The 85926-nt window shown below is 63.1% G+C and carries 87 protein-coding genes, 3 tRNA genes, 2 rRNA genes, 1 pseudogene and 1 riboswitch (2 of these 94 cut by a window edge); of the genes and pseudogenes, 42 read left to right on the forward strand and 51 right to left on the reverse strand.

The window, feature by feature from the left end:
• The 3 genes in view from LDL28_RS08360 to LDL28_RS08370 are tightly spaced (at most 12 nt apart) and all read left to right on the forward strand, a layout consistent with a single transcriptional unit that may run on beyond the window.
• Window positions 1–1773, forward strand: the 3' portion of a protein-coding gene (locus tag LDL28_RS08360) for an FUSC family protein (protein ID WP_233058134.1). Its footprint begins 291 nt before the window's first position; the window shows 1773 of its 2064 coding nt (coding positions 292–2064); the start codon falls outside the window, past its left edge; its stop codon occupies window positions 1771–1773.
• Entirely contained in the window at window positions 1773–1967 is a 195-nt protein-coding gene (locus tag LDL28_RS08365) for a DUF1656 domain-containing protein (RefSeq protein ID WP_233058135.1), read from the forward strand. The genes LDL28_RS08360 and LDL28_RS08365 overlap by 1 nt, the downstream gene beginning before the upstream one ends.
• A gap of 12 nt (window positions 1968–1979) precedes the next feature.
• Window positions 1980–2930, forward strand: a complete 951-nt coding sequence (locus LDL28_RS08370; protein ID WP_233058136.1) for an HlyD family secretion protein — start codon at window positions 1980–1982, stop codon at window positions 2928–2930.
• Window positions 2931–3099: 169 nt separating this feature from the next.
• Here the strand turns inward: LDL28_RS08370 and LDL28_RS08375 are convergent, their stop codons facing one another.
• Window positions 3100–3315, reverse strand: coding sequence for a hypothetical protein (locus LDL28_RS08375; protein ID WP_233058137.1), 216 nt, complete (start codon window positions 3313–3315; stop codon window positions 3100–3102).
• A 201-nt stretch (window positions 3316–3516) separates the two neighbouring features.
• On the opposite strand from LDL28_RS08375, the gene LDL28_RS08380 reads away from it, so the two are divergent.
• Window positions 3517–4026: a hypothetical protein gene (locus LDL28_RS08380; RefSeq protein WP_233058138.1), complete on the forward strand. Its 510-nt coding sequence runs from the start codon at window positions 3517–3519 to the stop codon at window positions 4024–4026.
• Window positions 4027–4091: 65 nt separating this feature from the next.
• Here the strand turns inward: LDL28_RS08380 and LDL28_RS08385 are convergent, their stop codons facing one another.
• Together LDL28_RS08385 and LDL28_RS08390 are read right to left on the reverse strand one after the other, a co-directional pair.
• Window positions 4092–4604, reverse strand: a complete 513-nt coding sequence (locus LDL28_RS08385) for a nucleoside deaminase (protein WP_233058139.1) — start codon at window positions 4602–4604, stop codon at window positions 4092–4094.
• A gap of 60 nt (window positions 4605–4664) precedes the next feature.
• Window positions 4665–4934, reverse strand: a complete 270-nt coding sequence (locus LDL28_RS08390; RefSeq protein ID WP_233058140.1) for a hypothetical protein — start codon at window positions 4932–4934, stop codon at window positions 4665–4667.
• Between the two features lie 116 nt (window positions 4935–5050).
• Between LDL28_RS08390 and LDL28_RS08395 the strand changes: the two genes are divergently transcribed.
• Both LDL28_RS08395 and LDL28_RS08400 read left to right on the forward strand, forming a co-directional pair.
• Entirely contained in the window at window positions 5051–5362 is a 312-nt protein-coding gene (locus LDL28_RS08395; RefSeq protein WP_233058141.1) for a helix-turn-helix transcriptional regulator, read from the forward strand.
• Between the two features lie 86 nt (window positions 5363–5448).
• Entirely contained in the window at window positions 5449–5799 is a 351-nt protein-coding gene (locus LDL28_RS08400; protein WP_233058142.1) for a hypothetical protein, read from the forward strand.
• A gap of 146 nt (window positions 5800–5945) precedes the next feature.
• Here LDL28_RS08400 and LDL28_RS08405 read toward each other — a convergent pair whose 3' ends face one another.
• Window positions 5946–6176, reverse strand: a complete 231-nt coding sequence (locus tag LDL28_RS08405; RefSeq protein ID WP_233058143.1) for a DUF2171 domain-containing protein — start codon at window positions 6174–6176, stop codon at window positions 5946–5948.
• A gap of 322 nt (window positions 6177–6498) precedes the next feature.
• A complete protein-coding gene (locus LDL28_RS08410; protein ID WP_233058144.1) occupies window positions 6499–6969 on the reverse strand; it encodes a hypothetical protein in 471 nt (156 codons plus the stop codon).
• Between the two features lie 223 nt (window positions 6970–7192).
• Between LDL28_RS08410 and LDL28_RS08415 the strand changes: the two genes are divergently transcribed.
• A complete protein-coding gene (locus LDL28_RS08415) occupies window positions 7193–9736 on the forward strand; it encodes an excinuclease ABC subunit UvrA (RefSeq protein WP_233058145.1) in 2544 nt (847 codons plus the stop codon).
• A 30-nt stretch (window positions 9737–9766) separates the two neighbouring features.
• On the opposite strand, the gene LDL28_RS08420 is transcribed toward LDL28_RS08415, so the two are convergent.
• The 3 genes from LDL28_RS08420 to LDL28_RS08430 all read right to left on the reverse strand — a co-directional run bounded on the left by LDL28_RS08420 (window position 9767) and on the right by LDL28_RS08430 (window position 12717).
• Window positions 9767–11167: a gluconate:H+ symporter gene (locus tag LDL28_RS08420; protein WP_233058146.1), complete on the reverse strand. Its 1401-nt coding sequence runs from the start codon at window positions 11165–11167 to the stop codon at window positions 9767–9769.
• 281 nt (window positions 11168–11448) lie between these two features.
• Window positions 11449–11973: a hypothetical protein gene (locus tag LDL28_RS08425; protein WP_233058147.1), complete on the reverse strand. Its 525-nt coding sequence runs from the start codon at window positions 11971–11973 to the stop codon at window positions 11449–11451.
• Between the two features lie 132 nt (window positions 11974–12105).
• Complete coding sequence (locus tag LDL28_RS08430) at window positions 12106–12717, reverse strand: hypothetical protein (RefSeq protein ID WP_233058148.1); 612 nt, start codon at window positions 12715–12717, stop codon at window positions 12106–12108.
• A gap of 370 nt (window positions 12718–13087) precedes the next feature.
• Here LDL28_RS08430 and LDL28_RS08435 point away from each other — a divergent pair, with 370 nt between their 5' ends.
• A complete protein-coding gene (locus tag LDL28_RS08435; protein ID WP_233058149.1) occupies window positions 13088–14014 on the forward strand; it encodes a hypothetical protein in 927 nt (308 codons plus the stop codon).
• A 204-nt stretch (window positions 14015–14218) separates the two neighbouring features.
• Here LDL28_RS08435 and LDL28_RS08440 read toward each other — a convergent pair whose 3' ends face one another.
• The gene (locus LDL28_RS08440; protein ID WP_233058150.1) at window positions 14219–14695 is read right to left on the reverse strand and encodes a surface-adhesin E family protein; all 477 of its coding nucleotides are present in this window, start codon (window positions 14693–14695) and stop codon (window positions 14219–14221) included.
• Between the two features lie 141 nt (window positions 14696–14836).
• On the opposite strand from LDL28_RS08440, the gene LDL28_RS08445 reads away from it, so the two are divergent.
• Window positions 14837–16057, forward strand: coding sequence for an aldose epimerase family protein (locus LDL28_RS08445; RefSeq protein WP_233058151.1), 1221 nt, complete (start codon window positions 14837–14839; stop codon window positions 16055–16057).
• 219 nt (window positions 16058–16276) lie between these two features.
• Here LDL28_RS08445 and LDL28_RS08450 read toward each other — a convergent pair whose 3' ends face one another.
• Window positions 16277–16432, reverse strand: coding sequence for a hypothetical protein (locus LDL28_RS08450; protein WP_233058152.1), 156 nt, complete (start codon window positions 16430–16432; stop codon window positions 16277–16279).
• A gap of 267 nt (window positions 16433–16699) precedes the next feature.
• Between LDL28_RS08450 and LDL28_RS15605 the strand changes: the two genes are divergently transcribed.
• Entirely contained in the window at window positions 16700–16828 is a 129-nt protein-coding gene (locus LDL28_RS15605) for a hypothetical protein (protein ID WP_255663117.1), read from the forward strand.
• Window positions 16829–16871: 43 nt separating this feature from the next.
• On the opposite strand, the gene LDL28_RS08455 is transcribed toward LDL28_RS15605, so the two are convergent.
• The gene (locus tag LDL28_RS08455; RefSeq protein ID WP_233058153.1) at window positions 16872–17048 is read right to left on the reverse strand and encodes a hypothetical protein; all 177 of its coding nucleotides are present in this window, start codon (window positions 17046–17048) and stop codon (window positions 16872–16874) included.
• 223 nt (window positions 17049–17271) lie between these two features.
• Here LDL28_RS08455 and LDL28_RS08460 point away from each other — a divergent pair, with 223 nt between their 5' ends.
• Entirely contained in the window at window positions 17272–17448 is a 177-nt protein-coding gene (locus LDL28_RS08460; RefSeq protein ID WP_183481645.1) for a hypothetical protein, read from the forward strand.
• Between the two features lie 227 nt (window positions 17449–17675).
• On the opposite strand, the gene LDL28_RS08465 is transcribed toward LDL28_RS08460, so the two are convergent.
• The 3 genes from LDL28_RS08465 to LDL28_RS08475 form a co-directional block, all read right to left on the reverse strand.
• A complete protein-coding gene (locus LDL28_RS08465; RefSeq protein ID WP_233058154.1) occupies window positions 17676–18062 on the reverse strand; it encodes a hypothetical protein in 387 nt (128 codons plus the stop codon).
• A 14-nt stretch (window positions 18063–18076) separates the two neighbouring features.
• On the reverse strand, window positions 18077–18427 hold the full coding sequence (locus LDL28_RS08470; RefSeq protein ID WP_233058155.1) for a multidrug efflux SMR transporter: 351 nt from the start codon (window positions 18425–18427) through the stop codon (window positions 18077–18079).
• 331 nt (window positions 18428–18758) lie between these two features.
• Entirely contained in the window at window positions 18759–19850 is a 1092-nt protein-coding gene (locus LDL28_RS08475) for a restriction endonuclease (RefSeq protein ID WP_233058156.1), read from the reverse strand.
• Between the two features lie 130 nt (window positions 19851–19980).
• Between LDL28_RS08475 and LDL28_RS08480 the strand changes: the two genes are divergently transcribed.
• Both LDL28_RS08480 and LDL28_RS08485 read left to right on the forward strand, forming a co-directional pair.
• Window positions 19981–20598: a GDSL-type esterase/lipase family protein gene (locus tag LDL28_RS08480; RefSeq protein WP_233058157.1), complete on the forward strand. Its 618-nt coding sequence runs from the start codon at window positions 19981–19983 to the stop codon at window positions 20596–20598.
• A 93-nt stretch (window positions 20599–20691) separates the two neighbouring features.
• Window positions 20692–21087: a hypothetical protein gene (locus LDL28_RS08485; protein ID WP_233058158.1), complete on the forward strand. Its 396-nt coding sequence runs from the start codon at window positions 20692–20694 to the stop codon at window positions 21085–21087.
• Window positions 21088–21134: 47 nt separating this feature from the next.
• Here LDL28_RS08485 and LDL28_RS08490 read toward each other — a convergent pair whose 3' ends face one another.
• Entirely contained in the window at window positions 21135–22811 is a 1677-nt protein-coding gene (locus LDL28_RS08490) for a phosphoethanolamine transferase (protein WP_233058159.1), read from the reverse strand.
• Between the two features lie 203 nt (window positions 22812–23014).
• On the opposite strand from LDL28_RS08490, the gene LDL28_RS08495 reads away from it, so the two are divergent.
• Together LDL28_RS08495 and LDL28_RS08500 are read left to right on the forward strand one after the other, a co-directional pair.
• Window positions 23015–24229 carry an NADP-dependent isocitrate dehydrogenase gene (locus tag LDL28_RS08495; RefSeq protein ID WP_233058160.1) on the forward strand — a complete coding sequence of 405 codons (1215 nt, stop codon included), beginning with the start codon at window positions 23015–23017 and terminating at the stop codon, window positions 24227–24229.
• A gap of 155 nt (window positions 24230–24384) precedes the next feature.
• Window positions 24385–24969 carry a TIGR00645 family protein gene (locus tag LDL28_RS08500; protein WP_233058161.1) on the forward strand — a complete coding sequence of 195 codons (585 nt, stop codon included), beginning with the start codon at window positions 24385–24387 and terminating at the stop codon, window positions 24967–24969.
• A gap of 7 nt (window positions 24970–24976) precedes the next feature.
• Here LDL28_RS08500 and LDL28_RS08505 read toward each other — a convergent pair whose 3' ends face one another.
• From LDL28_RS08505 to rlmB, 10 genes are all read right to left on the reverse strand, one after another.
• The gene (locus LDL28_RS08505; protein ID WP_233059241.1) at window positions 24977–25630 is read right to left on the reverse strand and encodes a DedA family protein; all 654 of its coding nucleotides are present in this window, start codon (window positions 25628–25630) and stop codon (window positions 24977–24979) included.
• 437 nt (window positions 25631–26067) lie between these two features.
• A complete protein-coding gene (bluB, locus tag LDL28_RS08510; protein WP_233058162.1) occupies window positions 26068–26709 on the reverse strand; it encodes a 5,6-dimethylbenzimidazole synthase in 642 nt (213 codons plus the stop codon).
• A gap of 197 nt (window positions 26710–26906) precedes the next feature.
• Window positions 26907–27134 (reverse strand): hypothetical protein, encoded by a 228-nt coding sequence (locus tag LDL28_RS08515; protein WP_233058163.1) that lies wholly within the window; start codon window positions 27132–27134, stop codon window positions 26907–26909.
• 188 nt (window positions 27135–27322) lie between these two features.
• The gene (locus tag LDL28_RS08520) at window positions 27323–28192 is read right to left on the reverse strand and encodes an aldose 1-epimerase family protein (RefSeq protein ID WP_233058164.1); all 870 of its coding nucleotides are present in this window, start codon (window positions 28190–28192) and stop codon (window positions 27323–27325) included.
• Between the two features lie 61 nt (window positions 28193–28253).
• Entirely contained in the window at window positions 28254–28724 is a 471-nt protein-coding gene (locus LDL28_RS08525; RefSeq protein WP_233058165.1) for a hypothetical protein, read from the reverse strand.
• 180 nt (window positions 28725–28904) lie between these two features.
• Window positions 28905–29342: a CHRD domain-containing protein gene (locus LDL28_RS08530; protein ID WP_233058166.1), complete on the reverse strand. Its 438-nt coding sequence runs from the start codon at window positions 29340–29342 to the stop codon at window positions 28905–28907.
• Between the two features lie 152 nt (window positions 29343–29494).
• On the reverse strand, window positions 29495–29632 hold the full coding sequence (locus tag LDL28_RS08535; RefSeq protein ID WP_233058167.1) for a hypothetical protein: 138 nt from the start codon (window positions 29630–29632) through the stop codon (window positions 29495–29497).
• Window positions 29633–29844: 212 nt separating this feature from the next.
• The gene (locus tag LDL28_RS08540) at window positions 29845–30846 is read right to left on the reverse strand and encodes an SDR family oxidoreductase (RefSeq protein WP_233058168.1); all 1002 of its coding nucleotides are present in this window, start codon (window positions 30844–30846) and stop codon (window positions 29845–29847) included.
• Between the two features lie 106 nt (window positions 30847–30952).
• Complete coding sequence (locus tag LDL28_RS08545) at window positions 30953–31303, reverse strand: RidA family protein (RefSeq protein WP_233058169.1); 351 nt, start codon at window positions 31301–31303, stop codon at window positions 30953–30955.
• A gap of 67 nt (window positions 31304–31370) precedes the next feature.
• Window positions 31371–32198, reverse strand: a complete 828-nt coding sequence (gene rlmB, locus LDL28_RS08550; RefSeq protein ID WP_233058170.1) for a 23S rRNA (guanosine(2251)-2'-O)-methyltransferase RlmB — start codon at window positions 32196–32198, stop codon at window positions 31371–31373.
• Window positions 32199–32313: 115 nt separating this feature from the next.
• Between rlmB and LDL28_RS08555 the strand changes: the two genes are divergently transcribed.
• The 7 genes from LDL28_RS08555 to LDL28_RS08585 all read left to right on the forward strand — a co-directional run bounded on the left by LDL28_RS08555 (window position 32314) and on the right by LDL28_RS08585 (window position 40518).
• Window positions 32314–32399 (forward strand) — tRNA-Tyr (locus LDL28_RS08555).
• A gap of 408 nt (window positions 32400–32807) precedes the next feature.
• Window positions 32808–33257, forward strand: a complete 450-nt coding sequence (locus LDL28_RS08560) for a cupin domain-containing protein (protein WP_233058171.1) — start codon at window positions 32808–32810, stop codon at window positions 33255–33257.
• A gap of 204 nt (window positions 33258–33461) precedes the next feature.
• Window positions 33462–36023: an EAL domain-containing protein gene (locus LDL28_RS08565; RefSeq protein ID WP_370636374.1), complete on the forward strand. Its 2562-nt coding sequence runs from the start codon at window positions 33462–33464 to the stop codon at window positions 36021–36023.
• 53 nt (window positions 36024–36076) lie between these two features.
• Entirely contained in the window at window positions 36077–37036 is a 960-nt protein-coding gene (locus LDL28_RS08570) for a ribokinase (RefSeq protein WP_233058173.1), read from the forward strand.
• Window positions 37037–37066: 30 nt separating this feature from the next.
• A riboswitch (cobalamin riboswitch) is annotated at window positions 37067–37295 on the forward strand.
• A gap of 257 nt (window positions 37296–37552) precedes the next feature.
• Window positions 37553–39094 (forward strand): carbohydrate porin, encoded by a 1542-nt coding sequence (locus tag LDL28_RS08575; RefSeq protein WP_233059242.1) that lies wholly within the window; start codon window positions 37553–37555, stop codon window positions 39092–39094.
• A gap of 237 nt (window positions 39095–39331) precedes the next feature.
• A complete protein-coding gene (locus LDL28_RS08580; protein WP_233058174.1) occupies window positions 39332–39964 on the forward strand; it encodes a hypothetical protein in 633 nt (210 codons plus the stop codon).
• An 8-nt stretch (window positions 39965–39972) separates the two neighbouring features.
• Window positions 39973–40518 carry a peptide deformylase gene (locus tag LDL28_RS08585; RefSeq protein ID WP_233058175.1) on the forward strand — a complete coding sequence of 182 codons (546 nt, stop codon included), beginning with the start codon at window positions 39973–39975 and terminating at the stop codon, window positions 40516–40518.
• Here the strand turns inward: LDL28_RS08585 and LDL28_RS08590 are convergent.
• Both LDL28_RS08590 and phoU read right to left on the reverse strand, forming a co-directional pair.
• Window positions 40488–41216, reverse strand: coding sequence for a response regulator (locus LDL28_RS08590; protein WP_233058176.1), 729 nt, complete (start codon window positions 41214–41216; stop codon window positions 40488–40490). The genes LDL28_RS08585 and LDL28_RS08590 overlap by 31 nt on opposite strands.
• Window positions 41217–41221: 5 nt before the next feature.
• Entirely contained in the window at window positions 41222–41926 is a 705-nt protein-coding gene (gene phoU / locus LDL28_RS08595) for a phosphate signaling complex protein PhoU (RefSeq protein WP_233058177.1), read from the reverse strand.
• Between the two features lie 171 nt (window positions 41927–42097).
• Here phoU and LDL28_RS08600 point away from each other — a divergent pair.
• Window positions 42098–44447: pseudogene (locus LDL28_RS08600) on the forward strand (TonB-dependent receptor).
• Between the two features lie 19 nt (window positions 44448–44466).
• On the opposite strand, the gene panB reads toward LDL28_RS08600, so the two are convergent.
• Window positions 44467–45297, reverse strand: coding sequence for a 3-methyl-2-oxobutanoate hydroxymethyltransferase (panB, locus tag LDL28_RS08605; RefSeq protein WP_233058178.1), 831 nt, complete (start codon window positions 45295–45297; stop codon window positions 44467–44469).
• 441 nt (window positions 45298–45738) lie between these two features.
• Here panB and LDL28_RS08610 point away from each other — a divergent pair, with 441 nt between their 5' ends.
• Together LDL28_RS08610 and LDL28_RS08615 are read left to right on the forward strand one after the other, a co-directional pair.
• Window positions 45739–46734: a hypothetical protein gene (locus LDL28_RS08610; protein WP_233058179.1), complete on the forward strand. Its 996-nt coding sequence runs from the start codon at window positions 45739–45741 to the stop codon at window positions 46732–46734.
• A 159-nt stretch (window positions 46735–46893) separates the two neighbouring features.
• The gene (locus LDL28_RS08615; protein ID WP_370636375.1) at window positions 46894–48918 is read left to right on the forward strand and encodes an AAA family ATPase; all 2025 of its coding nucleotides are present in this window, start codon (window positions 46894–46896) and stop codon (window positions 48916–48918) included.
• A gap of 13 nt (window positions 48919–48931) precedes the next feature.
• On the opposite strand, the gene LDL28_RS08620 is transcribed toward LDL28_RS08615, so the two are convergent.
• Window positions 48932–49774 carry a phosphatase PAP2 family protein gene (locus LDL28_RS08620; protein WP_370636376.1) on the reverse strand — a complete coding sequence of 281 codons (843 nt, stop codon included), beginning with the start codon at window positions 49772–49774 and terminating at the stop codon, window positions 48932–48934.
• Window positions 49775–49917: 143 nt separating this feature from the next.
• Here LDL28_RS08620 and LDL28_RS08625 point away from each other — a divergent pair, with 143 nt between their 5' ends.
• Window positions 49918–50127 (forward strand): hypothetical protein, encoded by a 210-nt coding sequence (locus LDL28_RS08625; RefSeq protein ID WP_233058182.1) that lies wholly within the window; start codon window positions 49918–49920, stop codon window positions 50125–50127.
• Between the two features lie 28 nt (window positions 50128–50155).
• Here LDL28_RS08625 and LDL28_RS08630 read toward each other — a convergent pair whose 3' ends face one another.
• The 4 genes from LDL28_RS08630 to LDL28_RS08645 form a co-directional block, all read right to left on the reverse strand.
• Window positions 50156–50494 carry a hypothetical protein gene (locus LDL28_RS08630; RefSeq protein ID WP_233058183.1) on the reverse strand — a complete coding sequence of 113 codons (339 nt, stop codon included), beginning with the start codon at window positions 50492–50494 and terminating at the stop codon, window positions 50156–50158.
• Between the two features lie 298 nt (window positions 50495–50792).
• Complete coding sequence (locus LDL28_RS08635; RefSeq protein ID WP_233058184.1) at window positions 50793–51779, reverse strand: TrbI/VirB10 family protein; 987 nt, start codon at window positions 51777–51779, stop codon at window positions 50793–50795.
• Window positions 51779–52702, reverse strand: coding sequence for a TrbG/VirB9 family P-type conjugative transfer protein (locus LDL28_RS08640; RefSeq protein WP_233058185.1), 924 nt, complete (start codon window positions 52700–52702; stop codon window positions 51779–51781). Before LDL28_RS08640 ends, LDL28_RS08635 begins: the two co-directional genes overlap by 1 nt.
• On the reverse strand, window positions 52699–52926 hold the full coding sequence (locus LDL28_RS08645; protein WP_233058186.1) for a hypothetical protein: 228 nt from the start codon (window positions 52924–52926) through the stop codon (window positions 52699–52701). Before LDL28_RS08645 ends, LDL28_RS08640 begins: the two co-directional genes overlap by 4 nt.
• 95 nt (window positions 52927–53021) lie before the next feature.
• Here LDL28_RS08645 and LDL28_RS08650 point away from each other — a divergent pair, with 95 nt between their 5' ends.
• The 3 genes from LDL28_RS08650 to LDL28_RS08660 all read left to right on the forward strand — a co-directional run bounded on the left by LDL28_RS08650 (window position 53022) and on the right by LDL28_RS08660 (window position 55653).
• On the forward strand, window positions 53022–53768 hold the full coding sequence (locus tag LDL28_RS08650) for a lytic transglycosylase domain-containing protein (protein WP_233058187.1): 747 nt from the start codon (window positions 53022–53024) through the stop codon (window positions 53766–53768).
• A 132-nt stretch (window positions 53769–53900) separates the two neighbouring features.
• A complete protein-coding gene (locus tag LDL28_RS08655) occupies window positions 53901–54437 on the forward strand; it encodes a DUF1269 domain-containing protein (protein ID WP_233058188.1) in 537 nt (178 codons plus the stop codon).
• 97 nt (window positions 54438–54534) lie between these two features.
• Window positions 54535–55653 carry a major royal jelly family protein gene (locus LDL28_RS08660; protein ID WP_233058189.1) on the forward strand — a complete coding sequence of 373 codons (1119 nt, stop codon included), beginning with the start codon at window positions 54535–54537 and terminating at the stop codon, window positions 55651–55653.
• A 16-nt stretch (window positions 55654–55669) separates the two neighbouring features.
• On the opposite strand, the gene petA is transcribed toward LDL28_RS08660, so the two are convergent.
• Window positions 55670–56305 (reverse strand): ubiquinol-cytochrome c reductase iron-sulfur subunit, encoded by a 636-nt coding sequence (petA, locus tag LDL28_RS08665; RefSeq protein ID WP_233059243.1) that lies wholly within the window; start codon window positions 56303–56305, stop codon window positions 55670–55672.
• Window positions 56306–56516: 211 nt separating this feature from the next.
• Between petA and LDL28_RS08670 the strand changes: the two genes are divergently transcribed.
• From LDL28_RS08670 to LDL28_RS08680, 3 genes are all read left to right on the forward strand, one after another.
• Window positions 56517–56705, forward strand: coding sequence for a YqaE/Pmp3 family membrane protein (locus LDL28_RS08670; RefSeq protein WP_233058190.1), 189 nt, complete (start codon window positions 56517–56519; stop codon window positions 56703–56705).
• Between the two features lie 7 nt (window positions 56706–56712).
• Window positions 56713–57357, forward strand: a complete 645-nt coding sequence (gene grxB, locus LDL28_RS08675) for a glutaredoxin 2 (protein ID WP_233058191.1) — start codon at window positions 56713–56715, stop codon at window positions 57355–57357.
• A gap of 107 nt (window positions 57358–57464) precedes the next feature.
• The gene (locus LDL28_RS08680; RefSeq protein ID WP_233058192.1) at window positions 57465–57680 is read left to right on the forward strand and encodes a hypothetical protein; all 216 of its coding nucleotides are present in this window, start codon (window positions 57465–57467) and stop codon (window positions 57678–57680) included.
• Window positions 57681–57959: 279 nt separating this feature from the next.
• On the opposite strand, the gene LDL28_RS08685 is transcribed toward LDL28_RS08680, so the two are convergent.
• The 3 genes from LDL28_RS08685 to LDL28_RS08695 all read right to left on the reverse strand — a co-directional run bounded on the left by LDL28_RS08685 (window position 57960) and on the right by LDL28_RS08695 (window position 59248).
• Complete coding sequence (locus tag LDL28_RS08685) at window positions 57960–58238, reverse strand: hypothetical protein (RefSeq protein ID WP_233058193.1); 279 nt, start codon at window positions 58236–58238, stop codon at window positions 57960–57962.
• Window positions 58229–58591, reverse strand: a complete 363-nt coding sequence (locus LDL28_RS08690) for a hypothetical protein (RefSeq protein WP_233058194.1) — start codon at window positions 58589–58591, stop codon at window positions 58229–58231. The genes LDL28_RS08685 and LDL28_RS08690 overlap by 10 nt, the downstream gene beginning before the upstream one ends.
• 330 nt (window positions 58592–58921) lie before the next feature.
• Entirely contained in the window at window positions 58922–59248 is a 327-nt protein-coding gene (locus LDL28_RS08695; protein WP_233058195.1) for a hypothetical protein, read from the reverse strand.
• Between the two features lie 376 nt (window positions 59249–59624).
• Between LDL28_RS08695 and LDL28_RS08700 the strand changes: the two genes are divergently transcribed.
• Genes LDL28_RS08700 through LDL28_RS08710 form a run of 3 tightly spaced genes read left to right on the forward strand, consistent with a single transcriptional unit; the run spans window position 59625 to window position 61982 of the window.
• Complete coding sequence (locus LDL28_RS08700; RefSeq protein WP_370636377.1) at window positions 59625–60389, forward strand: SDR family NAD(P)-dependent oxidoreductase; 765 nt, start codon at window positions 59625–59627, stop codon at window positions 60387–60389.
• 26 nt (window positions 60390–60415) lie between these two features.
• A complete protein-coding gene (locus LDL28_RS08705) occupies window positions 60416–60730 on the forward strand; it encodes an antibiotic biosynthesis monooxygenase (protein WP_233058197.1) in 315 nt (104 codons plus the stop codon).
• Between the two features lie 37 nt (window positions 60731–60767).
• Window positions 60768–61982 carry an SMP-30/gluconolactonase/LRE family protein gene (locus tag LDL28_RS08710; RefSeq protein ID WP_233058198.1) on the forward strand — a complete coding sequence of 405 codons (1215 nt, stop codon included), beginning with the start codon at window positions 60768–60770 and terminating at the stop codon, window positions 61980–61982.
• Between the two features lie 4 nt (window positions 61983–61986).
• Here the strand turns inward: LDL28_RS08710 and fumC are convergent, their stop codons facing one another.
• Together fumC and LDL28_RS08720 are read right to left on the reverse strand one after the other, a co-directional pair.
• Complete coding sequence (gene fumC / locus LDL28_RS08715) at window positions 61987–63441, reverse strand: class II fumarate hydratase (RefSeq protein ID WP_233058199.1); 1455 nt, start codon at window positions 63439–63441, stop codon at window positions 61987–61989.
• 97 nt (window positions 63442–63538) lie between these two features.
• Window positions 63539–65800: a TonB-dependent siderophore receptor gene (locus tag LDL28_RS08720; protein WP_233058200.1), complete on the reverse strand. Its 2262-nt coding sequence runs from the start codon at window positions 65798–65800 to the stop codon at window positions 63539–63541.
• 421 nt (window positions 65801–66221) lie between these two features.
• On the opposite strand from LDL28_RS08720, the gene LDL28_RS08725 reads away from it, so the two are divergent.
• The 4 genes from LDL28_RS08725 to LDL28_RS08740 are packed head-to-tail and all read left to right on the forward strand — an operon-like array spanning window position 66222 to window position 68864.
• Entirely contained in the window at window positions 66222–66371 is a 150-nt protein-coding gene (locus LDL28_RS08725; protein ID WP_233058201.1) for a hypothetical protein, read from the forward strand.
• Window positions 66335–67096, forward strand: coding sequence for a metal ABC transporter ATP-binding protein (locus LDL28_RS08730; RefSeq protein ID WP_370636287.1), 762 nt, complete (start codon window positions 66335–66337; stop codon window positions 67094–67096). The genes LDL28_RS08725 and LDL28_RS08730 overlap by 37 nt, the downstream gene beginning before the upstream one ends.
• Window positions 67093–67965 carry a metal ABC transporter permease gene (locus LDL28_RS08735; protein ID WP_233059244.1) on the forward strand — a complete coding sequence of 291 codons (873 nt, stop codon included), beginning with the start codon at window positions 67093–67095 and terminating at the stop codon, window positions 67963–67965. Before LDL28_RS08730 ends, LDL28_RS08735 begins: the two co-directional genes overlap by 4 nt.
• Window positions 67966–67967: 2 nt before the next feature.
• Window positions 67968–68864: a metal ABC transporter substrate-binding protein gene (locus tag LDL28_RS08740; RefSeq protein WP_233058203.1), complete on the forward strand. Its 897-nt coding sequence runs from the start codon at window positions 67968–67970 to the stop codon at window positions 68862–68864.
• Here LDL28_RS08740 and LDL28_RS08745 read toward each other — a convergent pair.
• Entirely contained in the window at window positions 68836–70611 is a 1776-nt protein-coding gene (locus LDL28_RS08745) for an ABC transporter ATP-binding protein/permease (protein WP_233058204.1), read from the reverse strand. The genes LDL28_RS08740 and LDL28_RS08745 overlap by 29 nt on opposite strands.
• A gap of 395 nt (window positions 70612–71006) precedes the next feature.
• Here LDL28_RS08745 and LDL28_RS08750 point away from each other — a divergent pair, with 395 nt between their 5' ends.
• Window positions 71007–71456 carry a DUF2501 domain-containing protein gene (locus tag LDL28_RS08750; protein WP_233058205.1) on the forward strand — a complete coding sequence of 150 codons (450 nt, stop codon included), beginning with the start codon at window positions 71007–71009 and terminating at the stop codon, window positions 71454–71456.
• A gap of 55 nt (window positions 71457–71511) precedes the next feature.
• On the opposite strand, the gene LDL28_RS08755 is transcribed toward LDL28_RS08750, so the two are convergent.
• From LDL28_RS08755 to LDL28_RS08770, 4 genes are read right to left on the reverse strand one after another with little or no spacing between them, the layout of a single operon-like run.
• Window positions 71512–73209, reverse strand: coding sequence for an ABC transporter substrate-binding protein (locus LDL28_RS08755; RefSeq protein WP_233058206.1), 1698 nt, complete (start codon window positions 73207–73209; stop codon window positions 71512–71514).
• A 19-nt stretch (window positions 73210–73228) separates the two neighbouring features.
• Window positions 73229–73858 carry an SCO family protein gene (locus tag LDL28_RS08760; protein WP_233058207.1) on the reverse strand — a complete coding sequence of 210 codons (630 nt, stop codon included), beginning with the start codon at window positions 73856–73858 and terminating at the stop codon, window positions 73229–73231.
• A complete protein-coding gene (gene polA / locus LDL28_RS08765) occupies window positions 73858–76632 on the reverse strand; it encodes a DNA polymerase I (protein ID WP_233058208.1) in 2775 nt (924 codons plus the stop codon). Before polA ends, LDL28_RS08760 begins: the two co-directional genes overlap by 1 nt.
• Before the next feature lie 14 nt (window positions 76633–76646).
• Window positions 76647–76862 (reverse strand): zinc-finger domain-containing protein, encoded by a 216-nt coding sequence (locus LDL28_RS08770; protein WP_233058209.1) that lies wholly within the window; start codon window positions 76860–76862, stop codon window positions 76647–76649.
• 76 nt (window positions 76863–76938) lie between these two features.
• Here LDL28_RS08770 and LDL28_RS08775 point away from each other — a divergent pair, with 76 nt between their 5' ends.
• The gene (locus tag LDL28_RS08775; RefSeq protein WP_370636378.1) at window positions 76939–78021 is read left to right on the forward strand and encodes an alpha/beta fold hydrolase; all 1083 of its coding nucleotides are present in this window, start codon (window positions 76939–76941) and stop codon (window positions 78019–78021) included.
• Window positions 78022–78069: 48 nt separating this feature from the next.
• Window positions 78070–78146, forward strand: a tRNA-Arg gene (locus LDL28_RS08780).
• Between the two features lie 181 nt (window positions 78147–78327).
• On the opposite strand, the gene galE is transcribed toward LDL28_RS08780, so the two are convergent.
• The 7 genes from galE to LDL28_RS08815 all read right to left on the reverse strand — a co-directional run.
• Window positions 78328–79338 carry a UDP-glucose 4-epimerase GalE gene (galE, locus tag LDL28_RS08785; protein ID WP_233058211.1) on the reverse strand — a complete coding sequence of 337 codons (1011 nt, stop codon included), beginning with the start codon at window positions 79336–79338 and terminating at the stop codon, window positions 78328–78330.
• A gap of 150 nt (window positions 79339–79488) precedes the next feature.
• Window positions 79489–80718, reverse strand: a complete 1230-nt coding sequence (locus tag LDL28_RS08790; protein WP_233058212.1) for a polysaccharide biosynthesis/export family protein — start codon at window positions 80716–80718, stop codon at window positions 79489–79491.
• Window positions 80719–80838: 120 nt separating this feature from the next.
• Window positions 80839–81975 (reverse strand): hypothetical protein, encoded by a 1137-nt coding sequence (locus LDL28_RS08795; protein ID WP_233058213.1) that lies wholly within the window; start codon window positions 81973–81975, stop codon window positions 80839–80841.
• Window positions 81976–82023: 48 nt separating this feature from the next.
• Window positions 82024–82836, reverse strand: a complete 813-nt coding sequence (locus LDL28_RS08800; protein ID WP_233058214.1) for an ABC transporter permease — start codon at window positions 82834–82836, stop codon at window positions 82024–82026.
• A gap of 464 nt (window positions 82837–83300) precedes the next feature.
• Window positions 83301–83377 (reverse strand) — tRNA-Met (locus LDL28_RS08805).
• Between the two features lie 20 nt (window positions 83378–83397).
• Window positions 83398–83513, reverse strand: a 5S ribosomal RNA gene (gene rrf / locus LDL28_RS08810).
• Between the two features lie 110 nt (window positions 83514–83623).
• A 23S ribosomal RNA gene (locus tag LDL28_RS08815) occupies window positions 83624–85926 on the reverse strand (it continues 440 nt past the right edge of the window).

Raw genomic sequence — 85926 nt, forward strand, 5'->3', positions numbered from 1 at the left:
GTGTGGAACGAGCAGCGCGGGCCGTTCCTGGGCGGTGTGGCGCTGTGGCTGGCCGCCTGCGCGTTTGTGGGATCGCTGGAGCGGGACTTCCGCTCCTATGGCGCGCTGCTGTCGGGCTATACCGTGGCGCTGGTCGCGGTCAACTGCATCGACCGGCCACAGGATGTATTCAACGTGGCCGTCTCGCGCGCATCGGCCATTTCCATCGGGGTGTTCGCGGTGGCGGTGGTCAACATCATCTCCGGCTCGCCCGAGGCATGGCGTGGTCTGGCGGATGGGCTCAGGCAGTTGACCCGCCCCGTAAGCGAGACCGCGCGCGCCGCCCTGGTGCACATGCATGACCGGGGCGCGCAGGCCGATGTGCAGCTCGCGGCCCGAATCCTCGCGCTGACCACGCGGCTGTCCTATGCCCGCACGGAACTGGAAGGCGGCGGCGCGCGGGCGAACGGCGCGCGGCTGGCCATGGTGTCCATGCTGACGGTGCTGGACTGCGCGCGCGGGCTTGGCCGCCATGCGGGCCATAGCGCCATCCACCCCGTGATCGAGGGCGCCATCGCCCGCATCGCCAGCCAGACCGACCTGCGCACCGACCAGGCCGGATTTACCGCCCGTATCCTCGACATGATGCGTACGGACCTGCCCCATCACATTCCCAACGCGGATGAGGCCTTCGCCATCGAACGCGCGGCCCGCATGCTGGAGGCGCGCGCCGCCATCCACGCCGGGCAGGCCCGGCTGGCGGGGGAGGCCGGGCGCTTTCCCGCATCCGGGACCGTGCGTATCGCCACGCAGCCCAATTACGGGCTGGCGCTGATCGGCGCATTGCGGCTGCTGATCGGTTTCTCCTTCGCTGCCGGTGTATGCGTCGTCACAGGCCTGCCGGGGGCGACCGTGGCGCTGGCCCAGACCGCGCTGACCCTGACGCTGGCGGCCACGAACGTGGACACGGCCCGCTTTGGCATGGGGGCCGTGATCGGCATTCCATGCAGCGTGCTGGTGGCGGCGGTGCTGAACTTTGTCGTGCTGCTGCATGGGGCGGACATGCCGTTTCTCGCCCTGAGCCTGCTGCCGCAGACACTGGTGGCCTGCTGGCTGCTCATGCGCCCCGCAACGGCGGCCATTGGCTTCAATTACGGGGTTTTCTTCTTCGCCATACTGGGTCTGGACAACCACCAGGGCTATGACCCGACCGAATTCCTCAACCGCAACATCTTCTACCTGCTGGCGGCCCTTCTGGCCTTCATCGTGCTGGTGCTGCTGTTTCCGCCCTCCCCGCGCAGGCAGCGGTTCTGGATGGCCGCGACCATCGTGCGCGCGCTCCAACGCCAGATGGCGGGACGCGGCGAGGCCGAAGGCACGCCCCGCCTGACCCGCGCCTATGACCGGCTGGCGCAGATGCAGTTCTGGATCGAACGCCTGCCCGCCACCCCCACCAGCCGCAACCAGATGGAAAGTGTCGCCGCCCTTACGGAACTGGACGGCGCGCTGGCCCGCGCGCGCGCCTATGCCCGGCAGGCCGGCAAAATCGGCATGCTGCGCCCCGCGGCCGAGATGGCCCAGCGCGAACTGGTCCTGCACGCCCCGTGGAACGTGACGGAACGGATGCAGGATGCGGTGCGGGCCGTACCCGGCCCCACGCGGCACCTGCCCGCGCAGACGCAGTACGCAGCGCTGAACCTGCTGGCGGGGCTGAACGCGGTGCAGCGCGCATGGCACGCGGCGCGGCCGCACATGCGGCATTACGGTCTCATTCACGAACGCAGGGCGGGCTGATGCGGCAGGTTGTCGATGTGGAGGGCGTATTGGTTTCCGCCTTCGTCATGAACCTCGGGCTGGCGCTGTGCACGCTGCTCGTACTGCGCAGCCTGCTGTCATGGCTCAGGCTATGGCGGTTCGTCTGGAACCCGCCACTGGCGCAGTTCGGGCTGCTGATCTGCCTTGTTGGTCTCTATACACTGATCCTGTGAAAGAATCCTGACGTGTTCGCTTACGCAAACCGCCTTGTGCGTCTGGCCATTACGCTGATTATCCTGCTGGTCGCGATGATCGTGGCCGTGGTGCTGTGGGATTACTATACCGCCTCCCCCTGGACACGGAACGGGCAGGTCCGCGCGCAGGTGGCCAACATCGCCCCGCGCATTTCCGGGCAGATCAATGAAGTGCGCGTGCACGACAACCAGTTCGTCCACAAGGGCGACATCCTGTACGTGATCGATCCGTTCGATTTCCGGGTGAAGGTGGATATCGCCACCGCCGCCGTGAATGAACGCCGGGCGGATCTGGAGTTCAAGACATCACAGTTCGAACGCCGCCAGCAGATTGCGGGCGTTGCGGTATCGGGCGAGGAAAAGCAGCAGTTCGAGGCCGTGGCCGAGCAGGCGGAAGCGCAATACGCCGCCGCGCTGGCCGACCTGCGGCAGGCGCGCATCAACCTTGAGCGGACCGAGGTGCGCAGTTCGATCAACGGCTATGTCACCAACCTGACCATGCGTTCGGGCGACTACGCCAATGCGGGGCAGGTCAATATCCAGATCATCGACACGGATTCCTACTGGGTGGACGGGTATTTCGAGGAAACGAAAATCCACGCCATCAAGGTAGGCGACCCGGTGCGGCTGGATCTCATGGGGTTTCATGAACCGCTGTTCGGCCATGTGGAAAGCATTACCCGCGGGATCGCCAGCAACAACGCCGCGACATCAACCCAGGGGCTGCCAGCGGTGGACCCGGTCTATACATGGGTGCGGCTGGCGCAGCGGATTCCGGTACGTGTCCATATCGACAGGGTGCCCCCCGACCTGGTGCTGGCCGCGGGCATGACCGCCACGGTTACCGTGGTCTCGGCGGCGGGCAATCGCCGCCATATGTCCATCCGCGATGCGCTGCGTCATGTGGGCGATGACATCCAGCATCTGGTGGGGCACCGTTAACGGGCCCGGAGCAACACCCCGGGCGCCACCTTATCCACAGATTCAGGGGACGAATATCCGGGCAACCCTGTGGATAGGCGTGGGCATGGACGGGGATAATGTGAAGGAACGTGGCGACTCGTGAACGGGAGTGGGAAATTTTCTCCCACCCGTCATCGTGCCCGTACCTTCAGCGTTGGGGCGGGAGGGAATAGGGATCGGGCTTGGCCACGCTGGTCGTCATCCCCATGCGATGCGCCCGGTACAGCAGGCCATGGCCGCGCTTTTCAATCACCACGCCGCGCTGCTGAATCCTGTCACTGCTGATGGCGTAACCCATCTCACGTACGATCTGGCCCCGCAGCACCTGTAACCACCCCCGCAGGGCAAGCCTCATCCGTGTCATGTCCCGCACGCTCCCTTTCACCACCCAGGCAATCATCTCATTCATAGCAGATAGGATTTATATGCATGACTTTCAAGGGAACCCACGTGGATCGGGCGGTTATTTTTATTTATTTCATATCATGACATGCAATTTGTAGCCATTCATGCGCAACGGCATGCCTCATCCATGACAAGGATGAACGGAACCAGTTCTGCTGCCATGGGGGATATCTTGCGTTACCTGTTCCTGATTTTTGCCCTTGCCGCCAGCCATTGCGGCACGGCGGGCGCCCAGACACCGGCGGCCCAGGTGATCAGCACATTGTTTGCCGACAAGCTGACCATGATGGATCTCGGCCTGATCCGCGCCGAACGCGCCATGCAGCATGAAATTGACAGCCTGCCCGACAGCTATGACAGCGACCTGGCGCCGGTGGCCGATTTCGACCCCCGCCGCAACAGCATCCTTGTGGGCATCTGGTACGAAAACCATGACAGCTTTACCCGCGACCAGTGCGGGAAGCTGCTCGATACGGTCCGGAAATCCTTTGGCAACCAGCCCACCACCATCATCGCCTCATGGTTCCGCCACCATGGCTATACGTCCCTGCGCGATGCCGGGCAGTTTTACACGGGGCTGCGCAACATCATCTGGCTGGTCGTGACGGATGGGGAGCGGGCCTGCTCCTATTCCATGGCCAGCGGGCAGCAGACCTTAACCGGGTTCTAGGGAGCGCCTGAAACAGTGTGATCAGGGCATACCGCGCAAATCATGAAGTTTTTTGGTGCGGCTGCCTACCGACCTTCCCGGGCGCGCCAGAACGTACGCTGGAGTTCGGCGGCCTCGGCCTCCAGCATAGGGCCGATGACTTCCACCGGGCGCTGACCGGCAGCGAACACCGTACGACAGGGCAGGTCGAGGGTCGGGTTTTCCGGGTGGTTGCCGGTCATCTCCTTCAGGTCATGTTCGCTCTGCCCGAATACGACGCGACCGATCCCACTCCAGTACACCGCACCCGCACACATCGCACACGGCTCGGCCGAGGTGTACATCGTGTATGACGCGAGTTCTGCGGGCGGAAATTTCCTGGAGGCACGCGTAGCCAGCAGGCGCTCCGCATGCGCCGTCATGTCGCCGCCTTCCGCCGTGTAGCCATTGCCCTGTTCCAGCACCACGTTACCCTCTCCATCGACCAGGATGCAGCCGAAGGGATGGTCGCCCCCCTGACGCGCCTGCTCGGCCACGGCAAAGGCGCGGCGCAGGAAATGTTCATGATCGAGGGGAGGCGGGGAGGTGGGAGAGGTCATTCCATATCCATGTAAATCAGGGTGCGTGGTCTTTGCTTGTGCCGGTTCCCGCATGCCTTTTCAAACGGAAAAGCCTGCCTGACGCCTGAGGGGATCGGCCATGGCCGCGCTGACCGTTTCGATCTCATCATCAATATACCCCACGATATCCGTGTTGTCATACGGCCCGTCGAAACGGGTGGCGGCCAGTTCGGCCCGCATGGCCACAAGCCGGTCGCGCCGGTGCGCGAGCTGGACCACGTAACGCGCGGCCCAGGCGGGTTCCTCCGGTTCGAATCGGGCATCAATGAAAGCCTGCGTGCAGTTATCGGGCAGGTTGGGATCATGCATGAACCGTATCTCCATGTGTGTGAAAAAGATACACAAATGGAACGCAGGCACCGATGAGAATCTCACGGGGCAATTATTTCCTTGCTGTATGTGTATTTTTTTAGCACAGATTGAGTATGAAAAATACACACATCGTCGCACAGACACCATCGCCCCGCACACGCCCACCCCGCGTTGACTGGGGCACCCTGACCCCCACCCTTGCCCAACTGCGCATGCAGGGCTGCTCCACCCGTGAAACGGCGCGCAGGCTGGGCCTGAACATCAAGACACTGGAAGCCTACCTGCGCCGCCACCGGATCCGCCACGCCATTCCGATGGACCGGCCCGACCAGGTACGTCGCACCTGCCTCAACTGTGATACCGCCTTTGTGGCCGATGGCCGTTTCCTGCGCCTGTGCCCGGAATGCCGCGCCATGTTCGGTTAAGGATGCTCACATTTACGTGCCATGGGAACCGTCCCCGCGGCCGCCCGCTTTAACAGGGCACCACAGCGCATCAGGATCCCCCGGATATGGACATGCACACGCCACGCGACGCGACCCTGCCCGAAAGCCATTTTGAAAACATCCACATCCGCCTGTCCCTGCATCACGACCGTATCGGGCATGACGGGGCCTTACCGGCGGCATCGCGCAAAATGGCGGCTGGTGGTTCCGTCCGGCGTAGGCCGCGCGCCCTTCCCCTTCTGGTGCTGGCCCTGGTCCTGGCCAGTCAGGGACTGGGCGGGTGCAAACGGCACAACGAAACCGTGGGTGAGAAAATAGATCATTTTGGCGACAAGGTGCAGGACAGCATCGACCCGCCCAAGGGCCCGGCGGAAAAGGCCGGCCGGTCGATCGACCGTACCCTGCATAATGACTGAGCGCATGCCCCATCAGATGCGCCTGCCCTGGCATATGCACAGCCAGGAAGTTTTCTTACGATTTAGCGCAACGGAAGCCGATGACCAGGCCGCACCCTGCCAGCAGGCGCACGGAACCAGCCCGTCACCTGCATGGCGTGTGCGTTTTACGCTGGCGGGGTATAGGACTGCACGTCCTCCACGGTATGATTGAGCGTGATCTTGTCGTTGGCGGTGGACTGCACCCATGATACGGGAATGGTGAACGCACTTTCCGCCGGGCCATCCACGGTAATCTGGATTGTCGCATCGGCGTTGACGGCGGTAAGGGTACCCATGCGGCCCGTGCCAGCCGCGATCACATCCTGACCCAGCATGGCCTGATTCATTTCCGTCATTTTTTCCCTTTCCCTGTTTGGCATGAAGGTGGCGGCAGGACATTTTGCATGTCATGCGCCAACACTGTACCGACCCGCGCTACAGATAGGCCCCCGGATGCACATCGTTACGTAACGCACGCCCCGGATGCAAGTTGCCCGGCAGCACTGCCCGTATTTCAGGCCGGTCCGTTTCCTGTTCCTTTAGTGCGGAAAAGAACCGAAAACGCCTGATTATTTGAAAAGTATATGGCAGGCTGGCCTGATGTATTAAGAAAGCGGAAATTTTCCGCTTCTTTATTCTAGATAAAAAAAGATACGATTATTTCCCGCCCCGCACCCTTCAGTCCACGCCGAACTGGTGGCGGTGGGACATGACCTGGTTCAGCTCCTCGCTGTAATGATGATACGTACCTTTGGGTACGCAGCCCATTTCTTCCAGATCCTCAAGCTTTATGCTGTCATTGAGCCAGTCATTGACCTCGTTGAACTCGATCTTCTGTGGCACGTCGCGCCCGCTGAAGACGACCGGGTCGTCCTGTCCCTGCACATAGCCGAATTTCTTGTACACACCATCCGCCGGCGGGTTGTGGTCCGCCATCTCGCCACACACCACGGATGCGCCATCCATGGAATGCACCACGACATCGCGGAACGTGGCGCTGTGGGGGTCCGCAAGGGTGGCCGCCACATGGCGCTCGCCCTCGGCAATCAGGGCGGACGCGCCCCCATGGCTGGCCGCCCATGCCCCCGTGCCCCCCAGACACCCCGAATACAGGCACAGGGATACGCCCAGTGTAATGAACCTTTTCATGCTCCGCCTGCCCCGCTCGTTCCGCCTGTACATAACATCATGCTGTCTTTTCTGATGCGCTGCCCGCACCCATCGGTCAAGCGCGGCGGATATGACCACCCCACTCCCAAATGCATGATGTGCGATAACATAATGACCCGCTCCGGTTGCCTGAAATCCCCCGACCGCAATAGGATGGCATGGCGCCGGGGGTGTCCGGCATTTCACATAAAGACCCGATTTCATGCCGCAGTTCCCCACGACCGCGCCCGTTCCCACCGACCCGCGCAACCAGACAGGTTTCACGCATGTTCGCGGCGCGCGGGAACACAACCTGAAAGACGTGAACGTGGACATCCCGCGTGACAGGCTGGTGGTGTTCACGGGGGTTTCGGGCTCGGGCAAATCCTCGCTCGCCTTCGGCACGCTGTATGCCGAAGCCCAGCGCCGTTACCTTGAATCCGTCTCCCCCTATGCCCGGCGGCTGTTCCGGCAGATGCCGGTGCCCGATGTCACCGCGATCGAGGGACTGCCCCCCGCCATCGCCCTGCAACAGCAGCGCGGCACGGGAACGGGGCGTTCCTCGGTCGGGAGCATCACCACGCTGTCCAACCTGCTGCGCATGCTCTATTCGCGCGCGGGCCGGTACCCGGCGGGCATGGAGCGGCTGGAAGCGGAATCCTTTTCCACCAACACGCCCGCCGGGGCCTGCCCGCGATGCCACGGGCAGGGCCGCATCATGGACACGACCACGGACCTGCTGGTTCCTGACGACAGCCTGTCCATCCGCCAGCGCGCGGTCGCGGCCTGGCCCACCGCATGGCAGGGGCAGAACCTGCGCGATATCCTGATCACCAAGGGCGTGGACGTGGACCGCCCATGGCGCGACCTGCCAGCCGCCACACGTGAATGGATCCTCTATACGGAGGATACGCCCACCTTCCCGGTCTATCCGGGGCTGGATCATGCCGCCGTGCGGCGCGCGATCCATGACCACGTACCCCCTGCCTATAACGGCACGTTCACGGGCGCGCGGCGCTATGTGCTGCATACCTTCGCCACATCGCAAAGCGCCACCATGCGCAGGCGGGCCGAACGCTTCCTGACCGCAACACCCTGCCCCGCCTGCCATGGCCAGCGTCTCAACCCCGATGCGCTGCGTGTGACGCTGGCGGGGCTGAACATTGCCCAGCTCACCCGGCTGCCACTTTCGGCCATCGCCCGCACGCTGGCTCCGCTGGCCAACGGAACGCAGGCCCCCGATGACGCCGCGCAGGCTGGCGCGGCCACGGCCATCGCCGCGCACCGCATGGCGGGCGACCTCGTGGCCCGCATCGCGGTGCTGGAACATCTGGGGCTGGGCTACCTGCAGGCCGACCGCGCGGTGACCACGCTCTCACCGGGGGAATACCAGCGCCTGCGGCTGGGCACGCAGATCCGCTCCAGCCTGTTTGGCGTGATATACGTGCTTGATGAACCCTCCAGCGGGTTGCACCCCGCCGATGCCCACAACCTGCTGGACGCGCTGATGGGGTTGAAGACGGCGGGCAATTCCCTGTTCCTGGTCGAACATAACCTCTATCTGATCCGCCGCGCGGAGTGGATTGTCGATGTAGGCCCGGACGCGGGCGCCAGGGGGGGCGAGATCCTGTACAGCGGCCCCCCCGACGGGCTGCGCACCGTACCCCTTTCGCGCACCGCGCCGTACCTGTTCGCCAGTGCCACGCCCATCGCGGGCACCCCGCGCAAGGCCACGCGGTGGCTAAAACTTACGGGGGTGACGTGGAACAACCTGCATGACCTGACCGTCGGGATCCCGCTGGGTGTTTTCGTCACGGTGACGGGCCTTTCGGGGTCGGGCAAATCCAGCCTTGTCAGTCAGGCGCTTCCCGAAATCCTGGCCCGCGCGCTGGGCCAGAAACGCACCGGGGACGCGGAGGTGGACGGCATGGAGGACTACCCCCTCGGCACGCCGCAGGGGCAGGTGGCCCCGGGGCCGCACCCCGTGAAACGGCTGGTCATGATCGACCAGAAGCCGATCGGCCGCACGCCGCGCTCCAACCTTGCGACCTATACCGGGCTGTTCGACACCATCCGGCGGATATATGCGGCAACCGATCTGGCCCGGACGCGGCATTATGACGCGGGGCGTTTTTCCTTCAACCTGCCCAAGGGCCGCTGCCCCACATGCGAGGGCGCGGGATCGGTCATGGTGGAACTGCTGTTCCTGCCCAGTGTCTATTCGCCCTGCCCCACATGCCACGGCACGCGCTACCGGCCCGATGTGCTGGAGGTGACGCTGCACGGCAAATCCATTGCCGATGTGCTGGACATGACGGTGGATGAAGCCAGCGCGTTTTTTGCCGATACACCCGCCCTGCATGCGGCCTTGGGCACGTTACGGCAGGGTGGGCTGGGCTACCTCCGGCTGGGACAGCCCGCAACCGAACTGTCCGGCGGGGAAGCGCAGCGCATCAAGCTCGCCACCGAACTGCAAAAGCAGCGGCGGGGCCATACGCTCTATATCCTTGATGAGCCGACCACCGGCCTGCATCCCGCCGATGTGGACCGGCTGCAGGACCACCTGCAATCACTGGTCGAGTCAGGCCATACGGTCGTGGTGGCCGAGCATGACATGCGCGTGGCCGCGCGCGGGGACTGGATCATCGACATGGGACCGGGGGCGGGCGACGATGGGGGGCGGATCGTCGCGGCAGGCACGCCGCGTGATGTCGCCCGCGCCCCGGCCAGCCGGACGGCCCCGTTCCTGCTGCCCCTGACGGGCTGAAACGCCGCCGGGCGGGCTGTCGTCGGGCGTTCAGCCGGGCAGCAGGCCCCACAGGGCGCATACCCCGGCAAACGCCAGCAGCGCCGCCACCAGTGTCATGAGGCTCCAGCTCTGTAATCCCTCACGCACGGTGACACCGCACATGCGCGTCACGATCCAGAACCCGGCATCATTGACATGGGACAGCGCCATGCCCCCCGCCCCCATGGCCAGCGCCACCAGCGCCAGATGGGTCTGGTCCAGATGCATGCGCCCGATCAGGGGGCCAAGGATGCCCGCCGTGGTCATGAGCGCCACCGTGGTCGGCCCCTGCGCCACCCGCAGGATCATGGTCAGGATAAAGGCCAGAACCAGCAGCGGCAGCCCCGTGGCCGCCAGCAGGCTGCCCAGCGCATCGCCCACGCCGCTGCCCACCAGCACCTGCGCGAACGCGCCGCCCGCACCCGTGATCAGGATGATGATGGCCGTGCCCGGCAGGGCCGCCGCCACCACGTCCGACACCGTGGCGAGCGCCATGCCCCGGCGCAGCCCCAGAAGCCACGCGCACAGCATCACATCCAGCCCGAGGGCGACGAAGGGAATGCCCGCGAACACCATGACCGCGCGCAGCCGCCCCGGCGCCATGAGCTCACCCGCCAGCGTGCCCGCCACTATCAGCACCACCGGCACGACAATGACCGTGGCGATCTCCGCGCCGCTGACCGGGTGGCGCTGGCTGGCCCCCATGAACAGCCGCGCGGGTTCATCCGCCACGTCATGGGTCTGGCGGGCGTGCCGCGCTTCATCCACCACGGCACGGATGTCGGGTGAGCAGCCAAAGGGCTGCGCCATGATCGGGCGGGTGAACACATAGGTCAGCCCGGTCACCACCGCCGCCAGCGGCAGGCCCAGCAGCAGCATGTGGCCCGCGCCCACATCCAGCGCACCCGCCACGGCCACGGCCCCCGGGTGGGGCGGCAGCAGCGCGTGCACGGTCAGCATGGTCACGGCCATGGGAATGCCGAATACGGCGGGCGGGCGGCCCGTCTGGCGCGCCATGCCATAGACCAGCGGCATGAGCATGATGACGCCGACTTCGAAAAAAACCGGAATTCCCACCCCGAAGGCGGCGATAACCAGCGCCAGCGGCACATGGGCGGCCCCCACGCGGCGCACCAGCGTGCCCGCCACCACCGCCGCCCCGCCCGAAAGGTCGATCATCCGGCCAATCATGGCCCCGAGGGCCACGATAATGGCGATATGGCCCATGGTGCGGCCCATGCTGCCCTGGACCGCATCGGCCAGCTTCGCCACGGGCATGCCGGTCAGCAGCGCCACACCCACCGCCACGACCAGCAGCGCCACGAAGGGATGCAGCCGTACCCTGAGAATGAGCAGGAGCAGGACGACGATGGAGCCGGTGCCAATCACAATCAGCGCGAGCGGAGTCATGGGCAGATCCCGTATAAAGGAACGGCCAGTCTCGCCCGGCCCCTGTTTCCCTTATCAGGCATCCCGGCATGGCTCGCAATGCTGCCACGCGTAAAAAGCAATTCACGCTATAGACCGGAGGCCGCGAACGAACAGCCACCCTGAAAAAATAGAAGAAAGTTTTTGGTGAAGCTTTTTTCAAAAAGCTTCGGTAATGCCGCCTTTTTTTAAATAAAGGCGGCACCCAAAAAACTTCTATCTTTTATCAACCCGTTATTTTCAAAACAGCTTTTTAGCGCGCCTTACGACCTGCTGGGCCGATGCGTTTTTTCACGCTCCTGCGTGGCGGGTTCCGCCAGCCAGTGGATACGGACATTGCGCAGCTCGAAATTGCGCTGCCCCTGCACGCCCATGTCACCAAACGGATCGTACACATCGCCGCTGACTTCGGCGCGGCACTGGTCATGACGGCCCGTATCGCCACAGATCTGCTGGGCCTTGCGGAAGGAAGCATCCTCCATCGTGGGACCATCGAGCGGCACGGAGCCGTTCCAGTCCACCTTGCCCGGCAGGTCGGCGATGCGGAACGCCGCACAGTCCGCGCCACCCGAACTGGCGGAGGTAATGTAGCACCCGTTCACATGCACCAGCTTGCCGACATACTGGCCCGCCTCCGTCTGGAACGCCGCGACATCAAGCACGGTCACCGGGGCGGGAGGGGTTTCATGCCGCGCCTTCGTTTCGCGTGCGGTGGCGGGAGTCCAGCCCGCGCCCGCAGCCACCACGGCCAGCCCGGCCAGCACGCCGGAATGAAAACGTCGCCTCACGTCCCGTATTCCTTCTCTTTCGCTGCCAGCCCGTGCTGACGATACGAAAGGAAGTTTCTGCCATACACGCCGCCAATGTCACCACGGGGCAACGTGCGGGCAGCCATGCATGGGGCAGTGGTTACGCGCCGGCTAGAAGGGGGACGCCTTCTGTCCCGCGCCCTGCCCCAGATCAGCGAAATGCTGGGTTTCCGCACAGCCACGGAAACGGTCGAGCACCGGCACGCTGCCCGACAGCCCGACGCTAAGGGTGGTGTGGTCGCCAAATTTCACCACCGCCATATGGTTCTGCGCCATGGCGTTGAGCAGGCCGGTCAGGTCGGCGGGCCTGATGTCGGCCGCAAGGGTCGTGGCGTCATTAGCCTGCATGTGGAACACACGGGTATAGGCGCCGACGGTTACGGTCATGTCGCCCTTTTCCCCCGTTGCCAGCGTCCAGTGGTCATCGGCGCTGCGCACCTGTAGCGAATCGGCATCGGCGCGGAACATCAGGATCTCGCTTTCCGACCCGGCAATGCACAGGTCGGTATGCACCCCCGCATCGGGCGTGTGATGGATGGCGACCCAGCCACCCGCCCGTTCATCCACCAGCATCCGTGAGGGGCTGGGCCCGCCATTTTCATCTTCCGGCTGCATGGCGACGGGCACGGCCTGCGGCCTGTCATCGTAGGACTGGGCCATCGCCCCCCCGGACAGGGAGACAAGCGCCAGACACGCCAGAAGAAAATTCTGCTTTCTAATCACTTTGCAACAATCCCCATTGCAACAAAGACCGACGAATCGGAGTGGTGAACGACTCTAGCATCACTGTTCCGTGATGTTGACATATATTGTCACAATTCTGGACACGTAAACCGTCATGACCCCGCCCGGTTTCCTTTATCCAGCCAGAACATCATGGCGCGGGATCATGGCGAATCTGCGACAAACTATGTCCATATCCTGCTCATACCTGCCATGTCGCCAGCGACAATAATAGTAAAGAAGATTTTCATTTTCGCCGCCCGCAGCCCTGCACGGCGTCCCGCCGCCATTGGCCTGTGCCCCGGCCGCCGTTATCATGCCCGGCCAGAACACGCTTTTACGGACATGGACAAGGAAGGGAAAAACCGGGATGCGCCTGCTACCTGCTGCCATCCTGGCAATCGGGACCATCTGCGCCACGCCAGCGGCACAGGCGGCCGACCCGGACTGGATCTTCACCAATAGCGGGCCGGACGGCCAGCCCATGGTCGTCTCCCATCAGGGATCCCTGGATATCATGTTCTACCGCGCGACCAGCGGTACGATCGGCCTTGCCATCCACCAGCGCCACGGTCGCTACCGCAACCCGACGGGGGTGCAGACGGCCATGGTCGTGATCGGCAAATTTACCGTGGCGCTACAGACCTTCCAGACCGGACAGGGCAACCAGAAATGGGACACGGCGGGCGGCGATCTCAGCGCGGACAACCTGCCCGCGCTGGTCGATGCGCTCAGGACGGCACGGACCGGCACGATACTCCCCTTCGAGCATGAGCCGGTTTCCTTTTCCATGGCGGGGGGCGCTGCCGCGCTGGATGATCTGGCCCGATACGCGCTGGCGCATGGCGAAAGCCTGCCCCCCCCGCTGGGGCCTGTCCCGGCGGCCGCCGCCCCGGCGGGAGTGGATATAGAAAAACTGGCCCATCATCCCTACGACACCCAGCACGGCCGCAGGTTTACGCTGCCGCAGTACGATATCGCCGCCAACTGTGACCGCGCCCACCTGGAAATGCAGGACACGGATGGGGAATGCATTACCGCCGAGCAGAAAAGCCAGGCCACCCTGACCGCCCAGTGGACCCGTTACGACAGCGACCTGCGCGGGGCGTGTCTGTCCCTGGTGGCTGATCCGGGACGGCTGGAGAAATATCAGGCCCTGCTCATGTGCCTGTCACGTTACCAGGATGACCGCCAGCAATGGCAGCTTGTATCGGGCTCCAGCGGCAGTGACGATATCCTGCCCACGAAAAACGCAAAGGAAGGCAGGCCCACCCCGCCCCCGGCGGCCCAGCCGTAATACGTGCGGGTTATCCCCCGGGCCACATGCCGACCTGCGCAGCGGAACTTTGGAAAACAGGCTCTTACGGGGCGGGCATCCTGACTATCCACAGGGGAAAGCCTGCCTGTTTTTAGCTGTTTTCCCGGCCATGCGGTTGGAAACCGGCCGAGTCATCCACGCCCTTATCCACATTATTTGCAAAATGATCCACAAGGCGGACATTTATTCCGCGCCATGATGGCCATCATTCACGCGCGCGCAGGCAATGCGTCGGCCATCGCGCAGCGAAGGATCGACCGTCATCTCGCCACGCGGCACCGGACCATCGGCTATCCTGTGGCCGGTGCCCATATGGCCCGACCAGGTGGAATAGGACAATGTGCGGTAGGTATCCGCCGCGCAGTTGTACATGACGGAAAACTGGACCGAGGCGAAAGGCAGTCCATGCCGGAGCATGTCCTCGTCAAAATCCTGTATGAACGTGGCGGAAGAATGGGTGCCATGAACCTGCACGGAAGCCAGGTCGATATACTCGTTGACGTTGTGCTGATAGGGCGGCAATTTCTGTAACTTCGCGCCGGCATGCGCGGGTGGGGATGCTGGCTGCCCCTGTTGTGCCTGTGCCGTCCGCGCACCAGCCGCCATGCCGCCGCAGGCGATACCCGCCGCCATCATGGCCACTGCAACCCTGTATGCCATTTTCTCCCTTTCATACGCGCCGGTCGCGCCTGCGCGTGCCAGCCCCATGGTTCATGACACTGTTTTGCAGGATCAGCCCGATAGCGGCAAGATAAACAGCCCAAGACAGTCTTTCCCAAGCCCAGATAACGGGAGCAGTCCATGCATTCCCTTTTTCCAGACACGCCCCGCATCCTGCTTCTTGCCGCCGTGCTCCTGCCCCTCGGGGGGGGCGCACGGGCCGCCGCGCCCCCCGTCACGCTGGAACGCGCGCCATTTGGCGCCATGTCGAACGGACGGCAGATCGAACAGTTCACCCTGACCAACCCACGGGGCATGCGCGTGAAGGTACTGACCTATGGCGGCATCATTTCCGCCATCGAGGCGCCAGACCGCACGGGCCGTGTTGCGGATGTGGTGCTGGGTTTTCCCACGCTGGAGGGCTACACCGTGGACAGCGCACAGGGTGGGCTGTTTTTCGGGGCCACGATCGGGCGGGTGGCCAACCGGATCGCGAACGGCGCCTTCACGCTTGATGGCCATACCTACCATATTCCCCGCACCGAAGGGACCTCCGCCCTGCATGGTGGGTGCACGGGGTTCGACAAGCATGTCTGGACGGTCGAGGGCACCACGACCACCGCGCATGACGCCAGTGTCACGCTGGGCCTTGTCAGCCCGGACGGGGACCAGGGTTTTCCCGGCACGCTGACCACGCATGTGACCTTTACGCTCAATGACCGCAATGAGCTGTCCCTGCATTACCGCGCGACGACGGACCGCCCGACCGTGGTGAACCTGACGAACCACAGCTATTTCAACCTGGGCGGGGAGGGCAGCGGCCCGGTTGAAAACCATGTCCTGCAGATCAATGCCGGAAGCTACACACCGCTGGATGCCCGCTCGCTCCCGCTGGGCACCATCGCGCCGGTGGCGGGCACCCCGCTTGATTTCCGCACGGCGCACCGCATTGGCGCGCGGCTGCGCGATGCGACGCCACAGATGATGTTCCCACGCGGCTACGACCATAACTGGATCGTCAACAGCCAGCTTTCACCCGTTCCGGTGCTGGCCGCGCATCTGCTGGACCCGGCATCGGGGCGGACGCTGGATGTGCTGACAACCCAGCCCGGATTGCAGGTCTATACCGCCAATTCGCTTGACGGGCGTTACAAGGGCCCATCCGGCCATGCCTACCGCCAGACCGACGCCGTGGCGTTCGAGGCCGAACATTACCCCGACAGCCCGAACCACCCGGATTTTCCCACTACGGAACTGCGACCGGGCCAGACATACGATGAAACGACCATCTACCGCCTGGGCGTGGAACCCACCCCCGCCCCCATGGTTAAGGGCCGGGGGCAGCCCGGTGAAAGCCGGTAAGGCCGGCACCCCCGTCACCCGCATGGGACAGGACAGAAGCAATGAGAAAAATCGTCATGCTGTTATGCCTGGCAGGGCTCGGCGCATGCCAGGAGAACCACCCCCCGTCCGATCCCGCCCAGAGCGGTGGCGTTGGCGGCATGACCGGATCACCGGGTCAGGATGCGCCTGACAGCGGGCCGGGAGGGTCCGGGGGGCCGGGAATGGGCAACTAGCCGTTCAGTCCCGCCCGCCGCTTATGTTGACCAGCCCGATACCCAGCAGGCCCAGACCGGCCAGCCCCTCGGCCACCATCCATGAAACCGGCCCGATTCCATCCGCCGTCATACCGCGTACCAGAACGCCAACGCTGCCAATCATCAGCAGCAGAGACATGATAGTCGCCCATTTCAAAATCTTGCCGCGGTTCATTGATCTCTTCGCCATCTGTCGGTCTGCTCACTGTTCCGGACCGGTTACCTGCTTTCTATCACCTAGCGGGTCCGGTCGTCCAAACACAGCATGCGCAGCCGCAATGCGCCTGTCGCGCAACAGCGTCCCGATCATGCAGATGTGATCCGATTCCCGGCCATTTCCCGGCTGGCAGGCACGTTAGGCAATCGCATCCCCTTATCATCTACCCCTGTAGCCGGACCTGTCCCCATGGAAAAACGGAACCAGCCGGTAGTATCGCTGTCCGGCCAGCGGGAATGGAGTGCGTATATGCGGCACATCGTGCAGGTGTGGCGCGCCTATCCTTATGTCTTCATGTACCTGTGGGATGGGGATTGAATCTGTTCGGCAGAGTGTCCAGCGGGGAAAGGAGGATGAATTTTCATTCCTGCCGCAGGTCGGATGCGGGGAACCATTCATCATTGCCGGTGCCGTCATTACGCACCCGGATCTGGCCGTTCTCAATAATTTCGACAACCGTCCCCTTCTCGCCGCGCTGTTCGGGCGCGACCGGCGCATCGTCCCTGACCACGACAATATCACCCATTTTGAAATCCATGACATGATCTCCCTGTTATGAATTATGACGCCGGGAAGCAGGCAGGCCACCAGAAGAGGGTGGTGACGGTCTCCCTGCCTCCTGTATTTCCCCGCCGCCTGTCAAGGCGGACGCCCGGTATGCAGGCATGCGGCCCGCCCCCTTGGATCGGATTACAACCACCTTATCTGTACTCAACCGGGCACAGGACGTGACCCGCTTACCATAATGACAGGACGCGATCATGAGCAAAGCAGCAACCAGTGGTCCCGACGCACAGGGCAAATACAGCCTTGAGGTCAATATTGGCGGGCTGACCGCCGCACTTTCCGGCTTCAGCTCCAAGATGGAAGCCGAGGATTATGCCGTCTCCCTGTTGCGCCGGGTCAAGGAACTGGCCAAGGCCGATGGCCTGAAATAACCCCACACGCAACGCGACCGGACGGCGCGCGCGGATCGCGGGCCGTCCGGTCGCGTCATGCGTATGGCAGTATCCGATGCGCGGGGTCCGTGCGCCCGCATCGGATCCATTGAAACATTCCCCCTGTTCGCGCCTTCTTTCTTTATACAGTTATGAACCTGACCGCTTCAGGACCGATAATCGTAATGGAAAAAAGGAACGCCGCCCCCATGAAACGACTGACCCGATCACTGTTGGCGCTGGCCCTGGCCGGTAGCCTTGCCGCCTGCGCGGATGGCCCGGCCGGCGGCTATTACGACGGATATGGAGGCTATGGCGGTTATGGTTATGGCTATGACGGCGGCTATTACGGCGGATACGGCGATTATTATGGCGGCTATTATGGCGGCGCGCCCGTCTATTATTACGGACGCGACGGCGGCAGATGGCGCGGGCGCGGCGGCGGGGGTGGCCCGCGTGGTGGCGGCCGGGGTGATGGACATGGCGGCCCGGGCCGTGGCCCCGGTGGTGGCGGCGGCCATGGTGGGGGTGGACATGGCGGCGGTGGCGGGCATGGCGGCGGCGGCCACGGCGGGGGTGGTGGACGGCGCTGATGGCACGGCGGGTTCCGTCATGGAACCCGCCCCGTTCAGTCGTGCTGGCCCGTATTGGACAGAAGGTTCATGACCAGCACCCCGCATATGATCAGCATCATGCCCGCCATGGCCGCCAGATCCAGTTTCTGCCCCAGCACCACGCGGCAGACCAGCGCGATCAGCACGGTGCCGATACCAGACCAGATGGCATAGGCGATGCCGGTGGGAATGACGCGCAACGCCAGCGAAAGCGCATAGAACGCCACGACATACCCCACCACCGTAACACAGGACGGCCACAGCCGGGTAAAACCCGCCGATAACGTCAGGCAGAACGTGGCCGTTACTTCAGCGGCAATGGCGATGGCCAGATAAAGATAGGGCACGCCCTCACCACGCCCCATGCGCCGCCGGTCCCGCCGGGTGCTGTCTCGATCCTGCCCTCATCGCGTCATCATCTCCATTATTTTCCTGTCCGGGCCGAATATGTCCCGCCTATGGCGTTGTGACGATAAAAAACTTTCGTATCGTGCAGGAAACCTTCGCTTTGCTAAAACGATTCATGTATAGCGTAGATAGGAGGTATGAACCATGAGCAACTCTGCACGTATGATCGCCCATCTGCTGATCACGGTTCGCCTGAGCACGCGCAACCGCCCTGCAGCGCCGGTTTCCCAGCCCACGAAGGACTGAAATCCCGGCCACGGCGCACGACTTCATAGCCCTCCAGTCATGTTATGACATGGAGACCCCTTTGCGCAGTCGCATCAGGCGGGCGGCAAGGGCTGGCAGTTCGTCGTGATGCAGCAGGAATACATTGTTCGACCGCGCCAGCGCGCGGGCCGGGATGGTGTAATCGGCATTGGAAACAACGGCGGCGAAATCGGCACGATAATGCAGGCGGGCGGCGGCGACCTGCTGCACCGCCTCGTTACCCACCGTATTGCGGTACAGTTTGCACTGCACGACCAGCCGCATGTTATCGCGGGTTGCGATTACATCGGCCCCCTGGTCGCTGCCCGGCGTCGTGGCGCGGGCTTCCCAGCCCGCCCCGCGCAGGCGGCGGGCGCAATAACGTTCATAGGCAATCGGGTCCATGGTCGGGGTATAGACCCCGTCATCATGGCGGCTTCCCGCCGTGGCGAGCGGCTGGCGGGCCACCCGTTCAATACGCGCCAGTACGGAGCCTGCAATGGCGGGCCAGACGTCATGCAGGCATGCGCGGCGCAGGGCGGGCTGAAGCACGGTCTTGACGAACTCCGCCTGTTCGCGCCGCCATTTGCCGACACGTTCCACCCCGTAACTGTTGACCTGCACAAGCTGCCTGCGCCGGATGCGCAGTGTCTCGGCATGGCGGTTTACCATGCGATAGCACAGCCGCAGCGCCCGTCGGCGGCGCAGCCGTCGCCAGCCAGACCGTAGCAGGGGCCACATGGCCACGACCGCTCCCGCCACCAGCGCGCCGCGCACCAGACCGGCGGGCAGCGACCCGGATGCGGAGCCCACGGCGCTGGCGGCGAAATAAAGCGGTGTCTCGCCATGATGGAAGGGTAGCTGACGCAGCAGCACGATGTCCCCATGGCGCTCAAGCAACTGCCAGTCCGCATCCGTCCCCACGCGGCGGCAATGCAGTTGCGCCAGCGTATGGTCCCGCCCGTCCGGAGTGAGCGACAGCCCGCTGGCCCGGTGCAGGGTGCTGGGCTGCGTGCATCCCACGGTCGCGGGCGGCAGCCGGTAGGTTACGCTGGCCCCCAGGGCGGGCCCTGCGGCGGATCCATAGCCCAATAGCAGCCCGTAACACAGCCATGCCGCGATCCCTGCCCGCATTGTCCTGTCACTACTCCCCGTTCCGTATTGCCGGGCTGACATTAAAGGATGAGAACAAAATAAGAAAGTATGGAAAATCCAGTTACTTCCGCCATGGTATCTCCCAAATTGCGCACGTATGATCATGCCCATGCGAATCTGTTTTATCGGTGACAGTTACGTCACGGGAACGGGCGATGAAGCCTGTCAGGGCTGGGCCGGACGCCTGTGCGCCATGGAGCGTCGGGGTGGGCGGGATGTCACCCTCTACAATCTTGGCGTACGGGGGCAGACCAGCCGCGACATCGCACGGCGCTGGCGGCAGGAGACTGCGCCACGTCTCGATGGCCGCGATGAGGGCGGTATCGTCCTGTCATACGGGGTCAATGACTGTACATGCGCCACGGGCGGGCGGCCACGGGTCGCCCCGGCGGAAAGCCTCGAGATCACGCGGCTGATACTCAAGCAGGCGCGCCAGCTCTGCCCGGTGCTGATGGTGGGGCCACCGCCCGTGGGGCGGGAGGATCCCGATGCACGCACCCATGCCCTTTCCGCCGCCATGGCGGATCTGTGCGCGCAACTGGCCGTGCCCTTCCTGCCCATATGGGAGCCCCTGCGCATGGACCCGCTGTGGTGCGCCGAAATCGCGCATGGTGACGGCGCGCACCCGGCGGGCGGGGGGTACGCCGCGCTGGCCCGGCTGGTCCATCAATGGCCCGCGTGGCGGGCATGGATGCGTACGGTCGCACCCTTTGGCGCGCAGGCATGAAACCACTCCCTTCTGCTTGGCAGAACGGGGCGGCATTGCCACATTAGGGGGCGCGATCCTGCCGGTCCGCGTTTTTAACGAAGGCATACAGACATGAAAACGATTGTATCATGCGCCCTGCTGGGCGTGCTGGCCGTGGCCTGCGGCCCCGCCGCCCATGCCGAAGTACCCGAAGGGGAACTGAACTCCCTCTACATCCGGCCCGAGGTGCAGTTGCCCGCTCCCTCCCTGTCGTTTCCCGGTTATCCGGTTGTGGATGACTGCACCACGGAATTTGGCGATGCGGTGACCAATGCCTGTGTCACGGTGGAGAAGGAGCAGGCCCTGGTCCTGCAACCCGCATGGGATGCGTATCAGGACAGCGACAAGATCGCCTGCCAGGAAGATGTGATCCGCGTCCGCCATATCCAGCTTTACAAGAACCTGGCCTACTGCCTGGACAGCCGCCGGTACGAGGCATGGCGCAGGGACCACCCGCAGGGACACTGACCCCCTTCCTGACGACACCAAAACTTTTATCATTTATTATCAATTGATTATTTTGAAACAGTCTCCTGGTCCCGCGTGATGTGACAGTTCGCGTCATCATGGCTGTGGTCGTAATCCACGTCGCGATTGGCGCTGCCATCTCCATGCACGATGCGCCGGGGGCGGGCGGGATGGGGTGACAGCGCGGACATGTCCATATCCGCGCCCACGTACCCCAGCCCCGCCGCATCCAGCACACTGGCGGGCAGCGCCCCCAGTGTGAGCGGCGCATGCAGGTTGTCGCGCGCGGCCTGTACGGCCTGCGGGTGGGCAGCCTGCCAGGCGGCGGATGTCCAGAGATAGAACGGGATCTCATAGGCCGCGCGCACATCCCCATGCATCGGGATGCCGGCGGTGCATTCATTCACCCGCACCCCATGGTCCGATACGTAAAACAGCGCCGCCGGGCCGCCATGGGCCCGCAGGGTGGCGACCACATGCGCCAGAATATGGTCGGTATAGGCGATGCTGTCATCATAGGGCGCGCCAACCCCGCCAAACGCGGCGGGGTAGCGGTCGGCCGCGTTTTCATGGCTGCCGAACAGATGCAGCACGATGAAGACCGGCCCCTTCGCCCCCCTGATCGCACCATCCACCACCGGCAGCATGCGTTCATCCAGCACCGGGCGGCTCATCAGCCCGCCATGGACGGTGGTATAGGCAATATGGTCCGCCTGCTCGGAATAGGCGCCGATCACACTGTCATACGGGCCAAGGCGGGGGTGGTTGCTGATCCACCATGTATCGTATCCCGCCGCGTTGAACACCGATACGAGGTCATGCCCCGGCGTGGAACCCGGACGCAGCCGGTCATAACCCGACAGGATGACCGGCACCGCGCCGACCGTGTAATCGAAGGGGGTCACCATGTCATCAAAACGCAGCAGGTCCGTGACCTGTTCCATTTCCGGGGTGGTGGGCACGCCGTAACCATACAGGTGATGGTGGTCGCGCCGCGCGCTTTCCCCTATGGCCAGCACGATGACCTGCGGCGTGCCGGGCTGCGGCGGGGTCAGGAAATGCACGGGTTCATGGCTGATGCGCCGGGCCATGTCGGTCACGCGCCGTGTTTCACGCCGGGCGGCGACATAGCCCGTCAGCAGGCTCCATGGCCATGCCCGGTCGAAACGGGAATGAATGGCCACCATCGGGTTTTCGGTCCCGCCGCGCGTGGGGGGCAGGTGCTGCCACAACCGCACCGTCGGCACCACGATCCATGCCAGCAGCACGGCCGCGCCGACTGCACGCGCCACCGGCCCCCAGCGTACCACCGGACCGCGCGGGCGGGCGAGGTACAGCCCCACCAGCACGCTCCACACCCCCACCCACAGGCACAGGAACGGCAGCACGGGCCGCACATAGCCCAGCACGACCGGAACGGAGCAGTAGAACAGGATCAGCCACAGGGGATAGCCCGGCGGCACGCCGCTTATGTGGATGTAGTACAGCGCCGCCGGCAGCAGCGCGACCACAGGCCAGAACAGCGCCACCAGCACCCGCCTGCTGTTGCAGGCCAGCGCCAGCACCAGCCACACCGCCCCCGCGCGCACCACCCCCTGCAACGCCGTGCAGGCGGGCAAAAGCACCAGCGCGGCCATAAGGCCAAACAGCGCATCGGCGGGCCACGCCCCATGCCACAGGCGACGCCACCACGGGCTGGAATACGGTCCATTCGGGATGTTCATTCCCGCTTCATGCCATGAGTACCGCGCCACCGGTAGCCCGGGCGCGTGCGGCGATGGCACGTTTGTGAATGAACAGGTGCGCGTGGCCGCTTTTTATCCCCCATGCGGACGACTAATAATGCGCCCCCCCGCAGGCCCATGCCGACGGGTGCCAGAAAAATAGAAATTACAGAACCGGAATTATAAAGGCAGGCAAACGTACCATGGCAAAAATCAAGGTCAAGAATCCCGTTGTCGAAATGGATGGTGACGAGATGACCCGCATCATCTGGCATTTCATCCGCGAACGGCTGATCGTACCCTATCTGGATATCGACCTGAAATATTACGATCTCGGCATCCGCCACCGTGACGAGACGGACGACCGCGTGACCGTGGACGCCGCCGAAGCCGTGCGCCGCTACGGCGTGGGCGTGAAATGCGCCACGATCACCCCCGATGAGGCACGGGTCAAGGAATTCGGCCTGAAAAAGATGTGGCGTTCGCCCAACGGCACCATCCGCAACATCCTTGATGGCACGATCTTCCGTGAACCGATCATCTGCGCCAACGTGCCCCGCCTTGTCCCGCACTGGACCCAGCCGATCGTGATCGGCCGCCATGCCTATGGCGATATCTACCGCGCGGCGGAAACCCGCATTCCCGGCCCCGGCAAGGTCACGCTGCGCTACACCCCGGCCGATGGCGGGGCGGAGCAGGTGCTTGACGTACATGACTTCAAGGGTCCCGGCGTGGCGCTGGGCATGCACAATACCCGCGCCTCCATCGAAGGGTTCGCGCGTGCGTCCCTGTCCTACGGGCGCGACCGCAGGCTGCCGGTCTACCTGTCCACCAAGAACACCATCCTCAAGGCCTATGACGGCATGTTCAAGGATGTGTTCCAGGAGGTGTACGAGCGTGAATTCAAGGCCGATTTCGAGAAGCTGGGCCTGACCTACGAACACCGCCTGATCGATGACATGGTGGCCTGCGCGCTGAAGTGGAAGGGCGGCTATGTCTGGGCCTGCAAGAACTACGATGGCGATGTGGAAAGCGACATCGTGGCGCAGGGCTTCGGCAGCCTCGGGCTCATGACCTCGGTGCTGCTGAACCCGACCGGCGACGTGGTGGAAGCCGAGGCCGCCCATGGCACCGTCACCCGCCATTTCCGCGAATATGAGAAGGGCCGCCCCACCAGCACCAACCCCATCGCCTCCATCTTCGCATGGACGCGCGGGCTGGCCTATCGCGGCAAATTCGATGATACGCCGGATGTGACCCATTTCGCCAACACGCTGGAACGCGTGTGCATCGAGACGGTGGAAGGCGGCCAGATGACCAAGGATCTGGCCCTGCTGGTCGGCCATGACACCAAATGGCTCGATACCCAGCCGTTCCTGGAGGTGCTGGACCAGAAGCTGCGCGCCGCCCTGTCCTGAAGCTTTCTGAAAACATGATTTGCGGGATGTTTCAAAGGCGGGCCTTTCAAACAGCCCCTGGGTGAACATGGCGCGTTTTTCCCGCATGGATGAAAAATCATCCATGCGGGACGATGTGCCTACCTGCCGCAAACAGGGCATGATTATATAGCCCCATGCATGACCAGACCCCCGCCGCACCGCCCCGGCCCACCACCCCACACGAAACCCCGGGACTGGAAGGCGGGCTGGAGCGCCTGTTCTTTGGCGCGCGCTGGATATGCGCGCCGCTTTACTTCGGCCTGACGGCGGGACTGCTGGTCATTTTGGTCAAGTTCCTCCAGACCGCGTGGGCCCTGGTGCGCAACAGCTACACGCTGGAATTCGATGATGTGTTCGTCGGCATCCTCGACATGATCGACCTTGTGCTGCTGGCCAACCTCCTGCTGATCGTGATGTTCGCGGGGTACGAGAATTTCGTTTCCAAGCTGGATGTCCGCAACCACCGCGATTTTCCCGACTGGATCGGTCACGTCACGTTCGGGGATATCAAGATCAAGCTCATGGCCTCCATCGTGGCCATGTCCGCCATTCATGTGCTGGCCGATTTCATCCGGGTCAACGACATATCCAGCCGCACGCTGGGGTGGAGCGTGGGCATCCATCTGGCCTTTGTCGTATCGGGGCTCATGCTGGCGCTGATGGACCGCATGATGGAAGACCCGGCCAGCCAGGAAAATACCCGGCCGGAACAGCATTAGGGCCGCGTCACGCCGGCCCGGCTTCCTGCTGCGCCGCAGCTTCCATGCGGGCTTCGCGCAGGGCCTGCTGCGTCAGGCGCTGTTCATTGCGGCGCAGGAAAATGACGCTGATGACCAGCCCCACCGTTACCGCGGCCCCCAGCGCGATGCTGGCCGGACCTGAAACCTGCGTGACCTTGCGGCCGAGATAGTACGCACCCGTGGCGTACCCGCCCGCCCAGCATAACCCGCCCAGCGCATTGAACAGCATGAAGCGCGGCCATGGCATGTGGTTGGCCCCGGCCAGCAGCGCCACGAATACACGCAGAAGGGCCACGAAACGCCCGAAGAAAACGATGGCGCTGCCATGATGGCGGAATAGGAAACGGCCCAGCAGTAGCCGCTCCGGGGTGAGACGGATGCGCGCGCCATATTTTTGCAACAGCGGCAGGCCGACCTTGCGCCCGATCAGGTAGCCGATATTGTCCCCCACCACCGCGCCCAGCACGGCGGCCAGCGCAACCCACTGGATTTCAAGGCGATGCGTGGCGGCACAGTAAAGGGAGGCGGAAATGATCAGCGTTTCCGCCGGCAGCGGAAGGCCCATGCTTTCCAGCATCACGATTGTCGTAATCACCCCGTAGCCGTAATGCTGGAACAGATATTCAAGATGGTGCAGCAGTGTTCAGTCCTCCGTCCCGGCAGATCAGGCATGGTTTCCTATACTGGCACACAGACGGAATATGCCCCCGCCCCCGAACCTGACCCCGGTTCAGGATACGGGGAAACGGGCAGGGCGCACCCGCGATCACCAACCTGAAATCCGGCTGGCACAATGGGTGAAACGGCCCTTCAGCAAAACCGGCTTTAGCGAATATCTGTCACGCGTTTTTTCAATCGGCACGGCACGCGCCACTGGCCCGCTTCATGGTGAAACGCCTGCCAGGAAAATAATTCAAAAAACAGACGGAAGTTTTTGGTGAAGATTTTTTCAAAAAGCTTCAGGAAACGCCACCTTTTTGAAAAAAGGCGGCACCCGGAAACTTTTGCTATTTTTTTATTAACGAATTACTTCCGAACTGTCTTTAACATCCAGCACCATCAAGACCCCGGCCCGGATCACCGCCGTATCCATTCCCGCCGTTCGGGCGCGCGCCGCTCCCAGCCCCTGCGCTCCAGTTCCGGCGTGCTGGCAACCTCCGCCGGGTAGCCCACGCACAGATAGGCTACCAGTTCCAGTGTCGGTTCCACATCCAGAATGGCCCGGATCCGCTCAGGGTCGATAATGGACACCCACCCGACCCCAACCCCCACCGCCGTCGCCGCCAGCCAGAATGTATGAATGGCCATGACCGTGGACCATGTGGTCGTCTGCGGCATGGTCCCACGCCCCAGGCCCCGCCCCTGCGCGGGTTCGGGGTGGGACAGTACGGCGATGTGATGCGGCGCGTCATCCAGTCCCGCCAGTTTCAGGCGGGCATAGCGTTGGGCGTCAGCCCCGGTCCGGTCCGCCAGTGCCTCGGCATTGCAGCGGGTAAAATCCTGCCTGACCGCATCCCGGCGGCGCGGGTCATCCACGCGCACGAAACGCCATGGCTCGCTCAACCCGACCGAGGGCGCAAGGCAGGCGACACGCAACAGTTCATCCAGCACAGGCTCCGGCACCCGATCACGCCGGAAATGCCGCACGTCGCGCCGCCAGCGGAACAGGTCGTGCAACTGGTCCATGAACAGGGGGGGGAATTCGGGCATGATGGTCATGCCCCTTCTTTCGTCCATTGCTGGCTGTCTGTCACGTCCCGCATGTGCGTATCCCGACAAGCGGCCCGCCGCACCATGACCCGCCGGGGCGGAGCTTGCGGCACCCCGTATCGTGCCGCCCGCATGAATATGGCGGCGCACCGGAATGCGCCGCCATGATCACCCGCAAGGCTGGCCGGATCACGGCCGTCGGGGGCTCAGCCCCGGTCCCATCCCCGCAGGGCGAGTAGGGAGGGCGAGCCCTCCATCCCGGCATGGCAGCCGGATGGCACGGCTATACTGGGCAGCGTCGCCAGCAGCATCATTCCCTGCCTGCGATAGGCGGCTCCCACCCATGCGACAACGCGATGGCGGATGGAGCGAAGGGAAAATGAACCGGGAGACGGGGAAAATCCCATAACGGGGACAGGAGAAAAACTACGCATCGAGGCGTTTCCCGTGAGCCTAGCGGGCGATCTTGCCGCATGCTGCTCCTGCCGCGCACGCTACGCCGCAAGCGGGTGGTTGCAAATATAATATTTTCGCAGATTTCCGGGCCGATCCATGCTCTTTTCGCAGGGCTTGTTCCAGCAGGTGTTGCATGAAAAATACACCTGCCGGACCGGCTTCCCCCTCAGATACAGCCAACCTGCCACGATGCCCGCCATTCCTGCCCCGGCTGGAGATGGAACACGCCGGGACGGGTGGAAAATTCGCCCGTGAACCCGACCGGGCTGGCCAGCCCGTGCCATGGCTCGATACAGATGAAGTCCCCGCCCGGTTTCATCCATATGCCCAACTGCGCGAATCCATCCCATGTCAGCCGCAGGCCGGGACCGTCGGGAATACGGTAGGTGACGCCCCGGCTGGCGGGCCGGTCCAGAATCAGCGCATCCTGGGCGAACAGCGATTCGTCCAGATGCAGCACACGCCCCTTTATGGGGGTGGGAAAGGATTCGGGCAGCAGCAGGCCATCCCTGAGGCGGCGCACGCCTTCCGGCTCGGGCTGGTCGAATTCGATAACATGCCGGTTCTTGGGCACATCGGGCGCAAGCGGCCATACGAAAGCCGGATGCGCGCCCAGCGATGCGGGCAGAACGCGGGTGGAATCGGGGTTGGTGACGCAGTACCCCACCGTCAGCCGCCCCTGCGCCACGCGGTACTCGATGACCAGACTGAAGGCGAAGGGAAACATCTGGCGCGTGGCAGCCGTATCCACCAGTTCCAGGCGGCAGCCCGTCTCGTCGCGCTCAAGCCAGCGGAATTCGCTGTCCCGGGCGAAACCGTGCTGCGTCATGCGGTAGCCCTGACCGCCGATCCACGCCGTATCATCCACAAGCCGCCCCACGATGGGAAACAGCACGGGCGCCTGCCGCCGCCACGGTTCCTGCCCGCCCCACAGCAGATCCCGGCCATCGGCGCGCAGGCCGCACAGTTCGGCCCCATGCAGCCGCACGCTGGCGCCAAGGCGACCATCGCCAAAGACATGGATATCTTCCGTCATGCTGGTGACTCCACCTGTTTTTCACAATGGAGCCACCATGCACGATCAGGACGCCCCGTGCCTATCCATGTGGCGCGGGAGCAGATATGCCCGGCCGTGGGGTGGCGCTGCTGGTGGCCGGGGTCAGCTTCAGGGTCAGGCGCTCCACCGAAAACGCCAGTCGCGCGCCACTGCTGCGCGACGTGAATTTGATGTAGACGCCATTATTGTTTTCCATGACCGCGCCCCCCTTGCCCGCGCCGACCGTCGCCTCCCCCTGCACGGACCAGTACGTACCGACAAGATCCTGTATGCGGTACAGGTTATAGACGCTACCCACCGCACGGGTTCTGGAAAAACCGATGGCGGCACCCGAACCCCCATGCACGCTGAAGGGGTAGTCGCGCCCCTCAAACGTCAGGACGCCCTTCCCCCAGGAGACACCAGCCCCCAGATCCGCCGCCGACAGGGTAAAGACGACCGTCGCGGTAGGGCTGCCCAGCGCGTCCACCGCGCGCGCATGGGTGACAGGGCCAACAGTGGACAGGGACATGACAGCCGCCGCGGCGGCCAAAGATGCAAGACGCAAAAGCAGACTCCATCACTTGCGGCGCGTAGTGTCGCCCCGGATCCTTACTTGGCCGACATGATTTCCATGTCACCAGTACGAGAGTGCCGCACAAATACCTGCCATGCAAATTATATCATGGACATGTTGCGGTTTTATCAGGAGCTACTTTGCCGCCTCGGTCGTAACCGGGGCCAACTGGGCGCGTGCCTCCCCATTGGGCAGGGCGGCCGTATGCAGGTTGACGTAAATCTGCCCGTTCCGAAGGGCCTGCGCCTGCTCGGATGAAAGCAGGACGGCACCACGCTGGCCGGATTTGTAGGGGGCCGGAATGGGCACGAGCACACCCGCCTCCTCACCCACCGGGGCGGGGCCGTGGAAATGCGCGGCCACTACCGGCCCGCTCAGCCCGGTCCATGTGAGTGTGTATTTTACCAGGTTGGTGCGGGTATTGAGCGCCGCGCGAACCAGACCATCGGGGTGGGACGTGGCCCCGTGTTCCGCCGTGAAATGGCCCTCAAGCCTTACGGTTGCCGCCAGGGCGGGCGACGCCACCGCCATGCTGGCCACGACAAGGACGGGCAGGGTGGGAAAACGGGACATGTCACCTCCGCTACAGGGCACTGCCTGCGTGCAATACTATAATACTCTATTGCCTGCTGTAATATTTACGCCGCCTGAACCGATCAGGTGCATGAACCGGGGACGTAAGCAATACAAATCCTTATCAGCCCCCGCCTGCCGGCGCGCCCTTCCTATATATCGAGCGGGCGCGGGCGCTCCATCCATGCCAGATCGGGACTGAACCACAGCGAGACCCGCCGGTAACAGACCCCCCGGCGCGGCCACAGCACGCCTGCCAGCTTATACGCGCCCAGCCAGTGACAGTTCATTATGGCACCCTCCGTATGGACGGGGTGACCCGCACTACCAGGGGTGCGAGTCCGATATGAAGCGCCCGGCATCCGTAATCATGCCGAAGGCGAAGTAGCATGCCGCGGCGCCAAGCACCATCAGCAGGCAGGTCAGGATCATGCGCATTCATGCCATGTGCCACCGATGCCCCCGGCGCCGCAAGCACGATTGCCGTCCGTCCCGAACTCCCCTACCCCACGCCCGTCCCGCCGGAGGCCGCATAGACCTGCCCGGTGATGTAACTGGCCGCCGATGAGGCCAGCAGAACATAGACCGGCGCAAGTTCCACGGGCTGGCCCGCGCGGCCCATGGGGGTTTCCGCGCCGAAATTATGGATGTTTTCCTCGGTCTGGCCACCGCTGATCTGGAGCGCCGTCCAGAACGGGCCGGGGGCGACCGCGTTCACCCGGATGCCCCGATGGACCATCTGCTTGGCCAGTGATTTGACGAAGGCGACAATGGCCCCTTTCGTCGCGGAATAATCAAGCAGGATCTCCGAAGGGCTGAACGCGTTGACCGAAGCCGTGGCGATGATCGCCCCCCCGCGCGGCATAAGGGGAATGGCCGCCCGGCTCAGGTAGAACAGCGCGTAGATGTTGGTGTGGAATGTCTCGTCGAACTGTTCGTCGGTAATATCCAGGATCGAGGCCTGATGGCGCTGGAAGCCCGCATTGCTGACCAGTATGTCCAGCCCGCCCAGTTCCGCATGCGCGCGTTCGACAACGCTGGCGCAGTATTTACGATCCCGCAGGTCACCGGGTAGGGCCACCGCCTTGCGTCCCTCCGCCCGGATCAGGGCGATGACTTCCCGCGCATCGGGTTCTTCCTGCGGCAGATAGGCGATGGCGACATCCGCCCCCTCACGCGCATAGGCAATGGCCGCCGCCCGGCCAAGACCGGAATCCCCCCCCGTAATCAGGGCCTTGCGCCCCGCGAGCCGACCGGAACCACGGTAGCTGGTTTCACCATGGTCGGGGCGCGGCGTCATTTTTCCCGCAAGGCCGGGCCATGGCTGCGACTGTTCGGGGAACGGCGGGCGGGGATAGGCGTTTTCCGGATCGACCAGCGGGGCTGGCGGGGCGGCCACATCCGCCGCCCGCGCCCGGCCCGCGGCGGTTGCCGTGACAATACCGGCGGCAACCCCGGTCAGGACCGCGCGACGCGATGAGGAAGGAGAACTGTCGTCAGGCATGATGGAATGCTCCCTGTTATGCCGGGCGTGAGACCCGGTTTACAGACTAGAACATACCCCCCGCCGCGCGGTTGCCTGCGACTGGCGTTTTCCGCCTGCGCCCAGATCAGGGCAGGGCTGCGATGGCGGTAATCTCGACCTTCCAGCGCGGGTCGGCCAGCCGGGCTTCCACCGTGGCGCGGGCAGGTTTGCACCTGGGGTCGAGCCATGCGTCCCATGCCCGGTTCATGGCGGCCATGTCGTTCATGTCGCGCAGGAAAATCTGCACCGACAGCAGACGGGCGCTGCTGGTCCCGGCCTCCGCCAGCAGGGCGTCGATCTGGCGCAGGATATCCGCCGTCTGGCCCTGCGCATCAAGTGTCGGGTCATCCGCGACCTGTCCGGCCAGATAAACCACGCCGCCATGCACCACCGCGCCGGCCAGCCGTTCTTCAGGTTGCAGGCGCAAGATGGTCATGGCTGGCTCCTTCGGGGTGGGCGGGACCGATCCGGTCCTTATCTCTGTTATGGTATTAAGGTCTTGCCTAACGGTGGCGGTACATTTCGTACAGCGCGACCGCCGCGGCGTTGGATACGTTCAGGCTTTCCATGTGGCTGCTCATGGCCAGACCCGCGATTTCATCGCAATGCTCGCGTGTCAGCCGCCGCAGGCCCGCCCCTTCCGCGCCCAGCACCAGCGCGACACGCCGCTGGCTGAAGGACGCGCCATCCAGTATGCCGCCCCCCGCATCCAGCCCGACCACCCACAGCCCACGGGTCTTGAGGGCTTCAAGCATGCGGGAGAGGTTGACCACCCGTATCAGCGGCACGATTTCCAGCGCGCCGGACGCCGCGCGCGCCAGCGTGCCGGTTTCCTCCGGTGCGTTCCGGTCCTGCATCACGACCGCCACCGCGCCGAACGCCGCCGCCGAGCGCAGGATCGCGCCCACGTTGCGCGGATCCGTGACCTGATCGAGCACCAGAACCGGCCCCGGCTGTTCCAGCACGGTATCCAGATCGGGCGGGGTCAGCATGTCCACCAGCAGCGCCATGCCCTGATGCACCGCATCCGGCCCGCATAACGTATCAAGCCGGGCGCGCTCGGTCCGCACGGCCTGGATGGGCAGGCCCCCTTCCAGCCTTGCGGCCAGCGTTTCCTGCGCTTCCGCCGTGACCAGAAGCTGGCGCGGCTTGCGGGCCGGGTTTTCCAGCGCCGCCTGCACGGCATGCAGCCCGTACAGCCAGCATGTGCCACGCGGGGCCGAGGCTACGCCACGGCCGCCACGGCCGCCCCGCTCGGAAGCGGGACGGGTGGAAGAAGTGGAATGCGGCGCGGATGACGCGCCGCGACGGCGGGGTGTGCGCATGTTCATGGTCGTTTCTTAAGCCCAACTCCGGCCCGCGTCATTCCCCCAATTGAAGGGGATGAAGTTTTTCATGCCACCCCTTGACTCCCCCCACCATACCCCTTAATTACCGCGCCAACCCGGAGGGATGCCCGAGTGGCTAAAGGGGGCGGACTGTAAATCCGCTGGTGTACGCCTACGTTGGTTCGAATCCAACTCCCTCCACCATTTTCCCTGAATTGCGAATAGATCGAGAACCCTGCACGGCAGGTTCCCCCGTGTTAACGGCGCGGTAGGAATTCGGCTGTATTCTGGATCGCACGTTGCAGGGGGTGAAGGTTATACGGGTGCCTTTACATCGCCTGCCACCTTTCCGCTGGACTGCCGAATAACCGCATGGACTAGATCCATGCCACTTCGTGTAATGAACAAATATAAATCAGATCATATTTTATGGTCATGCTTTAATTAAAGTCAGTATTGAAGTTTTCATAACCTGCCCTGGGCTGTTCCTGCCTATGCTGGATGGCATTCAAAATCATGTGAAGCCATTCGGCGGTTTTCTGAATATTATGGAAATATCCCCTCTCTCGCGCGCTATACTTTGCCGGATAATGATTTAACGGAAAGACACAGATGCCGAGATTATACCTTGCCATGGCTGCCTGCCTGTCACTGGCCGCAACCGCCAGCGCGGCGGGCCATGCCCAGACCGTCGCCTCCGGCCATCGGGACATCCTGCTTCAGACCGACCATGCATGGAATGGCATGACGTATGGGAACTATCCCACCACCCAGCCGGAACTGACTATGATCCGGCTGACCATTCCCGCCCATACCGCCCTGCCATGGCATACCCACCCCGTGCCGAACGCCGGCTACGTGCTGGAAGGGCAGTTGACGATTCATGACCGCGAAACCGGAAAAAGCAGAACCTTTCACCAGGGTGAGGCGTTTGCTGAATCGGTCAATGACACGCATCGCGGTGAATCGGGCGATACCCGGACCGTCGTGCTCCTGACCTATGCCGGAACGCCGGGCACCCCCACATCCATCCCCGCCAAGGGAGAAAAGCCGGAATACTGACGGCGGACGGACGAAAGGGAGGATGTCATTTTGTTGTGGCAATACAATGTGGAAGGCAGTCATCAAGGACAGCGCGGCACACATGAACATAAATTGACGCCCCCTGTTGCCTGACAGGCTGTGCCGTTCCACACTGCCGCCCGCGTAACGCGGGTTGGCCGCTACAGAAGTGTAATGAGACGACACACAGTGAAAGAGGCAGCAATGTCGGACATCGCACGGATATCTTCCCCTTTGCTGGAGAAGTTGCCGCTTGCCGTCATGATAGCGGATGTGTCCGGCTGTATCATCTATGGCAATCCGCGCGCGCGCCACATGACCGGACATGACGCCGCCGAACTGGAGCAGACCCGGCTCGGCCGGCTTTTTCCGGACAGTCCCCCGCCGGTCGATACCGGATGCGGCGCGGTGGATGTGAACGCCCCCTATCAGGAGCCAGCGTGCATCGCCGCGCCATCCGCATGCGGGCCGGGATGCCGCACCATGCTGCGCCGCAGGGACGGGCTGAGCATACCCGTGCGCCTGTGCCGTGAAAGCATAAGCTGGGAGGGGGCCCGCTACGAACTGCTCACGCTACAGGACCGCCGGGAAGAAGAGCGCCTGCGCGAGGAAGTCGAGATCAGCAAGCTGATCGTGCACGCGACCGACCGGGGGATCCTGACACTCGACCCGCACTGCCATATCACCCATGCCAACAGGGCCATCACCACGCTGCTGGGGATGGAGGCGGACGCCCTGCATGGCGCGGCCTTCGGCGCGCTTCTGTCCGGCGGGGAAGGTGATATCGAGACCCTGCGCCAGTTCCACCACCACCTCTCCCAGCGCACCGGATTCGAACTGGACGTACGCACCCGTGGCCCCCGTGGCGCGGAGTTGCGGCTGCGCTGCGCGGTCACGCCGCATTATGACGCGGATGGCGCGCTGACGGATATTATCGTCGTCCTGCACGACATCACGCAGGAACTGCAGTTGCGTGAATTGCAGCGTGATGTGGTCGAGGCGCTGACCGACCAGTTCCCGCTGAATGAAATGCTGGACTTCATGTGCCGCCGCATCGAACTGATCGCGCCGGACTGCATGGCCGTGGCCATGCTCAGCACCGGCGCCATCCTGCGCCCCGGCGGGCATGGCAACATTCCCATGCCCATGCTCCACGCGCTGGAAGGCATGGAAGCCAGCACCGCCGGAGGGGCCTGCGGCACGGCCATCGTCACGGCGGAGGAAGTGGTGGTGCCGGATTTCATGACCGAAACCCGCTGGCCCGCCCAGCGCAATGTTGCCCTCCAGCACGGGCTGGCGGCGGAATGGGCGGTTCCCATCATCCTGCGCAATGGGGATGTCGCGGGTGGTTTCTCGCTATATTTCCGCAAATCCGGGCAGCCGGACGCCTGGCACCGGCGCATTGTCAACGCCTGCGCGCATCTGGCCATGCTGGCGATCGAGCAGCAGCGCAGCCACGAATCCATCCTGCGCCTGTCCTATACCGACCGCCTGACCAGCCTGCCCAACCGCATGTGGCTCAACCGCCGCATGCAGGAACTGGACAGCCGCATGGCCGCCAGCCCCATCAGTCTCATGATCATCGACCTCGACCGCTTCCGCAAGATCGTGGAAGCACTGGGGCAGGGGCGCGCGGACCAGTTGCTGCTGGCGCTCGCACACCGGCTGCGCGACAGCATCATGGGGCGCGACGTGCTGATCCGCACGGAAGGGGACGAATTCGTCATACTGACGGAGGAAAGCGCCTCCGATGTCACGCTGCTGGCTGAACGGACCATCCACCAGCTTGAAGAACCGTTCACCATCGATGGCATCCCGGTCAGCGTTTCGGGCAGTATCGGCATCAGCACCCACCGCGACGGGCAGGAGGTGGAGGAATCGCTGCGCCAGGCCTATACCGCGCTGGCGCAGGCCAAGAAGGCGGGGCGGGGCTGCTACCGTTTCTTCCACCCGTCCATGACCCGGCAGACCAATGACCACGTCATCCTGGCCTCCAACCTGCGCGAAGCGATTGCCGACCGGCGGCTCACCCTTGTCTACCAGCCGCAGGTGAACGTCGCGACGGGCACGCTGCATGGGGTGGAAGCCCTGTCGCGGTGGACCGATCCGGTGCTGGGCGCGATCCCGCCGGGGCGGTTCATTCCCGTGGCGGAGGAAACCGGGCAGATCCGCGCGCTGGGTGCGTGGTCGCTGCGCGTGGCGTGCGAGCAGATGGCCAACTGGATCGCGCGCGGCGTTCCGGTGCCGACCATATCCGTCAACCTGTCCGCCATCCAGTTTCAGGACCCCGAACTGGTATCGCAGCTTGCCACCGTCCTGCACCAGACCAACGTGCCGCCGGAACGGCTGATCGTGGAACTGACCGAAACCACCATGATCGAAAACTTCGACCAGACCATGACCACGGCGGCCGCCATCCGCAACCTGGGCATCGGGCTGTCGATGGATGATTTCGGCACGGGCTATTCCAGCCTCGCCAACCTTGCCAGCCTGCCGCTGAGCGAAGTCAAGATCGACCGCAGTTTCATGAAGGGTTTCGGCAGCACCGGCAACGTACGGCAGGTGGTGACCGCCATCATCCGCATCGGCCACACACTGGGCATGACCGTGATTGCCGAAGGGGTGGAGGAACCCGACCAGTGCAGCGAACTGCGCGCGATCGGCTGCGATGTGATACAGGGCTATTACTTCGCCCGCCCGATGGATACCGCATCACTTGATACATGGATCCGCGAACGCCGGGCCGAGCCCGTCACCTGCCCCTGACCGGGCAGCGGGCTCATGGCCCGCCCCCTTTCCAGCACGACAACAGGTTGGTCATGTCCGCGCGCCCTGCCCATATTGCCGTGATCGGCAGCACGAATATTGATTTTGTCGCGCATGTCAGCCACTTCCCCCGGCCCGGTGAAACGCTGCATGTCCACGATTCCGCAACGGGGCTGGGCGGCAAGGGCGCCAATCAGGCCATTGCGGTGGCCCGGCTGGGGCAGGCCGTGGAACTGGCGGGCTGGACCGGGCGTGACATGCTGGCCGACATGGCGCGCGCCACGTTGCATGAGGTCAGGGTCAACACCCACTGGCTCCTGAGCGACGGGCTTAACGGCACGGGCCGGGCCTTCATCACCATAAACCAGGCGGGCGAAAACCAGATTCTGGTCGATGGCGGCGCCAACATGGCGCATGGCGATACGGCCTGTCCCCTGCTCTCTCCCGTGCTGGCGCAGGCCGCCATGGTGATGATGCAGATGGAAATGGACCCCGCGCTGATGGTGGCGCTGGCCCGGCAGGCACGCGGAATGGGCATTCCCGTCATGCTCGATCCCGCCCCCGTGCCTGCCGCCGGCCTGCCGGACGCCCTGTATGCGCTGGCCGACATCATCACCCCCAATGAAAATGAAACCCGCGCGCTGACCGGCATCCTGCCCACGGATCAGGCCACCGCCCTGCGCGCGGCCGACATCATGCATGCGCGCGGGACGGGCACGGCCATCATCAAGCTCGGGTCACGGGGCGTGGCCTATTCCACCATTCACCCGCGCGAAGGGGAGGATGCACGGGGGTTCGTCCCCGCTTTCCATGTGCGGAGCATCGATACGGTGGCGGCGGGGGACTGCTTCAATGCCGGGTTGGCCACCGCCCTTGTGCGGGGCCAGACGCTTGCCGGGGCCGTGCGCCATGGCGCGGCCTGCGGGGCGCTGGCCACCACGCGGGCGGGCGCGGCGCAGGCCGCGCCGGATGCGGCCGAGGTAGCCGCCCTGCTGGCGCGCGAAAAAGAGTGATCTTGCGCACTGGCCCGCAGGCTTTATAGTCCGTTGCAACAAGTCAGCGGTCCCGTGCGAACGGGCGAGAAAGGGAATGCCGTAAACCCCGGCGGGGTGTGATGCCCGGGGGCGCAGTCGGCAACTGTACCCGCAACTGTAGGCGGAGAGTGCGTTATCCGGCGCTGCGACAGGCAGCAACCACTGGTTCCGGCCGGGAAGGTGGAGAACGTGCCGTGACCCGCAAGTCAGGAGACCTGCCGTTGTCCTTCAACAATATCGCCGGGCGGGCATAACCGGAGATGGACGCAAGACAATGGACCCGACCGGCTAGCATCCCGTTCCCCCTGCACTAACCCCGATCCGGCACCAAGATGCCGCTTTCTTCTGGTCCTGCGCGGACCAGCCCATCCTGACGGGATGTTTTTTTCAATGAATCTGACGACCCTTTCCTTGGCACGCCCGATGCTGGCACGCCCGATGCTGGCGCGCACCGTGCTGCTGCCCTGCGTACTCGTTGCTGGTGGCCTCGGGGCGATGGACGCCCACGCACAGGCCCCGCGCACCCAGCTTGCCGATGACCGCGCCCGCCTTGGCAACTCCACCCCCCTGATCGAACAGATCGACCCCACGACGGTACGCGATTCCGTGCGCGCCAATGCCGAAACGACGCAAAGTGTTACGGATACCGACAGCCTCGACACCAGCGGCAATCTTCTGGGCGACATGGGTGGCGCGCGCCCGTGGCTGTATAAACACGGCATTACTTTCAATATTCAGGAAGTGGACGAAGTCTGGGGCAATGGCACCGGCGGTTCGGCATCGGGCAATGATGGCGCGGGCGGATCGGGCACCGGCCCGTCCTATGATGGTGTGACCATGCCCACCCTGACCGTCGATACCGAGAAGCTGTTCGGGCTCAGGGGGGGCCTGTTCAATGTCAGCGCGCTCCAGACACGCGGGCGCTCGATCTCGCAGGACCACCTGGCCAATTTCAACCCCATCAGCGGGTTCGAGGCCGATCGCTCCACCCGCCTGTTCGAGCTGTGGTACCAGCAGTCCTTCCTGAACGGAAAGCTGGATGTAAAGATCGGGCAGCAGGATCTGGATACCGAATTCCTGATCAGCGATTACGCCTCGCTTTACCTCAACGCCAATTTCGGCTGGCCCATGGCGCCTTCGGTCAACCTGTATGGCGGCGGCCCGTCATGGCCGCTGTCGTCCCCCGCCATCCGCATCCGCTACCGGCCCAGCGAGAAGTTCACCTTCATGTTCGCCGCGGCCGACGACAATCCGCCGGGCAACCGCTACAACTCCATCCCCATCCAGCAGGCCACCGGCTCCATCAGCGGTTATAATCCCGACCCGACCAGCCAGACCACCAACGATGGCAGCGGCACGCAGTTCAACATGGGCAACGGCGCGCTGCTGATCACCGAACTGCAATACGCGCTCAATCCCCAGCCCGCCGACATGACCAACACGACAAAGAACCCCGGCCTGCCGGGCATCTACAAGCTGGGCGGGTATTACGATACGGCCAAATTCCCCGATTACCGCTACAACCAGCATGGCGGCTCGCTGGGGGCCGCCACACTGGCCGCCAGCCCCACGCAGTCCGACCTGACGCCGCGCTGGGACCGGGGCAACTGGATGGTCTATGGCATCATCGACCAGATGATCTGGCGGCCCTCGCTCACTTCCCCCCGCTCGGTGGGCGTGTTCGCGCGCGCCACGGGCAATGGTGGCGACCGTAACCAGATCAGCTTCGCCATTGATGCGGGCATCAACCTCAAGGCCCCGTTCAGGGGGCGGGACAACGACACGATCGGGCTGGGCTGGGGCATCGGCCGCGCCAGTTCGGGACTGCGCCAGTTCGACCGGGACCGCCAGACGATGGTGCAGGGCAATGAAAACCACCTGGAACTGACCTATCAGGCGCAGGTGACGCCATGGATGGTGATGCAGCCGGACTTCCAGTATGTGTGGCACCCTTCAGGCGGCACGCCGGACTGGACCGGCCTGCGTCGCGTGGGGGATGAAGCGATCTTCGGCCTGCACAGCAGCATTACATTCTGATGGGAAAATCCGCGGCGCCACATGCCCCCATATCCCGCCGGGCGGCACGCTGGCGCTTCTGGTGATCGTGATGCTGTTCGCACCGGGGGCCGCAAGCGCGCCCGCCCCGACAGGAAGAGACAAAAGCACAGGGCGGTATTGAAAATTTATATTATTGTGAGCCCAATGCCGCTTCTATAGGCCAGAGTGAACAGGCGCGTGATACTGTCACGCGCCCTATTGCAAAGGAAGAAACCGTTGCGCCGTCTTGTTGCTATCTGTATCCCGCTCGGTCTGGCCGCCTGCGCGCAGCACACGCCCCGCCCCATGGCGAATTACTGCCGCCAGCCCGCGGTAACCGCCGCCGTGGTGGCCGCCGCCAACCGGACCCCCGGCGCAACCTCGCCCGCCATCCGGTTTGTGGACGGCACGGTCAAAAGCGCCATCTATAACGACCATGTGCAGGTCATGACCTGCCATGGCAGCCTGGTGCGCCGGGACGGCACGCAGCAGGACGGCGTCGCCATTGCCCGCCTGTCCCACCTGCATACGGGCTGGAAACAGATCTGGCGCACATCCGTCGCCACGCATCAGTGGATCGCGGATGAGGACATCAACAAAAACCGGCTGGACCAGTACGCCGCGTATTACGACCATACGCCCGATGCCTGCAAACCCTTCGCCCATGACCTGTTCTATGGCGCGCCCAAATCCGACAAGGACACCGCCCACCTGCGCGAGACGCTGTACGACTGCCTTGCGGACCACAACGTCAAGCCCCTGCGCCCCGTATCGGGCGTGGATCATACCTACAGCCCGTTCGGCATGAATTTCTACATTCCCTACTATACCAACCTGAACGCGGACGATAACGGTCCCTTCCTGTACTGACCGCGCCCATGGCCATCCTGCCCCTCATCCGCTTTCCCCATCCCTGTCTGGAACAGGTGGCAAGCCCTGTTGACGCCACGGCCGCCGCCACGGGGCGACTGGCGCATGACCTGCTTGAAACCATGCATGCCGCCCCCGGCATCGGCATGACCGCCTGCCATGCCGGGATCATGCAGCGGCTCGTGGTGATCGACCTGCCCACCGACGGGCACGGCCCGCGTATCTATGCCAACCCGGAAATTATCTGGAACAGCACGGAAACCGCAACGCGGGAGGAAGGCAGCGTGTCCATGCCCGGCATCCACGCGCCCGTCACCCGGCCGGAGCGCGTGCGGGTCCGCTATACCCGGCCTGATGGCACGCAGGCGGAAGACGCGGCCGATGGCCTGCTGGCGCTGTGCCTCCAGCATGAAATCGACCAGATCAACGGCATTTTCTGGATCCGGCGGCTGTCACGCCTGCGCCGTGACCGGGTGCTGAAACGGTACGCGAAGCTTGAACGTGACCACGCGATGGCCGGCGTTCAGTCCACTTTCCCGTCATCAAGCATATAGCCGCTGGAGCGCACCGTGCGGATCAGGTCCGCCCCCCCCGTGGCGTTCAGCGCCATGCGCAGCCTGCGGATATGCACATCCACCGTGCGTTCCTCCACATGGATGCGGTCATCCCATGCGGCGGCCAGTATTTCAGCGCGTGAGAACACCCGGCGTGGGTTGCGCATCAGATGCAGCAGGATGCGATATTCCGTCGGTCCCAGCGCCAGCGCGCTTCCCGCGCGGGTCACGCGCCGCGCCCCGTGGTCAAGGGTGATGTCGGCAAAGGCCAGTTCATCGGATGGCTGGGCCGCGACAGGATCCGCCACGCGGCCCCGGCTGCGGCGCATGACGGCCCGCACGCGGGCGTGCAGCACATCCATCCCGCAGGGCTTGACCAGATAGTCATCCGCGCCAAGGTCAAGCGCGCGGATGGAATCCTGTTCCTCCCCCCGCGCGGTCAGCATGATGACGGGCAGGTAGCGCGTCGCGGTGGCCATGCGCAGCCTGCGGCACAGATCCACCCCCGACAGGCCCGGCATCATCCAGTCCAGCAGCACGAGGTCGGGCTTCCATTCCGCCACTTCCCGCAGCGCGTCCACGCCATTATCCACCGGCATGACGGCGTGACCGGCGGCCTCGAGATTATAGACCAGCATGACGGACAGGGCAGCATCATCCTCCGCCACAAGGATACGGAGCGGCTGGTCAGCCTGCACGGATGTCAGTTCCCCTGTCCTGAAAACCCGCCACGCGGCCGGACAACGGGCAGGATCTCGCCCGTTGCGGTATAATAGACACGCTCGGCGATGTTGGTGGCGTGGTCGCCGATGCGCTCAAGGTTCTTGGCGATGAACAGCAGGTGCGTGCACGGCCCGATATTGCGCGGGTCTTCCATCATGTAGGTGACCAGTTCGCGGAACATGGCGTTGTACAGTTCATCCACCGCCGTGTCGGACTGCCAGACTTCACGCGCGAGATCGGCGTTGCGCTGGCTCATGGCGTCGATGGCGCGGCGCAGGTTGTCCTGCACCAGCCGCCCCATGCCCCGTAGCCCGCTTACCGAAACGCGCGACGCCAGAAGTTCCGCCCGCAGCGAACGCCGCGCGATGGAGGCGGCGCAGTCGCCAATGCGTTCCATGTCCCCCGTGATCTTGAGCGCGGAGACCACTTCGCGCAGATCCCCCGCCACCGGGGAGCGCAGGGCGAGGATGCGTATGACCATGGCCTCCACATCGCGTTCAAGCGTATCGACCTGCGGGTCAAGGTCGGAGGCGACACCGGCGGCGTTTTCGTCACGGTCGGCAATGGCGGCGACGGCCTGCGATGTCTGCCGTTCCACCAGCCCGCCCATGCGCGCCATCATGGAACGCAGATGCTCCAGTTCCTGCTCGTAGCTGCGTACGATGTGTGCCGATTCCTGTCCCACCCGGAAACCTTCCTGCCTGCCCGCACAATTATACGGGATGTGCCCGATAACAGGGCTTACGATACGCCTTGTGCGTATATTATAGCGGTCGCCGATTTGTTCAAGCGATGTCATGCCCGGCAAGGGGTGGCACAAAATAATGAAATAAAAAGATTTTTTCAGGAACATTCAATGCCGCGCATGCCCTGCCCCCCGCGCGCGCCCGATGGTGGCGCCTTTTCATACCGGCACATGCTTACGGCGGCACTGGGCGCGATGCTGGGGCTGGGGCCGGGCATGGCGGCGGGCAATGACAACACACCCCCCTCCGCCACCACGCCGCCACCCACCCCGCACCCGCCCGTGAAGGTGGAAACGCTGCGGGTGACCAGCCAGCGCGTGGTCGGCACCCAGCCCGGCGGCGGGCTGATCCGGGTGGAGGACGCGGCCAAATCCGTCAGCACCATCGGCACGGATTTCATGCGCAAGCAGGCCCCCAGCGCCACGGCGTTCGACATGGTCAGCCTGCTGCCCGGGGCCAATGTCTCCTCATCCGACCCGCTGGGCTTTTCACCCCAGACCAATATCAGCGTACGCGGGCTGGGGGGGGGATTCGATCGGCTACCTGCTCGAAGGCATGCCGCTGAACGATATTGCCTATTACAACGGCTATCCCGGCCAGTTCGCGGATACCGAGAATTACCAGAGTGTCGCGCTGGAGCAGGGATCGGCGGATCTGGACGCCCCCGTGCTCAACGCGGCGGGGGGGCTCATGAGCATGTCCTTCCGCGACCCCTCCACCCGCGCGGGCGGGTACGCGGATGTATCTTATGGGTCATACAACACCAACCGGCAGTTCCTGCGGCTGGAAACCGGGCAGATCGGGCATACCGGCATACGCGGCTTCGTATCGTATTCCCACGGTTATACCGATAACTGGCGTGGCCCCGGCCATGACGAGCGCCAGCATATCGATTTCAAGTTCCTGCGTGAATGGGGGGCGGGCAACCGCGTCTCGGTCATCGGGACATGGAATACGATGGTCGCCAGCTACTATCCGCCCGTGGACAAGGCGGACTGGCAGGCGGAAGGCCCGCATGGCGCGGCGAACAACCTCGCCGCCACCTACAACCCCAACGACGCCGCCGGGGGCACGGATTACTGGGCGCTGTACCGCCAGCCGGAGCGGATATTCTACATGGCGGCCCCGGCGCGCCTTACGCTGGCGCGCGACCTGCACCTCAAGCTCACGCCCTATGCCCAGTGGAGCTACGGCAACGACCCCGGTGGCACCACCATGGGGGAAACCGGGATGTTCAGCGGCCCAAGCCCCGCAGGCGTGCCGGATGCCGATGCCGTGGTGCGCGCCAACTGGACCCAGACCAGCTACCGCGCCGGCTTCAACGCGGCGCTGGACTGGCAGCTTGGCAACCATGACCTGGTGTTCGGCTACTGGTACGATTATTCCGATGACAGCGAACACCAGCCCTTCACCGCCGTGAGCGCCAGCGGCAACGCGGCCGACATATGGGTGGACCGGATCAGCCGCACCATATTGCTGCCCGATGGCCAGCAACTGGACGCGGGCAGTTACCACATGATTTCACAGACCAATGCGCTGTACCTGGGCGACCGGATGCACTTCCTGGGCCACAGGCTCATGGTGGATGTCGGCTTCAAGGAAGTGATGCTGGACCGCCAGGGCACCACCACCCCCGCCATGGGGGCGCAGAGTGCGGCGGGCAGCAACACGGCCGTACCCCTGCCGCGCATTGCGATCCGCTATCGCATCACACCCCGGCACATGGTGTTCTTCAACACCACGACCAATTTCCGCACCCCCGATGAAAGCGCCCTGTTCGGCGGGGTCACGGCCAGTGGCATCGCAACGCAGCTCAGGAACGAATATTCCGTGTCCGAGGAACTGGGCTACCGCTACAGTGGCGACCTGATCGTCGGCAGCCTGACCCTGTTCAACTATGATTTCACCAACCGGGAAATCCAGACGCTGCTGAACGTGAACGGCGCGCAGGTGGACTCCACCATCAATGGCGGGGGCCAGACATCACGCGGGGTGGATGTGGAAATGGGGCTCAAGCCCTGGCACCACTTCGCGCCCTACCTGTCGGGTGAATACCTGCACGCGACCATTGACAGCGATATCCCCTCCGCCAGCGGGCTGCTCCCCACGCGCGGCAGGACGGCGGTGGAAAGCCCCACCCTGCAGGCCTCCGCCGGGCTGAGTTACGATGATGGCCATATCTTCGGCATCGCGTCCGTCCATTACACGGGGCGGCAGTATTCCACCTTCATGAACGACGAACGCATGCCCGACCACACCACGGGCAATCTGGCCATAGGCTACCGCATGGATGACCACGCCTTCCTCTCGCATCCCGAATTCCGCATGAATTTCATCAACATCACCAACCAGCATTACCTGTCCGGCGTGGCAACCCCCACGCTTACGGCGGCTGAAGGCCCGCAATATTACGTGGGCGGCGGGCTGGCGGTGCTGTTCACGGCGGCTTCGGGGTTCTGAGGGGAGACCGGTACGGCCTTCATCCCGGCTCGATCTGGCGGCGCACGCCAAAACATTCCGCCGGGCCGGGAAAGCGGCGGGTGCGCACATCTTCCGCGTAGCGGGCGGCGGCATCGTCAATCACGCGCCCCACATCCGCGTAGCGACGGACAAAGCGCGGGGTGAACGCCCCAAACGCGCCCAGCATGTCATCGACCACCAGCACCTGCCCGTCACAGGCTGGCGAGGCGCCGATACCGATGACCGGCACGGTCATGCCGGTCGTGATATCGCGCGCGACGGGTTCCACCGTGCCCTCCAGCACAATGGCGAAGGCGCCCGCGGCCGCGATGGCATGGGCGTCCGCCCGCACCTTGCGCGCCTGGTCCGCATCGCGCCCCTGCGTGCGGAAACCCCCGGTGGTCTTGACCGCCTGCGGCATGAGTCCCACATGGCCGCACACGGGAATGCCCCGCTGGGCAAGGAAACCGACCGTCTCCGCCATTTCCGCGCCGCCTTCCAGCTTGACCGCGCCACAGCCGGTTTCCGCCATGATGCGGGCGGCGTTGCGGAACGCCTGCGCGGGGGATTCCTGATAGGAACCAAACGGCATGTCCACCACCACCAGCGCCTGACGCGAACCGCGCACCACCGCGGCGCCATGGGCGACCATCATGTCCATGCTGACGCCCAGCGTATCGGGCAGGCCATAGACCACCATGCCCAGCGAATCCCCCACCAGCAGGACATCGACATGCGCATCGAGCATGCTGGCCATGGGCGCGGTATAGGCCGTCAGCCACACACCGGGCACTTCACCCTTCGTGACATCACGTATGGTCCGCCGCCGGGGCTGTTCCACATTGCCCATGCCTGCCTCTCTCCTGCCATTATCCATCGGGTATAATGGCTTCTGGCATATTGCAGCACTCCGGTGTTTGCAAATCCCCGCCGGAAGGGCGCGTCAGGCCATGCAATCCTGTAGGCGAACCAATGCGCCCCATGCCGCGTTACGGGCGGCGTCAGGACAACACGCTACCGGAAACGTTACGGGCCGGCCGGGCAACCTGTCATGGATTTAATGCGATATTAATAACCATTATCATATTCCATGCCTATAATGGCAATGTGGGGTGTGACCGCAAAGCGTTCCCGCACCACCCCGACCCGACGCCCGATACATGAACCCTGATCCAGTGTAACCCGTCGCGCCCCGCTTCCCCACGCCGGGACAGGCAGGCACAGACCGCCGTGTAAAACACCTGCCCGATACTGCAGATCCTCTGGCCATACATATTTCAAGGACCGCCCGATGCGTGAAACACGTTCCGCCCCGGCTATCTGGCACATGCAGCATTCCCGCCCCGAGACGCTGGTAAACTATTTCGACCCCTGGCAGCCGATCGCCCGCCAGCTCGACCTCCTGTCCAACCGCTTCAGGACCGTCAGGGCGCTGTGCGACGTGCAGGCAGGCGCTACGGAAGCGGAAAACGCCAGCCTGCTGGAGCTGTGCGACGCGCTTGCCTTCCACCTGATCCGGGCATGCATGTGGTGGCAGGTCGATTTCTCGCCGCGCGCGGTAACCGGGATGTCGGCCACCAGCTTCATGATCCATGCCCGCCGCCATACGGAGCGCGTGGTGGAAGATGAAAGCCTGCTCGATGTCCTGACATGGCAGCATTACATGCACCGCACCGACGCCGGGCACATCATGGTGACCGGGACCGACCCGCTATGCCGGGGCGCCACCACGATCCTGTACGGGATTGACGGCCGGCGCGGCTTCCGCTTCGCCATGCGCCGCGCTGGCGGGGCACCGAACTGGAACGACATCACCTATCCGGATTTCGTGGCCGCCTGCCTGAACGCGCGCGCGCTGCATTGCCTGATCCAGACCGAATGCACCGCCATAGGCGAATGGGACCTGGCGCGCGACGAGCATACACAGGCGGCAAGCTACCATACGCAGTATTTCCGCACCATCGGGCAGGCCAACCCGGTGGAACGCTACGCCATGGCGCTGGAGCAGCTTGGCCGCTTCCATTCCCGTTTCGGACGCTTCGAGATGGAGAACATCGTCAATCATCTCGCCTTTGCCGTGGCGCAGGCGGCCCATACGCAGGGCGCCAGCATTGCCGACCTGCTGCGCAATGGCACGGACCGGCCCATCAACCCGCGAATCGCGGGGAGCCTGAAAAAGCGCGCCCTGACCCATGTCGCCACCGGCACCGACCCGCTGCGGCGCACGGAACTCGATACCCTGCTTACACAGGTGGAAACCGGCTTTGCCCTGTCGCACCGGAGCTGAAACCGGGGGGAGGAAAAAACATATCGCACTCCCCCCACGACATCCGGGCCTGCACTACCTATATTCATGCTGGAGTAGCAGGAGACCCGATTAATGGCAGTAGCCAAAAGCAGAAGACCAGCACCCCGCCGCAGGACGGTACAGGTCCGCTCGCCGCGCGTGCGCGGCGAGACGCGCCGCCTGCTGGAAATGCTGTGTATGCTGCATGGTTCGATCCATCGGGGATCGCGTGATGCCGGGGCGCTGGTCCGCTGCGTGGTGCAGGCCCAGCCCGACCTTGACCTGCCGGACAAGGTGCTGCCCGCCGCCCCCCGGCATGATGGTGAAAACCCGCCCACGGCCATGGAATGGAAACGCCTTGGCCACGCGCTGGAAGAAGCGCGCGTGCAGCATGGGGGGGAGCGGGGCTATGTGGATACATGGCTTGAGGAACTGACCCAGGCCACGGGGCTGGGCCGCGTGGCGAGCGAGGTTCTGGGCCTGGCCATGTGCTACCGCCTGAACGGGCATTTCGAACAGTTATGGGATGACCTGTGCGAGAACCGTTCGCGCGGGCCGTTCCTGTGCGAGGACATCCCGCTGCTGCACCTGCTGCTGGGGCAGGAGGAAGACGACCTCGCCACCGCCCTCGCGCCGGAGGGGCAGTTGCGCATGAGCGGTCTCATGACCGTGGATGAGGACGGGGACATCACCCTGCTGCCCCGGCTCATGGCGCTGATGAACCGGCGCGCGAACGTGGTGGGGGACATCCGTTCGCTGCTGCTGGGCCAGCCGCGCGCGGCCACCCTGCCGTGGGAAGCCTTCGCCCATCTGGGCCAGCAGGCCGAAATCGCGGCTAAGCTGCTGACCGCCGCGATCCGCCAGCACAGCACGGGCATCAATATCCTGCTGTACGGCCCGCCCGGGACCGGCAAGACCGAGTTCGCCGCGACGCTGGCCCGCCACATCGGCGCGATCCTGTATCCGGTGGGCGAGGCCGACAGCGCGGGCGACGAACCCTCGCGCCATGAACGGCTGGCCGACCTGCGGTGCAGCACGCGCCTGCTGCGCAATACGGATTCCATTCTCCTGTTCGATGAGGCGGAGGACCTGTTCACCTCCAGCCTGTTCGACCCGCCCCAGTCCTACAGCCGGGTCTTTTTCCACCGCATGCTGGAACAGGGCGGGACACCCGTGATCTGGACGGCGAACGACCTGAACACGCTCGGCCCCGCCATCGCGCGGCGCATGGCGCTGTGTATCGAAGTCCGCCAGCCCGGCATCGGCGTACGCACGCGGCTGTGGCAGGACATGGCGCGGGAGGAAAAGGTTGCTCTGGCCCCGGCGGACGCGGCGGATCTGGCCCGCGCCATTCCGGCGGCGCCCGCCATCTTCCGCAACGCGCTGCGCTCCACCCATCTGGCGGGGGGTGATTCCGCCATGGCCAGCATGATCGCAACCGGGCTGGCCCGCGCGGCGGCGGGGGGGCAGATGCCCATGCCCGCGCAACCCGACGTGACGGATTACGACGCCACCCTGATCAACGCGGATTGCGACCTTCAGGCCCTGACCCGCCGCCTGGCCCGGCCGGGCGCGCCGCGCGCGGTCTCGCTGCTGCTGTCCGGGCCGCCGGGTTCGGGCAAGAGCGCCTATGCCCGCCATCTGGCGGCGGAAATGGACATGCCCGTCCTGCAAAAGCGCGCCTCCGACCTGCTGGACAAATACGTAGGCCAGAGCGAGCAGCAGATCGCCGCCGCCTTTGCCGAAGCGTGTGACGGCGGGGCCTTCCTGATTATCGACGAGGCCGATGGCCTGCTGGGGGACCGGCGCACTGCCGAACGGTCGTGGGAAATCAGCCAGGTCAACGAGATGCTGACATGGATGGAACAGCACCCGCTGCCCTTCGCCTGCACCACCAACCTGGTGGAGAAGCTGGACCCGGCCAGCATGCGGCGCTTCCTGTTCCGGGCGCGCTTTGGCTATCTGACCCATGACCAGGCGGAGCATGCGTTCCGCCGTTTCTTCGGGCAGGAGCCGCCCGCCGGCCTGCGGCATGCCCAGACGCTGGTGCCTTCGGACTTCGCGCTGGTGCTGCGCCGCGCGCGGCTGCTGGATGAAAACCCCACGCCCGGGGAACTGCTCGCGCGCCTTCAGGCCGAAATCGCGGGGCGTGAGGGAAACAGGCGGATCGGGTTCATGTCCTGATCCGCGCGTAACGTCATTGGGGCGGGTGGGCGGCGGCGTCCGCCTCCATCGCGCATTCGGTGGCGGGGGGCGCGGCCATGGTGGCGCGCAGGGCCGTAAGCTCCGCCCGGGCGGCCTCCATGTCCTGCCGGAAGCCCTCATCCTGTTCCATGGCTGAATACAGCACGCCGCCATTGAGCCAGCCCGCCACGACATCACTGTGCCACTGCACGCCACACACGACCCGGCTTTCGCCGAACACACGGGCGCGCTGCATGATCCATGCCGTGCGTTCCGGCAGCATGTCGGACAGCACCAGCCCCGCAACCCAGCCCAGCGTCGCGTGAAAGGAGGGATAGGACGGATCCCCCTTCAGGTCGGCGCGCAGCGGAATGCACAGTGGTAGTTCGACCTCGGTAAACGGGCGGGAGCGGTTCCAGAGCATTTTCTGTTCATGCACGACGGGCGCGAGACGCCGTTCGATCCGTGTCATCAGGCCGACCAGTTCGGGCAGATGCTCCGGCGGCAGGGTAAAGCCCACGGCACAGGAAAAGGCGGCGACCATATGGGCGGGCGTATCACGGTTATCGGCCTGCGCCAGTTGCCACCGGGGCGTGCCCTCCAGCGCACGGGTGATGGCGTAGATGCTGGCATCCGTCGCGCGCTGCGCCGTATCCGGGCCGGGGGGTGGGGGCAGGAAGATCTGTCCATCGGGCAGCGGCGGCCCGGCAGGGATGTCCGCCGCCGCCACCGGGTGATGCGCGCCACCCGTGGCGTGATGATGCGGATGCGCGCGGGCCGGAACAGGCAGCGCCAGCAGCCCTGTCATGACACAGGCGGCCAATCCATGCGCGACGGCACGACATTCGGGGCGCATCTTCATCCTATCGGTTCACCAGTAGCCACCCTTCCGCGCATAGCATGCGGGTGGATACTGGCAAGGGCCGATGGATGGCGACATGCCTTCTGCCCCGGTCCATTTTATGGCAGACTGGCCGCCCAGCCCGGAGAGACGCAGCGATGAACCGCAGAAACCAGATATGGCCTACTTCGATCAGCCCCGTGCGGATCGGCCTGTGCGTTGTCGGGCTGACGCTGGTGATTGTCCAGTTCGTGCATGGACTGCACATAAGCCCGGATTCCATGCCGGGGCAGGTCATGTTCCACATCGCCATGCTCGCGCTGGGCACGATCCTGTTCGTGGCGGGGATGTGGGGGCCGTCTCTTTAAGTCAGCCAGTCTTTTTCAGAACAGCTTCCTACCTGTTTTCCGAATCCGCGCCACTGCCGTTTTCCGTAATCCCGGCGCGCGATGGGGCATCGGAGCCCGGTTCCACCGTCCGGCTCATACGGGCAACGCCCCGGTCATCCCCAAAGCCGCGACCGGAGACGCGGCGGCGCGGAGCCGGGTTTTCCATCAGCACGTTTTCCAGTGCTTCGGGATCGGTGCGCTCGGCTTCATCAAACAGTTCATCGGCGCGGGCCTGATCGCCTTCACGCTCGGCCCGCAGCCCGGCCTCCGCCAGCCTGCGCGCGGTCCCGTGCTTGCCTTCGCCCGCATCATCGGGGCGGTCATCATCATTTATGAAACGGGGCATCGGAATTCCCTTTCCTGACATTGCATGAACATGGGCGACCTGAACCCGATCATCGCGCCAAACCGGAATATAATTCAACCATAAAATAAATATGGGAAACCGGGAATTAATTACTTAACAGGAATAATATTTGTGTTTTAGTACTGCCTGTATATACTTTACAAAGAAAGCATCCTGTTCTTTTTTGTAAAAAAGAACCAAAAAACTTTTGATGATCCGGGAGCTTTCTGCCGGGCAGGACAGGGAACGGGAACAGGCTTCCTTTTCTTCAGAAAAAGAAGATTGGACCTTCCCCTACCTACCGGTCGGTCAGCGTATAGACACTGCTGAAGCTCAGATCCCGCGCAACATATATCTGCACGATATTACCCTGCTGCACATACAGGCTGGGGGGCACGTTGCTGGTCTGGGTCAGAATGATTTTTTCCACCTGCCCGGCAACCGAATCCGTATCGCTGCTGGTGGTGGAAATGCTGGTCGTACCGGGTTTGGAGGCAAGGTTGGTAATGGCCTGCACCATCATCTGGCCGATATTGGTAATGATCGACACCATGATCGCATCCCCGAACCGGGCCCAGAAATGGGTGTTGACCTTGCCCTTGATCCCGCTGCCGCCCAGCGGCGTGGTGCCGGGGCTGAGCAGGTCGATGGTGACCCCTTCGGGGTTGCGCAGGCGCAGCCAGTTCACGAAAATCCGCTTCTGGCCGTATTGCAGGGCCGATGTCACCTCTCCTTCCGCCAGCGCACCCTTGTCGATCAGCCGGACCTTGCCATTGATGGAATAGACATCATGGCTGACCCGGCAGCTCACCATGCCGGGCAGGGTGGTATTGATCTCGTTTATCGTGCCGCATGGAATCAGGGTGCCCTTGCCGACCGTCAGGTTCTGGTCATGCATCATGCTGGCTACCGCGGGGGCCATGCTGTCCGGCTCAAGGCGGGTCTGCAGGGGGTTATCGGACTTGGTAACAGCAGGCGCCGTGGACGCCGGGGCGGCGGGGGTCGTGTCGGCCACCGGGGTCGCGAACACGAAATCATGGCCCAGCCTGCGCTTCATCGCGGCAATTTCCACGCTATCGGCGGCGGGCGGCGGCGCGGGTGCGGGCGGGGCGGCGGTGGGTGCGCAGGATGCCTGTCCCTGCCCATCCACCATGACCGTGCCGCCGGGACATTTGAGCGTGATATGGGCCGCGTCATCCGCGCGCGCGGGGCCACCCGCGCCCAGGGCCGCCACCCCCGCGCCCGTGGCCAGCACGACCCCGGCCAGAAAAGGGCGCGCGCGCATCACGAATCCCCGTCGCGATCACGCGCGACGCGCCTGACCAGGGGCGAGATGGTCCCGTTCGCCGTACTGCCGAGCGAGGGATTATACGCATCATTCACCACGCCGATGACAAGCGCGCCATAGCGGATGCGCCATTCCCGCGCGGTGGTCTGGGCGGCCAGGATGTTGTGGTCATGCCCCAGGACAACCGCGTTCACCACCATTTCCTGACCACTTTCGTTCATGACGTACAGGGTGGGCAGCACCCCGTTTTCAGGAAAGCGGAAATAGGTGAAACGGTAATCGTCCCATACATTCAGCGGAGCGATGGCACGGTCCTTTTCCCCGTCCGAACGCCGGTAGGCCGTATTATGCGGGCCGTTGCCATATACATCCGCCAGTTCGGCCTGGATGTGGCTGGCATGGGCGGCGGCGGCTTTGCGGCTGTCCTCCTCGTCAGGGTAGAGATAGGTCAGCTCCACCGTGGCCTGCGCCAGCGCCCACGGCGTGGCGGCGAAAGCGGTGCGCATATGGCCATCGGCGCCCTTTTCCTCACGCCCGCCCACATAATGCAGCAGGATGTGATAGACGTGCCGATCGGTCACGATGGTCAGGTTGGTGTCGCTCTCCTGCGCCTTGGGGCGGATGAAGCAGTGGTTTTCACGGCAGGCGAAGGACCAGCCGCCTTCCTCACCAAAGGCATGGGTGACGTAATGCTCATCGGGCGAGAGGGTGATGTCGGTCGCGATCCCGACCACGCCCTCGACCTCCACCGTGTCGCGCGGGTTATAGACAACCGACTTGATGCGGTAATCGTAGGGAGAGGTACTCTTGACGCCCGTCGCCCCCGCGCCCTGCGGGCACAGGCCCGCGACCGCCAGCCCGGCCAGCAGGCCCCCCACCATCATGCCGCCACGCGTGCCGGGCCGATCGGTCGCCATCATGGGGTTGCCTCCTGTCCCGCCGGGGGGGATTGGTCGGAAGGCGGGGGCGCATGGTTGGCCAGTTCAGGCGGCAGGGTGCGGTTGACCGGAACCAGATGGCGCATGTTAGGCTGCACGACCCGCCCGGGCTGGGGGGCGCAACCCGCCAGCAGCAGGCCCACCGCCGCCATGGTGGCATAGAGCGTAACGGAGCTGCGGTGAACGGGCCCTGTTTCATACCTCACAGGCAGGCACATCCAGCTTTGACCAGAATGACCGCTAGTTGCTTAATTCCATTGCCTGATGCTGCCTGCATGGCGAAAGGATAAAAAAGCCCTCCATGCTTTGCAAGTCCGGGAAGGAAAAACCGCACTACCTCCGTATCGTCGTGCTCATGGCGTTCCTGGTCGCGGGACCGGCGCGCGGCGCGCAGGCCGAAGCGCTTGCGACGCTCGCCCACCGCTGCGCACCCGACATGTCGCCCCATACGGTCGCACTCATGGTGCGCCGGGAATCCGCGGGCGTGCCGTGGGCCATTCATGTCAATGGTCCCTACCGGCTGCCCCGCCCGCCCGCCAGCACGGCGGAAGCCATGGCCACGGCGCGCTGGCTCGCGGGGCATGGGTATGATTTCGATCTCGGGCTGCTTCAGGTCAACAGCCGCAACGCGGCCCGGTTCGGCCTCGCCCCGGCCCGCATGCTGGAGCCCTGCCTGAACCTGCATGTGGCAAGCAGCATCCTGCATGAATGCTATCTCGCGGCCCTTCCCCATTTTCCCGACACGCAGGAACGCCTGCGCCATGCGCTGAGCTGCTACAATACCGGCAACGGAGAGCGCGGGCTGCGCAACGGCTATGTGGCCGGTCTGCTCACCCTTGCGGCACGGCAGGCCAGCGTGCCGGAAACGCTGATGATCCCCACCCTTGAAGCCCCGCCGGCCACGGATGCCAGCCCTTCCACCCCCACGCCGCCCCCGCCCGCCCCCAGCGATGGCCCGCAGGACAGCCCCCGTGGGCAGGACGCCTTTACCCACGCACCCGATGACGTGTTCACGCCCCGCCCCGACGCCCCGCAACCCGTGCGCTAGGCGGCAGACCTGCACCCCGCCGGGGGCATCCATTCCTAAAAACCGCCACGGAACAAAGCATTCATGCATGTAATATCATGCCATCCATCCGCCCCCGTTCCGGTGTGGCGGATATCATGAATGGAGTGACCCATGTCCGATCTGATTGTCGTCGGCTTTGACAGCCCGGATGAAGCCACGGCGGCCCTGACCGAATGCAAGAAGCTGGAAAAGGAATACCTGCTGGACCTGGAGGACGCGGTTGTCGTGGTCCGTGGCGCGGATGGCAAGCTGCACCTGCAACAGAGTGTGAACCTTGAAAAGGTCGGGGCCTCCTACGGGCTGTTTTCCGGCGGTTTCTGGGGCGCGCTGGTGGGGCTGCTGTGCCTGAACCCGCTGGCCGGCTTTATCGCGGGCAGCGTTGTCGGCGCCGGTGCGGGCGCCATTGCGGGCAAGATGTCCGATTACGGAATTGATGACAGTTTCATCAAGTCGCTCGGCTCCACCATTCCGGTCAACACCTCCGCGCTGTTCATACTGGTGCGCAAGTCACAGCCGGACAAGGTGCTGGCGGACCTGCGGCAGTTCAGGGGCCATGCCCGCTTGCTGCAGACCTCGCTCTCGCCCGAAAACGAGAGCAAGCTGCGCGCCGCACTGGGCCAGATGGCCGCCCCGGCGCCCGCGGCCTGATGGCCACACCCCGCATGGCCGCGACCATGCGGGGCCTTTTCACACGCAGGCGTGATACCACATTGCCCGCGCGGTGTTTCATCATGACCCCATGCAGATGATCCGTTCCCGCTGGCGCCTGCGTGGCGCGGTTCTCCTGGCCACGATGCTGGCCCTTCCCCCGTTCATGCGGCCCGCACGGGCACATCCGGAACTCCACACGGCATGGACATCCGCGCGCGTGCTCAACGCCGTGACCGTGGCGGATAACGGGCGGGTCTTCGTCTCCTTTCCCTATTGGGGCGGAGGGGGCGGCGCCGGGCCGACGGTGGCCGAGATCGACCGCAATGGCCAGCCACATGCCTTCCCCGATGCCCGCTGGAACCATCCCGATGGCACAAAGGGCGACCTGCAACCCTTCGTACGGGTCAACGCGATCCGCATGGGGCCGGACGGCCTGCTGTGGGTGGTTGATTCGGGCGATGCGAATGTAGGCGGCGCGCCCAGCCCGGCATCCGGCCCGCCCGCCCGCCTGCTGGCGTTCGATATTGCGACGGGCGGCGTGGTGCATGCCGTGTCGCTGCATGCGAGCAGCACGCCCCACAGCTACATGGATGACATCCGCTTCCATGGTAATACGGTTTTCGTAACCGATGCGGGGGATCCGGCGCTGGTCGTGGTCAACCTCCAGACCGGCCAGCAGCGGCGTGTCCTGTCCCATGACCGCTCCACGACCGATGAGCGCCCGATGTATGCCGAAGGGCGGCTGCTGCGCACGCATGACCAGCCGGTACGCATCCATGCCGACCAGCTCGAGGTCTCGCCCGACGGGCAGAAACTCTATTTCCAGCCCAGCTCCGGCCCGATGTGGGTCGCTCCCACCGCCGCGCTGGAAAACCCGGCCCTGTCCCCCGCCGACCTGTCGCGCAGCGTAAGCCTGTTTTATGACACGCCCACCACCGGCGGCACCGCCATTGACGGGGATGGCAACCTGTATGTGTCGGATGTCGACAAACTGCGCATCCTGCGCATCACACCACAGGGAAAGGCCACCACGCTGATCCGTGACAAAAGGCTGGTCTGGGCCGACGCCATGTGGATCGACACGCACGGCACGTTATGGATACCGGCCGTGCAACTGAACCGGACGGCCACGTTCCAGCCCGATGGCGTATCGCGCCTGCACCTGCCGGTGGCGATCTATACCATGGACCTGCATCTCAAACCCGTGCGCTAGGCGCGCACCCGCCGGCTCAAAGCTGGAGAATGGTCGAAAAATCAAAATCCTGCCCCGCCGGGTTCTCCCCCAGCCGGATAAGGGTGGGCGTGGGCATGCTATAGGGGGGCACCGGCAGGTTGTACGGTGCGGGCGCGCCCCGGAAAACCCGCCCCGCCAGATCGAACCGGGATCCATGACAGGGGCAGGCGTACCCACCCGGCCAGTTCCCTTCCCCCTGCCCCTGGGGTAGCGGGCGATAGGCGGGCACGCAGCCCAGATGCGTGCATACACCCACCACCACACCGTAACGGGGGTCGACCGAACGATGCCAGTTCGCCGCATAGGGCGGCTGCTGGAGATCGCGCGACCCGCCATCACGCAGCCGGTCGGTCAGGGCGGCATCGCGCAACGCGGCCAGGGCTTCGGGGGTGCGGTGGGTGATGAAGACCGGCTTACCCTGCCATGTCACCACGATCTGCTGGCCCGGCGGCAGGGTGGAGATGTCCACATCAACCGGCAGGTGCGCCGCCGCGCTGTCACGTGGGGCGAGGCTTTGCAGGAAAGGCCACAGGCACGCCCCTGCCCCCGCAGCCGCCGTGGCGGCGGTGACAAGCCCAAGGAAATTCCGACGTCCACCGGGTGTTGGCTGTGTATCCGATCCGTTTTCCATCATCATATTTTTATCGTCATCATGCCGGGAAAGAAAGGGCGGACGGGATTGCGCAAAAGTCGCCTTTTTGAAAAAAGGCGGCACGCCAGCATGACCCGTCCGGGCAACAGGAAACGCCCATGGGCGATATAATAAGGGAAGTCACGCAAGCCCCGGCAAAGCCGTGCCAGAACCGCCCGCCGCCCGGTCGGGCCGCTACAGGAGAACCATCATGCGTCTTATCCTCGCCCTGCTGTTACCGTGGTTGCAATTCTTTACAATTGGCCGTCCCTTCGCGGGAATCATCTGTCTTGTCCTGCAGCTTACGGTCATTGGCTGGGTACCTGCGGCGATCTGGTCCGTCTATGCCCTGAGCCAGTACAGCACCGACCGCAAACTTGCCCGCATGAACCGTTCCTGAGGTCTGAATGAAGCTCTATACCTACGACCACTGCCCCTTCTGCGTGAAGGCGCGGATGATTTTTGGCCTCAAGCACATCCCCGTCACCAACGTCGTGCTGCTTAACGACGATAGCGAAACCCCGATCCGCATGGTCGGGCGCAAGCTGGTGCCCATATTGGAGCATGAAGGCCGGTTCATGCCCGAAAGCATGGATATCGTCGCCTATGTGGACGCCATGGACGGCCACCCGGTGCTGACAGGGCCGACGCGCCCTGAAATCAGCCGGTGGCTGACAGCGGAGCAGCCCGCGTACATTCCCCTCATCCTGCCCCGCTTCGGGGGCGCGCCCCTGCCGGAATTCGCGACAACGGTCGCCCGCCTGTATTTCATACGCAACAAGGAAGACATGGTGGGGCCGTTCAATGAGCGCCTGGCCGAAAGTCCCGCGCTCCGCGCCCGTGTCAATGCCGGCCTTGCCCAGTTGGCGGGCCTGATCGTGGGGCCCGCAGCCGTTAACGGTGTCCTTTCAACGGATGATATCCATCTGTTCGCCTATCTGCGCAGCCTGACGATCGTGGCGGAACTGGAATGGCCCGAGGCCGTCCGGGCTTATTGCGCGCACATGTCACAGGCCAGCGGAATCGCGCTGCTGGACGGCATCGCGGCCTGAGTACGGAACAACGTGAAAGGGGGGTGTGGAAACTGTGGGGGCGGGCCGACCGTTTCCTGCCCATGACAGTCGCCACGGACCGGGTGCGACAGGCCGGGAGATGTTCCATGTCAGGACCCTATGAAACTCCGCCACCGCAGACAGGGCGGCGCGGTTCCTCACCCTTTGACGTATGGGTGCGGAAATCCCTTCATGACAGGTTCGATACGGTATGTGCCGAGAGCATGCCGCTCGAAATCCTGACCCAGTTTGACATGACCTGCCATCAGGCCGGTCCTTCCACGCCCCCCGCGCCGGGAACCCGGCATGGGCGGGATAACTGAGTTGCCACCTGCCTGAACGGACCGTTCAGATGTGGATTTTTTTTGCCAGACTCCACCTGATTCCATTTGACAGGCCCTGACCCCGGCCCGAATGGAGCGTAAGAGACTCCTTATTATGGCGGAAAATAGCCATTTGCTGTCTCTGTACGGCAACATTAAAATGGATTCGCAAGCCTGAACATCGCCGGGAATCCTGTGGATAAGTCTGTTGACTTTTTGGGAGCCACAGCGTGCCGTTAGGGAGTCGGACGTATTTCCTGATTTGTTCCGTAGCGGCCTTCAGCTTGGCAGGTGCAGCGTGACGCTGTTATGCGCATCCGCCAGCCATTCCCGCCGCAACCCCTGCGTCCAGTCATGCGCCACATCCGTATGATGGGCGATATTCCACGGATTCCCGTCCAGCCTTACGGCGGCCCAGCCCTCGGGGGTTTCCCCATCGGGCAGCAGGCCGACCAGGGTCATGTTCGCCATGGGGTCATAGCAGGCAAACTGCTTTTCACAGCCCTGGAAAACCAGTTGCAGGCCATGGGACGATTTTTCGCCCCGGCTCAGATGCAACAGAAGGGTGCCGCCCCGCTTTCCTCGGCGGAGAAGATCATGCTGCCGCCGCCCTGCACATCGACCGGCAATATCGTCACCCTGTTGGAATGGGAATGGTTGATGACAATGGTGCCGCCATCCAGCGTCAGCAGCCCCTGGTTCCAGTCATGCAGTTCATGCAGCTTCATGTTCAGCCACGCCCCGGCACTGACCAGAATCGGCTGCGAATGAATGGAAAAGTGGGACACGAACTCCTTGCGGCATTCGACAATGGCCTGCCGTATCGTATCCATGTTGAAATACCCGGCGGCAAGGGAAAGTCGCCCGTCACTACATGACACCGCTGACGCCGAACCGTCCCGCCTACCCATGAAACGCCATCTCCCGAACGCATGCGCACGTCACCCCTGCGGGAGACATGGCTGAATACCATCCTGACAGGGAACGATATACGATTTATCGCGTTACTGAACTTAACCAATAATATGTCAAAAAAATGTCAGTAATATTCTACTGCTCATTGTAAAATGCTTAAGACCGTTCCGTTTATTTCAATACATGACTAATCCGTATAATATTTGACAAATTCAAATCACAATCATTTTAGCATTGTGTCGGCTTCCTGTCCACTTGCCCCTGCAACAATACGTCAGGCCCCTGACAGTTCTGCACTAACGGAATATTTTTTACCGTATGCGCGCTCAGTGCGCCGCTACAGGCGCGGGGCGCTGGGTGGCGGCGTCCTCATCGCGCTGGCGTTCGGTATCTTCCGCCTCATCCTCTTCAAACATGGCGCGGCATTTGGGGGTAAGCTGGTCAAGCTTGCTTTCCAGGCATTCCGTCATCAGCTTCTCATTCGGAATGTCAAGAAAACACAGCCGGAATACATCGCCCTTGCAGGCGCTGGCCTGGTCATTGCGCCCGGCGGCCAGTGCGGTCGTGGCGGCCACGGTCATGAGAAGAACGAAATGGAATATCCAGATCAGGCCCCCTGCGCCATAACGCAGGATGACTGGAATGCACGGCATCCGACTGCCCCCCTTGCAAATATTGTGCGGCCTTCTGTTATATCATGAACAGCGCATTGCAGTTTGCCGCTCAAGTCAAGCCAGATCGCTGCAAGGCAGCCATCACGCAACGTAGTCTCCCGCCCCTGGCGGATTCCACGCGAAAACGCAGCTTCTCCCTCATCAATACGTGATGCGGCGCAGGGGGGCCGATCCTGTAGGCAGGGCCTGAGCGCATGGCCGTATCGACATGGGGAAGGCCGGAGGGGCGGCAGGCCCCGTGTCACGGACGGGTAGCTGCCATACGGATATGGTCGCCATCGGGGCCTGTTTTCGTGTTTGCAGCCCGGCGTGGCGGCCTATGATCGCACCAACCGACAGCAATCAGGACGGGTTCATGAACAGCGTCAATTCCTCCCTTCCCCCGCAATCCCCCGGTGTCATCATCGTAACGGGCGGCAGCCGGGGCATCGGCCATGCGATCAGCGCCCTGCTGGCCCGGCAGGGTCATGCCGTCGCCATCAATTACGCCACCAACGCCGCCCCGGCGGAGGAACTGGCCAGCACCATTACCGCGCAGGGCGGCCGGGCACTGGCGGTCCGGGCCGATATTTCCAGACCCGAGGACATCCGCACCCTGTTCACCCGCGCGGCGGAACTCGGCCCGCTTGCCGGACTGGTCAACAACGCGGGCATTACCGGCGCCAAGGTCCGTATCGATGAACAGACCGCCGAGACACTGGCGGCGGTGTTCGACATCAATATCCGCGCCACCATGCTCGCATCGGGTGAGGCCGTGCGCCGCATGTCCACCCGCCATGGCGGAAAGGGCGGCGTTATCGTGAACCTGTCCTCCGTTGCGGCGCGGCTGGGCGGACTACCCGGCCTTGTGCCCTATGCCGCCACCAAGGCGGCGGTCGAGACCTTTACCCGTGGCCTCGCCAACGAGGTGGCGCGCGAGGGCATACGGGTCAACGCCGTGGCCCCGGGCCTGACCGCCACGGACATGGTTCCCCCCGAGATAGAAAAGCTGGCGGAAACCGTGGTTCCCATGGGCCGCGTCGGTCACGTGGACGAGATCGCGCAGGCCGTGGCCTTCCTGATCTCCCCCGCATCGTCCTATATGACAGGCAGCGTGATGACAGTGTCTGGCGGTCGCTAGGCCCGGCGCGCAACAGGAGAAGCCACATGTACATCGCCATGAACCGTTTCCGCATCCCCCCCGAAAACGAGCAGGAATTCCGTGAGCGCTGGCTGGGCCGCGAGGTACATCTGCGCACGGTGCCCGGTTTCGTCAGTTTCCAGTTCCTTCAGGGCCCGCGGCAGGAGGATCACATCCTCTATGCATCCCACACCGTATGGGAATCACAGGAAGCCTTCATCGGCTGGACCCAGTCCGAGCAGTTCCGCATCGCCCATGCGACGGCGGGCACCCGCAAGCCGCTCATGTCCGGCCCGCCGGTGTTCGAGGGATTCGAGGTTTTACAGAATATCGAAAACTGAACGTCACACCCGACCCATGACCCTGAAGAGAGACACGATGCGCCCAGCCCCCCATCCCTTCCACCCCGGCCGCCGGGCCGTGCTGGCCGGTGGGCTGGCGGCAGGCGGCCTGTGGGCCGGCAGACAGGCCGCGCGGGCGGCCGCCATACCGCAGACCCTGCCCGCGCCGCCCAGCGTCATGTCCAGCCCGCCCCGGCAATGGGGGGAGAACGCCCCCGTCGTGGTGCTGCCGGATCCCGACATCATCGCGCTTGATCCCTCTTTCAATGATCTGGTGTTCGGCAATGCCAACCTGAAACTGGCATGGCACGGCGGCGACTGGCTGGAAGGCCCGGCATGGAACAGCGAAGGCCGCTTCCTCCTGCTCAGTGACACGATCCGCGCGGTCCAGTACCGCTACCTGTGGGAAAACAGCGCCGTTTCGGTCTTTCGCGGCTATTCCTACAACAGCAACGGCAACATATTCGATGCCCAGGGCCGCCTGATCAGTTGCGAACACGGGATGCGCCGCGTGGTGCGCTGGGAACATGATGGCTCATGCCATGTTCTGGCCGACAGCTATAACGGCGCGCCCCTCAATTCCCCCAACGATGTTGCCGTCCACCCCGATGGCAGCATCTGGTTTACCGATCCCGGCTATGGCGACACCATCGTGGAAGGCCACCCTGACGCGCCGGGCGGCCCGAGCAACCGCGACGGGGTGGAGCGCTGGACGCTCGATGGGGAAGTCGTCACCCAGTTCGGTGGCCATAAACGCCAGGAAGATCACGTCTTCCGCATTGATCCCGCCACCGGGGCCCTGACCGCCGTCATGACCCAGCAGCAGGTGGTGGACCCGAACGGCATCGCCTTTTCCCCCGATGGCACGCGTGTCCATGTCATCTCGTCCGGCGCGGGACCGGGACAGAAAGGGCACGGGGGCGACCTGCGCATCCATGTGGGTGACATCCGCGATGGCGTGGTCAGCAACCTCCGCCTGTTCGCCGACATGATGCTTGATGGCCACCAGATGGGGCCGGACGGCATGCGCGCCGATATTTTCGGCAATCTGTGGTGCGGGGCCAATGGGCCGCTCGGGCTGTGCGGCGTGGTGGTGTACAACCCGCAGGGCCGCATGATCGGGCGGCTGCGCCTGCCACGCGGGGTCTCGAACCTGACATTCGGAGGCCCCAAGCGTGACGTGCTGTTCATGTGCGCCGCCGATGCGCTGTTCACCCTGCAGGTCAACACGCAGGGCGCGGCCCCATCCTGAGGGGTTACGCCCCCGCCACGCCCTTGCCCACCATGTCCAGCGGGCGGACGAGACGGTCGAACATCGCGCCATCCACAAAGCCGGAGGCCAGTGCCGCTTCGCGCAGGCTGATATCATGCTCCATGGCCTGATGCGCGATGGCGGAGGCACGGTCATAGCCGATTTCGGGGCTGAGTGCCGTAACCAGCATGACCGATCCGGCCACATAGGCGTCGATCCGCTTGCGATTGAGCTGCGTGCCCTCCACTGAAAAGACCCGGAAATTATGGCAGCCATCAGCCAGGATGCGGATGGCGTGCAGCACATTGGCCACGATGACGGGCCGCATCACATTCAGGTCCAGTTGCCCCTGGCTGCCCGCCAGCGCCACCGTGGTGTCATTGCCCAGGACCTGCGTGCAGATCATCACCATCGCCTCGCACTGGGTGGGGTTGACCTTGCCGGGCATGATGGAGGAGCCGGGTTCGTTTTCAGGTAGATGCAGTTCACCCAGCCCGCAGCGCGGGCCGGAACCGAGCAGCCGCATGTCATTGGCGATCTTGAGCAGGGTAACCGCCACCCCGCGCAACCCGGCCGAGGCCCGGACCATCGCATCCAGCCCCCCGAGGGCCGCGAATTTGTTGGGCGCCGTGACAAAGGGCCGCCCCGTCAGGTCCGCAATCCGTTTGGCGATGGCGCGGCTGAAGCCCGGCGGCGCGTTCAGCCCGGTTCCGACCGCCGTGCCGCCCGCCGCCAGTTGCAGCAGGCCCGGACGGGCGGCCTCGACCGCTTCCAGCGCATCCTCAAGCTGGCGCGCCCAGCCGGACCATTCCTGTCCCACCGTAAGCGGCACGGCGTCCTGCAGGTGCGTGCGGCCGATCTTGACCACCTGCATCCATTCCTCCGCCTTGGTGCGCAGGGCGGTAATGAGTTCACGCACGCGCGGCAGCAGGCGGCTGTCGATTTCCAGCACGGTCGCCACATGCATGGCGGTGGGAAAGGAATCGTTGCTCGACTGGCCCATGTTCACATCGTCATTGGGATGGACCGGGCTTTTGGAACCGATCACGCCCCCCAGAAGCTGGATGGCGCGGTTGGCGATGACTTCATTCACGTTCATGTTCGTCTGGGTGCCCGAGCCGGTCTGCCAGACGAAAAGGGGAAATTCGGAATCGAGCCTGCCCGCGATCACCTCATCCGCGACATGGCTGATCGCATCGGCCTTCCATTGCGGCATGCGGCCATCGGCCGCGTTGACCTGCGCCGCCGCCTTCTTGACGATGCCGTAGGCGTGGCAGACCTCGATGGGCATATGGTCCCGCCCGATCGAGAAATGCACGAGGCTGCGCTGGGTCTGCGCCCCCCAGTAATGACTGGCGGGAACTTCAATTTCCCCCATCGAGTCCTTTTCCCGCCGGGTGCCGGTGGCGTCCAGCCCGATGGGACAGTCACGAAGGATGGGGGTAGCGGGTTCAGTCATGGTGGCGTTCCTTTTTCCCTGTCTCTTTCAGGGGATATGGGAACGCCACCGCGCTTTCGCGCCCCCGCCCGGTATCACAAGCGGGTGCGCCGGGGTTTTAGAAGTCGGCTTCAAGCGTGAAGTGATAGGCGCGCGGCATGCCGGCATAGGCGGCGCTGCTGCCGCCGGCGGTCACGTTCGTGCCTTCGGCGGTGCCGTTATAGACGGATGACCAGTACCGTTCATTGGCCACGTTGGTCACGCCGAAACGGGCCATCCACGGATGCTTGGCCGCACGGAACGGATAACGCAGGCCCATATCCAGCGTCACATAGGAACCGGCATAGGTCGAGTTCTGGATATCCGCCGCGCGGCGGCCCGTGTAATGGACATTGGCGTTGACCGCCATGCCATTGAGCGCAAACCCCTGCGAGAACGGAAGGCGGTAATCCATCAGCACGTTGGCCTGGAGGGGGGCGACGCCAACGGCTTCCTTGTTGGATGTCGCGGCTGAATTCGTATGCAGCACTTCAGCGTCGATCCATGTCATGCCGCCAATAACGGACAGGCGGGGCGTGATGTGGCCCATGGCCTGGAATTCGACACCATAGTTACGCTGCGTGCCATAGTTGCCATAGATCAACGTGGTGGGATCGATATAGGCATAGCTGCGCGTCGCGCGGAAACCGGCCACATTGAACTGTATGTTGCGGTACATGTACTTGTACCCGACCTCGTATTCCTCGCTCCGGACGGGAGAGGTGAATTCGTTGTTGTTCAGCGCACCGGCCGAAACCGAGGTGCCCGCCTGCAACGAACGGCCATAGGTGAAATAGGCCGTCTGGTTATCCGCGGGTTTGTAGATCAGGCTGGCCGTCGGGCTGAAGGCCGCCCCGCGTGAATAGGAAGGCGCCGCGCCCTTGCCCGTGACCGGGTTGGCCATGGTGTCCTGATGCAGCCAGCTCCATGCCAGCGTGCCCATGATGGACCAGTGCTTGTTGAAATGCAGCGTATCGCCCAGGATCATGGACTGGTAGCGCACGTACTGGGATTCATAGCGCCCATGGTAATAGGGCTGCTTGCCGGCATCGGGGCCGGAGGCGACCTGCGGGTTATACAGGCTGCCGCTCGTTACTGTCGTGAAGCTCTGGCCCGTGGTGGGGTTATAGCCGCCTTCCATGTAACCGTTGGTGCCGATGACCAGATCATGCTTGATGAAGCCGGTGCGCACACGCCCGTTGATGTAGGCCATGTTACTGCCGACCTTGAAGTCGTTCACCGTCGCGGCGGCGGAAACGGTCTGGCTGTAACCACCGACGTTGTTGATCAGCGTATCGGCGGATTCGAACACCTGACGCGCCGAATCCTGGTACAGCCCGCCGATGAGGAAACTCCAGTCATCGTTGATCCGGTGCTTGAGCTTGGCAAGGAACACGTTGTTTTCGGAATTGTAGCCCGCGTAGTCCTGCCCCATGTGCGGCTTGCCCAGATCCGGCGCTTCGGGCAGGCTGTGCCCGGCCAGGTTGATGCCCGCCGGCATGCCGCGTTCATCGAAGGTATAATGGCTGGCGTCAAGCTCGAGCACGGTATTGCGGTCGAAATGGATGTCGAAATCCGCGCTGACCATGTTACGGCGGATCCAGCTGTCCTGCACATAGGACGTGCCATCGCCATGCAGCAGGTTGATGCGGTAGCCGAACCAGCCATTCTTGCCCACGCGGCCGGACGCGTCCGCGTTTTCCATGAGCGTGCCGATGGAGTCCACACCCACGACCAGGCGGTTGATGCGTTCATCCGTCGGGCGCTTGAGGCCGTATTCGAACGTGCCGGCGGGGTTCTGGGGTCCATACAGCGCACCGGCCAGGCCGTTGAGCACCTGCACGTTGTCAAACTGTTCGGCGGCGTAGGGGGTGACGGTAAAGGCGTTCAGGCCATCGATGCGGCTGTTGGAGATGACGTCCGCCTCGAACCCGCGTGACTGCGGGCGGCTGGTGCCGGGGTCGGCGCGGCTTTCAAGCTGGACCGACGGCATGTACTGCATCAGGTCGTTGATGTTGCGCGCCTGCTGGTTGACGATCACGTCATGCGGCACGGTCATGATCGACATGGGCGTATCAAGCGTGCGGCGCGTGCCCAGCGGGCCGAGGTTGGCCATCTTCTTGTTATAGTTGGCGGCGGCGCCCGCAACCATGCGGTGATGGCCGATAACGGTCACTTCTTCCGCATTGCCGGAAGTAACCGCGTCCTGCGTGGCCGTCTTTTCCTTGGCGGGGGTGGGTGACAGGCTGCTTTTGGTGCTGCTGCCTGTCGTGTTCTGGGCTGTTGTACTCTGGGCATAGGCGGAAGAGCCAAGCAATGCGCCAAGACTGGCCGAAAACATCCATATCATACCAGTAGTTATTCTTGCCATGTTGGCTCCCGATTCATTGCCGTTTGTCCATATATGTTCGTATATATACAGCCGACTGATACTGTCTATGTATGACCAAACATATTTATCCCGGAATGATCAGATTGAAGGGAACTGTGTCCCTACAGATACAGTTATAATCTGTTCCTTTTTTTACTGTATTCTGGCCCGGCGGCTTCGCAAATCATGTACCAACTACTGTCAACATCATGAAATTATTTTGCGACATGGTTTAAGGCCCTGATCCGCAGGGGGTTTCCCAACAATACTGTCTTTCATCTTGACGGCGGGCCGGACGCTGATATAGACGGATGTTATATTATAACACTTTAGGCGCCCCATGCCGCTTTCCCCTTCCCTTTCCGCCTCCCTCCCGACTTCAGGCCACTGGATGCCGATGCCCCGCGTAAGCCGTAACGCGCCCGCCGCCCCCCTGCGCCAGACATGGGCGGCGCGCGCGTGGTGGCAGCGCCTGATATGCATGGCCATGCCGTGCGCCGCGCTATGGGGGCTGATCGCCTGGGCCGTGGCCCAGCCGTGACCAAAGGCGCGATCCGGCTGGATGATGCCGGTGTGGTACTGAATGGCGCGCCCGTCTGGCGGCATGTGACCGGCTGCTTCGCGCCCGGCAGCATGACGGCCATCGCCGGGGCCAACGGGGCGGGCAAGTCCACGCTGCTGCGCGCGATACTGGGCGAGGTGCCACTTGCATCCGGCACGATCACGCGCGTGGGCCTGAGCCAGCAGGATTTCGGGTACCTGCCGCAGGCGCGCAACATCGACCGCGCCTTTCCCATCAGTGTGACCGACATGGTGCTAAGTGGCGCATGGCGGCAGACCGGGGCTTTCGGCGGGGCGGACCGGCAGGTGCGCCTGCGCGCGGCCAGCGCGCTGCGCCGCGTCAATCTGGACGGGCAGGCGGACCGCATGATCGACGCCCTTTCCGCCGGGCAGTTCCAGCGTCTCATGTTCGCGCGCCTGCTCATGTCGGACGCGCGCATCATCATGCTGGACGAACCCTTCACCGCGCTTGACGCCCCCACCACACAGGACCTGCTGGAACTGGTGGGCGAATGGCATGCGCAGGGCCGCACCATCATCGCCGTGCTGCATGACATCCACCAGATCCGCACATGCTTCCCCCATGTCGTGCTGCTGTCGGCCGGTCACGCCATGTGGGGGGAGACGGCCCGTATCCTGACCCCGGACACCCTGCATGAAGCCTATGCCCCCACGCGGGCCGGCGGGGTGACAACATGGTCATGAATCTGCTTGCCGCCGTGTGGGAGCCGTTTGCGACCTTCGGTTTCATGCGCCGGGCGCTGGTGGCGTCCGTGGCGCTGGGCATGGGGGCCGGGCCGGTCGGGGTCATGCTGCAACTGCGCCGCATGAGCCTGATCGGTGACGCCATGAGCCATGCCATCCTGCCCGGGGCGGCGGTGGGTTTCCTGCTTGCGGGCGGGCTGTCGCTGACGGCCATGGGGCTGGGCGGTATCGTCGCGGGGCTGGGGGTGGCGCTGCTGGCCGGGCTGGTCAGCCGCCGCACCCATCTGGCGGAAGACGCCAGTTTCGCCAGTTTCTATCTCACCTCCCTCGCGCTGGGGGTGCTGATCGTCTCGGCGCGCGGGTCCAATATCGACCTGCTGCATGTACTGTTCGGCACCATCCTGGCCATTGACGGGCCGGCCCTGTACCTCATGGGGGGCATCACCACGCTGAGCGTGTGCCTGCTTTCGGTCATCTGGCGGCCGCTGGTCATGGAATGCGTGGATCCGGCCTTCATGCGCCTGACCGGCGGGCATGGCGGGCTCTACCACATGATCTTCCTGTTCCTGGTGGTCATCAACCTGGTGGCGGGGTTCGAGGCGCTGGGCACGCTCATGTCGGTCGGCATGATGATGGTGCCCGCGGCGACCGCGCGGCTGTGGACCCGCCGCCTGCTGCCCATGATGGTCCTGTCGGCCGCCGTGGGCATGGTCGCGGGCCTGACCGGGCTGCTCGTTTCGTATCATTTCCGGCTGGCTGCCGGGCCTTCCATCATCCTGACATGCAGCGTGCTGTATGTCCTTTCCCTTGTCACGTCCCCTGCCGGGCTCCGGGCGGGACGCGGTTCATCTTCCCTGCAGGGGTCCTGACCATGCGCCATCTCATTCCCGTTCTGGGCCTTCTGGGCCTTCTGGCCGCGCCCGCCACCCATGCGGCGCCGCTGGCGCACCCGCTGCATGCCGTCGCCAGCTTTACGGTGCTGGCCGATGTCGTGGCGCAGGTGGGGGGGAGCCATGTCAGCGTCACCTCGCTGGTGCCGCCGGATGGCGACCCGCATGAATTCGAGCCTTCCCCCGATGACGCACGGCAGTTGCGGCAGGCGGATATCGTGTTCATGAGCGGCGAGGGGCTGGAAAGCTGGTTCGGGCGGCTGGCGCATGCGGCGGGTTATCAGGGCAGGCCGGTTATCGTGTCGAACGGGATCAGCGCCTATACGCAGCCCGGCGCCGGGCAGCCCGAAACCGACCCGCATGTGTGGAACAGCGTGCCCAATGTCATCATCTGGACCAATAACATCCGCGATGCCCTGATCGCGGCCGATCCGGTCGATGCGGAGAGCTTCCGTATTTCAGCCGCGCGCTATGTCATGCGGCTGAAGGCGCTGGATCAGGACATCCGCACGCAGATCGCGACCATTCCCGCCGACCGGCGGCGCGTCCTGACCAGCCATGACGCCTTTGGCTATTTCGGTCGGGCCTATGGCGTCACCTTCATGGCCCCGCAGGGCCTCTCGACCGAGACGGAAGCCGCGGCGGGGGATGTCGCGGCCCTGATCGACCAGATCCGGCGCACCGGCATCACCACCTATTTCATGGAAAACGCCACCGATCCCCGCCTGGTCCAGCAGGTGGCGCATGCGACCGGCGCGCGGCCCGGCGGCGAACTCTATGCCGAAGCCCTGTCCCCCGCCAGCGGTCCCGCACCCGACTACATCGCCATGATGCGCCATAACACCGACCTCATGGTCGCGGCGATGCGTCCGCGCTAACCGCCTCTTCCGCCGGGCGGACCGCCACGAAGGGCGTGAGGTCGATCGTGTTGACATGCATGTCCACGACCGACTGGCGGTGCGTGATGGACACCACGGTCATGCCGGGGCAGTCCTGCCGCAGCAATGCGTACAGCGCGGCCTCGGACGCGGCGTCGAGGTTCGAGGTGGATTCGTCCAGGAACACCCAGCCCGGCCGCGCCAGCAGGATACGGGCGAAGGCGAGGCGCTGGAGTTCACCGGGGGAGAGGATCTGCCCCCAGGGCTCCTCCTTCCCCAGACACGAGACCAGCGCGCCCAGCCCGACCTGTTGCAGCACGCCCGCCACGTCCTCCACCCCGTAACGCTCCACCCCCGCCGGATAGGTCACGGCGCGGTGCAGGGTGCCGGTGGGCACATAGGGCCGCTGCGGCACGAACATCATGGGCTGGTCGGGCTGCGTGACCACACCCGTCGCAAACGGCCAGATCCCCGCAAGGACGCGGAACAGCGTGGACTTTCCGGTGCCTGACGGGCCTGTCACCACGCTCATCTGCCCATGCGCCAGCGTAAGGTTCACATCGCGCAGCAGCAGCGCGCCATCGGGGCGGAAAACATCCATGTGGCTGATCTGCATGTCGGCATCGGCGGGGGCGGGGTGGACCCGCACCTCGTTCCGCATGGCCTGCGCGCGGTCCATCACGCGCTGGAACGTGGCCAGACGCGCGACCTCCGCATGCCATGTCGTCAGCGCGGCATAGGAATTGGACAGCCAGCCCAGCGCGCCCTGCACGCGCGAGAACGCCATGACAAGCTGCATGAGCGTGCCGAAGCTCATCTTGCCCGCGAAATAGCGGATCGAGCCGATCAGCAGCGCGAAATTGCCCGAGACCACATCCAGCCCCGTGGTCAGCAGCCCCAGCCACTTGGTCCGGCGCATGATGGACAGGAAATTTCCATAGACCGAGGAAAACGACCGTTCCAGCCCGGCCTGCTCCTCCGCCTCGCCACGGTAGAGGGCGATCCCTTCCGCGTTGTTGCGGACATGGACCAGGCTGTAGCGGAAATCGGCCTCCGCGCGCTGCTGGAAGAACTGCAGCCCCGCCAGCCTGTGCCCCGCCAGATGCGTGACCCATGTGGCCAGTATGGAATAGATCAGCGCCGCCCAGAAGAAATAGCCCGGTATGGACATCCCCCACAGTTCCAGCGGCCCGGACAGCGCCCATAAAAGCCCCACATAGCTGAACAGGGTCACGATGTTGGACAGCAGGTTGATGAACTGCGTCAACGTATCGGTCACGAAGCTGTTGAGGTCTTCCTGTATGCGCTGGTCGGGGTTGTCGGCCCCGGCCTCCAGCCCGGACGTGGTGATGGCGATGCGGAAATAGGTCTGGTTTTCCATCCACTGCCGCGTCATGCGCGCGGTCAGCCACCGCCGCCAGCGCAACTGGAGCATCTGCTGCAGATAGGTCGCATAGACACTGAACAGGATGGCCGGAATGGTGATGATGAAGAAGCCGGGCACGAACCCGCTTTCATTATGCACATACCAGAACAGCCCGCGCAGGAAGGTCGTGGCGTCACGCTGCTGCAGGGCCGTGTAATACACATTGCGCGAAAAGGACTGGAGCAGATCCATCCCCACAATGGAAAAGGTCAGGACCAGGACCGCGCACAGTAACCCCCATGCCCATTTCCTGTCCTCGGACACGAAATAGGGACGGGTAAGGTACCACACGTCTTTCAGGAGAAGGCGCAAATGCTGCATAGGAATCCCGCGCAGAGGGTTGGGGCCGTAATTCCTACCAGCATTCCCACGAAGTCAGGGTGGACTCAATGTCCATTGCACCCGATGGGTGGTTTACGGGCGCGCGGGCGGCGGCCTTAAGCTTATTCACGACTTATTGACGCGGCGGGGAAGCCGCCCGCCGCCGCATGCGAAAACATGCGCGATCATGCAATATCCGCGGGCGACAGGGGTTTATCCCGTTGCAACCCCAGTGGGCGGAGGGATGGATATATCGAAAAGCCGAATGTCTGACCTATCAGCCACAGGGGTACTGGCCGGGCGCATCGTGTTATTACGGATCCATAGCTTCTCGCTTCACATATGACGGGACGGTGCGCCCTCTCGCCGAGAGAACAATGCAAGGAAGAATGGATATGATGTCATTCAGTCGCGTTCTGTGCGCCAGTGCTTTTGCCGCCATGCTTGGCGCGGCCCCGCTTGCCGCCCATGCCGAAACATCCCCCCCGACCGGCGCGGGCGTGGCCAACCAGGTCGAGCAGATCGCGCCCGGCTCCCTTTCCGCCGATACGGTGTTTTCCGCCGTGGCGTCGGCCACCCCGGCTGACCTGGGTGGCATCCTGAACTACTGCATCCAGTCCCGCTATCTCGACTCCAAGGAAGCATGGCCGGTCCTTGCGGCCCTGAACAAGAAGACGAACGACGTACCCTCCGACAGCAAGGGCAACATGTCCTATGCCGATGGGTCCACCGGCCTGCTGAAGGTCGGCGGCGGGCAGCCGCCCATCTCGCTCGAAGATGCCGCGTCCGATATCCGTACGCAGGCCTGTGCGAAGGTGGAAGCCCGCGCCAAATCCATGCTCTGATTACACTGGCCTGCCTGCCTGCTTACGCCCTGCCGGGTCTCCCGGCAGGGTTTTTTTATTGTACCCATACCCGTGAAAACGCCATGTGATACAGGCGGGTGGCGAAGTAATTGCCCAGACGGGGCGAGACCAGATCCACATAGCTTATGCTGATCATCGGCGCTGCCGGGGCGAGGCGGGTGATCCGGTCATCCACCTGCTGCCATAACAGCCCTGCCGCCTGCGGGTCGGGGATGGAGCGGACGCGTTGCGTAAGCTCCCGCACCACTGGGTCGCACAGGCCGGATATGTTGATGGAATTGTCCGAACCGGCATGGAAATTCTCGCAGCCGAACAACGTGTCCAGAAAATTGGACGGCGAGGCATAGTCCGCATACCACCCCATGAGACTGATCTGCACGTGGTTGCCGGTATTCTGGACGTAAGATCCCTCCATCGCCGCCGAAAGCGGATGCAGGTGCGCGCGGTAGCCCATGGCCTGCAACATGTCGCGCAGGTAGGTGCCCATGCTGACATACATGGCGGTGGCGGGCACGATCAGGGTCACGTCCTGCCCCGCGGTCCCGCTTTCACGCACAAGCTGGCGCGCGCGCGCCATGTCCGGCTGGCGCCAGCCGCCTTCGGCGGGGTGGTCGGGATCCGCGCCCTGTGTCCACGCGCATGCGCCATCACCGGGCAGCAGGCCGGGCGGGACCATGCGGCACAAGGGGGCCGCAATGGCGGAACCACCATACAGGATCGTCATGGCCCGGCGGTCCAGCGCGTAATTGACGGCCTTGCGCGCAAGGATATTGTCAAAGGGCGGGATGTTGACATTCATGGGCAGGAACAAAAGCCCGTAGAGTGGATAGACATGGACCTGGGCGGTATAGCGGCTCCCCATTTCCCCCAGCCGGTCCAGCGGCTTGAGCCCGGCCATCCAGTCATACTGCCCGCGTTCGACAGCGGTGACCGCATCTTCTTCCGCCAGGCCATAGTCATAGACGATGGCATCGACATAACCATCGGGCTGGGCCGTCTCACTCCATTCATGGAAGAAGGGATTGCGTTCCAGCCGCATGCCCCGGTCGGGGCTGGAGGCGACGATGCGGTAGGGGCCGGTTCCGGGGGCCGCCTCATTACCCAGATCATGTGACGGCACCCCCGCGGGCAGGACCGCCGCATGGCCAAACGCCATCTTCTGCGGGAATTCGGCATCCGGCCCGGTCAGGTGGATGGTAATGCGGCCGGTGGCCGCATCGGTTTCAACCCCATCCGCGAGCGTGCAGTGCGCGGGGTCACGCAGGCAGGCATCCGCGCCACGAATCGCCCCGTAAAAGGATCCGGCCGTCGGTGCGCCGACACGGAAGATACGCCGCAGCGACGCCGCGACATCTTCCACCGTAACCGGCGCGCCGCTGGAAAAACGGATACCATCGCGCAGGGTGAAAACCCACGTGCGCCCGCCATCGCGCATGTCCGGCAGGGACCGCGCCAGGTCAGGCACGACCTGCCCGCCCGCCGGGCCCTGCAATTTGGGATAGGTCAGCAGCCCGTCATAGACGACGCTCATCACCTGCATGTACTGGCTGGTGTAATTGATCTGCGGATCAAGCGTTCCGGCGGAGGTGACCGCCGTCAGTCGCAGCGTCCCGCCCCGGTGCGGGCTCCCCCGCGTGCCCTCCGCCGCATGGGCGGAAACGAAGGGGGCCACGACACCGACACCGGGCAAAAAGGCCGCGACAAGTGCCAGGGGCAGCAGGACCGTCTTCATCCACCTCCCCCCAACTGGTTCAGTGCCGGGCCTGCGCATCCATGAGCTGCGTCATCCGCGCGGTGATCTCACCCGCCGTGGCGGTCGCGGGCAGGGTGCCCTCATACCGTCCCGTGGGGGACATGATCACGATCTGGGTCGCGGGGTCTATGGTGTAGTCACCATTCTCGCCCTCATGCCGGACATAGGGGGCGTGGTATTCCTTCGCCACCGCCTGGATCATCTTGGGCGAACCCGTCATGACCGTAAGCTGCGTGCCAAAGCGCAGGGCGTAGGTGCGCAGGTCCTCCGCCGTGTCGCGCATGGGGTCGAGGGTGATGAAAATCGGCACCGCCAGCCGCGAACGCTCACGCCCCAGCGCGGCGACGCCCTCCGCCATGGCCTTGGCCGTCGCGCCGCAGACCGTATCGGGGCAGTGGGTATAGCCGAAATAGATCAGCATCCACCGGCCCCTGAAATCGGTATCCAGCACGGAACCATCCGCCCCGTTGACCAGCCTGAACGAGCCGCCCACCGGGTTGCCATAGGAGACAAGCGGCACCGGCGCGCGGTCAAAGAGCCGGTAGCCCACATACCCGCAGATGGAGGAAACCGCCAGAATGGCCAACCCGACCAGAAGGAAAAACCGGTCACGTTCATTTTGCTTCATTAGTGTGCATCCGCCCAATTCGTTCCGGTCCCGGTTTCCACGACCAGAGGCACGCGAAGGGCCGCCGCGGATTCCATGACCTGCTTGACGAGGGCGGAAAGACGTTCGGCGTCCCCGGCCCGCACCTCGAACAGAAGTTCGTCATGGACCTGAAGGAGCATGCGTCCGTCAAGCCCCGCATCGGCCAGGGCGGCGGGAATTCGCACCATGGCCCGTTTTATGATGTCGGCCGCCCCCCCCTGCAACGGGGCGTTGATGGCCTGGCGTTCGGCATAATTGCGGCGCGCGGCGTTGCGATCCGCAATGCCCGGCACCCAGCAGCGGCGGCCAAAGGGGGTGGTGACGTAGCCATTGCGCCGCGCTTCCTCGCGCATCCGCTCCATATAATCGCGAATACCGGGATAACGGGCGAAATAGGCGTCGATATACCCCCGCGCCTCGCCCGGGGGGATGCCAAGCTGGCGGCCCAGCCCGAAGGCGCTGATGCCGTAGATGATGCCGAAATTGATGGCCTTGGCGCGGCGGCGGGTCAGGGGGTCCATCCCGTCCAGCGGGATGCCGAACACTTCGGACGCGGTGCGGGCATGAATGTCCTGCCCGCGCCCAAAGGCGTCGCGCAGGGCGGGAATATCGGCCACATCGGCCAGAAGCCGCAGTTCGATCTGGGAATAATCGGCCGAAAGCAGCACATGGCCGGGTGCGGCGACGAAGGCGCGGCGGATACGCCCGCCTTCTTCCGTGCGGATGGGAATGTTCTGGAGGTTGGGATCGTTGGACGACAGGCGGCCCGTTGTCGTGACCGCCATCTGGAACGAGGTATGCACCCGCCCCGTCGCCGGGTTGATCTGGTTGAGCAGCGCATCGGCATAGGTGCTTTTGAGCTTGGCAAGCTGGCGCCAGGCCAGAATCCGCGCGGGCAGGTCATGCCCCTGGTCGGCCAGATCCTGCAATACCGACGAATCGGTGCCCCATGCGCCCGATTTCATGCGCTTGCCACCGGACAGGCCCATTTCATCAAACAGGATCTCACCCAATTGCTTGGGGGAGCCGACATTGAATTCACGCCCGGCAAGGGTATGGATCTCGGCCTCGATCACGCCCATGCGCGACGCGAATTCGGTGGACATCGCCCGCAGGTCATCCGCATCCACCGCAATGCCCGCGCGCTCCATATCCGCCAGAATCGGGACAAGGGGGCGCTCCATTTCCTCATACAGCGCCAGCGCCCGGTTGGGCCGCAACTGCGGCCTGAGCACCTGCCACAGCCGCAGGGTCACATCCGCGTCCTCGGCCGCGTACGGCGTGGCGCGGGCGATATCCACCTTGGAAAACACGACCCGGTTGCGGCCCGTGCCCGTGACCTCATCATAGGGAATGGGCGCATGATCCAGCAGCAGGCGCGAGAGTTCATCCATCCCCTGCCCATGCTGCCCCGCCGACTGGGCATAGGAAATCAGCATGGTGTCATCAATCGGGGCGGGCTGGACGCTCCCGGCCTGTGTCAGCACCAGCAGGTCGAATTTCGCGTTCTGGAATATCTTGAGAACCGCGGCATCCCCAAACAGCGGCGCAAGGATTTCAAGGGCCACCTCCACCGGCATCTGGGCCGCGCACAGGGCGTCCATCAGGTCGCCTTCGTGCCCGAGGGGGATGTAGCAGGCCTTTCCGGGCCGGGTGGCCAGCGAGATCCCGACCAGCCGGGCCATAAGCGGGTCAAGGCCATCGGTTTCCGTATCGACCGCGCACACGCCATGGGCGCGGGCTTCGCTCACCCACTGGCGCAGCACTTCGGGGTCGGTCACCGTGTCATACGGGCCGTAAGGCTCCGCCGGGACTGGCGGCAGGACCGCATCCGGCGTGGCGGGAACCTCGGCGCCGGCCAGCGCGGGCGCATGAACACGTGGACGCGGCTTGAGCCCCATGCGCTGCAACAGGGAGGAAAACCCCATATCCGACAGCCATGCGCCCAGCCGCTCCATATCCACATCGCAGCAGGTCAGGGCGGAGAGCGGTTCGGGACAGGGCGCGTCCTCACGCAGGGTCACCAGTTCATGCGACAGGCGGGCCATCGCGGCATGGGCCAGCAGGTTGTCGCGCCGCTTGGACGCCTTCATGCTTTCCGCGCCCGCGAGTATGCCGTCCAGCGACCCGTATTCCGCCATCAGCGCCGATGCGGTCTTGGGGCCGATGCCGGGCACGCCGGGCACGTTATCCACCGGATCCCCGATCAGGGCCTGCACCTCGGCCACCTTGTCCGGCGTGACACCGAATTTGGCCAGGACTTCCTTTTCCCCGATCGGTTTCTGCTTGATGGGATCCATCATCATCACGCCGGGACGGATGAGCTGCATGAGATCCTTGTCCGACGAATAGATGGTGCACTGCCCGCCCGCATCGGTCGCCTTGCGGGCATAGGCCGCGATCAGGTCGTCGGCTTCCCAGCCTGCTTCCTCGATGGCGGGAACGCCGAAGGCGGCCGTCGCGTCGCGCACAAGGCTGAATTGCGGGCGCAGCTCCTCCGGCGGTTCCGGGCGGTGCGCCTTGTACTGCGCATACAGCTCGTTACGGAAGGTATGCCGTCCCGCATCGAATATGACCGCCAGATGGGTGCCCGCGTGTTCGCGCATGAGCCGCGACAGCATGTTCGTAAAACCATACACCGCATTGACGGGCGTGCCATCGGGGCTGGTCATGGGAGGCAGGGCGTGAAAGGCGCGGAAAATGAAACCCGAACCATCCACCAGGATCAGGTGAACCTGCGTGTCGCTGGACATGAATCAGGATGCGATCAGTGTTCGACACCTGCTGGCGCATCCGGGTTCAGCACGAACAGCCGCGAGCAGTAGGGGCAGAAGGTCTGGTGGTGGGCGATGCGCAGGAACACGCGCGGATGCCCCAGCGCGCCAAGCCCCCCATCACAGGACAGCGTGCGCGAATCGACGACAATGGTTTCGATCGTACCCAGGCGGGGGTGCGGAACGGGATCGTGGGACAGGGCTTGCATTTTAACGGGCCTCGGGTTGTTGTCCGGCTTGAATTTGCATGCTTTCGCCTATCGGTGGAGCATGCGCTTGGTCATGATGATACGCAGGATTGCCGTGCTTTCAAACATTCGCCTGTCACGGCTGCTTTATCCAGTGCTTTTTGTGCTGCTGGCAGCCTGCGCCACGCGGGAGTCGCCACCCCCCGCCCCGCCGGCGCGCCATCAGGCGCTGGGCCGCCTGGTCCCGGCGGACCGGCGGGTCGACATTCCGGGCATCGGAGATGTTCCGCTGCGCATCTGGCCCGCGCATGGCCCCGAACGCGCCGTCATTCTGGCGCTGCACGGTTTCAATGACAGCCGCGACGCATGGGAGCGGCCCGCGCCGGAGCTGAATGGCGCGGGCATGACCATCATCGCGCCCGACCTGCCCGGCTTTGGCCAGACAGCGCAACGGGGCGGCTGGGCGGGAACCGATAGCCTTGTGCGCACAGCCGCGACACTGGCCGCCACCATCGGGTACGAACATCCGGGCATTCCCCTGTACATCGTGGGTGAGAGCATGGGGGGCGCCATCGCCACCCTGCTGGCGGCACGGCCGGACGCGCCGCCGGTGGCGGGGTATATCCTGCTGGCCCCGGCCCTGTGGGATATGGATACGGGCACACGCACCCTGACCCATCTCATGGCGGCACTCGCCCCGCGCTGGCGGCTCAGCGGGCATGAACTGCCCGTGCATGTGACCGCGGCTGACGACATGCTGGCCCTTGCACGGCTGTATTACGACCCGCTGACCCTGCGCGACACCAGCACGGTCGCGCTGGCGGGGCTGACCGACCTCATGCACCAGGCGGCACAGGCGGCCCCCACCATGCACGGCCAGGTTCTGGTGGTCTATGGCGGCCATGACCAGATCATTCCCGCACCTGCCATGGCGAGCGCATGGCAGCGCATGCCGCCCGCCACACGGCGCGATTACATTGCCAATGGCTACCATCTCCTGCTGCGCAGCCGCGACGGGGGGGTGGTGACAGACGATATGATAAGCTGGATTCTGCAACGCGATACGTTTCTGCCCTCGGGCGGGGATCTGGCGGCCGCGGCATGGGCGACGGACCAGAAAGGCCATGCGGAGCCACTCCCCATCGTGCCGGGCTGGATGGACTGGTCCGCACCCCGATAATTTTTAGGGGTGGCGTTCAACGCATTCCCGATGTATGCAGGCGGGAATGGACTCGTAGCTCAGCTGGATAGAGCGTCGCCCTCCGAAGGCGAAGGTCGAAGGTTCGAATCCTTTCGAGTCCGCCATCCCATAATTCCGTCAGCCGTGCTTCTTCTGTTTGTATGCACAAGCAGGGCACCATCTTTTTTTAAAAAGATGGCGTTTTTTCAAAGCTTTTTAAAAAAAGCTTCACCAAAAACTTCCTTTTGATCTGGGGAATATTTCATAGGCAGTGTTTAGGCCATCTGCCCGGTATTTTGTGTCCGTTCATAGCACCGCTTTATTTTTCACGGGCAGGGACGCATAACCATCGGGATGTTTTTCAGCCCATGCTAGGGCTGTTTCCACTATGGAATCCAGATCATCAAAGGTGCTTTTCCAGCCCGTCTCACGTTGCAGCAAAGCAGAGCTGGCCACGAGAACCGCCGGGTCCCCTGCCCTGCGTGGCGCCCAGCGCCAGTCAAGGCGACGCCCTGAAACCCGTTCGATACTCTGCACGACTTCAAGGTTTGAATACCCTTTACCATTGCCAATATTATACGTAACGCTCCGCTGGCCGATCGCCCCCATGGCGGCGAGATGGGCGCGGGCCAGATCGGTTACATGCACATAATCACGGATGCAGCTTCCATCGGGCGTGGGGTAGTCGTTACCGAACAGATCGAGGGAAGGACGTTTTCCCAATACGGTCTGGATCGCCAAAGGAATGAGATGCGTTTCCGGCTGATGATCCTCACCTGCGCGACCCTGGGGGTCCGCCCCTGCCGCGTTGAAATAACGCAGGCACGCGCTACGCAGCCCATATAGCCTGTCAGCCCAGTACAGGGCCCGTTCAACCATGAGTTTGCTTTCGCCATAAGGGGTAGATGGCGAAATATGTGAAGTTTCCGAAATAATGGTATTGTCGGTATTACTGAACAGGGCCGCTGTGGAAGAGAAAACAAATGCCGGAACCTTATGCCGCACGGCCAGTTCGATCAGCGTCAGCGCAGGCGCGACATTCTCGCGCAGATACATGAAAGGCGCGCGCATGCTTTCCGCGACCAGGGAACGCGCCGCAAAATGCATGATCCCGTCCCAGGGGCCGTCGCCCAGAATGTCATCCACCAATGCGGTATTGGACAGGTCTCCCATAACAAACCGGGCTTCTGAAGGTACGGCCTGCCGGTGTCCGGTACTGAGATTATCCAGCACAACAACGTCATGCCCGGCATCCAACAGCATCAGGACAACGTGACTGCCTATATAACCTGCACCTCCAGTAACAAAAAACCGCATATTCCCTCATCTCGCACTAATCAATACGTATCAAAAAACAATATTTTACAAACACATTACTGAAAGCAGTAATGTTTTCCCTATTGTATATCCGTCAGGCAGACTGACCAGTTCAGCGGATATACCAATGACCCCTTATGCCCGCAGCAGTCAGTGGCTGACCCGACCAGCCGACATTCCCGGCGACATGAGGGTATTGATCAGGTTGAACGTCTTGGCGACCTTATTGGTCTTGGCATTGGCAATGTACAGTACATCCTTGTTTTTCATCGGAAAATGTTCAGCAAGGAAATAGCTGGCCGGGTTGATCATATCCAGTTGGTACACGATGGGCATCCTGGACTCCCCGGTCGTAACGGGCAGACCAAGACGCTGCGCTATATCGGCATCCTCATACCGGAACAGAAAGATGGCATTTGGATCGGCCTGACTGTCCGACGGCCCGCCAACACGCGCCAGGGCTTCGGCCAGATTGACAGTTGAAGTAGTGAAGGGCGTTTCCGTAACCTGATGCGCGGCGCCAAAGGCTGTAAAGCTGCGGGGTTCAAGAATAAGCTGAATGCGGTCTCCCGCCTGAAGCAGGATATTCTGGGCAGGATCCTGTTCCAGATCCCGCAGCGACGTTTCAGCCTGACTGCCATGCCGCTCGAGCCGCACAATCATGTCTTCAGGCTGCTGCATACTCCCGCCGGCAAGAGCTATGGCGTCGATCAGCCGTTCCTGATGGAGTGTCAGCGGGATACGACCGGAACGTTTGACCGCACCGTAAACAATGACCGAGTTTTCCAGGTCCGTCTGGATTTTCACCATAACCTGGGGTGATTGCGATTTACTCTTGAGGCGACTCTGGATTTCAGCCTCGATCTGCTCGCTCGTCAGGCCAGTAACATGCAGCAGACCGATATAGGGTAAGGTGATGTCGCCATTCCCATCCACCGGCACCGCGGAAATCAGGGTCGGCTTGGCCGTGGAGGAGGGAGCTGACGTGGTGGAGCCGGAGGTGAACACCCCCACACCCATTTCATAAATGGCAATATCCAACGAATCACCCGGTCCGACCCGGTCGTTGGGAAGCGACTTCACTGCCTCGCTGGCCAGCATGGAGAAGGAAGGGGGTCTTTCACTATTCAGCAATGTTATGAGATCGGGACTGATCTGTACGATTCCGTACCCGACCGAGTTTTTCTTGGGGTCTTTCTGGGCATGTTTGACTTCGGATTCCGTGGGGCCGCTATTGGGGAGCGTGTTGCATCCTGCAAGCCCCAGCCCAAGAATCATTATCGCCAGAATGGCACCCTGTGTGGAAGGCCTGATCCGTTTTTTATGGATAAGCCCCCCACCATGCGGAGCAGCAGGCAAAGCATGCAGCTTGTTTAGCATCGCGATAAAAATCTTCCCTCAGCCGATGGAGCCGAAGCGCCCCTGATACTACACGGATGCTGCGGTGTCTTCATTCCTGATGTCAGGCTCAAACACACCGCTCTTCAGGAAAACGCGCCATCAGATAGCATGCTCCTTGATGCCGGTGATCAAAAGACGGCCGATCAGAAGTGTCACCATGCCTCCCACGAATACGGCTACCACCATCAGCACGCCATGGGGATAAGTCGGGATGCTGGGCATATTCGGCTCGACAACCCGGACAATGTAAACCTGCTGCCGCAAGGCCTCTGCACGGGCAACCTGCAGTTCGGTCGCTGTCGCATTGTAATTGATCTGGGCGAATTCACGCTCCATCATCATCTCGTCATAATCGGATATGTTAAGGGCTATCTGTTTTTTATTGCCGACCATATCACGCTGCTGCTCGATCTGCTGATCGAGCGCATGAATCCGCTCCTTGATGGTCTGGACCTGGGGGCTGGCCGGGTCGATGTAACGCAGCATCTGACTTAACTGCGTATCCGCCTGGGCCAGTTCCGTCTGCAACTGTGCAATAAGGGAAATCCCCGCGACAGAGGATTTCTGGGGGTCGAGATCGCCCGTTTTTTGTCGGAACGCCGTCAGGCGCTGCTGGACCTTCCTGACCCGCTGCTCGGCCTCGGCCACTTCATCATCAGCAACACTGATCGTATTTTTGGATACCCGGGCGTTAAAGTCATTGATACGCTGCTCTCCCAGTTGCAGGAGGGTTCGCGTAATCTGTTCCGCGTCATCCGGCCGGAAGGCACGGACAGCCAGTGACGTCACCCCAGTGTCTTCATGAAAAATCACGTCAACATGACGAAGATAATATTTCAGCAGTTTTTCTGGCGGGGGAGAGGCCCAGAACAGACGGGAAATAAAATCCGTTCCCGGCCGACGAAAGATGCTCACCAGATCCAGGCGCTTCTGCAAGGCGGCAACGGCGTCATGGGACTTCATATAGGTATTGACGGCAAAGCCCTCAGCCAGTCCCGAACCGGCAGCGGCCATGCCCATGCCCGCCATCATACCCATTCCGGCACCACCGGACGAGCGCGAAGGCCGACTATCCTTCACTATAAAAACGGCTTCGGATTCGTATTGCCCTGTTGCAATGCAACTGTAGTAAAATGCCGCCAGTAACGTAGGCAACACGACAATAATGAAAAATGCTGCATGACGCCGCATAAAGGCGACCATATTCCCGTCGCCAGATGAATCCAGATTAGTCATACCACCTCAGTACGGGACAAATGCGAATAAAACATGGTCTTCAGAAAATTATCCAAGATGAACATCTTTCCTGACTGCCCGCAGGTATATCAGTCCAATTACACTCAGGATCATGCACCAACCTACAACATAGACCGGAAATGTATAATCACTGGTGTAATCCTGAAACTGCCCCTCCCGAATAAGCTCGAACGCTTCCGTCGTGGGCCACCATGACAAGTACCAGCGAAAAGGATCAGGCATGGTCTGCTGGATGCTAAAAGCGCCTGAAATCGGCATGCTCAGATAAGTCGCGGGATGAACCAGACGTTCAACCAGGGTGGATCTTTCACTCGCCGCGGCAATAATCATGGAAAGGCCGAAGGAAAACCAGAACAGTATGACTAGCCCGATCAACATAATTAACGGGCGTTGCGGCAGGAAACCATAATCCACTGCCTGCATCATAATCGACAACACCACAATCGCCAGAATGGTCGAGGCCAGTTCCAGAACAGCCCGTGAAAACAGAACATCGAAAATCGTAATCATCCGATGGTAAAGCAATGTTCTGTTACTTTCGATCGCATCGGATGCACGATTAATGATCGAACGAAACAGAATATAGCATGTATAACCCGAGATCATGAATGACCCCGTTGGCATTCCATAGTGTATAAATGGCCCGGATGTGAAATGCAGAATGGAAACACCAATAGTCAGTAACGCTGGCTCAACAATAAGCCACAAGAAACCAATATTATCCCTACCAAACCGCGTATGTAATTCACGCATGATAAGGGCGCCGATTACACGTGTCTGTACTTTCAGACCGTGCAGTAATTTTTGGGTTTCTGAATGTCGGGAAGAAACTTCAGTCATGCATCAGGCGCCACTCAGCTCCGTCGAGGCAGAGTAGCCTCGTAGATACCGATCATGATTACGATTTTACCCTGCACCTGATATCTCCAAATCACGCCAGGTTTGCGGTCTGCTCTAGACATGAAAACTGTAGTTTTGGCTTAATCTACTCTGGCTACCTTGTCGAGAGAGAACAGACGTTATCCGTATCATCATGATGCTTATCATACCTGGAAGATATTCGAACATAAAGCGCATATAGCCCTTCTCATGTTCATATAAACTATCCTTCCCCGCCAAGGTTCCAGGTCATGGATAACGAAGCAAACAGGCTGGTTATCAAATCAGAAAAAATCATCGGGACAAGAGATCGGGACAAACGTGCCAGTCCCGGAACCTGTCGTAAAGCACTACGCGGGATTCCTGGCACAAAAAAAGCCACCCGTGTGGGTGGCTTTTTCTTGTCTTTACAGACGGATAGGATTTGGTTGCGGGGGCAGGATTTGAACCTGCGGCCTTCAGGTTATGAGCCTGACGAGCTACCGGGCTGCTCCACCCCGCGATTGTGAGGGGGATTGGAAGACCTGGCGGCGACCGACTTTCCCGTGCCTTAAGGCACAGTATCATGGGCGCTGGGGTATTTCACGGCCGAGTTCGGGATGGGATCGGGTGGATCATTCCCCGCCATGGCCACCAGGTCATCCAGTCCCCCTGATTGAGGGGAGAGGATGTGGATGGGTTGGTGTGTTTTGTATGAGTGTTGAGAGTGGATGACTGCTGTGCATGTATGTTGCCACGATTGTGGCGATGGAATGAGCCTATTGGGCGATTAGGACCAGTTAGCTGCACGCATTACTGCGCTTCCACACCTGGCCTATTGACGTGATGGTCTATCACGGCCCTTGGGGAGACCTTGTTTTGAGGTGGGTTTCCCGCTTAGATGCTTTCAGCGGTTATCCCGTCCACACTTAGCTACCCGGCTGTGCCGCTGGCGCGACAACCGGTGCACCAGAGGTATGTTCATCCCGGTCCTCTCGTACTAGGGACAAATCCTCTCAAGTCTCCAACACCCACGGCAGATAGGGACCGAACTGTCTCACGACGTTCTAAACCCAGCTCACGTACCACTTTAATCGGCGAACAGCCGAACCCTTGGGACCTGCTCCAGCCCCAGGATGTGATGAGCCGACATCGAGGTGCCAAACCTCCCCGTCGATGTGGACTCTTGGGGGAGATCAGCCTGTTATCCCTAGAGTACCTTTTATCCGTTGAGCGATGGCCCTTCCACGCGGGACCACCGGATCACTATGGCCGACTTTCGTCTCTGATCGAGCTGTCACTCTCACAGTCAGGCGGGCTTATGCCATTGCACTCGACAGCCGGTTTCCGACCGGCCTGAGCCCACCATCGCGCGCCTCCGTTACACTTTGGGAGGCGACCGCCCCAGTCAAACTGCCCACCATGCAGGGTCCCGGACCTGGCTAACAGGCCTCGGTTAGACATCAGAAACAGTCAGGGTGGTATTTCAAGGATGGCTCCACCGGAACTGGCGCCCCGGTTTCAAAGCCTCCCACCTATCCTACACAGAATGTCTCTGATGCCACTGCAAAGCTGCAGTAAAGGTTCATAGGGTCTTTCCGTCTGACCGCGGGTACCCCGCATCTTCACGGGGAATTCAATTTCGCTGAGCCGATGCTGGAGACAGCGGGGAAGTCGTTACGCCATTCGTGCAGGTCGGAACTTACCCGACAAGGAATTTCGCTACCTTAGGACCGTTATAGTTACGGCCGCCGTTTACCGGGGCTTCAATTCGGTGCTTGCACACCTCCTCTTAACCTTCCGGCACCGGGCAGGCGTCAGGCCGTATACGTCGTCTCTCGACTTCGCACAGCCCTGTGTTTTTACTAAACAGTCGCTACCCCCTGGTCTGTGCCACCCACCAATGGTTGCCCACTGATGGGTCTTGCTTATCCCGAAGTTACGCAAGTAATTTGCCTAGTTCCTTCAGCATCGTTCTCTCAAGCGCCTTGGTATTCTCTACCAGTCCACCTGTGTCGGTTTCGGGTACGGTCTATATGCCAGAGCTATTTCCTGGAATGCGCCAAAAGCCGGATCAATCCGTTAAGACCCGACAACATATTGCATTCGTCACTTCTGGCAGGCCCGGGAATATTTGCCCGGTTTCCATCGACTACGGCTTTCGCCCTCGCCTTAGGGGCCGGCTCACCCTGCGCGGATTAACCTTGCGCAGGAACCCTTGGACTTTCGGCGACAGTGTTTCTCGCACTGTTTGTCGCTACTCATGTCAGCATTCGCACTTCCGATATCTCCAGAGAGGGTCACCCCGTCTCCTTCACAGACCTACGGAACGCTCCGCTACCGCGCATATCATAGATATGCACCCACAGCTTCGGCACGTGGCTTGAGCCCCGTTACATTTTCGGCGCAGGGTTTCTAATAGACCAGTGAGCTATTACGCTTTCTTTAAAGGATGGCTGCTTCTAAGCCAACCTCCTGGTTGTTTTGGAATCCCCACATCCTTTCCCACTTAGCCACGATTTAGGGGCCTTAGCTGGTGGTCTGGGCTGTTTCCCTCTCGACAATGGACCTTAGCACCCACTGTCTGTCTGCCTGGCTCATACTTCCGGGTATTCGGAGTTTGGTTAGGTTTGGTAAGGCTTTGGGCCCCCCTAGCCCATCCAGTGCTCTACCCCCCGGGGTAATACCAGACGGTCTACCTCAATAGATTTCGCGGAGAACCAGCTATTTCCGAGTTTGATTGGCCTTTCACCCCTAGCCACAGCTCATCCCCGACTTTTTCAACAGGCGTGGGTTCGGCCCTCCAGTGCGTGTTACCGCACCTTCAGCCTGGCCATGGCTAGATCACTCGGTTTCGGGTCTTCTGCCAGCAACTCGTCGCCCTGTTCAGACTCGCTTTCGCTACGCCTACACCTAACGGCTTAAGCTTGCTGCAAACAGAAACTCGCTGACCCATTATACAAAAGGTACGCCGTCACCCCATAAGAGGCTCCGACTGCTTGTAGGCATCCGGTTTCAGGTCTCTTTCACTCCCCTCATCGGGGTGCTTTTCACCTTTCCCTCACGGTACTT

It is taken from the genome of Komagataeibacter sp. FNDCR2 (assembly GCF_021295395.1).
In the GTDB taxonomy this organism is placed as follows: Bacteria; Pseudomonadota; Alphaproteobacteria; order Acetobacterales; family Acetobacteraceae; genus Komagataeibacter.

Coding starts and splice junctions, on each gene's coding strand:
- LDL28_RS08795 (WP_233058213.1), bottom strand. CDS start 81,975: ATGACTAATCTGGATTCATCTGGCGACGGGAATATGGTCGCCTTTATG.
- LDL28_RS08655 (WP_233058188.1), top strand. CDS start 53,901: ATGTCCGATCTGATTGTCGTCGGCTTTGACAGCCCGGATGAAGCCACG.
- LDL28_RS08630 (WP_233058183.1), bottom strand. CDS start 50,494: ATGCCCCGTTTCATAAATGATGATGACCGCCCCGATGATGCGGGCGAA.
- LDL28_RS08740 (WP_233058203.1), top strand. CDS start 67,968: ATGCGCCATCTCATTCCCGTTCTGGGCCTTCTGGGCCTTCTGGCCGCG.
- LDL28_RS08640 (WP_233058185.1), bottom strand. CDS start 52,702: ATGATGGCGACCGATCGGCCCGGCACGCGTGGCGGCATGATGGTGGGG.
- grxB (WP_233058191.1), top strand. CDS start 56,713: ATGAAGCTCTATACCTACGACCACTGCCCCTTCTGCGTGAAGGCGCGG.
- LDL28_RS08635 (WP_233058184.1), bottom strand. CDS start 51,779: ATGCGCGCGCGCCCTTTTCTGGCCGGGGTCGTGCTGGCCACGGGCGCG.
- LDL28_RS08725 (WP_233058201.1), top strand. CDS start 66,222: ATGCCGATGCCCCGCGTAAGCCGTAACGCGCCCGCCGCCCCCCTGCGC.
- LDL28_RS08710 (WP_233058198.1), top strand. CDS start 60,768: ATGCGCCCAGCCCCCCATCCCTTCCACCCCGGCCGCCGGGCCGTGCTG.
- LDL28_RS15605 (WP_255663117.1), top strand. CDS start 16,700: ATGGAAAAACGGAACCAGCCGGTAGTATCGCTGTCCGGCCAGCGGGAA.
- LDL28_RS08380 (WP_233058138.1), top strand. CDS start 3,517: ATGGGGGATATCTTGCGTTACCTGTTCCTGATTTTTGCCCTTGCCGCC.
- LDL28_RS08455 (WP_233058153.1), bottom strand. CDS start 17,048: ATGGATTTCAAAATGGGTGATATTGTCGTGGTCAGGGACGATGCGCCG.
- LDL28_RS08410 (WP_233058144.1), bottom strand. CDS start 6,969: ATGAAAAGGTTCATTACACTGGGCGTATCCCTGTGCCTGTATTCGGGG.
- LDL28_RS08450 (WP_233058152.1), bottom strand. CDS start 16,432: ATGTCTCTGCTGCTGATGATTGGCAGCGTTGGCGTTCTGGTACGCGGT.
- LDL28_RS08460 (WP_183481645.1), top strand. CDS start 17,272: ATGAGCAAAGCAGCAACCAGTGGTCCCGACGCACAGGGCAAATACAGC.
- LDL28_RS08500 (WP_233058161.1), top strand. CDS start 24,385: ATGCATGACCAGACCCCCGCCGCACCGCCCCGGCCCACCACCCCACAC.
- LDL28_RS08575 (WP_233059242.1), top strand. CDS start 37,553: ATGGACGCCCACGCACAGGCCCCGCGCACCCAGCTTGCCGATGACCGC.
- LDL28_RS08490 (WP_233058159.1), bottom strand. CDS start 22,811: ATGAACATCCCGAATGGACCGTATTCCAGCCCGTGGTGGCGTCGCCTG.
- LDL28_RS08440 (WP_233058150.1), bottom strand. CDS start 14,695: ATGGCATACAGGGTTGCAGTGGCCATGATGGCGGCGGGTATCGCCTGC.
- LDL28_RS08730 (WP_370636287.1), top strand. CDS start 66,335: ATGGGGGCTGATCGCCTGGGCCGTGGCCCAGCCGTGACCAAAGGCGCG.
- LDL28_RS08745 (WP_233058204.1), bottom strand. CDS start 70,611: ATGCAGCATTTGCGCCTTCTCCTGAAAGACGTGTGGTACCTTACCCGT.
- LDL28_RS08585 (WP_233058175.1), top strand. CDS start 39,973: ATGGCCATCCTGCCCCTCATCCGCTTTCCCCATCCCTGTCTGGAACAG.
- LDL28_RS08530 (WP_233058166.1), bottom strand. CDS start 29,342: ATGTCCCGTTTTCCCACCCTGCCCGTCCTTGTCGTGGCCAGCATGGCG.
- LDL28_RS08670 (WP_233058190.1), top strand. CDS start 56,517: ATGCGTCTTATCCTCGCCCTGCTGTTACCGTGGTTGCAATTCTTTACA.
- LDL28_RS08515 (WP_233058163.1), bottom strand. CDS start 27,134: ATGCGTAGTTTTTCTCCTGTCCCCGTTATGGGATTTTCCCCGTCTCCC.
- LDL28_RS08700 (WP_370636377.1), top strand. CDS start 59,625: ATGAACAGCGTCAATTCCTCCCTTCCCCCGCAATCCCCCGGTGTCATC.
- LDL28_RS08400 (WP_233058142.1), top strand. CDS start 5,449: ATGGACATGCACACGCCACGCGACGCGACCCTGCCCGAAAGCCATTTT.
- LDL28_RS08485 (WP_233058158.1), top strand. CDS start 20,692: ATGAAAACGATTGTATCATGCGCCCTGCTGGGCGTGCTGGCCGTGGCC.
- bluB (WP_233058162.1), bottom strand. CDS start 26,709: ATGACCATCATGCCCGAATTCCCCCCCCTGTTCATGGACCAGTTGCAC.
- LDL28_RS08535 (WP_233058167.1), bottom strand. CDS start 29,632: ATGAACTGTCACTGGCTGGGCGCGTATAAGCTGGCAGGCGTGCTGTGG.
- LDL28_RS08480 (WP_233058157.1), top strand. CDS start 19,981: ATGCGAATCTGTTTTATCGGTGACAGTTACGTCACGGGAACGGGCGAT.
- LDL28_RS08470 (WP_233058155.1), bottom strand. CDS start 18,427: ATGGGGCGTGGTGAGGGCGTGCCCTATCTTTATCTGGCCATCGCCATT.
- LDL28_RS08520 (WP_233058164.1), bottom strand. CDS start 28,192: ATGACGGAAGATATCCATGTCTTTGGCGATGGTCGCCTTGGCGCCAGC.
- LDL28_RS08770 (WP_233058209.1), bottom strand. CDS start 76,862: ATGCAAGCCCTGTCCCACGATCCCGTTCCGCACCCCCGCCTGGGTACG.
- LDL28_RS08695 (WP_233058195.1), bottom strand. CDS start 59,248: ATGCCGTGCATTCCAGTCATCCTGCGTTATGGCGCAGGGGGCCTGATC.
- polA (WP_233058208.1), bottom strand. CDS start 76,632: ATGTCCAGCGACACGCAGGTTCACCTGATCCTGGTGGATGGTTCGGGT.
- LDL28_RS08415 (WP_233058145.1), top strand. CDS start 7,193: ATGCCGCAGTTCCCCACGACCGCGCCCGTTCCCACCGACCCGCGCAAC.
- LDL28_RS08405 (WP_233058143.1), bottom strand. CDS start 6,176: ATGACGGAAATGAATCAGGCCATGCTGGGTCAGGATGTGATCGCGGCT.
- LDL28_RS08365 (WP_233058135.1), top strand. CDS start 1,773: ATGCGGCAGGTTGTCGATGTGGAGGGCGTATTGGTTTCCGCCTTCGTC.
- LDL28_RS08720 (WP_233058200.1), bottom strand. CDS start 65,800: ATGTTTTCGGCCAGTCTTGGCGCATTGCTTGGCTCTTCCGCCTATGCC.
- LDL28_RS08660 (WP_233058189.1), top strand. CDS start 54,535: ATGATCCGTTCCCGCTGGCGCCTGCGTGGCGCGGTTCTCCTGGCCACG.
- panB (WP_233058178.1), bottom strand. CDS start 45,297: ATGGGCAATGTGGAACAGCCCCGGCGGCGGACCATACGTGATGTCACG.
- LDL28_RS08800 (WP_233058214.1), bottom strand. CDS start 82,836: ATGACTGAAGTTTCTTCCCGACATTCAGAAACCCAAAAATTACTGCAC.
- rlmB (WP_233058170.1), bottom strand. CDS start 32,198: ATGAACATGCGCACACCCCGCCGTCGCGGCGCGTCATCCGCGCCGCAT.
- LDL28_RS08475 (WP_233058156.1), bottom strand. CDS start 19,850: ATGCGGGCAGGGATCGCGGCATGGCTGTGTTACGGGCTGCTATTGGGC.
- LDL28_RS08760 (WP_233058207.1), bottom strand. CDS start 73,858: ATGAAGCAAAATGAACGTGACCGGTTTTTCCTTCTGGTCGGGTTGGCC.
- LDL28_RS08375 (WP_233058137.1), bottom strand. CDS start 3,315: ATGACACGGATGAGGCTTGCCCTGCGGGGGTGGTTACAGGTGCTGCGG.
- LDL28_RS08465 (WP_233058154.1), bottom strand. CDS start 18,062: ATGACGGAACCCGCCGTGCCATCAGCGCCGTCCACCACCCCCGCCGTG.
- LDL28_RS08650 (WP_233058187.1), top strand. CDS start 53,022: ATGCTTTGCAAGTCCGGGAAGGAAAAACCGCACTACCTCCGTATCGTC.
- LDL28_RS08680 (WP_233058192.1), top strand. CDS start 57,465: ATGTCAGGACCCTATGAAACTCCGCCACCGCAGACAGGGCGGCGCGGT.
- LDL28_RS08495 (WP_233058160.1), top strand. CDS start 23,015: ATGGCAAAAATCAAGGTCAAGAATCCCGTTGTCGAAATGGATGGTGAC.
- LDL28_RS08570 (WP_233058173.1), top strand. CDS start 36,077: ATGTCCGCGCGCCCTGCCCATATTGCCGTGATCGGCAGCACGAATATT.
- LDL28_RS08390 (WP_233058140.1), bottom strand. CDS start 4,934: ATGCATGATCCCAACCTGCCCGATAACTGCACGCAGGCTTTCATTGAT.
- LDL28_RS08620 (WP_370636376.1), bottom strand. CDS start 49,774: ATGCGCCCCGAATGTCGTGCCGTCGCGCATGGATTGGCCGCCTGTGTC.
- LDL28_RS08735 (WP_233059244.1), top strand. CDS start 67,093: ATGAATCTGCTTGCCGCCGTGTGGGAGCCGTTTGCGACCTTCGGTTTC.
- LDL28_RS08545 (WP_233058169.1), bottom strand. CDS start 31,303: ATGACCATCTTGCGCCTGCAACCTGAAGAACGGCTGGCCGGCGCGGTG.
- LDL28_RS08690 (WP_233058194.1), bottom strand. CDS start 58,591: ATGGGTAGGCGGGACGGTTCGGCGTCAGCGGTGTCATGTAGTGACGGG.
- fumC (WP_233058199.1), bottom strand. CDS start 63,441: ATGACTGAACCCGCTACCCCCATCCTTCGTGACTGTCCCATCGGGCTG.
- LDL28_RS08540 (WP_233058168.1), bottom strand. CDS start 30,846: ATGCCTGACGACAGTTCTCCTTCCTCATCGCGTCGCGCGGTCCTGACC.
- LDL28_RS08790 (WP_233058212.1), bottom strand. CDS start 80,718: ATGCTAAACAAGCTGCATGCTTTGCCTGCTGCTCCGCATGGTGGGGGG.
- LDL28_RS08445 (WP_233058151.1), top strand. CDS start 14,837: ATGCATTCCCTTTTTCCAGACACGCCCCGCATCCTGCTTCTTGCCGCC.
- LDL28_RS08395 (WP_233058141.1), top strand. CDS start 5,051: ATGAAAAATACACACATCGTCGCACAGACACCATCGCCCCGCACACGC.
- galE (WP_233058211.1), bottom strand. CDS start 79,338: ATGCGGTTTTTTGTTACTGGAGGTGCAGGTTATATAGGCAGTCACGTT.
- LDL28_RS08385 (WP_233058139.1), bottom strand. CDS start 4,604: ATGACCTCTCCCACCTCCCCGCCTCCCCTCGATCATGAACATTTCCTG.
- LDL28_RS08755 (WP_233058206.1), bottom strand. CDS start 73,209: ATGAAGACGGTCCTGCTGCCCCTGGCACTTGTCGCGGCCTTTTTGCCC.
- LDL28_RS08750 (WP_233058205.1), top strand. CDS start 71,007: ATGATGTCATTCAGTCGCGTTCTGTGCGCCAGTGCTTTTGCCGCCATG.
- petA (WP_233059243.1), bottom strand. CDS start 56,305: ATGGAAAACGGATCGGATACACAGCCAACACCCGGTGGACGTCGGAAT.
- LDL28_RS08610 (WP_233058179.1), top strand. CDS start 45,739: ATGCGTGAAACACGTTCCGCCCCGGCTATCTGGCACATGCAGCATTCC.
- LDL28_RS08565 (WP_370636374.1), top strand. CDS start 33,462: ATGTCGGACATCGCACGGATATCTTCCCCTTTGCTGGAGAAGTTGCCG.
- LDL28_RS08705 (WP_233058197.1), top strand. CDS start 60,416: ATGTACATCGCCATGAACCGTTTCCGCATCCCCCCCGAAAACGAGCAG.
- LDL28_RS08775 (WP_370636378.1), top strand. CDS start 76,939: ATGATACGCAGGATTGCCGTGCTTTCAAACATTCGCCTGTCACGGCTG.
- LDL28_RS08560 (WP_233058171.1), top strand. CDS start 32,808: ATGCCGAGATTATACCTTGCCATGGCTGCCTGCCTGTCACTGGCCGCA.
- LDL28_RS08625 (WP_233058182.1), top strand. CDS start 49,918: ATGAACCGCAGAAACCAGATATGGCCTACTTCGATCAGCCCCGTGCGG.
- LDL28_RS08525 (WP_233058165.1), bottom strand. CDS start 28,724: ATGTCCCTGTCCACTGTTGGCCCTGTCACCCATGCGCGCGCGGTGGAC.
- LDL28_RS08435 (WP_233058149.1), top strand. CDS start 13,088: ATGCGCCTGCTACCTGCTGCCATCCTGGCAATCGGGACCATCTGCGCC.
- LDL28_RS08420 (WP_233058146.1), bottom strand. CDS start 11,167: ATGACTCCGCTCGCGCTGATTGTGATTGGCACCGGCTCCATCGTCGTC.